Here is a 115,343-nt window from a genome sequence, read left to right on the forward strand (position 1 = left end):
GCCCTTACCATCAACGCAAATTATTGATATGCGTGATCAGCTCAAAGCCCACACGGAAAGTAACTTTTCCACGCAGATGTTAGCCGCATTGAAACAGCGGTTAGAGCGGGGGGAGCAGAGCGTCCTGATGTTAAATCGCCGCGGTTTTTCTTCCTTTGTCATGTGTCGTGACTGTGGTTTTGTGTTGAAGTGTCCAAACTGTGACATTTCGCTGGTCCTTCATATGGATACCCACACGATGAAATGTCACTATTGTGGCCACGAAGAAGCGATTCCACGGATTTGTCCAAACTGTCATAGTCACCGGATCAGCTACTACGGCTCCGGGACAGAAAAGGTGGCCGCAGAGCTAACCACGCTGTTGCCAGACGCCCGGATCATCCGGATGGATGTGGATACGACCCGCCGAAAGGGCATGCATGAAAAGCTGCTAACAGCGTTCGGCAACCATGAAGCGGATATTTTACTGGGCACGCAAATGATTGCCAAGGGTCTGGATTATCCTGATGTGACCCTGGTGGGCGTTCTAAATGCGGATACTGCATTAGGCCTCCCAGATTTTCGTGCGAGTGAACGCACCTTTCAATTGCTCACACAGGTTAGTGGTCGGGCCGGCCGGGCAGATAAACCAGGTGAGGTCTTGATTCAAACGTTTAATCCGGACCACTACGCCATTCAGTTGGCGAAGTCACAAGACTACGAACGGTTTTTCCGGGTTGAGATGGGAATTCGGCACATGGGCAATTACCCGCCGTATTTTTATACCGTGCTCATTACTGCCAGTGATCAGGATGAAAATGTTGCTGCCAAGAAGATGTTTGCGCTTCATGAACAGTTGGCCAAGCAGTTAGCGTCAGAGACAATTATCTTAGGCCCAACGCCCCGTTCCATTGCCCGGGTGAATAACCGGTATTACTATCAAATTGTGCTGAAGTATAAACGGGAACCAGGACTTCAACAGGTCCTGGCACAGATCCTGGATGACGCACAGCGTGAACAACGGCACGGGTTACAAATTACGATTGATATGGAACCCCAAAGTTTTATTTAAAGATGAGGAAAGTTAACGATGACAAAAATTGTTTTTATGGGAACCCCGGCGTTTTCAACGCCAATTTTAGAAGCACTCATTAAGGACTACGACGTGGTTGCGGTGATGACCCAGCCTGATCGACCAGTGGGGAGAAAGCACGTCCTGACGCCATCACCCGTTAAACAGGTGGCGTTAGCCCACAACATTGAAGTCCTTCAACCGGAACGGGTCAGCAAGTCACCAGAAATGCAGCGGGTGATCGATTTAGCACCAGACTTCATTGTCACGGCTGCCTTTGGCCAATTTTTGCCAACTAAGCTATTGAAGGCTGCACGGTTGGGCGCAGTCAATGTGCACGCATCGTTATTACCACTGTACCGTGGTGGTGCACCGGTTCATTATGCAATTATGAATGGTGATGCAGAAACCGGTGTGTCGATTATGTACATGATTCGGCAGATGGATGCTGGTAACGTCATCGCTCAAGAACGGGTGGCAATTGGTGACCATGATGACGTGGGGACGATGTTTGACAAACTAAGCCTCGTGGGGCGGGACCTCCTGCTGAAGACACTGCCTGACCTAATTGCGGGACCAGTTACGGGAACGGTTCAGGATGAGGCATATGTTAGCTTTTCACCAAACATTAGCCGGGCCCAGGAAGCGATTGATTTTCGACATACAGCCGCAGAAATCGATTGGCAAGTGCGGGGATTGCGGCCGTTTCCAACGGCGTACATGATTCTAAACGGCGTTCGGACGAAAATCTGGGACGTAACCGTTTTGACGGATCAGCAGACCAATCAAGCCCCCGGGACGGTTGTGAACCGGACCAAACGCGAGCTGGACTTAGCGGCCGGTGCCGGCACGGTGATCCGAATCAACCGACTTCAACCAGCAGGTCATTCCCAAATGGCCATTACTGACTTTTTAAACGGGGCGGCAGACCAACTGGCAGTTGGCAATGCGGTTGTCACATTACCTGATGGAGGATCAATGAATGCCTAGTAAAGAACAAGCGACGCCGGTGACGAACCCCCGGTTATTAGCCGTGGATGTGCTGACAAGCGTTGCCAACGGTGGTTACTCAAACTTGGCCCTGAATTCGGCAATCAATGATGCCAAACTAACGGACCGGGACGCTGGGTTAGCCACAACCATCGTGTACGGCGTTTTGCAACACCAATTGTTACTGGATTACTGGTTAAAACCGTTTTTGAAACGGGCCGACCGGGTGAAACCGTGGGTCTTGGTGTTGCTGCGGACTGCGTTATTTCAAATGCAGTATTTGGACAAGGTGCCAAAGCGGGCCATCTTTAACGAAACGATCAACATCGCAAAGCTCCGCGGTCACGAAGGCATTCGCCGGTTTGTGACGGGTGTTCTGCATGCGATTGCGCGTGATGGAATTGCCGATCCAGCCGCGATTAAGGATCCGTTGACACGGACCAGCATCACGTATAGTGTTCCAATGCCATGGGTGCAACGGTTACGGAAAGAACTTGGCGACGAAAAAGCGCACCAAATTTTAGCAAGTATTAACGAACCAGCTGTGCAATCAGTCCGGGTGAACGCGGCGTTTGGTCAGCGTGACGCCGTTCTTGAAGCGTTGACAACAGCAGGTTTGACCTATGTAGATAGTCCAGTCAGTGCGGCTGGACTGCGCATTACAGGTGGTCATCCGGCTTCATCGCAAGCATTTCGTGACGGGGCCATCACCATTCAGGATGAAAGTGCGATGCTCCCTGTGGAAGCGTTAGCCTTAATGCCAGACGATCAGGTATTAGACGCCTGTGCAGCACCTGGCGGAAAGACTACCCAAATTGCCGAAGCATTAACCGGTACGGGTCACGTGACGGCACTTGATCTTTACGCGCATAAGGTTGCGTTGATCAAAGCAAATGCGCGCCGGATGCACATCGGCGACCGGGTCAGTGCGGTTCAACTGGATGCCAACCAGGCGGGTGATCAGTTTGCACCAGAAACGTTTGATAAGATTCTGGTGGACGCCCCCTGTTCAGGGCTGGGGCTTCTTCGCCGGAAGCCAGAAATTCGTTACGCAAAAACGTTAACGGATAGTGCCGCACTTCAGAAAATTCAGCTGGGGATTCTTGATGCAGTTGCACCACTCGTAAAGAAAACCGGTATAATAGCTTACAGCACCTGCACAATTTTGAAGCAGGAAAATGATGATGTGGCAGCGGCGTTTATCGCAGCACATCCGGAATTTGAACCAGTAATGGTCCAAACCACCCGGAACTTAAAGGCCGATCGGACGACCCCGTGGTTGACGATCTATCCCGATGATTTTGGTTCGGACGGCTTTTTTGTGAGTGCGTTTAGACGGCGTGAGGCGCACAATTAGGGTGATTAAGATATGCAAGTAGCTTACTTAACGGATGTCGGTCGACGCCGTGATAACAACCAGGATTTTGTTGGGACGTTTAAAAACCTTGCGGGCCTTGATTTTGCAATGGTTGCAGACGGGATCGGTGGTCACCAGGGTGGGGACGTGGCCTCGTCAATGGCCGTTTCTCACATGGGGAGCCGGTTTGAAGAGACCCGTTTTACGGATCCAGGCACTGCGGCCAAGTGGCTGTCCAGTGAGGCACAACAGGAAAATGACACGATTGTTGCAAAAGCGCAGCAATACCGTGATTTGAACGGGATGGGGACCACCATTGTGGCCGCCATTATCTTTGATGAACAATTCTTGTTGGCAAACATTGGTGATTCCCGCGGATATTTGCTGCGAAATGGCAAGCTGGATCAGCTCACTGAGGATCATTCTTTGGTGAATGAGTTGGTTAAAATGGGGCAATTGAGCATTGAGGATGCACAACGGCATCCCGATAAAAATATCATTACAAGAACGTTGGGGATTAATGACGAAGCTGACATCGACATTAACTTGTATCATGCGTTACCTGGTGATCTTGTGATGTTGTGTTCTGATGGGTTGACCAACATGGTTCCCGATGACAAGATCCATGAAGTGTTGACAGCTACGACACCAACGTTACAAGAAAAGTGTCAAACATTGGTCAACCTGGCCAATGAAGCCGGTGGTCGGGATAATATCACCGTGCTGCTGATGGCAGCAGATCGTGAGGTGTCAACATCATGAGACCTAATTACACGGTTGCGGGTCGCTACCGAATCATCAAACCACTTGGTGAAGGTGGAATGGCAGATGTGTACCTCGCACACGACCTGATTTTGGATCGGGACGTGTCCGTGAAACTATTACGGTTAGACCTTCGCGATGATCCGGCAACGGTTCGGCGCTTCCAGCGTGAAGCGATGGCGGCCAGTGAACTTGTTTCGCCCCACATTGTGAGCGTGTACGACGTGGGTGAAGAAAATGGTATGCAATACCTTGTTATGGAATACGTGCCAGGAATGGATCTAAAGACTTACATTCGGGCCCACTTTCCCATTCCGTATCCCACGGTTGTTGATTTAATGGAACAAATTTTAGACGCGGTGGCCGTTGCACATAGTCACGACATTATTCATCGTGATCTGAAACCGCAAAACGTTTTGGTTAACGATCAGGGCCTTGTGAAAATCTCTGACTTTGGAATTGCGGTCATTAGTAATGAGTCATCCATGACCCAGACCAACACGGTACTGGGCTCTGTGCATTATCTGTCACCGGAACAAGCGCGTGGTGGCATGGCGACAAAGAAAAGTGACCTGTATGCGTTGGGAATCATCCTGTACGAGCTCTTGACGGGGAGTGTTCCGTTTGAGGGTGAAACGGCGGTGTCCGTTGCATTGAAACATTCTCAAAGCGAAATGCCGTCCGTTCGTGACTTTGATGACCGGATTCCCCAGGCGCTAGAAAACGTGGTGTTACAGGCGACAGCTAAGGATCCGGCAGCGCGGTATGCTTCCGTTGAAGCAATGGCGGCCGACCTTTCGACAGCACTATCACCTGAACGAAGTGGTGAACGGCGGTTTGAGCCAATCGTGACGGATGGGGCAACCAAGGTGATTCCCATTAAGGACATCAAGGCGGCCGCACAACAGATGGAACGAAGCACAACACAAGAAACCGGTCCTGTGCCAACGGTGACCGAAAAAGCACCAACCAAAAAGCGAAAGCGAATTGGTTGGTGGATCGCTGGCATTATCTGTGCGCTTCTTGTCATTCTCTTAGCCTGGTTGTGGTTCCAGCCTAACCAGGCAACGGTCCCAAACGTGGCCGGAATGTCGACTAGCCGCGCTGAAACAACGTTAAAAAATAGTAACCTCGCGATTGGTAAAACGACAAAGCAAACGAGTGACACCATGGCCAGCGGGAAGGTCATTAAGACCACACCGAAAATTGATCGCCAGGTGAAAGCCAATGCCAAGATTGATCTTGTGGTCAGTTCAGGCGTTAAAAAAGTGAGCGTGGATGATTACACCGGTGAGGATTACAGTACGGCCCGTCGTAAATTGATTAAGCAAGGACTAACCGTTAAGAAGGAAACGACGGCGTCATCGACAGTGGCAAAGGGCGTTGTGATGGAACAAGATGTCCTGCCAGGCAAAGCGGTTAAAAAGGATTCAACCATTACACTGACGGTGAGTTCTGGGGTGAAGCAGGTCACCGTGAAGACGGTTAAAATGCCAGACTTCGCTGGTAAATCAAAGAATGACGTGCAGGACTGGGCCGACGACCACGACCTCAGCGTTTCGTTTAGTACCCAAAATTCGGATAGCGTTGACGAAAACAAGGTCATCAGTCAGTCACCAATTAGCGGAACAAAGGTCCTTGCTGGGGCGGCGTTTGCCGTGGTTATCAGTAATGGACCAGCGTTGTCGACCACGCAAGCGACGATCACCATTCCGTATAAGGCACCTGATGCATCATCAAACTCAGATAGTGATAGCAGTTCCTCGAGCAGCAGTCCGGCCGAAAACGATGTTAAAATTTACATTGAAGATCACGACAAAAAGATCAGTGATGTTTATCAAGAATTACAGATTACAAAGGATACAACCGTGACGCTGCCATTTACATTGGCCCACGGCAAGAGCGGTCGTTACACGGTGGTTCGTGACGGGAAGACCATCATGACCAATAACAACGTATCCGGAAATTAGGAGGTGAGTTATGCACGGGCAAATACATCAATTACTAGCAGGCTTTTATGATGTTCAGACGGCAAATGGCGACCTCTACCGAACCAGAGCACGGGGAAACTTTCGGAAACGAAAGATCAGCCCGATGGTCGGCGACTTCGTTGAATTTAGTGTCGAGGGTGATCAAGACGGGTACATTTTGAGTATTGATGATCGTCGTAATGCGCTTGTTCGGCCACCGGTCAGTAACGTGGATCAGGGCGTTGTGGTTACGGCGGTAGTTGAACCAACGTTTTCCGCTAATTTACTAGATCGCCAGTTGGTTGCGCTAGAGAGCCAAAACATCAAACCGATCATTTATTTCACCAAAACGGATCTAGTGAGTGACGAGCAGTTTGCACATCTGGAAACAGTTGCGACTGGTTACCGGGCGGTGGGGTATGACGTCTTTTTGGTTAAGGATGCGTTTGAATCACAGGCGCTTGCTGATTTATTGGCGTTATTTAAGGATCAACTGACGGTGTTTATGGGTCAAACCGGGGCCGGGAAATCGACGCTTTTAAACCACTTGGCGCCGGAACTTAACTTAGCGACCGGAGAAATTTCGCAAGTCCTTAACCGTGGGAAGCATACGACCAGAAAGGTTGGGCTTCTTGCAGTTGGTGGTGGATTGGTGGCGGACACGCCTGGATTTTCTTCTTATGAAGACTTCGGGATGGACGCCCGTGATCTTGGCGCATACTTTCCAGAAATGGCGACCTTAGCGCCATCTTGCCGGTTCCGGGGATGCCAACACATCAATGAACCGGGGTGTGCGGTAAAGGACGCCGTGGCCGCAGGGACCATCATGGCGAGCCGTTACGACGATTATTTACAATTTCACCAGTTGATTGTGGATCAAAAACCGCGTTATGATAAAAACAAAAAATAAGCTCTTGTGGAGGAGAATTTTATGATTAAGGTAGCCCCATCAATTTTAAGTGCAGATTTTGTGAACTTTGAACGTGACATTAAGATGATTGAAAAGAGCGGTGCTGACTTGTTGCACGTGGACGTTATGGACGGAATGTTCGTTCCTAACATTTCGTTTGGATGGACAACGTTAGCAGCCATTCGGCCAATTACGAACCTCTTCTTGGATGTTCATTTGATGGTTGAAAAGCCTGAACGCTACATTGAACAATTTGCCAAGGCTGGTGCTGATTTGATCGGTGTTCATGTTGAAGCAACAGAACACATTCACCGGGCACTCCAAATGATTCGAAATGCCGGCGTTAAGGCAGAAGTTGTGATTAACCCAGGCACACCAGTAAGCCAAATTGAACCGCTATTACCATTTGTTGACCAAGTGTTGGTTATGACAGTTAACCCTGGTTTTGGGGGCCAAAAGTTCCTGCACGAAATGGTTGAAAAGATTCAATTACTGAATGACCTAAAGCAAGCCAAAGGGTATGACTTTGACATCGAAATTGATGGTGGGGTCAACGACAAGACCGTTGTTGATTGCTACAACGCCGGTGCAACGGTGGCCGTTGCTGGTTCCTTTGTTTACGGTGCTGACAACCCAGCTGATGCGATTGCTTCCATTCATAACGCCACGCGTTAAGCCACATGAAATCAATCACGGATGAGCGGTTGCGTGTGCCCCGGGTCAACATCCTGGTTGGTGGTCCAAAAAGCGACTGGCCGCAATCGTTGATGACCGGGCAGATTTCTGGGCCGTGGATCGGGGTTGACCGTGGGGCAGTTCGCTTACTTGACCTTGGCATTACGCCCGGGGTGGCTGTTGGTGATTTTGATTCTGCCACGCAAGCTGAATTTGAGCGGGTTCAATCCCAGGTTCCAGAATTAAAGCAGGTGAGTTCCGTTAAAGATGAAACGGACACCCAGCTGGGCGTGAAAACGGCAATGACCCGTTATGATGCGACAGAAATTGTCATTTACGGGGCAACCGGTGGGCGCCTTGATCATTTTCTTGCCAACCTTTTTTTACCCCTGGAGCCACAGTTTGCCGCATTAGCGGAACGGTTGGTCTTTGTGGATCGGCAGAATACGATTCGCTTTTACCATCCCGGTGAGCATCAGCTTGCTAAAGAGGCAGATAAACGCTACCTGGCGTTTGTCACGCTTGGGCCGGTCACTGGCTTAACGTTAGCTGACGAACGGTATCGGCTGGATCACGTTGACGTGGCACGGCCAGTTTCATACGCTAGCAATGAGTTTGTGGGCACGACGGCGCACTTTTCCTTTACGAGTGGGGTGGTGTGCGTGATTCAAAGCACAGACCAGCCAGATAATCGTGCTGAACGGTATGATTTAAATGCAGACCTGTGATCAACACGAGCAATAAACAAAAAAATCGTTGTAATTGACTAATGAATAGTCAGTTACAACGATTTTTTTGTGAATTAAGGGTAAGAAAAAACGTCACCCATAAATGGATGACGTCAGCCGGTTTAAAAAATTAAACCCGCGTAACTTTTCCTGATTTCAACGTCCGGGCTGAGACCCAAACACGCTTAGGCTTGCCATCAACTAAGATGCGAACCTTTTGCAGGTTAGCCTTCCAGCTACGACGGCTGCTGTTTAAGGCGTGGGAACGGTTGTTACCGAAATGCGTCCGTTTGCCAGTAATAAAATCTTTAGCCATTGTTCATCCCTCCTCTAAGCGGATTTCCAAAGGGAACCACTTTTTTCTCACCTGACTAATTTACCATAGCGACCAAATGAATGCAATATCTAAATGCCAAGGAAATTTACTTTACAGGCAAAAATGCTGATTTAATCGTGGTCGCGAGAAGTAATTAGTTAGATTTGCCTTTTTTCGTGAGTGGTTTTATGATAGCATGATTGAAGATTACATTGCGTAGTTTTACGTAAATTGACTGATAAAGTTGAGGAGGCCTTCTTCATGGCTGTGAAAATCAAAACGCAATATGGCACCATCGACATCAACAATGATGTCATCGCAACGGTCGTTGGTGGTGCTGCCACTGATAACTATGGTGTTGTTGGAATGGCGTCAAAGAACCAAATCCGTGATAACGTCAATGAAATTCTGCGACGCGATAATTATTCACGTGGCGTCGTTGTACGCCAAGAGGAAAACGGCGTGGCCATTGATGTTTACATCGTGGTGGTTTACGGCACGAAAATTTCTGAAGTTTCAAAAAACGTACAACAAAAGGTTCGTTACAACTTAGACAGCATGCTTGGCATTGCAGCCAACTCTGTTAACGTAACCGTCCAGGGCGTTCGGGTCCTGGCGGATTAGCTGATTGTAGCGAAGTGGGGGAATTTGAATTGGAAGCAACTTTAACAGCCATCACAAACCTTGAATTCGGCAAGATGGTTCAAGCCGCCTCAAAACGGTTAACGAACCAGGCAGAATTCATTAATTCACTGAATGTCTTTCCAGTGCCTGATGGTGATACAGGAACCAACATCTCACTTGCCTTTGCGAGTGGGGCAAAGTATGAACGTGACGTAACGTCAACTGCTGTTAGTGACCAAGCGGCTGCCTTAGCCAAAGGGTTGTTGATGGGGGCTCGTGGGAATTCTGGGGTCATTACATCCCAGATTTTCCGCGGCTTTTCAAAGAGCGTTGAAGGGAAGGCCACGTTAACGGCGCAGGACTTTGCTGAAGCATTGGCTGCGAGTGCCCAAACAGCCTATAAGGCAGTAATGAAGCCCACTGAAGGGACAATTTTAACGGTGATTCGTGAGGCTGCTAAGGCGGGTCGCGATGAAGCTGAAAAGACAGATAACGTGGTGCAGGTCATGGATGCAGTGTACGACGCTGCTAAAGTGGCATTGGCGTCAACGCCAGACTTACTGCCTGTTTTGAAGCAGGTTGGTGTTGTTGATTCTGGTGGCCAAGGGCTTGTGTTCATTTTTCAATCATTTGATGATGTGTTGAACGGGCGGACGAGTGAAGATGACATTGACACGCCGGATGATGCCCAGATGGATGAGATGATCAACGCTGAACACCACAGAAGTGTTCAGGGCGAACTTGACCCAAGTGACATTAAGTACGGTTACTGTACTGAAATCATGGTGCGCATCGGTGGTGGTCAACAAGTTGATCGGAAGTTTGATTACGATGAATTTTATGGTTACCTGGCAACGTTGGGTGATTCACTATTAGTCATCAACGATGATGAAATTGTGAAGGTTCATGTTCACACGGAACATCCTGGTGATGTGATGACATGGGGTCAACACTTTGGTGATTTAATCAAAGTTAAAGTGGACAACATGCGGCACCAACAGGAAGAAATCATGGAACAAGATGAAGATGAGTCAGCTGCCGTTTCTAAACCGGCGACGGCCTCTGTTGCAGCACCTGAGACAGCCGTTATTTCGATTTCTGCTGGTGATGGTGTCGCTGACCTCTTCAAGAGTCTTGGTGTCACAAACGTTATTAGTGGTGGTCAAACGATGAACCCAAGTACTGAGGACATCGCGAACGCCATTAAGAATAGCGGTGCCAAACGGGCCATCATTTTACCAAACAACGGTAACATTTTCATGGCTGCTGACCAAGCTGCTGAAGTGGCCGAAATTCCAACGGTCATTGTTCATAGTAAGACGATTTCACAGGGGATGACGGCGTTGCTTGCCTATAATCCTGATGTGGACCTGACGGAAAATCAACAAGCGATGGAAGAAAACCTGAGTACCGTGAAGAGCGGTCAGGTGACCCATGCCATTCGTGACACGACCCTGGATGGGATCACCATTAAAAATGGTGAGTTCATGGGGATCGTGGATGGCGACATTAAGGTGACGGACCCTGATTTATTGGGAGCAGCAACCAAGATGGTGCAGTCTATGCTGGATGAAGACAGTGAAATTGTCACGATTATCTTTGGTGCGGATGCGACTGAAGCAGACGCTTCGGCCTTAGAAAACGCGATTATGGAACTCGATGATGAACTTGAAGTTGAAATCCATGAGGGTGACCAACCCGTTTACCCATTCTTGATTTCGGTAGAATAACAATAACGCGTGATCACGGCGGGTAAACCCTGCTTCGGTGATGCAAGTCGGCGCCCATGGACAGTTTTTGTTCATGGGCGTCCTGCGTGCATTGGGTGAACGGGTGGTCACGCGGGTACATAGTTGTAAGAATTACGAAAATTGCACGTTCCTGTTGTTTTAACGTGCTTTTTGATACCATGGAGTGAGAACTTTGATGCTAAAAAAGGGGGTGATTGATCATGTCAGAACCATTAAAATCGTTGGAAGATCCGATAACGGTCCTAACGGGTGTGGGCCCGCAACGGGCCAGTGCCTTAAGAAGTTTAGGCCTTGTCACGGTTGGCGATTTGTTAGAAAACTACCCGTTTCGTTATGAGGATTTAGAGGCTCGGGATCTGGCGACCGTCACGGAGGGGGAAAAAATCACCCTAAAGGGCACGGTGGCCACGGAGCCAACAACAGTCCGGTTTGGACGGAAGAAAAGTCGGTTAAACTTTCGCTTATTAGTTGGTCATGACGTGGTCACTGTGACCTTTTTCAATCAACCCTGGCTTGCTAAACAACTAACGGTTGGCCAACAAACGGCGGTGTACGGTAAATGGGACGCTACCCGCAAGAGCTTGTCCGGAATGAAAGTGATTACCAGTGCCGGCGATGCGGCGTTTGGTGCGATATACACCACCAATAAAAGTGTGCGGCAGTCCACAATTGCCCAACTGGTCAAGCAGGCGTATGAAGGTTACCATGACGTGATTTATTCCATCCTGCCGGCGTCACTAATCACCAAGTACCGGTTACTGGACCGGCAAACAATGATTCATGACCTTCACTTTCCAAAAGATCCAGAAGCGGCTAAACTGGCGCGCCGAACGGCCGTCTTTGAAGAATTTTTCCTGTTTGAACTCCGGCTGCAAATGATGCGGGTCAAGGATCATCAGGAAGCAGGCATGAGCATTGAATACGATAATCACGCGCTCAAGACGTTTATTGAAACGTTACCATTTGAATTAACGGCCGCTCAAAAACGGGTCGTGAATGAAATCTGTGCTGACATGAAACGGCCCCTCCACATGAACCGGTTGCTACAAGGGGATGTTGGATCTGGGAAGACCATTGTGGCAGCGATCGTCATGTACGCTGCCATTACGGCAGGTCATCAGGCGGCCCTAATGGCACCCACCGAAATCTTAGCGGAGCAACACGCGAAGAACCTGGCCGAGGTATTTAAGGATGTCCCCGTAAACATTGTGCTCCTGACCGGGTCCACCAAGACAAAAGCACGCAAAGAGGCACTCAAACACTTAGAGAGTGGCGAGGTCAACCTGATCATTGGGACGCATGCACTGATCTCAGATGACGTGGTGTACCATAACTTGGGGTTGATCATCATCGACGAGCAGCACCGCTTTGGGGTTAATCAACGGCAAGCGCTCCGAAAGAAGGGTGCCCATCCAGATGTGTTGGCAATGACGGCCACCCCGATTCCGCGGACGTTACAAATCACGGCGTACGGGGAAATGGACGTTTCAATTATTGACGAACTGCCTGCTGGTCGGCAACCGATTACCACACGGTGGATTCGAAGTAACCAGGTCGAACCCGCCATGGACTTTATTCGGCAGCAGTTAAAACATGGTCAGCAAGCGTACGTCGTGACACCCCTGATCGAGGAATCAGAGGCCCTTGACGTTAAAAACGCTGAGGCCATTTACGAACATCTGAGCGAAAATTTTGCACCTGATTTTCGGGTGGGCTTACTCCACGGACGTTTGAAAAATGACGAAAAGGCCGCGGTGATGGCTGCGTTTAAGGCAGATGAATACGATGTTCTAGTGTCCACCACGGTTATTGAAGTTGGGGTGGATGTGCCGAATGCAACGGTCATGCTCATTTTTGATGCCGATCGGTTCGGTTTGGCACAGCTGCACCAACTGCGGGGCCGGGTTGGCCGGGGGAAAATTGCTTCCACGTGTATCCTGGTGGCCGATCCGAAGACGCAAGATGGGATTGCGCGGATGCAAGTCATGACGGAGACAACTGATGGTTTTCTTTTGGCGCAAAAAGATTTAGAATTACGAGGATCCGGTGATGTTTTAGGGATTAAACAATCGGGGGTACCTGTCTTTAAGGTCGGTGATCCCGTTGCCCAACTGAACATTCTCCAGATTGCCCAACAGGAAGCCCTGACGTTGGTCGAGACGCCTGATTGGCAGAGTCAACCGGAAAACCGGGAGTTGGCGGGGTATGAACAGCACCAACTCAAACGCCATTCAACCTTGGATTAATCATTTAAATTAATGACATGAACTTAGTTTAGGAAGAGAAGGTCAAACACTGTGAAAATTGCTGTAGACGCTATGGGTGGCGACAACGCCCCCGTTGAAATCGTTAAGGGTGTTGAACTTGCCCGCGATGCGTATCCTGACATGGAGTTTCAATTGTATGGGTTAGCAGATCAGGTCACCCCGCTGGTAACAAATAATGAGCGCATTACGGTTGTCCCCGCTGGCTCTGTGATTGCTATGGAAGATGAACCGGTTCGCGCGGTTCGGACGAAAAAGGATTCATCGATTGTGTTAGCGGCGACCGCCGTCAAGAATGGTGAAGCAGACGCCTTCTTTTCAGCCGGGAACACCGGTGCCGTTTTAGCTGCCGGGTTATTTGTTATTGGACGCATCAAGGGAATTGACCGGCCGGCGTTGACGACCACGCTGCCAGTTGTCACCGGCGATGCCACGGGTAGTTTTACCATGCTTGATGTGGGAGCTAACGCTGATTACAAGGTGACCAACCTTGAACAGTTTGCCGTGTTAGGAAACTTTTACGGGCAAACGGTCATGGGCTTAACTAAGCCACGGGTTGGGTTGCTGAACAACGGAACGGAAGCTGATAAGGGTGACAAGGTCCACCGGGAGGCTTACGAACGGTTGAGACAGATGCCAGGGATTAACTTCATCGGAAACGTGGAGTCACGTGAATTACTCAACGGAGCAGCTGACGTGGTTGTGACGGATGGTTTTACCGGGAATGCGACGTTGAAGGCCATTGAAGGAACTGCACTATCAATGTTGTCCTTGATCAAGGCAAAAATCATGGCCTCCACAGCAGCGAAAATGGGTTATGTATTGAGCCGCAACGCGTTTCATCAGGTTGGTCAAGTGATGGACTATTCCAAACATGGTGGTGCCGTCTTGTTGGGATTAAAGGGGGCCGTGGTCAAAACCCACGGATCATCCAAGGCCGAAACGGTGCGCAACACCATGGGCCAAATCCACCAAATTGTTGCGAGTGGTTTGATTGAACAAACGGTGACGTACTTTGAACAGGATGCCGCCAAGGCTACCACAACAGATGGCGATAAATAGCCCGTGCCCCCTAGACATTAGGGCGCGAAAACGATAAACTAAATGACTGTAAAACACTACTGAGAAACTAGGGAAATCATGACTAAACAAGAAATTTTTGATAAAATCGCTAGCATTATTGCAGACCGATTTGAAGTTGAAAAAGATAAGATTACAAACGAACTGAACCTTCGGAATGATTTGGATGCTGATTCAATCGATTTTGTTGAATTTATCATGGAATTGGAAGACACGTTTGGTGCCGAGATTTCTGATGATGATGCTGAAAAATTAAGTACGATTGGTCAAGTGGTGGATTACATTTATAACCATCAGGAAACCGCTGAGTAGGTCCAGAATGAAACCGCCTGTTGAAGGCGGTTTTTTTACTAATAACAATCACACGACAAGGAGTGACCATTTTGATCCCAGGATTACAAACAGAATTAGCGACACGGTTTAACATTCATTTTAAGAACCCAGCTTTACTGGATGAGGCGTTTACCCAGGCAAGCTATGTTAATGAGCACCCCAATCAGGGACTCAAGTTTTACGAACGCATTGAATTTTTGGGCGACGCCGTTTTACAACTGACGGTGTCCGAATACATTTATCGGCGGTATCCAGAAATGCCACAAGGTAAGTTGACCCGGTTACGCGCGGCCATGGTCCAGGAGGCCAGTTTTTCAAAGTTTGCCCTTGAATGTCATTTTGATCAGTACATTCGGTTAGGCAAGGGTGAAGAAAAAGAGGGTGCTCGCCAGCGTGCGTCATTACTTTGTGATATTTTTGAATCGTTTATTGGGGCACTGTACCTCGACCAGGGGAAGGACGCTGTGGTGGCCTTTATCAGTAAGGTCATTTTTCCAAAGCTTGACGCTGGGTGGTTCGATCATGCCATTGACTATAAAACGGCACTTCAAGAGTGGCTACAGCGCAATGGTGATGTGAAGATCGACTATGATTTAAAGGCAGAAGATGGTCCCGAAAACGACCGGGACTTCACCATGACCGTTGCCGCTGATGGGAAAATCATCGGTGAAGGGACAGGAAAATCAAAGAAAAATGCGGAACAAGCAGCGGCATTACGAGCGCTGACTGACCTTCGGGGCCAACAAGAGACACTGGTGACCCACGGGGACAACGCAACCGCTAAATAACGGATGGACGATCAATGAAACTAAAGACGTTAGAAATCAGTGGGTTCAAATCCTTCGCTGATAAAACGAAAATTGAATTTATGCCTGGAATGACCGGCATCGTTGGTCCGAACGGAAGTGGGAAGAGTAACATCATCGAAGCGATTCGTTGGGTCCTTGGGGAACAATCCGCTAGAGACCTGCGGGGCACCAAGATGACCGATGTTATTTTTTCAGGATCAGCCAATCGGAAAGCGTTAAATCGGGCAGAGGTCGCGATTACGTTTGACAACTCGGATCACTATTTGAAGAGTGATTTTACCGAAGTTCAGGTCATGCGCCGGCTGTTTCGTAATGGTGACTCACAGTACTTAATGAACGGCCAGGACTGTCGGTTACGCGATATTTTAGAACTGTTCATGGATACCGGATTGGGTCGTGAATCATTTTCGATTATCAGTCAGGGCCGTGTTGAAGAAATCTTCAACAGTAAACCAGAAGACCGCCGCAGTATCATTGAAGAAGTGGCGGGCGTTTATAAATACAAGCAAAACAAAGATAAGGCTGAGCGGGAATTAGGAACGACCCGCGATTATCTGAACCGGGTCAACGACATCATTGCGGAGCTGGAAGACCAGCTAGAACCATTGGCTAAACAAAGTTCACTGGCCAAGGATTATCTGGAGCAAAAGCGCCGGTTTGATGAGTTAGATCAGACCCGGTTGGTGATTGAGATTCGCGATCACCGTCTTGAAAAGCAAACGGTCGACCAGCGCGTTGAGCAGGTTCAGACAGCGGTGACTGACGCCGAAGCCCGGGTCAATGACCAGTCACAAACGGTTAGTGAGCGGAAGGCGCGTCGTGACGAATTGATGGCCGAAAAGGATAAGCTGCAAGCAACACTGCTGCGGTTGACCCAGGAAGTTGAGCAACTCTCTGGGTTGCAAGCGAACGCGGCGACCCGGACGGAGTTTCAGGCGCAACAGGTTGCTGAATTAACGGCTAGAATTGAGGCTGCTAAGGCGGCCCAAAAAACGGCGACCGCTGAACTGGCGACAGTAACAGCTGCGTTAACAGCGCAACAGGCTGAGGTGGCAGAAGTCAACCGGCTGGTGAAGACGCTCTCAGCTGATAAAGTTGAACAGCAAGAGGCCCGGTTACGTAAACGGCTCACAACGCTCCAGGATGATTACGTGGAGCAGATGCAGGCGTTAACAACGCTGCATAATGAACGCCACTTTTTGACCCAGAATCATGAGCGTGGGGGCCAACAAAGTGCACGGTTAGACGTTCAAACCGAAAAACTGCAGGCGGCAGTGACCGACCTTCTCACACAACAAGAACAGTTAGCCCAAACGCAAGCGGATGCAGAGCAAAAGCAGCAAGCACTGACAGAGCAAGTTCAGTCCGCAACAAATGAACATGCAAAGCTAGTTAGCGATGCAGAACAGGCGCAAAAGAACTGGTATAACGCATTAGGCGTGCAGCAGCGGGCCCAAGCACGTGCCGAAAGTTTGGCCGCCTTGAGCGACGATCACGCTGGGTTTTACCAGGGGGTCAAAGCCATCTTGAACCAACGAAGTCAGTTTGACGGGCTCATTGGACCAGTGGCCGACTTGATCACGGTTTCAAAGGACCTCACAAAGGCCGTTGAAACCGCGTTGGGAGCTCAGCTTCAACAGTTAGTGGTTCGTGACGAGCAGACGGCGCGGCAGGCGGTTGCTTATTTAACGAAGCAACGTGCGGGACGGGCCACCTTTTTGCCATTGACCACGATTCATGGACGCACACTTAGTCAAAGTCAACTTGATACTGTGGCAACCATGCCTGGTTATGTTGGGTTAGCGAGTCAATTGGTTCAGGCAGAGGCCCAAATCAGTCCCGTTGTGGATTACTTGCTGGGGACCACGGTTATTGCAACCGATTTACCAGCCGCAATTGAAATTGCTAAAGCTGGTGGTCACCGGTTCCGCATCGTCACGACGGATGGCCAGGTGATGAACGCGAGTGGTTCCATTACTGGTGGAGCGAACCGGAATCAGCAAGCGGGTCTTTTAAGTCAACGCACGGAAGCAACGGAGCTTGCCGCCGCCATTAAGAAGATGACGGCAGAATTGACGCAACAAGAACAGCACGTTGCGGCCCTTCAAAAGGCAGCGGTTGCTAAGGCAGATACGTTAAAGACACTGCGGCAACAACTCGCCACTGCGACGGCTGAGGCCCAGCAAGTTACCGGGCAAGGTCAGTTATTGACAGAACAAATTACCGTCGCAAAACGGCGGTTGGAAGCCAGTCAGTTTGAGCAACGGCAACAGAATGATCAAGCGGCTGACTATCAGACCCAACTTGCGGCCAATGAGAAAAAAACGGCGGCAGTAACGGCCGAACTGGACGCCCTCAAAGCAGAACAAGCGGCGCGACAGGTGGAACTTACAACGCTGACCGCGGATGTTAGTACAAAGGCCGCTCAGCTACAAGAAAAACAGCAGTGGTTAGCTGCCGCGACGGCGCAAGTAACCGCCCGGCAGGCCGATCAGCACCGGTTACAAGAAACGGTGACGGCCCAAACCGCTCAGTTAAACGCTGACCAACACCGATTGACCGTTGTGACGGATCAACAAATGGCCCAGGGGAAAGACAAACGGTCGACGGCTGAGCAGTTAGCGGACGCCCAAAAGAAGCAACAAACAACCAGTGATCGTTTGACCCAAACGGAAACCGAATTAACGGGCATCGTTGAGATGGTTGCAGCTACAGAGCAGGACTTAGAACGGGCCCAGGGGTTGCAGCAGTCTGCCCTTCGTGAAATGAATGATCTTCGGGCAACACAGTCACGGCTGGCAACCCTGTTAGATGGTGCGTTAACACGGCTTAGCGAGACCTACCATGTTAGTTTTGACGACGCCCAGGTTGATTTGAGTGATGCTGATCTTGATGACATCAAGAAGCAGTTGAAGTTACTCAAGTTGGGGCTCGACGAACTTGGTGACGTGAACATCGGCGCCATTGAAGAATATGAACGGGTCTCTGAGCGATACGACTTCTTGGATCGTCAGCGAAAGGATCTCTTGACCAGTCAACAGCAATTGGAAGAAACGATGGCTGAAATGGACGGTGAGGTTTCCGTTCGCTTCAAGCAGGCGTTTGACGAAGTTGCCGTGGCGTTCAGTGAGATTTTTGGTGAAATGTTTGGTGGTGGGAAGGCAGAGCTTGTCTTAACGGATCCCGCCAATATTTTGACCACAGGAATTGACATCATGGCCCAGCCACCTGGCAAAAAGTTCCAGCGGATGAGTTTGTTATCCGGTGGTGAACGGTCATTAACGGCCATCACGCTGTTATTTGCCATTTTGGCAGTGCGGCCCGTTCCGTTCGCAATTTTGGATGAAACAGAAGCTGCTCTTGATGAAGCCAATGTTGTTCGATTTGCACGCTACCTTAGAAACTTCGGCGGTGGCACCCAGTTTATTGTGATTACTCACCGAAAGGGAACGATGGTGAATGCAAACGTCCTCTATGGGGTGACGATGCAGGAATCTGGGGTGTCAAAGATGGTTTCCGTCTCGCTGGATGATGTCGAGAGCGTTTCATAACAAGAAAACAAAGTGGGTGAAGCATAATGGGATTATTTGATATTTTCCGGCGGCGTAACGCTGCGGAAAAAGCAGCAACGAGCGCGGCTGAATCCTCACAAGCTGCCAGTGAAGCAGAATCAGCGACAAGTGTGGTCAGTGAGTCAGCCGTTGCTAGCGAAGCAGAATCAGCAACAAGTACCGTCAGTGAGCCAGCCTCCGTTACCAGTAGCGTCAGTGAAGTCACTGAAGAACCGCACAGTGAAACCATAGCGCCGTCAGCGACGCCGGTTGTTGAACAATCAGCGGCTGACGAACTAGTGAGCGAACCGGCCTCGGCCGCAACGAGTGCGAGCGAAGGGGTCACGAAGAGCCAGGCGGCAATGGATGAGGTTGTCATGTCCGCGGGCGCAACGGAGGCAAGTCCATCGCAGGCAAGCCAGGCGGCCACGAGTAGTGCAACGTCCGTGGCACCAGCTTCTGACGCCGCGGTGAGTGCCGAACCAACGAGTGAAACAGCCCCAACGTCGACGGAAGTGGACAATGACGAAGCGGCAGACGAAACTGCCACGCCTGAACCGGCACAAAAGAGCGATAGTGAACTGTATGATAAGGGATTAGAAAAGTCACGCCAAACGTTTGGTGACCGGTTAAACGCCTTTTTAGCCAACTTCCGCCACGTGGATGAAGACTTCTTTGATGATTTAGAGGAAACGTTGATTGGCGCTGACGTTGGTTTTAATACGGCCGTCACGATCACGGATGAACTCCGCGACGAAGTTAAACTCCAACATGCGAAGAAACAGCAAGACGTTGAAAACGTCATCGTTGAAAAACTTGTTAACCTGTATGATCAAGAGGGTAACGGGGAAGATAATTCGATGCACATGGCAGCCAGTGGCCCGACGGTGATCTTCTTCGTTGGGGTCAACGGTGTGGGGAAGACCACGACCGTTGGTAAAATGGCCAACATGTATAAACAACAAGGTAAATCTGTTTTGCTTGCCGCGGCTGATACGTTTAGAGCTGGTGCCATTGAACAGCTCCAGGTGTGGGGCAAACGTGACGGGGTTCCAGTGGTGGCCCTGCCTGAAAAGAGTGATCCTGCTGCTGTCGTATATGACGCAGTGCAACGGGCCAAGGCAGAAAACGTCGACATCTTGATGGTTGATACCGCTGGGCGGCTTCAAAACAAGGTCAACTTAATGAACGAACTGGCAAAAATGAAACGGGTGTTGGCGCGTGAAATTCCAGACGCACCGCATGAAGTGTTGCTGGTTCTTGACGCCACAACGGGTCAAAATGCGCTCAATCAGGCAAAGACGTTTGGTGAAGCGACGGACGTAACTGGAATCGTGTTGACGAAGCTCGATGGAACCGCTAAGGGGGGCATCGTGCTTGCCATTCGTAACGAAATGCACCTTCCCGTGAAGTTTGTTGGGTTGGGTGAACAGGTTGCGGATCTACGACCGTTTGATCCAAATGAATTTGTTTACGGCTTATTTAAGGGCCTGATTAAGGAATAACGTAAAAATTTAGGCAAACAAAAATGACTGGCTTTCCATGATTGTGGGAAGCCAGTCATTTTTGTTTGGTGAGATAGGTTAAACAGTGGTGCTCAACTGGGGCCGTGTGACCAGTTGTTCATAAACATAACTGGTTTCGTTGACGCGATACACACCATGAATTTCACCGACTTTAGTGAAACCCATCTTACTTAATAAATGCTGCATCGGTTTATTATCCTGATGCGTATCGATCCGCAAGCTTTCGATGTGCGGATACTCTGCCTCAACGTGGGCAATCAGGCCTTCAAACATGGTGGATGCGTAGCCCTTGCCGGCGTGATCAGAATGAATGGCAACCCGGTGAATGGTCAGGTAGGCGGTGGTTTCTTTCAACCAGTCACCCTGCAGATTAGCGTATGAATCGTCGGGAGCTGGCATCACAGTGACGGTGCCGATGGTTTCTTCGTCGTCAGAGGATAAGAGGTAGGCATAGCCGTGGTCGATGTCTTGTCGGATGTGTTCAGGAGCCGGATATTCACCCTGCCATTGGTCAATTCCTGATTCAGCAAGCTGGTTACGGCCGTCACTTAAAATGGCCATAACGGTGTCAAATTCTTCAAGTGTTGCGCGATGAAATTTCATAAAGCAATCTCCTAATCCATGTAAGGTTACACACGATCAAAGCCGTGCTATTCAATAAAACGGTCGCCATCTTTTGGGGTATCATACCCATTCATGCCGATTTGAATGGCGATAATGAGTAATTGCATTGCTGGGCAAAAAATGAGGGCCAGGACCATGGCACCAATGACAATAAAAAATGTCTGCCACTTGGTTGCCCGGCGGTAGACGTTTGTCGCGCGAATGTCCGTCGCAGCTTTGTGGTAGCCGTATTTGTCATTTTCATTGACGATGGTGTGACTTAAAACAATGTACGAACTAAACCACAGGAGGTACACCAAACTGTAAAATAATTCTGGTCCGCGGGCGTTGATTCCTTCACCGACCCACGCCGTTGCAACGGGAATAAATGAGGTTGTAAAGAGCCAAAAGTTGTTTGACCAGTAGATCCGCTTGGTAATTCGCTTGGTTTTGCCAAACATATAATGATGGTTATACCAGGCGACCCCAATCATGAGGTAGCCGACCGCATAAGCAATTAGGTGCGGTAATTCGTGGTAGATGGCGCTAAATTTGAGCGACGATGGTGTTTTAAATTCTAGCAACATGATGGTTAGAATCACGGCAAGTACGGCGTCTGTAAATGCCTCGACACGACTTTTATTCATGTGGGTTAAGATAGCCTCCTCGAACAAGTTTTAAAAACTAGCAAGTACACAATATGATAGCTGAAAAAACGCAAAAAAGACAGTCCGGAAGTGATGAATTTATGGACGATGGATTGTTATTGAAACAGTCGGATAATCGAATTATTGCCAATTGGAAACATTTACATTATTGACGAAATTAGTTGCGGGTGAAATAATGGGAGACAACCTAGTTATGAAAGGATGATGACCTATGTGGCAAGCGTATAAGGAATTTTGGTCGCATTATGCGGATTTTGTTGGCGTTAGTAATCGACCCCAATATTGGTTTGTTTATTTAATTAATGCGGTGATGGAAGTGGTGTTGATGGGGACCGTGGTCTGGATGGCATTTTTATCAAACGATGGTCATTACTCAACGCCTGAATTAACGGTAACGGGGATTGCACTTGTCCTGTTATTTCTGTATAGCGCCGCAGCACTGGTGCCAGCACTCGCGTTGTCTGTTCGTCGCTTACGGGATGCGGGCTTTCACTGGGCACTGATTTTTATCATGTTGGTCCCATACATCGGGTGGATTCCGTTGGTGATTTTGCATTGCTTCCCAACGGGTGCCGGGGTGTACACGCCAGTAGAGACAACGAAACATTAGTCAACCGCTGTGAATTGTTAATGAGCCATTTAGTGGCATAATGTACTAACGTAAATTGGCAGTTAGTTGGTCCCTAATCGGGGGCATCAACTAACTGCCAATTTTTTATTGCTGGGTATGTGCATTGGATGAATCTAAGTCAAACAATTACTTACAGCTATTTCCGTAGAAATGCGACGGCTAATCCAAGGAGATTCAAGAAGATCGCACCGCAGCTAAGGGCAAAGAAAAGCGTTTGTGAACGGGGTGCGTGAGAAGAAATGGTAACCTGATTATTGCCTTTTTTAAGCGCCAGCTTCATATTGTGCGGCTCTTGGCTTCGTTGAGCGTGGCCGTTAACGGTAATGTCATACGGAACACCACGGTACTTTGCAATCATAAGGTTCGCGTTTTGAGACCGGTTAGAAGTGATTTGATAGGTAATCTGATTGAAGGAACTGTGGTAATGGCGAATGGTTACGCCCTTAGAACACTTCAATGCCGATTTTTTAGTACCATGATGAATGACTGCTGGTTTGTAGTCTGACGCATTTGCATTTTTATGGTTAATGATTTCTGAGTAGGCATTAACCGTAAAGGGTGTTTTACCCGCATCAAGGTTACTAGGATTTGAATAATCCCTTTCATATTGAAAAACTGAGACAACTGCGAGAATCATCAGAATAGAAGTAAAAATTAAAATGGGCTTAACGGGCGTTTTATTTTCAATCCAGTAGGTCAATAAGGCAACGGTCAATAAAAGTGCCGCTAAACCTAACGCCCGGCCCACAAATTGAAACTGAGCAAAGATGGTGTGACGAAGGAGAAACCACGGCCACCAACTGAACGTTAAAACAACAACACCCCCAGTCGCTAAACTCCATTTAGGCCACCGTAAGGAAGTGCCGGTTTTAGTTGTAAGGGCCCGATAGACTAACCAAATGAGGGCAATCGTGCAGATGAGGCCGAGACTCCACGCGTATGCGTTTTCGTATATTGAGTTATTAATAAGACTGTTAAAGACCGTTGTTGGAAGAGCGGCTACGGTGTAGCTAGAGGGCGGGAGGATCTTATTTTGAAGTGATAACGTAACGATGTTGGCTAAGGCAAGCGATGCACTTAGTCCTGATAGCACAGCAGCAAGACCGAACTGGCAAACTTCGGCCAGGTGAACTTGGCGGTGAAAAAGCCGCCAGATTTCTGCTAGTGCAACGAGTAAGACTGTGGCAAAAAGTGATAAGACGTGACTGTTAGCGATTGCACCCATGCCGAGCGCTAACCAAAGCCAGCCACGACGATTATGTTGCCAAATGGTCCAACAACCAAGGAGGACAATTGGGAAAAAAGCGTAAGCCAGCGCTTCACCTAAGGAGCTCCGGGCATAAAGGAGAATGAGATGATAGCCGTTAAAGAGGTAAACGCTCATCCCAGCCCAGCGATAAATCCGGTTGGTTGTCAGCGAACGGGCAAGGCAGTAAGCAGTGATCCCAGTTAAAAAATTAAGTAAGAAGAGCCCTGCAACCCATGCGTGAACGGGATTTGCGATAAAAAATCTTGGAACGGCAAATAAAAGGAGCGTTAGCCAGGGGTACATGCCAGAGACTGCGGTTAAGGCCTGATCAAGCCCAATGAAAGAAACAAGTGGCGGGAGCTGACCATGATGAAAGGCTTGGCTAATTGACTCGATTCGACTTAGGTGAATTGACCCATCCCACGAAAGCTTGAAGGGAACGTGTAGAAAAGCGGGAAGCGTTAAAATAATTGTGCTTAAGAAAATGAGGCCGGTGGTTAAAATAATGGAGCGCCACCGGGAGTGGTCCGTAGACGTCATTCGAAAATCTCCTTAAATTTAAAGCTAATCGCTTTTTTTGAAATATTTGGCTAAATGAGTTTTGCTTGTAAGTTAAATCCTCTGTGATTATAAAGTAATGTTGATGGTGGTTCAAGCAATCAATCTACCTGAGTGATTTTTTTAATTTTACCAAAATGCCTTTGCAACAAGGAAAAATGTTAATCCGATAAAATATAAACGATTTTATAATAATTTAATATTGATTCTTTGATAAAATAAATCTAAACAATAACAATGATCGATGGGCGGAAATGTTTACGATTCGTGATGTGATTATGTCTGCTGTTTTTAAGCTTGTGACGGTTTTAAGCGACAAAAAAGCCGCGAAAGCAATTTTTGCTTTCGCGGCAATTCCCGTGACTTCGTTATTGTTTAGGTTCATTTGGTTCAATCGTATGTTCACCACGTCCTTGAATTTGGGTAAACTTAGGGACTTCGTCATGGCGTAAATGGCGAACGTGCCAAGAACGGGTGACCTGACCCGTTTGCCGACGACTGTAAATAAATAGTGTTGCAGCGAGGACAATAAGAAAGAACCCACCCATCATGGCCGCGTACACTGGTTTGGTAATGGTTGTGCTACTAGTGGGCAGAAAAGTTGATCCAAAGACCAGTAGCGAACTGATCAATCCAAGGCTGCCAATAACAAGTTCGCTGCCAAAGCCACCGGGCACCTTAAACGTCGCCGTTGTAAACTGACGTTTTAACGAGAGCCGCAAAAAGGCTGTAAACATCAGAATGTACATCACTAAGTACAGCATAACCGTTAACGACATCGCCATTGAAAAGGCGGCGTTATTTCCGCCAAACCCAACGGTCAGGACGAGGCCGATGAGGGATACTAGAGCTCCCTGAAGGATGACAAGGCGAACGGGGACCTGATCTTTGTTGACGGTACTAAACCACGGCGAGAGGATGTTATCTTCCGCAGTGACAAGCAGTGATTTAACGGGGCCAACGATCCATGAGCTGATTTCACCCAGCATTCCGACGGCCATTAAGAGGCCGAGCCCCTTTACGACAAGGCTTAGTGGTTGGCTTGTAATAATGTTGATCATTTTGGCAATGGCCTGAATCACCCCCTGGTTCAAGGATAATTCGCGTGCAGGGACAACGGCGGCAACTGAAAGGCCACCAAATGAGTCAAGCACAATGGCAAACACGACCAACACAAGCATGATCAATGGATAGTTTCGGGCCGGTCGCTTGAGGTCCATGATGTAGGAAGCCGAGGCTTCAATGCCGGTAAAGGCAAGAATGTACGGTACAATGGTTGTTAATGAGACACTGTGGCTGAGCGTGGTGACGTTACTGCTGATACTAGTTGTAAATTGAAGTGGATGCCCTTGAAGGAGGTAGGCGATCCCAAGTCCTAACAAAATGAACGCCGGTAGCACGATTCCAAGCATAAACGTCCATTTGACGATGCGGTCCGTTCCGTTGATGCCCCGAAGCTGGCCCGCGGTCATGACCCAATAAATGAAGATAAATAATGCAAATTTAAGCCAAGGGTTTGTGTTTAAACTGGGGATCCCGACGGCATAGGCTAAAACCCCAATGACAAAATAAATCATCGTAATGAAATTTACGGTGATCTGAAGCCATTGAAAGAAGATGGCAATGAACCCAGCCCGCTGACCAAGCCCACCCTTGACCCAGGTATAGACACCACCATCGTGCCAACCGGGGACGGTGGCCATTTGAGCAGCAACCAGGGCAACAGGTAGGAACCAGAGAAGTCCAGCAGCCACCAGGAAAAAGGTTGCTAACAGGCCAGACTGTGCAAATGCGGGATACTCATCGGCTGACATGAGCATGGCAGCAGTGAGCGTAAAAAAGCCAAAGGCACTCAGCGTCGGTTGTGATTTCATGAGGCATACCTCGAATTTGTTTGATGTGTACTTCTAACGTATCACGATTGGTTAAAAAGGGCTACCTTATCCATTGCAATCGGTTTTTCTTAGTGTTCAAGCCGCAAGCAAAATGTTAAAATACCAAGGTATCGGTTATGATAAGGATGATTACATGGAAATTGCAAAGAACGATCGGATCAACTCACTCTTTGAGTTTTATGAACCGTTGTTAACAGATAAACAGAAATCATACATTGAACAATACTATGGTGATGACTATTCACTGGGCGAAATTGCAGAGAACTTTTCGGTGAGTCGCCAGGCCGTTTACGATAACATCAAACGGACTGAGAAGATATTGGAAGGCTATGAAACAAAGCTTCATCTGTATGCCGATTTTTTAAAACGAAATCAGGATGCTGATGCCATCGCCGTGTACGTTAGCACCCACTATCCGACAGATAAGCTGTTAGCACAATTAGTGGAGCACCTTGAATTAACGGACAGTGAAGCTGAATAAAAGCAATTAATAAGTTAGTTTATTGGAGGAATGACGCATGGCCTTTGAAGGGCTTACAGAACGATTACAAAATGCAATGAAACACCTGCGCGGTAAGGGAAAGGTGACAGACGCCGATCTCCGTGAAACGATGCGGGAAATCCGGTTAGCATTATTAGAAGCCGATGTTAACTTTGACGTGGTGAAAACGTTTGTTAAAACGGTGCGGGACCGGGCCACTGGTTCCGATGTGTTAGACGGGTTAAACCCGGCACAACAGATCGTTAAAATCGTTGATGAAGAACTGACCAAGACGATGGGGTCGGATGCGACGGCGTTAAACAAGTCGCCAAAAATTCCAACCATTATCATGATGGTCGGGCTTCAAGGGGCCGGGAAAACCACCACGGCCGGGAAGCTCGCGAACAAGCTGAAAACAGAACAAAATGCCCGGCCACTGTTCATTGCCGCCGACGTCTACCGGCCCGCAGCCATTGAGCAACTGCAACAAGTTGCCCATGACATTGACGTGCCGGTCTTCCAGTTGGGAACCGATGTTGATCCCGTGGAAATCGTTCGCCAAGGGTTAGCGCAAGCTGATGAGAACAAGAACGATTATGTCATCATCGATACCGCCGGACGGTTACAGATCGATGAACAGTTAATGGACGAACTGGCTAACATCAAGGCGTTAGCGAAGCCGGATGAAATTTTACTGGTTGTGGATGCCATGACCGGGCAAAATGCCGTGAACACAGCCACTGGGTTCAACGATAAGCTGGATGTTACCGGGGTTGTTTTGACAAAGCTCGATGGTGATACCCGTGGTGGGGCAGCCTTATCAATCCGGGCCGTGACCGGGAAACCAATCAAGTTTGTCGGTGAAGGGGAAAAGATGTCCGACTTGGACACATTCCACCCGGACCGGATGGCCTCACGGATTCTTGGAATGGGGGACATGCTGACCCTGATTGAAAAGGCTCAGCAAGTTTCTGATGAGAAAACGGCCGCGCAACTGGAAGAAAAGATGCGGGAGAACTCGTTTGATTTTAACGATTTCCTGGATCAGATGGACCAGATGAACAACATGGGTGGTATGGAAAGCATCATGAAGATGATTCCTGGCCTAGCCAACAATCCTGCCTTGGCCAACGCCCAGATTGATCCAAAGGACATGGCGCACATGCGGGCCACGATTTATTCGATGACGCCGCAGGAGCGTGAACATCCTGACGTGCTGACACCAAGTCGGCGGCGGCGGATTGCCGCAGGTTCCGGACGGCCAATTCAGGAAGTTAACCGGATGATCAAACAGTTTGATCAGATGAAAAAAATGATGAAGCAAATGTCCAATGGGAACATGGGGGCACTTGATCAGATGGTTCCGGGCGGTCTTGGGAACATGCTTGGTGGTGGTTCTGGTATGTCTGGCCGTCTTGGTAAGATGGCGATGAATCGAATGGTTCGTCAAACGAAGAAGAATAAGAAAAAACGGTTGAAGAAGAACAAACGGAGCCGTTAAACAAGTGCGTGGATCACAAGAACTCATTGTTAAGATGAGTTCTTTTTTTGTGCTCTGACAGACAATGGACGGAGCGTTAAAGATAAATAGGGTTAGTCATTGTTTCAAACTAATGAAAGCGCTATGCTTAAGCTGTGAAAACACTTTCAAATTGGAGGGATGTTACATGGCTATCGTAGTTTCAACGCTAAAAGAGACTGCTGACGAGCACCGGGTTGCGTTAACGCCGGGTGTCGTTAGTCGTTTGATTAAGGCGCACTATGAAGTATTAATTGAACAAGGGGCCGGTGTTCAGGCCTTTTACCCCGACAGCGCGTACACAGAGGCCGGGGCAAACATTGTCAGCCGCGAGCAGGCGCTCTCACAGGCCGATGTGATTGCAGTTGTCAATCAGCCAGATCAGGCCACCGTGGAGCAGTTGACCGCGGGCCAGACGTTGATTGGATTATTAGCACCATTGACGGACCCGGACGGCATTCAGTCGTTGGCAGACCGTGGTGTAACGGCATTAGCGTTTGAATTGTTACCACGGACCGTCTCACGGGCCCAAACAATGGATGTCTTGAGTTCCCAAGCCAGTGTCGCTGGTTATAAGGCTGCTTTGCTTGCAGCGGATCGGTTCTCGCGGTACTTTCCAATGATGATCACTGCCGCCGGAACGGCCAAGCCTGCCAAGGTCCTGGTATTAGGAACTGGGGTTGCTGGTCTTCAAGCAATTGGGACAGCGAAGCGGTTAGGGGCCGTGGTGTCTGGCTATGATGTTCGGCCAGCGTCTCGCGGTGAAGTGGAATCACTGGGGGCCACCTTTTTAACGACCTCTGTTTCGGGCGCTGGCGAGGGTGGTTACGCCCGGGAGCTGACGCCGGAAGAAACACAACAGCAACAGGATGAACTCGCCGGGTTTATTGCCGAAAACAATGTGGTCATAACAACGGCGCAGGTTCCTGGGCGTAAGCCGCCAGTTCTTGTCACTCAGAAGTCGGTTGACGCAGCAACACCCGGAACCATTTTTATTGACCTTGCGGCAAGCGACCTTGGTGGAAATGTTGCCGGTTCGAAGCCTGCAACGACAGTAACAACGCCTGCAGGAGCCCAGATCATCGGGGCCGGTGACATGGCGAGTCAACTACCGGCCGCTGCTTCTGATATGTTTTCTAAGAATGTTCAGGCTGTTGTGAGTTACATCACCGCAGACGACACGTTAACGTTTGACATTGATGATGACGTTTTGGGCGAACTGATTGCAACAAAAGACGGTGAAATTATCAGTCATCGCTTGCGGGCCGCCATGAAGATGCCTGACCGACAACCGAAAACACCAGCCGGTGAACCAACTAAGGACGGTGAGTGAAGATGAGTCAAGAATTATATTCGAATTTAGCCATTTTTGTTTTAAGCCTGCTTGTGGGCTTTGAAGTTATGAGCAAAATTCCGTCAACGTTACAAACACCAATGATGTCCGGTGCAAACGCGATTCACGGGGTTGTTGTGGTTGGTGCGTTTGTCATTGCTGCGGAAGCAAATAGCTGGGTCTTTTATGTTTTAGCCTTTCTCGGTGCCTTTTTCGCAGCCATCAATGTGGCCGGTGGTTACACCGTAACGGATCGGATGTTAGGGATGTTTAACCGACCAAAGAAGTCGAATTCAAAGGAGGATGATCAAAAATGAGTGGATTAATGACAGCCTCCTCGTTGGTCTATTTAGTCTCTGCTGTTTGTTATGTCATCGGGGTGCACATGATGCGGTCACCAAAGTCAGCTCGCCGTGGGAATGGCTTATCGGCGATTGGGATGTTTTTAGCGGTGATTATGGTCATTGTAAGCCTATTGGTTGATGGCAAAATTACTGGAATCGGCTGGCTTGTGCTGATCTTAGGCCTGGTTCTTGGTGTTTGGTATGGGGTCAGTCGGGCACGAAAGGTTCCAATGACGGATGTGCCACAGTTAGTTAGTTTGTTTAATGCCGTTGGTGGTGGTGCGGCGGCCGTTATCGGAATTTTTGATTACACCGTTAAAGCAAACGGGGCTCATCTGGCAGTAGCCTTTTCTATCCCAGTGTTACTCGATGTGATCATTGGTGGGATTACCTTCTCAGGGTCGCTGATTGCAACCGGGAAGTTATCCGGACATGTACCAGGAAAACCCATCACATTTCCAGGGGCCCGGATCGTTAATGCACTTGTTATTATCGCGATGTTAGTGGCCGCATGGTTAATGGTTGGCATGCCCACAAACGCGTGGTACGTTGTGTTAGGACTCGTTGCGAGTCTTATTTTTGGACTTTTGATGACCTTACCAATTGGTGGGGCCGATATGCCGGTTGTTGTATCCTTGTTAAACGCATTTACTGGGTTAGCCGTGGCCTTTGCCGGGTTTGTCATTGATAATCAGGTCTTGATTATCGCCGGTGCCTTAGTTGGGGCGGCAGGGACCATTTTGACGTTGCAAATGGCTGATGCCATGAACCGGTCTGTGGCTAACATTTTGGCCGGTGGTTTTGGGACTGGCGATAGCAATGGCAGTAGCGCCGCTGATGAAACACCCGTTAACGTTAAGGAAACGAGTGCTGATGATATCGGTTTGCAATTGGCTTACGCAAACAACGTGATGATCGTGCCAGGCTATGGGCTGGCTGCTGCGCAGGCACAACATGAAGTGGCTGAGTTGGCAAAGCTCTTGACGGATAACGGAATCAACGTGAACTACGCGATTCACCCAGTCGCTGGGCGGATGCCAGGGCATATGAACGTGTTGCTGGCAGATGTCAATGTTCCGTATGACCAGATGAAACAGCTTGAAGAAGCTAATTCAATGTTTGAAAATACGGATGTTTCCCTCGTGATCGGGGCTAATGATGTCACGAACCCACTGGCACGTGAAAAAGGAAACGCGATTTCCGGGATGCCAATTCTGGACGTTGATAAATCGAAGTCTGTTGTTGTCATTAAACGGTCGATGAGTACCGGTTATGCTGGGGTCCAGAACCCGTTATTTGCGTTAGATAATACGCAGATGTTCTTCTCAGATGCGAAGAAGGGGTTACAGGACATTGTCGCTTCAACCAAGGAGTACATCAACCAGTGATGTAACGAGGTTTATGGACAATTAATTTCCTTTGCGTGAATCCTTTTCGGAGAGCTCATCATCAGAATGGTTAACAGTTTGGTTAACAGTAGACACATTTGAATCGTGATTTTTGTTAAAGTCATCCATTTTTTGGATGGCTTTTTTGTCGTTGCTTAAATGGTTGATGGTAAATGAGCAGGTGAGTTTGCGAACGCTAAATAAAAAGGCCACACGAATGTGGCCAATATGAGCAGATTTATTTTGGTTTCCCAACGACTGAAAAGAATCGGAGGCAATAAATTGCGCTAATGCCAACAAGGATATAAATAATTCTGGAAAGAATGGCACCTTGCCCACCAAAAATTGTTGCGACTAAATCAAAACTGAACGCACCCACTAGTAACCAGTTTAGGCCACCGATGATCAGAAGAATTAATGCCGTAATATCTAAAGCTTTCATAAAAGCCTCCCTTATTGGTGAAAACTCGAGTTACAAAAATGCTTATGCATTTCATAAGGGAAATATATTATAACCGGGCGTAAAATTCAAAATAGGTGCTTTTGGAAAAAGGCATTGTTTAATTGGTTACTTATAAAAAGGCCCTATCAGCACCGCTTGGTTACTGATAAGGCCCTTGAAGGCTAACCTAGTGTTAAGATGATTGAACCAATCGCGGTAACAAGGCTTGCCACTAACAGACTAACTGCGATTAACTGCTGCCCCTTTAAAGCAACGCTAACACTAATTCCCATGAGTGTTATTGCAATTAAAATTAATAAAAGAAACATGGCAAGGGCTCCTTATCGCTAGATTGAACTAATAATTTACCCGTAGTCTAACATTGGCCATGAAGGAATTACATTATTCTTCCTCGAACATTATTAAGTAGAAAAAGTTTTTAAAAGAAAAAATAACCACCACCAGTTAATTGAATGAACTGGTGGTGGTTATTTTTTAGTGATTATTAATAACGACTAACGGGTCCGCCGAAGCCGGATAATTAGAAGGGCTCCTAACGCGAAACAACCGCCAACCATTAACGTAAGACCGATCTTTTCAGGCGTCGCTGTGTCTGGTAGCGCAGACTTTTTTTCTGATTGTTTTGGTTGGCTTGCAGAAGAAGTTGTGCTGCTTGTCGAAACGTTGGCTGAAGACTGATCTTGGTTCGTACCAGGAATTGTGATCCCTGGTTTGCTTTTGTCGGAACTTGAACCGACGTTTGAGCTTGACGATGAGTTAGAGCTTTTACTTGAACTCGAGGATGAGCTAGAATTACTGCTTGAGCTCGATGAACTCGAGGATGAGCTCGAACTACTGCTTGAACTCGAAGATGAGCTAGAACTGCTGCTTGAGCTTGAGGAACTCGAAGATGAGCTTGAGCTACTGTTACCACTGCCGCTTGCACTTCCGTTTGTTTGTGGAACGCTAGCGGTCGTTGATTCTGAGCCGGAACCGTTACCACTGGTTCCCCAAGCCATGGCAGCCTTATTTTTAAAGACTGTTTCGCCGTCAGAAGCGATGGCTGGATCAACAAACGAGGTGGTGTAGTCAATGACGTACATTTGTTCTTTGCCACCTGGAATGGTTAAGTCAAAACCATTGGCACTTGTACTATCTACATGGTAATCGGTGCCTTCTTTTAATTGGTTATCACGTTTATAAGTTGCCATGGTAACAGGATCAACCCAGTAGCCGGAGGAAACGGTAATACTATTCGGATTCAAAATTTGGTTTTCATCAACAAGCGTGTCCGTGACGTGAATGTTGGTGAGGGGGAGCTCATTACGATTTACAAGGATCGTCCACTTGATGATGGGGTCGCCGTTTTCATCCAGCGTTAAAGAGCCTTTTTTCGAGAGGTTTTTGCCAGAAACAGCCACGTTGATTGGACTTGTCTGTTGCCCTTCACTTGTTTCAAACGGAACCTTTGATTCGCCGGGATTAACGACGGCAGAATTTAACTTCGTGGTGAAGTTAATGGTTCCGTGAAGGTTGTCGAGGCTCGCTGCCGTTTCGTTAAAGGTCACTACTACTGAGCCATCAGCGTTAATGTTGACGGTTCCTAATTCGGTGCCGTCATCAGCGGTTAGCAGAATTTGGCTGGGTTTAGAAACAGAGAGTTCGTTAGGTAGCTGGATGACCATCTGATCACCAGCCTCGACCTTAGTCCCAGCAGGTGCTGCCCAGTCATACTGAACTTTGACACTACTTGCGTAACTAAAATCTGGACCGTTGGTGATTTGAGCGTTTGTTATGAATTCATTACCAAAAGTGGCAGCCTTTGTTTCGGCGACACTTAACGCGCCGGTGACAATAAAGGCAAACAAAGCAAGAAGCCACCAAGGAAAATGGTTTTTCTTCATGAATAAATTCCTCCAATCATAATTTAAATGATTACAAAATAATAACCGCCTCTAATATACAACACCCCAAAGGAAACGGAAACGATTTATTTAGAAATTATTTATAACTGCGAAATTTATAATGGTTCAAACAAAAATAGTCCATCACTAGGAGGACTGGTGATGGACTATTTCGATCATTTAACTCCGGCAGGCGGGCTCGAACCGTCGACAACCTGATTAACAGTCAGGTGCTCTACCAACTGAGCTATGCCGGAATAACAAGCCTTATTGTCGCGTATTCTTCGGGCGGTGTCAATTAAAATCATAAAACGAAGTAAAGGGGTTTTAGTAACGCATTTCCTAAAGGACTGATATGATGAAGTAATGAAGGGAAGCAAGATAAAATGACTGATGAAGAACCTACCAAAATGCAGTTTGCAATTGGCGATCGGGTGACGTGTCAACATTTCACAGGGTTGCCTGAAAACTTTTTGGGCACAATTTTGAAGGTGGACGAGCATGCGGTGCTCTTAACGTTACTGGCGACTGATTTTCCTAAAAGCGCCCAGCAAACGTTAATTGAGTTACACCATCGAATCGCGGTTGCGAAGCGATTGGTGGCGCCAATTAACCAGTGAATTTCAGTAAATCGTAATTGATGCTTGCTCTTGTCGGTAAATAGCGTTAAAGTATAGTCATTGTATTGATGGTTCGGTAGTAAGTGTACTAGTTCGTATGAATGACAACCTTTCTGGCCAGCTTTAGATGCAAAATTAATTTGCGCAATTGCGTATGGAGGTTTCATTCATATGGAACAAGGTACTGTTAAATGGTTTAACGCTGACAAGGGTTACGGTTTCGTAACTCGCGAAAATGGTGACGATGTATTCGTTCACTTCTCAGCTATCCAAGGTGACGGCTTCAAGACTTTGGACGAAGGCCAACACGTTACTTTTGATGTTGAAGACAGCGACCGTGGCCCACAAGCTACTAACGTTGTTAAGGACTAATTTATTAGCCTTTAAAGACCATTCGCTAATTGCGAATGGTCTTTTTTTATTCTAAAAATGAAATTCGCTAATGATTGGTCTAAGGTAACCGTTTGTTGGTATACTAGGTGAGTTAAACGATACTAGGGAGGTTTGTCATAACCATGAATGAACAGCGTCGGCAAACATGGGGCGTCACATTAGCAAGTTTAGGCGCATTACTATGGGGAATATCTGGACCCATTTCCCAAGACTTATTTCAGCACGCTGGCGTGTCGCCGGAGTGGTTGACCGGATTGAAAATGACGATTTCTGGAATTCTTATTTTGGCAATGGTCACGGCACGCCAGAGATCACGCGTTTTAAACGTTTGGCGGAAGCGCAGTGATGCACTCATGATGGTCGTCTTTTCATTAATTGGAATGGCGGCCGTTCAATACGTTTACTTCTTAACGGTGCGGGCCTCTAGTGCGCCAACGGCAACCATTATGCAAACGTTGGGGACCGTGATGATCGTACTATGGGGGATCTTTTATCATCACGATTATCCACGGCCAGCCGACATTTTAGCGGTAACACTTGCATTATTGGGAACCTGGTTGCTCGTGACGAAGGGCGATTTGTTTCATTTAGCAATTTCGCCAGTTGCGTTGATGTGGGGGCTGCTCCTTGGCTTGAGTGGTGCGCTGAACACGTTACTGCCAGCGAGTTTACTGCGGCGTTACGATACGTTAACGGTGGTTGGTTGGTCGATGCTTTTAGGTGGGCTGACGTTTACCGTCATTCACCCAGCATGGCGCGATGTGCCAACGTTAAGTTTTTGGAACTGGGCGGGCGTTGCCTTTATTGTTTTATTCGGGACGGCGCTGGCATATATTAGCTTTATTGGAAGTCTTAATTTGATTTCACCAACGGTGGCGGGGCTGTTAGACGCCTTTGAACCATTATCAGCAACCATCCTGGCCGTGTTATTTTTAAACGTCACGTTCAATGGTTGGGAATTGTTTGGTGGTGCGTTGATTTTAAGTACCGTCTTTATCCTGTCATGGGCAAAGCCGGCAGAAAATCGCCAGCAGCCGGAAGCTCATGCTGATGACATGGATGCCCAATAAAGGGGAGGTAAACCGATGCAACGAATGTCTAAACGGTGGTCGTTAGTTCTTTTGGTATTGATCGGGCTGGGATTAGGAATGGCCCCCAAAACGGTCCATGCTGATCAGATAACAACGTCTGAACAACGACAGATCAAGTCATTACGGCAACGTTACGGTCAGTTAAGCCATCAAGCGTACGACGAGAGTAATAGTTATCAACCCAAACCGCAGTTTAAAACAAAATTACAACCGGGGAAACTGACATCACGGTATCAAGACCAACTGTTGGCCTACCTAAACTTTTACCGTTCACTGGCGGCGTTGCCAGCGGTGCGTTACGGGTTAAACACAACCGCTCAGGCGCAAACCGCGGCGGCAGATATGGCAGCTGCAAACGGCTTTTCTCATGGCTTAAAGGGGTTAAAGCGGCCCGGCTACGTAACAAAGGCGCAATGGCAAACTGGTCAACAAGTTACCATGAACAGTAACATTGGCGAAATGAACGTCCCGGAACGGCTAGATGCAACAATGGGCAATTACGTCCGGGATAACTTTAATGTGGAAGGGAATAACACGGGGCACCGTGCCTGGCTGCTATCACCCATCATTCATACGGTGGGGATCGGGGTGGCCTATAAACCGCAGGCAACGTTTGCATACAGTGATATTTATTTTGCAGATCAAAGTGATGATCAACGGTCGATTGTGCCAAATCGCGCTCAGGTGATCAATTATCCGACGGCGGGTGTTTTCCCAAGTGAGCTATTAAAGACGAAGGTCACGTCCCGTCCCGTTTACTGGTCGAGTAATTTTACCGTTATTCAAAAGGCGACGGGAACGGTCAAAGTCACCGTGACGGATTTAACAACAAACAAGCGGATGACTGCTAAAAACGTTCACTTAGATCAGAATCAACACTTTGGTCATTTTGCTAGCATTCTAACGTACCGGCCTGCTGGACCTGTCACTGATGGACACCACTATCAGGTTAAGGTAACGGGCTTATCGCAATATCCAAAGGGCTATCAATACTCATTTTTAGCCTTTTCATTAGCAAATTAAACTAGCTAAATAAAGCGACCATTAATTGTTATAAATTTGTGGTCGCTTTATTATTTTTGTATGGCATTTTTACTTGTAGATTACAAATTACCGACAAATCCATCACATCCTGTTTTTCTAGCAATGGAATGCCCGTACTGGCAGGGGTTAAAGAAGCTGTATATAGCAAGACGGCTTTGATAACCCGCTTGCTGGAAAAAAAGGTTCATGGTAAAGTTTACGTAATGATTAAAGGATGATTTATTGAAAACGCAATATTTTTAAGGGGCATGCAAATGAGAATTAAGCTTTATAAAGCTGGTAAGTTCTGGGTCACCTCAGGAGTTGTTTTAACAACCCTAATCATTGGTGGGATGAAGGCGTCTGCTGATGCAACTGTCAGTCAGTCAGCTACAGCGACAGTACCAGTGGTTGCAAGTACTGTGATAACCGCTGACAAAGCAACGGTGAATTTGGATTCTAATGCTGATCAGCAAACAGAAACAGCACAGGCTGTGACTGCGGTTAGCGCAGGTTCAACGGCAGCTAGCAACCAAAGTAGTGCAGCTGTGAGTGCAACTAGTGCAGGTTCAACGGCAAGTAGCAATCAAAGCAGTGCGGCAACAAGCTCGACTAGTTCAAATTCAACTGCAAGTAGCAATCAGAATAGCTCAGCAACAAGCACTGTTGATAACAGTAGTGAAGCAAAACGTGTCTCTGATGAATCAAGTTCATCAACGTCTGCTAGTCCCGTGAGCTCGGCATCAACAACTGATTCAGAAGCTGCAACGAAAACCGCAGCTTCGGCTACACGCGTTGTAAGAATGATGAGTGTTAAAACGACCAGTGCTGCTGTTACGAATGGTTGGACAACGGTAAATGGGATTACTCAATATAATGTAAATGGAAAGCCTGCAACTGGTGAACAAAAAATTGATGGCATTTGGTATTTGTTTGATGCAAAGACGGGTGCATTACAGTACGGTTTTCAGAACTTGCAACCCTATAATGAAAACAAAACTGTTTATTATGACACTCACGGCAAAATGGTGTATGGCGAAGCAAAAATAAATAACAATTGGTATTTATTTGATTCTATTACGGGTGCCATGCAGTATAACTTTCAAAATTTAACTAATTACGGTCATAATAAAATTGTGTACTATAACGGCAACGGCCAAATGGCGTACGGTGAAGCCAAGATTAACAATAATTGGTATTTGTTTAGTCGAAATGATGGCGCTATGCAAACCGGGTTCCAAAATTTAGCCAGTTATGGACTCAACAAGATCGTGTACTATAACGGCAACGGCCAAATGGCGTACGGTGAAGCCAAGATTAACAATAATTGGTATTTGTTTAGTCGAAATGATGGCGCTATGCAAACCGGGTTCCAAAATTTAGCTAGTTATGGGCTCAATAAAACCGTGTACTATAATGCCAACGGTCAAATGGCGTACGGTGAAGCCAAGATTAACAACAATTGGTATTTGTTTAGCCGAAACGATGGTGCCATGCAAACTGGGTTCCAGAATTTAGCCAGTTATGGACATAATAAAACGGTATATTATAGTAACAATGGCCAAATGGTGTATGGCGAAGCAAAGATCAATAATAATTGGTATTTATTTAGCCGTGACGACGGATCAATGCAGTATGGTTTTCAAAACTTGACTAATTATGGTTATAACAAGGTCGTTTACTACAATGCGCAGGGCCAAATGGTGTATGGCTCGCAGGTTATTAATGGCCGGACGTATAACTTTGATCGAGTAACGGGGGCGTTAATCGCTGATTCAATGATGAATGGGATCGATATTTCCAGTTACCAACCAGGAATCAACCTGTCGGCAGTCCCTGGTGATTTCGTTGTGATTAAGGCAACTGAAGGGACTTCTTACGTTAATCCGTATGAAGTTTCTCAATACGCCAGTGCGCAGGCCGCTGGGAAACTGGTCGGGTTGTATCACTTTGCTGATCCTGGTACCAGTGCTGCTGTGCAAGCAACGTACTTTGTGAACAACGTTAGAAACCAATTAGTTGATGGTCATGCTTTACCAGTGCTTGATTTTGAAGGGGCCGCGGTTTCACTTGGACCAGCATGGGCTGAAACGTTCTTAGATACAGTTGCTAATTTAACGGGTGAAACGCCAATGATTTACATGAGTAAGTCGGTCACCCGGGAATACGACTGGAGTTCTGTAGCAGCGAAGTATCCGTTATGGGGTGCTCAGTATGCTTCAATGAACGCTCAGTACGGCTATGATACTGATCCATGGACGGATAGCGGTTCGTGGGGCGCTTGGGGTAACAAACCAAGTATTTATCAATATAGCTCAACGGGACGTCTCAGTGGTTGGGGCGATAACCTGGATTTAGATTTGTCATACGTTGGGGCATCAACATGGGCACAATGGACTAACGCCTAAGTAAATTAATTTAACCAATCAAAAAGCGCGCTTCCTGGATGAGATTTTCCAGGAGGTGCGCTTTTTAAATTAGCGTTTAGAACGAACTGACTAATGATTGGATCTTGCTAACAATCCCATTGACGTTGCTGCTTTTAAGGGTGCTGGTGGCATCGCTTGGGGTAGTGGCACTTGAAAGATCATCTAACGTGCTTGAAACCTTAGTCAACTGTGAACTCATAACACTTCGGGAAACGGCGTTCGCGTTGCTCTGCTTAACCTCAGTTTGAAGCGTGTTAACCTGTGACTGGAGGTCAGAAATACTGGCTTCATACTGGGTCCGATCATTACTACTTTTATAATCCGTTACCGTCTGTTGAAGGTTTTTAATTAAAGCTTGGGTCTCCTTAGATTGTTCCTTTAAACTAGTAATCTGGCCGCTTAATTTGCTGTTCTCGGACGTTAACGCTGCCTGTTTGGAAGAAGCTTCCGCAGATGATGCAGCCGCTTTTGAGGAAGCCTCTGCACTAGATGACGCAGCCGCTGAGGAACTTGCTGCCAAACTTGATGAGCTGGCTGCGGCCGCTTCATTTTGCGCATGTTGATGTGCTGAAACACCCCAAATCACAAGACACAACACGATTAGTCCAGCAATAACGCCATAGATGAGGCGGCGGTGTTGCTGCTTTCTAACTGGCTTTTGCTGAGGTGTACTACTATTAACAGCTGCCTGACTAGCGGCGGCTGATTGCGGCGCCGATTCAACAACAATCGGGGAGCGCCCGTCTAAATCTGCTTCAGTGTTAACGATAATCAGCGTAAAGTACGCCCGCGCCACGTTGCCGCGGTCGTCCATAACTGCAACGGGAACCTGATGACGGCCAGGAACCGAAAAATCAATATTTTCAAGGTTGGCGTTCAAATGCGGGGTGAGATCAACACCGCGCCCATCGACTGCGAGTGCACCGGCTGCTTGAAGTAGCCGGGCGTTTGTGGGACGGTTAAGGGCGTCTGATTTGACAATTCTTAACTCTGGATGATTAAAGGTGATGCGTGGGTTTGTGTTATTTTCCATTACAAGCTCCTTCACTTTAAAAATAAAGTGACGTTTTCGTCTGATATTTATTGTTAATGTATCATAAAATGACGCAGTGGATAATCATGTTTAAGAAATTTGGCGAGAGCTTAACCTTCTTAATGATATCTAATAAAATTCTGTGTTTCGTAGCAGGAAAAAACCGTTAGCAAGCTTTTTTGAAGTGTAAAGAAAAACCTCTTGACACCCTGTTGAGAGTTAGATAAACTAGACAACGTTAAGAAATTAGGGAGGAACTACAAATGTCAGTTAAAATTCGTTTAAAGCGCATGGGTTCTAAGAAGCGCCCATTCTACCGTGTTGTCGTTGCAGACTCACGTTCACCTCGTGATGGTCGGTTCATCGAACAAATCGGGACTTACAACACGTTGGTTAACCCAGCGGAAATCAAGCTTGATGAAGAATTAGCAATGAAGTGGTTGAACGATGGTGCCCAACCTTCAGATACTGTTAAGACAATCTTCTCACGCGAAGGTATCATGAAGAAGTACCACGAAGCTAAGTTTACGAAGTAGTCATTCGAGGTGCAATTTGCATGAACACTTATCAAAGTAATCAATTAACGCAGGATGAAGTGGCCGGCTTGCTGGTCACACTGGTTAAACCACTGGTTTCTCATCCAACGGCGGTTGCAGTGGCCATTCGGCCAAATGATCGGTTTACGGAGTACGCCTTAACGGTGGCACCGGATGATATTGGTGAGGTGATTGGCCGTCATGGTCAAGTTGCCCAGGCCATTCGAACGGTCCTTTATGGGGTTCGGACAACGGATCAAAAACGGAATCGCTTATTGATTGTTGATGAGAATAAGAAAGGGCCTGAGAGTTAATCTCAGACCCTTTCTTTGTAGACAAAAGGAGGGCATATGGCCTTTTACACGATTGGAAAAATTGTTAATACCCAAGGATTAAAGGGAGAAGTTCGGGTGATTTCATCAACCGACTTTCCGGCTGACCGATTTGCGAAGGGGAAGACGGTCTACGTAACGGCCAATGAACAGGGCGCACGGCAAGAAGCGTTAACAATTGCTTCTATGCGAACACATAAATCCTTTATTTTGCTGAGTTTTAAGGGCTTAGCTGACATCAACTTGGTGGAAAAATATAAAGGGGCAGACCTTTTTGTTGCTGGTGAAGACCAACAACCATTACCAGACGGACAGTATTACTATCATGAAATCATCGGCCTACACGTCATTGATGAGCAGCAGCAAGAAATCGGAACGATTTCTGAAATCATGGCCCCTGGCGCAAACGATGTCTGGGTCGTTAAACGACCCGGTAAGAGTGATCTATTATTACCCGTTATTGACCAGGTCGTTAAAACGGTTGATGTCGCTAACGGTGTCGTTCACGTTGAAATGATGGCGGGGTTAGACGATGAGGATTGATATTTTAAGTCTGTTTCCAGATATGTTTGGTCCAATGACGGAATCTATTGTCGGTAAGGCTGGTGAAAAAGGGATTCTGGACATTAAAGTGACAGATTTTCGTGACTTTACCAGTGATAAACACCATCATGTTGACGATACGCCTTATGGTGGCGGTGCTGGGATGTTGCTCATGCCACAACCCATTTTTGATGCAATGGATCATGTTGAAGCAGAAGCTGGTGACCGTGGCCGGGTGATTTTATTAGATCCTGCCGGCGTTCCCTTCACTGAGGCGGTAGCAGAAGACTTTGCGAAGGAAGACCACCTGACATTCATTTGTGGGCACTATGAGGGCTATGACGAACGGATTCGGTCACTTGTGACGGATGAAGTGTCACTTGGCGATTACGTCCTGACAGGCGGTGAATTAGGGGCCATGGTCATGATCGACGCCACGGTGCGCCTTATTCCCGATGTGTTAGGAAACACGGCCTCAGCGCCTGGCGATTCATTTAGTAATGGATTGTTAGAGTATCCCCAGTACACACGGCCAGCTGACTTTCGTGGCCAGACCGTTCCTGAGGTGTTAACAAACGGAAATCATCAGTTAATTGCTGAGTGGCGGGAAAAAGAATCACTGCGGCGGACATACCAACGGCGCCCAGACCTGTTAAAGACCGCTAACTTAACGGTGGCCCAACAACGGCTTTTAAACGATGTGATCGACGAGGAGACGCGGGGCTAACCTGGTGTAAGTACAATAATGTGTAAAGGAACGGCCCTTTACAGGTCATCGTCACTATGGTATTCTTGTTTATGGCAATTTTTGCCCATAATACCGATGTTCCGCTTGCAGGGAGCCTGCAATGAATGTTGAGTTGAAAGGAAGAGCTCAATATGAGACAGAACCAATTAATCGAAAAAATCACCGCTAGCCAACTTCGCGATGACATGCCTGATTTCCGTGCCGGAGACACGGTTCGTGTATACGCACGAATCGTTGAAGGAACCCGTGAACGGATCCAATTGTTTGAAGGGGTTGTTGTTAAGCGCCACGGCGCCGGCATCTCTGCTACGTACACTGTTCGTAAGATCAGTAACGGGATTGGTGTTGAACGGACTTTCCCTGTTAACTCACCACGTGTTGACCACGTGGAAGTTACTCGTCATGGTCGCGTTCGTCGGAGCAAGCTTTACTACTTACGTGCATTGCACGGTAAGGCTGCCCGGATCAAGGAAGCTCGTCGTTAGACGTGTGCCTAAAAAGCGTCGCTACAATTATGTAGTGACGCTTTTTGTTTGCCATTTAACCCTTAATAAAAAAGACCAGCGCTCTCTTTTACTTTAAGAGAGCGCTGGTCTTTTTTGAAACTCGTGGATTAAGCTTTAATGCTAGTCTTCGATGTTTTTATCACGGTTCGCGTAGAAGGCCCACGCGATACTCCCGAAGACAATTGGACCGGCAAGCGTTGCGATGGCCGTTACCCAATCCTTGACAATAAATGGTTGTAAAATGGTGAACCCGATTCCAATACTGAGCGTGATCATAACAACGGTCACAACGAAAATCATCCACCGGTGTGAGTGATAGGCGACAAATGGCCGTGGTAAGTCTTCACGTTTAAAGTATGGGAAGGCGCCGACTAAGAACAAGTATGGCAGGGTCGTTGAAACGTTACTCATGGACGTTAACACGCTGTAGAAGAACTTGGAGTCCTGGTGCGTTAAAACGGCAGCAGAGGAAATCCCAACGATGAAGACGATAACGGCGGTGGCTTGCATCCACATTGCAAATTCAGGCATGCCGTGACTGTTCAACTTCGTCATTTTCTTTGGCCACAGTTCTTTTGGTGACCCTAAGATGAAGGACTTCAATGGTGAGTAAATTAAAACGAAGAAGGAACCTAAGTAGGCTAAGAACATACTAATCCCAGCAAAGCGGGAGAAAATTTGCCCCATGATCCGGGCACCATGACTGGATAAACCCATAGCGTGGCCCAACGAGATCCCGAGGTTTTCTTCCAGAACATAGGTGATGTTCCCTAAGTTAACGTTTGTTTGGTCAATGACGGTGTGCCAGTTAGCGGAAACACCCCAGAGAAAGATGGTCAGTGAATAACCGATCCCAATCACTAAGGTCCCAATCAAAATCCCACGGGGGAACGTTTTTTCAGGTTTGTCTAGTGAGTCGGTAACCCCACCAAGGGACTCTAACCCACCGTAAGCAAAGATGGCATAGATAACGAAACTAATCATGGCAATTGGTGCTTGGAACTGTGCGTTTGGAGAAGTTGCAAAGTCGGAGAAGTGGTGAATTGGTTGTGCTAACGTGAAGTGGTTAGCGAATAAGATAATCAGGCTGGCAACGATCAAAATGACGTTTAACGCCATAACCGCAATCCCACCAACAGATGAAACACGGGCAATGAAGTTCATCCCCCGTGAAGCAGCCCAGGTGATGGAAATAATCCACAGGACGGCTAACAGCGCAATGGTCAGCGTTGAGTTTAACCCGAAAATGTGCCAGCTCGCAGTCGTATCATGGCCGCTAATGATCGTTGACAGGGTGATCCACACCTTTTGGGAGATCATAACCTGCCAGATGATCCAAGCAGATAACCAGATAAACGTGGCGATAAAGGACCACTGTTCACCAATTGAAGCATCTAACCAGGAATAAATCCCACCTTTTGATTCTTTTAATGATGAGCCGTATTCAGCAAACATCAAGCCACTGGGCAGGAAGAAAAGCAGAGCACCGAGAATGTACCAGAAGATGGCGCCGTAACCCATCTGTTGGAAGGCTGTTGGGGTGTTCCCAAAACCAAAGATGGTTGTAAAAATCATCAGGACTAACGCCCCAAGTGACAGGGTCTTTTTCTTTTCCATGTGTTCACAATCCTCATTTCACTATGATGACCATGGCTGATCACCACAGAAGTTATTCTTATAAGTTCTCGTCGGTTGAAAAATTAAGTGGTGAAAAATCGGTGCTGGCGGTGACTAGTGTACTGATCAAGTCACGGTAAGCTGATAGTGCGCGCTTAGCTGCTTGATCATTGGCCGCCGTTAGAAAATCCGTTAGTTCAGTGCCTGTAAGTGTCATGGCGGTAGCGTCACTGGCTGCCAGCTGTGAACCAAACGTCACCCGGAGATCTGTGCGCACCTGTTGATACTGTCGTTCAAAGTGTCGGTAATGTGCGTCCCACAAGGTGCTAGCTAACTTGAACGTCCAGTAAGCACTGGTGGGGGCATACCGTCCGGTTCCACGTTTGTACGCAGTGGGGGTGTCATTGATCGCCGTGTAAAACGGGACGTAGTTGCTTTGGGCAGCGACACCCATAGCGAGCCACTGGACCCCCTTCAGTTCGGTCGGCATGGTTGGCCGGAGTTGAAGAATGTGGGACTCTTGCGTCTTAGCGAGACTAATGGGACGAAAATCATGGGGATGGTGCGCACCACGGCCAACTGGGTCGTAGTCTGTACCCTCGTAATGATTACTCAAGAAATCCTGAACTTCATGAAGGGCAATTTTATGACTTGCCCGACGAATGAAAGGGAGTTCTTCATTAGTAGGTTCCTGATCAATTTCGGGGTTAAACATTCGTTGACCAATCCAAACCCGGGGCGTGTTGTACATTTCATCGCTGACACTATGGGTTCCGAAAATGTGTCGGAAGTTGAACCCTTCACGATCTGGATTCAGGTTGTGATCATTCACAAAGTCCTTAATTCCAGCTGCAAACATAAAGTTATCGGAGTCCGTAAAGTCAACGGTTTGAATGGCCAACTGGTTGGCAACAACGGCATAACCATCATCCGGAATCCGTTGGGCGACCCATTGATGGCCCGCAGCCGTTTCCATGTACCAAGCTTCGTGATCATCCGCAAATAAAATCCCGTTTGATTCCGTTGTTCCGTGCTGTTCGAGGAGGGCACCCAACCGGGCAACACCCTCACGTGCTGTGGTAATGTACGGTAACACGACGGTGACCATGGCCTCTTCCTGGATGCCATCTGCAACAAAGGGATCAGCGGCTAGGACCGTTTCGTTAGAGTAGGCACTTTCTGTCGCTGACATGGCGACGTTAGCACTGTTGATCCCGTCCTCTTCAAACAAACCGTACTTGTCCGTCCATTCAGGGGTTGCGGTGTAACGTAACGCTGTTAACGGTAGCGTCGTTGTAAACCCGTTATCCTTTGACTTATATATGGGCGCAACGGTCGTCGTTTGTTCTTCATGAACGACAAAGTGTTTCGGCCACGAAGCCTTACTGTCCTCGTTTCGGCCAATCATGATGGAGCCGTCGAGTGATGCCTGACGGCCGACCAAAATACTGGTGCATGCAGAGGGGCGCCGCTCGTCATCTGACGTCATGCGCAAAACCTCACTTTCGTTGAATATAATGTATAAATTTGCAAGAACACATTGAATTGATTGTAGCAGAAACCCCGTGAACTGTACATGACCCGACAGCATTTTGCCTGCTGAATGGTTCGCAATTTAATCGCGTGGTGAGCAGCAAATGATTTGGGGAGGCAAAATATTTCTCAAACACCGGTGAACCTAGTGGTCAAACGGTTGGTCCGTGTGGTTTAATTATGAGCGTTAACTAAATCAACTGAAACTAATTCAAGGAGGACACTAATATGGCACGGATTTTGAAACAAGATGGCCTAATCAAAATTGTGATTTTAATTTTTTCGTCCATTTGTTGTGCCGTCGCACTGAATGAATTTTTAGTGCCGAGTGACATCTTTTCAGGTGGATTAAACGGGATCGCCCAATTACTCCACTGGGGGTTAAACGTTGCCAATCTGCATGTCGCCACCGGGTGGTTTATCCTTGCCTTTAACATTCCGATCGGCATCGTGGGCTGGATCAAAATTGGCCCCCAATTTACCGCGTGGAGTTTTATGAACTCAATTTTAACTGCGTTGATCAGTTTAGTTTTGCCAACAGCCAGCGTGTCCCATAACCCACTATTAAACGCTCTGTTTGGGGGAATCTTAACGGGGATCGGAATTGGTTTTCCGTTTCGTTACGGTTTTTCAACGGGCGGGATGGATATCATTGCACTCATTCTTCAAAAGACGACTGGCGGGAGTATTGGCACATTGACCATGGCCCTAAACTCGGGAATTGTGGCTGTTGCCGGCTTCTTCATTGGCTGGGAGAATGCGCTATTTACCATTATCACGCTATATGCAACGTCACGAATGGTGGATACCATTTATACGCGTCATCAAAAATTGACGGCCATGATCGTGACGCAGCACCCGGATGAAGTGATTGCGGATTTACGGCGCCACCTATTTCGTGGAATCACCGTTATTCCGTCAAAGGGGGCATATACAGGCCAGGGGAACACAACGTTGATGGTCGTCATTACCCGTTACGAACTGTATGATCTGCGGACGTCCGTTTCCAACACAGATCCCGATAGTTTCATGAATTTAATGAACACGGTGGACGTTAGTGGTAACTTTTATGATGAGGCCTCACAAGAACGACTCCGCGAGATTGAGCGGAACCGGTAACAGGAGCACAAATTTTTGGTAAAATGGGGTTATTGCAAACAATTAAGTGGGCAACAGCCCTGAATGGAGTTGCGACATGAATGACGAACAATACATGATGGCGATCGATCAAGGAACGACAAGTAGTCGGGCAATGATTTTTGACCATAATGGCATGGTTGTTGGAAAAGCGCAGAAGGAATTTCCGCAGTATTTTCCGCAACCGGGGTGGGTCGAACATGATCCTGAAGAAATCTGGAGCAGTGTACAATCTGTTATGGCGGATGCACTGATCCAGTCAAATATTGCCCCATACAAAATTCGGGGGATTGGCATTACTAACCAACGGGAAACCACCATCATTTGGGATAAAAAGACGGGCCAGCCAATTTATCACGCGATTGTGTGGCAGTCAAAGCAGACCGCCAGCATTGCAAACGAATGGAAAGCGGCTGGGTTAACGGAAATGATCCGTCAAAAGACCGGGCTTGTGGTCGACTCGTACTTTTCTGCGTCAAAAATTAAGTGGTTGTTAGACCATGTGGACGGTGCTCGTGAGCGGGCAGAGCGCGGCGAGTTACTATTTGGAACCATTGATACGTGGTTATTGTGGAAGTTGACCGGTGGGAAGGTTCACGCCACCGACTATACCAATGCCAGTCGGACCATGTTGTACAACATTCATGACCTCTCGTGGGATGATGAGTTGCTTGCTGCGTTTGATGTCCCTAAAGCACTGTTACCGGATGTTCGCAGCTCCTCTGAAGTTTATGGTTACACAGCCAATTACACGATGTCAGGTGTTGCCGTCCCCATTTGTGGGATTGCGGGTGACCAACAGGCAGCGTTAGTGGGTCAGACCGCCTTTGACAAAGGAAACGTTAAAAATACGTATGGCACCGGGGCGTTCATCGTGATGAACATTGGTACCGAACCGACGTTGTCTAACCAGGGGCTATTGACGACCATTGCCTACGGGATTAATGGTGAAGTGACGTACGCGCTGGAAGGGTCCATTTTTGTTGCGGGGTCCGCGATTCAGTGGCTTCGTGATGGGATGAAACTGGTGGAAAATGCTGGTGATTCGCAAAAGATGGCGGAATCAGCACCAGAGGATGACCATGTTTATGTGGTTCCGGCGTTTACCGGCTTAGGGGCACCATACTGGGATCAAGACTTACGTGGAGCCGTGTTTGGTCTGACTCGGGGGACGACTAGGGAACAATTTGTTCGGGCAACCTTACAAGCGATTGCGTACCAAACCCGTGATGTTGTGGATACGATGGTGGCTGACACCGGGTTATCCATCAATACACTTCACGTTGATGGTGGCGCCGCACAAAATGATTACCTCATGCAATTTCAGGCTGATATTTTAAATACGACCATCAAACGAGCAAAGATCAATGAAACAACAGCGCTGGGTGCGGCATTTTTAGCTGGTTTAGCCGTCGGTTTCTGGGCCAATCAGGATGAACTGCGTGCCTTGTACGCGAGTGGTGAGCAATTCACCCCCCGAATGGCGCCAGCCCGGCGTGATCATTTGTATGCAGGGTGGCAAACGGCCATTAAGGCTGCTCAAGCATTTGAAACCACGGATTAAGTTAAGGGAAGATAAGGAATTAACATGAAGGAACAGAATTATTCAAAGGGGATTTTTTGGGCGGCCTTTGCCTCCACCATGTGGGGGATTTCAGGGACCATCTTGCAGTACATTTCGCAAACACAGAACATTCCGGCAACGTGGTTTTTATCCGTTCGGACATTGGGGGCGGGGCTTGTCCTACTTCTAATTGGCTTTTTTCAGGAAGGGCGCCATATTTTTGATATTTTCAAATCATGGCGCCAAATCGGTTGGTTGGTTGCGTACGCACTTTTCGGACTGATGGCGAACTTATTTACGTTTTACATGAGTATTAAGACGGGGAACGCGGCGGCTGCCACGATTTTGCAGTATTTAAGCCCGCTGTTCATTGTCTCAGGGGCCTTATTATTCAAACGGGAACGGCCGTTACGCTCAGACATGATCGCGTTTGCGATTGCGCTTGTCGGCGTGTTTTTAGCCATCACCCGTGGGAACATTCACACCTTGTCCGTCCCAGTTGCCTCACTATTGTGGGGGATTCTTGCCGGGGTCACGGCAGCGTGTTACGTGGTCTTGCCACGACAAATCGTTACCGTTCACTCGCCGATCGTTGTACTAGGTTGGGGCATGCTGATTAGCGGTGTTCTTTTTAACCTGTGGCGGCCAATCTGGGTTAATCCACCTAAGATCACCGTTGGCTTGATTCTTTCAATTAGTACTGTGATCTTAGTGGGAACCATCTTGGCATTCTCTACGCTCCTATACAGTTTGAACTTTGCACCATCAGCCGTTATTAGCATTGTGGATGCCGTTCAACCAGTGGTCACATTTATCTTAAGCATCATTTTCTTCCACTTACAGATCAGCACAATGGAAGTCTTGGGTTCTATCTTGGTGGTTGTTGCCGTGTACCTGCTCCAACGGTGGCGCGGCCAGGCGGAATCACAAATTGACCATAGCAATTAAATTAATTGGTATATACAAAATGTAAGCATCAAAAAAGCTGTGTTCATCTGAACACAGCTTTTTTGATGCTTACATTTTTTTGATGACCCGGTACTGTTTCTTTTTGTCTTCACCAGATCGATTACTCGTGGCGATTTGATCTTGATCAAAAAGAACGTAGGGGTGCCCATCTTGTTCTGAAACAATGACTAAGCTATGGGGATGCTTACTCTTGTAAATCTGGGCGCTTTGATACACTTCGTTATAATCATGTGCATTGGCGATGGCATCGCCGGGGTTAAACAGGACGCTTTCTTCTGTCATGGTAAAACCTCCTTTGTTCCATTCAGGCTCCCTTAAGCATGGTGGTTCGGCGGCAAAAATGCAATCATTCTGCCTTGGAAAGAGCGGCCGGCAGAGCCAAATAATCCTGTAAGTAATGGGCAACACCGTCATGATCGTTATCGACGGTGGTAACGTCTTGCGCGATGGCCTTGATATCGCTGATCCCATTGGCCATTGCGACACCCCAACCGGCGTAATCGATCATGGTCCGGTCGTTATTTTCATCACCAAAGGCAATGATGTCGTCACGGCTAATTTGGTAGGTCTTTGCCAAGAACGCTAACCCAGTGGCCTTTTCAATGCCTTTATGAGCAACTTCAAGGACGGGCCAACTGCCGCCCCAAACGTTGAGATCAATGTGGTCGCCATAGCGGCTGAGCAAGTCGTCAATTAAATTTTGGCGGTGGTGTTCATCAAAGTAAAGGGTCAAGGCAGTGGGATCAGTTGTTAGGTTGGCTTTATTTAAAACCTGTTCACTGGTCAGCCCCTGAGGGAAGAAGTCGATCGTGCCGTCACTAGCATGGTTAGCCCAAACGTGTTGTTTGTTTTCAGCGGCAATCGTTTCAATGCCTAAATCCTGCTGGTGAGCAAGTAGATCTAGGGCAATGTCACGATCAATGGTGTACTGGTATTCTTGCGCCCACGTTTGGTGGGGCCGGTGCCCCAGTGAACCATTGAAATTGATCATTGCGCTCGTGAGGCCGAGCTGATCGTAATATTGCTGTGAAATGCGGTAGGGGCGGCCCGTGACGATACTGACAATGTGGCCAGCAGAAACGGCCTGACGCAGTGTTTGAACGGTCAAGTCTGAAAGCTGTGATTGATTATTCAGCGTTGTCCCGTCAAGATCAAGGGCAATTAATTTTCGTGTCATTATGGGTAAACCTCCTGAGCGAATGCGTGTGGTTAAAACCACGCTAATGCCATCTAATGTACCGTATTTACCGTCCCCCTGCAACTAATGACGTGAAAACGTGACGATAGCAGGATTTCGGTGTAAGATGTGAGGAATACGGTTCGTGTGAGTCCTTAGATGACTCGGCGAACGATCACGATATTAAGGAGTTTGTTAGATGCAATTACCTACGGGATACGAAGAGAAGTACCGCCGTTTGATGGGGGACACCGAGGCAACGGCCTTTTTTCAAAGTTTTGACCAGCCGGTTCGCCACGGGTTTCGGATTAATCCACTGAAAGCCCAATCGAAACCAACTGAACTGTCGTTAGCCGAACCGACCGCCATTTTGAATGGCTTTATTGGCCGGGTCAACGGGCACACGCCAGACCATACAACCGGCGTCGTGTACAGTCAAGAACCCTCAGCCATGTATGTTGGTGCGGTGGTGGACGCGAAACCAAACGAGCGGATCCTTGATTTATGCGCCGCCCCTGGCGGTAAAACGACACAATTAGCAGCTGGCCTACAGCAGACGGGTCTTTTAGTGACCAATGAAATTTTTGCAAAGCGGGCGGCCATTTTGTCAGAAAATGTCGAGCGTTGTGGCATCATGAATGCAGTGGTGACAAATGAGACCCCCGCACGTTTAGCAAAACAACTACCAACGTTTTTTGATAAGGTCGTCGTGGATGCGCCCTGTTCAGGTGAAGGGATGTTTCGGAAGGACCCGGCAGCCATGGATTACTGGACGCCAGATTATCCAGCAACGTGTGCCACACGCCAACGAGAAATCTTAACGGAAGCCGTTAAGATGGTGCGTCCTGGTGGCACACTTGTGTATTCCACCTGTACGTTTGCGCCAGAAGAAGATGAACAGATGATGGCGTGGTTACTTGCAACGTACCCTGAATTTGAACTGGTTGACCTCCCGGCATTACCTGGGTTGGAGCCAGCACGGCCGAGTTGGGCCGATGACGATCCCCGGTTGGCACGCGCCGGCCGGTTATTCCCGCACCACGTTGCTGGTGAAGGGCACTTTGTGGCCAAACTGGTTCGCAAGGCGTCAGAAACCGATGGAGTCAAAAAGTTAAAGCCAGTGGCGTTACCGCGGCCTGATCGGGAAGCAATTGACTTGTGGCAGGCATTTGTGACAGCACATTTACCAGCTGATTGGCACGAACGGACGCTGACGGTGTTTGGTGAGCAACTCTATGCACTCCCAGCCGGGACACCAGATTTAGGCCGGTTACGAATTGTCCGACCTGGGTTGCACCTCGGGACGCTTAAAAAGCGGCGGTTTGAACCAGCGTTTGCCTTGGCTTTAGCCATTCACCCTGCTGATTATCAGCCACGAGTGGCGTTAACAACGGCGCAGTGGGCAACCTACGTGCATGGTGACGTGGTGAATTTAACGGATGCGGCCGGTACAACGGGCTGGGCGTTAGCCACAATAAATGGGAACGGCATTGGGTTTGGCAAGGTGGTAGGGAACACGTTAAAAAATGGTTACCCAAAGGGCCTTCGCTTCCAAGCATAATGGCGTTCAACAAATAAGCCTCAAAAAAACGACTGAAACCTCCAAAGCGGGAGGATTCAGTCGTTTTTTACTGTGGCTTTATCACACATTATAAATGGCGCTGTGCTTTGTAAGAAAGAAGCGTGGGGGAAAGAATGAACGGAACATCGCGGACGGCAGGTGTTGTTGCTGCGCCCGTTAGTGTGTACAACGTGCGTAAGGCCTGTTGCCAAGCAACGATGGTCTCCAGCAGGGCCTGCTGGCCGTCGTGCATAAGAACGTGAAGAAATTGACCGGCAACACCAACACAATCGGCACCGAGCATCAAGGCCTTTAACACATCAAGGGGTGTTTGAACGCCCCCGGATGCCGCGATGTGGAGATCGGTTTGGGCCACCTCAAGAAGTGACTCTGGTGTTGTTTGTCCCCAATCAGCCATGTACGTTAGTTCCTGGGCGTGGCGTCGTTCATTTTCGATGGTTGCAAAATTAGTCCCACCACGACCACTCACGTTGACATACTGAACACCAACGGCCTTGAGTTGTGCTGCCGTTTCGCGACTCATACCAAAGCCGACTTCCTTAACGATGACCGGAACGGGGAGGGCAGAAACAAGCGCTTCGATTCCGGCTAACCAGTGAAAGTCGGTGTCGCCCTCTGGCATCACAGCCTCCTGTGCCGTATTGATGTGTAATTCAAGGGCGTTTGCTTCAAGCATGTCCACCACGCGCTCTGCGTCAGCGATGGTGTGGCCAGCGCCAAGATTAGCAAATACGAGCCCGTTGGGGTTTGCCTGGCGAACAACGTTAAACGTGGCCACTTGCTGGGGTTCTGCGAGCGCAATGCTTTGCGAACCGACGGCCATTGCGAGCCCAGTGGCGTTGGCCACTTCAGCTAGCTGCTGGTTAATGCGCCCGGTTCGGGCTGAGCCGCCTGTCATGGCTTCAATGTAAAAGGGGGTCGCCATGGACAGACGGCCAAACATGGTGTGTAGATCAACATCAGCTTCTGCTAGCTCGGGTAAGCCCTGATGGATGACGCGAACGTCAGCAAAGGTCTCACTTGTGGTGTACTGGTGTGTCGCAATGGCGAGGTGCTCATCCTTCCGGTGTGCATGTTGTGATTCCGTGGTTTCTGCCATAACGGCCTCCTTTAGTGGATTATTCAATAGAAGGCTGGTGCAGTTGACTGCCCAGCCTTCGGATTGTTTGTTCGGTTAAACGAGGTCCATCACGTTATGGACACTCAGTGGTAGGGCCGTAATGTCTTCTGCTTCCCAGTCGTGAAGAAGGGTATCAACAGCTGCATGACGATCAATCAGGACAATGCCACAGTCACCACCACCGGCACCTGATGTCTTAGCGGCACCGCCATGGTCCTCAGCGATGGCGCACAGCGTGTTTAGTGCGACGGTTTCGATCGGCACGTGACTGAAAGAACTCAATTGTTGGAGTAACTGCCGGTTGACCCGTAATTCAGTTTGGATGACATCGATGTCACTATCGCGGAAGCCCTGGATCATGCGGTCTAGACAATCGTGGCTGGCGGTAAGAAACGCTTGATACTTTGCTTGGTCAACGTCACGCGCATCAGAGACTTTATCCACTAAGTGGGACGTTGACGCTGGTGAACCAGTCCATCCAATGAGTAATCGCAAGTCAGTCGGAGGGGTCAACAATTCAACGGCTAACCCGGGCCATTCAAGTGCCAACAGGTCAGTCAATGAAAATTGTTGCCGTTGTTTAGCTAACCACTGGTGGTCAAAGGAGTGGTACGCAATCCAGCCGCCATAAACGGACGCTGCAATGTCACCCAGTGAGCCATTCCCTTGAACGTCGAGGTGGGCGATGGCAGCGAGTTTAAACAAAATGTCCTTGGTCAACGGGAGTTCATAAAATTTGCACAGGGCTTTAACCGTTCCAACGGTCACCGCAGCCGATGATCCGAGGCCAAACTTCTTACCATCCTTACTGTCTAACTGTGAATTGACGGAAAGGTGATAGAACTTTAGTTCACGGCCACAGGCGCGGGCGTAATTTTCAGTCAGTTGAATGGCTGAAAGTAGGTAATGAAACGGGTTATCGCGGTTATCAAAGACCAGTTCGTCACCGGCGCGCCGCCAGTTGACAGAGGTCTCTTTATACTGTTCGGAATCAATGGTCCCAAAGTGCTGACTTTCTTCAATGGTGACCGTCACAAACTGATTTAAAGCAACGATAATGGCTGGAAAGCCAGCCTCAACCACGGCGTATTCTCCGGCAATATAAAGTTTGCCAGGCGCTTGCACGCTAATCAATTCATCATGTCCTTTCAAGACAAAAAATCGCTGTACCGGCAATGAATCCCGTACAAGCATTTTCTGTGGTATCAATTTAATTAAAGGTAGATGAGCCCTGGGCCGGGTTTAGCGACAACAAGTTGCTCATCACCAAATAGTGGGCGTAAGCGGGCCAAAATCGTTGGTACATCTGCCTGTTCACAGATGACCTTTACGTTTGGACCAGCGTCCATCGTATAATAGCAGTTTACCCCCTCTTGACGCAAGTCGGTAATTGCGGACATTGCGGTAAGGGTGTCCCCGTTGAAATACGTGAACGGTGGCGTTGCACTAAGCGTTGTTGCGTGCATACACATCGCGTTATGCTCGGCAATTTCGCCCACACGGTTTATGTCTTTTTTAAGTAGTGCCGCCGTCATGGGGGCGATATCCGCATTGGCTTGCTTAACCCAGTCAGCAAAGTAAGGCGAGGCTTGTGATTGTTTCATGCCATTTGTACTGCCCACTTTTTTGGCCGTCTTTGACACAACGATCGCAATCATCCGCAGCGGCCAGGTGACCGTTTCCTGAAGGGGTTCTGCAAACGAGGTCAGATCATCATGACCGGCATGCCACTGAACAAAGCCACCAAAAATTGAGCGTGACGCTGACCCTGAACCGCGCCGGGCAAGGCGTGAAAGGGTTTGGCCATCTGTGGGTAATCCCGCTGCTTTAGCGGCCGCGCCGGCTAGTGCAGCAAAGCCCGACGCCGATGACGCAAGCCCGGCTGTTGTGGGCACATGGTTGGCCGTTTCGATGTGAGCAAACGTGGTGATTCCCGCCGTTTGACGAATGAAATCCATGAAGTGCCGGATGCGCTGTTGGCCAGTAGCTGGTAACGTTAACCCATCTAAGGTGAGCTCATCAATGGTCAACGTTGGGTCAAAGTGAACGGTGGTCGTTGAATAAAAATGATCCAACGTCATGGAAATGGAGTCGTTTGTGGGGAGCATCAGCTGTTCATCAGCTTTCCCCCAGTATTTAACTAACGCAATGTTTGTGTGGGCCCGTGCGGTGACGGGGCGATCCAAAATGGTCATGAGTAAGTGTCCTTTGGTTAAATCAATGATGATGAAACGACGGGTTAGCGACTAAAGGGTTCGATCCACGTTGCTGACGCCCCTTGGTTTTGAAGCGCATCAACAACGGCCTGTGCTTCAGTGGCGGAACGGGTGAGGGCAATCATACAACCGCCAAGACCACCCCCAGTGAGCTTGGCGCCCAGTGCGCCCGCTTGGTTAGCGGCGTCAACAAGGCGCTGAAGCACGGGATGGTTTACCCCAAGTGCCGTTAGGTCTTGTTGAGCAGCGTTCATAATGGTGCCCAGTTCATGCGCACGATCATGTTGAAGACACACGGCCGCTTCACGCGTTAACGTGCCAAGGTGGTTAATGAGCTGTTGGCCCACACCGGGGCGTTCAGGATCGGTGAGCAATTCATTCACGGAATTGACTGCTAACCCTGTTTGCCCAGTTACTCCGGTGTCCCCAATCACAAGGTGAGCGTTTAAATGAATTGGAATGTGTGTTAGGGGTTGGTCTTTGATCAGCCACACTGGTTCTGTTGCGCTAACTGTGGCTGCGTCGATGCCTGAAGGCGAGCCATGGGTGATCATTTCTTCGATGTTCACGGTGGCTAGCAGGTCCTGCTGATCGAGCGGTGTTTCAAAGAAGTCGTAGACTGCCCGAACGATTGCTGTTGCGATGGCAGCGGATGAGCCCATCCCACGTTCTTCGGGAATTGTGCTCGTTAGCGTTAATGTAAACGATTGTGTCTCAGCGTGAAACCGTTGAAGTAAGCGGTCAATTAAGACACGAATGCCTTCAAACGCGCCTGGTAGTTCAGCTAACGCACCCGTAAAGTAATCGCTAACGAGTTGACGATCACTAACGGTTTCTTGGATGGTTGCTGTAACCGGTAAATGTTGAAGTGGAATGGCGATGGCAGGTTGATGGTGAACAACACTGTGTTCACCAAGCAAAATAATTTTGGCATGTGCATGGCCGGTGCCAACACGCATATCGATCACCTCGAAACGAAAATTTGGGGTCCCTAGGGCGAATTGACGTCCGATAACCCATTTAGCACCAATCATACCATAGTTTTTACAGGTTTTATGCGTGTGATCTGCTTTGCCTGATGGCAGAAACAGAGTAAACTAGACCTAGAGATTATTTCTTCGGTACGCAGTTGGTTGCCGAAGTGACGAAAGGCGTTTAAGAGACTAATAATGAATAATGACACAACGTATGCTGTCGTTGACATCGAGACGACCGGAACCAGTGTAAAGGATGGTGACCGGGTCATTCAGATCGGGTGCGCATTCATCCGCCACGGGAAGGTTATCGATCACTACAGCACAAAAGTTAATCCCGGAAAACCCATTCCGGGCAACATTACCCATTTAACAACAATTACAAATAAGGATGTTGCACAGGCGCCGTACTTTGATGATCTGGCGGGGTCTTTGTATGCAATGCTTCAGGGAACCGTGTTTGTAGCCCATAACGTAAACTTTGACTTTCCGTTTTTAAATGCTGAGTTTGCGCGCGTCGGGTATCCGAGTTTACAAATTCCCGCGTTAGACACCGTGACGTTGACCCAAATTTTATTCCCAACGTTAACCAGTTTTCGGCTCCGCGATTTGAGCGCCTACTTTGCAATTGAACATGACCATCCCCACACGGCCGATTCTGATGCGGATGCAACCGGCATTTTATTGATCCAGCTGTTCGAACGGTTGGCATCATTACCGGTTAACACGTTGCGGCAATTGGTGAATCTAAACTTAACGTTGCCAGCTGATACCGCCAGTGTCTTTAGTGATGCACTGGATTTTGCCCGCCAACACCCACGAAAATTACCGGCAGGACAGTATGTTCGGAATCGGTTAGTTCTTCATGAAGCGACTGCAATCAAGGCCGTTGACCTGGGGCAGCCACGAGCTTACCCCAAGTCAAAGCTAGCTAAGCAAAAGTTGTGGGGAACGGCCCTTGGTTGGCGTGACGCACAAGCAAAGATGATGAACCAAATTTTTAATAATTACAGTCATGAAGACACGAAGAACTTGATCATTGAAGCACCGACGGGGATTGGAAAATCCCTTGGCTACGCAGTTCCGTTCACATTCCTCTCCCAAACGGGGAAGGCCACGGTCATTTCCACGCAAACAACGGTGCTTCAGGAACAATTTATGACGAATACGGTGCCTAAGTTGCGAGCCATGCTTCCGTTTGATTTTAACGTTGTTGCGGTTAAGGGTAGCCACCATTACATTGATCTGAACCGCTTTGCGGCAAGTTTGACGATCCCTGAACACTCACAACAAAGTCAGTTTTTGAAGGCGCGAATTCTGGTTTGGTTATTGCAAACGGAAACAGGTGACCTGGATGAATTACACCTGAACTCGTACCGGGCGCAACTATTTGACGAAATTTGTCACCATGGGTTGGCGTCGATCAACGAAAAGGATCCATTTTATGAGGATGATTACCTTCGACGGCTGGACCAACGCATTCGCCAGGCGACCCTTGTTGTGGTTAACCACGCGTACCTAACAACACATGCACCACAACTCGATAACTTACTTAATAAGCCGTATTTATTGGTGGACGAAGCCCAACACTTGCCGGATGTGACAACCATCAATCAGCGCACAACGGTGAAGTTTCACGATGCAATGTCCTTGTTGCACCACGCCCAGGCCAACATTTTTAATCAGCATGACCATCATTTAACGGCACTGTTTAAGGATGATAGTCGGGCCACGACCGTCCTGAATAATTTGGCAGGGATTTTGTTAAAACTTGATGCAGATACTGACCAGTTTGCTCAGTCTCTGTACCGCCAATTTTTGCTAACCGCACAAGTTAGTGCACATGGTCAACGGTTGGTGGAACAATTGGTTGATAACGCGGCGTTAAAGACGCTAATGAATCAGACCGATGGGGTGTTTAGTGACCTCCTGAAGGGTGATCAGCAGATGATGACCGTGCTGGCATTGTTAACGAAACAATTTACGGCACAGAGTAAAAAGTGGCTGAATTCAGACGTTGCGTTGATGCACGAATTTAGTACCACTGTCGACCGGATCCATGAATTGCTAGATCAATTACGTGAGTTTTCCGAACAATTGGGAGATCCGGCCACGACAAACGTGTACTGGATTCGTCAAAGTCAGTACGGTGATTCTGCCAGTTTGGAATTAAGTGGTGGCTTGTTAATGGCAGGCGGCTGGCTGCGCGAACACATTTACAGTCATTTCCAGCGGCCAACGTTTACCGGCGCAACGCTGTTTACATCGTCACGAGCAAACTACTTGATGACCGCGCTCGACCTTGATAAGGACGAAACGGCGACAAAACGGTTGCCGGAACAATTTGATTATAAAAAGCAGGCCCGGTTGTTTGTGGCCACGGACGCACCGGCCATTGCCATCAACCACTCAGAGATTCAATCAACTTACTGGGCTGAAACAGTGGCCAAATTGGTGAAGGAAAGTGATCGGCAGACCCTCGTGTTGTTCAACTCACTAGCGGCCGTCAACGCTGTGTATGGCGCGCTGACCCACGGATTGCTTCCAGCAAAGCATGCGGTGTATGCCCAGGGCGTGACAGGGAGTCGTGAGAAGAACTTAAAACGGTTCGCAACGGAAGACCATGCTGTCTTGTTGGGTGCGGCCAGCTACTGGGAAGGAATCGATTTGCCGGAGCATGCGCTTGAACTATTGATCGTTACCCGGCTACCGTTTGACGCCCCAACGGACCTCTTAGTTGCTGCAACTAATGCCCGGTTAGAGGCGACTGGTCACAATCCGTTTTATGCTGCCGCGCTCCCAAAAGCGACGCTACGCTTGCGTCAAGGGATTGGTCGTTTAATTCGAACAGAGACGGACCGCGGGGTGATCGTTGTGCTTGATCCGCGGTTAATGACCAAACGCTACGGGACAACGATGCAAAAAGCGTTACCAACGGGGTTAACGGCCATTCCGCAACGAACGAGTGAAATCATCAAACAAACACAAAATTTCTTTAGATGAAGTTAAGGTCGTTGTCTCGGTGATTAAATTTGCTATAATGAACAAAGCAATTATCGAAAAGTGAGATGGGAGTCAACCATGCGGCGTCAGCAACATCAACGAAGAAACTGGTCACAAATTACATTATGGGTTCTGTTAGCCCTGATCTTGGTGTTAGGGAGCACGTTCATTGTCTTTCATGAAGCGCTGCGACCGGGAAAGACCGCGGCCAGCCAAACGATTCAAATTGCCCAAAAAGCGGGTGTCACGGGCGGCACAGATTTCTTAACGTATAATCGCCAACAAACTTACTATTCAGTTAGCGGAAAGAACCGTAAGCAACAAGCGGTTTATGCCATTGTTGCTAAGAAATCTGGTCATGTAACGACCGTCAAGCAGTCTCAAGGCAAGACAAAAACGGCCATTTTACGCCAGGCCTGGCAGAAAGTTAAACCACAAAAAGTGTTAAACATCGGCCTTGGCCTAAAGGCTAACCAACCCGTGTGGGAAGTTACGTACCTCAACGCAAAGGGCGATTTATGTTATAACTTGTATGACTACCATAACGGGAATACCGTTCAATCGATTCAGAACTTGTAGGGCATGCAACTAATTATTAAAGGGCGGGGCGTAGTGGCCCCGTCCTTTTTTGAATTTAAAAAGTGAGTGAACTTTAGAAAGGTGTTAAACGATGGATGAGTTTTCAAAAGCGTTACTCCAAGCCGGCACAACGATGGTTAACAACCTTGTTTTAACGCGGTACCGTGACCTTGGCATGAGTAATGAAGAACTGATTGTTTTTTTGCAGTATAAACGATCATTAGATCGCGGAATCGATTTCCCGGATGCGCAAGCAGTTGCGGATGTGATGGGAACGACAACGGCCGCTGTTTACATGCACTTGGACAGTTTACTGAAAAAGAAACTTCTGTTGATTGAATCCACAACGGATTCATCCGGGAAGCTGCGTGATCGGTACGACTTTACGCCGCTGTATGACCATCTAGCAGGCCTTACTCAACATCTGAGCGGTGCCGCGGCTACCAGTGCGGCAGTGGCGGCGCCGAAGTCAACATCCGCGCGGGAAGGCGTCTTTAATCGAATTGAAGTCGAGTTTGGCCGCCCACTAAGTCCCACGGAACTGCAAACCATCGCCCGTTGGTTTGATGAGGATCATTTTAAACCAGAGTTGATTTTATTGGCACTCCGGGAAGCTGTTTTAAACCAGGCGTACAGTCTGCGGTACATTGACCGGATCTTGTTAAACTGGCGGCAGAAAAACATCACCTCGGCCGGCCAGGTCGAACGTGATTTGGCAGAACGACGGCAACAGCGAAGCACGCCAGCAAAGGCGAAGCCGACCACTAGCGGTCCAACCATTCCGTTATTTAAGGTGTCGGAACCGGCGCCGGACTCTCAACAAAAGTAGTTGAGAACCGTGGTGACATTAGAAAACGACAAAAAAACTGATTTCCCAAACGGGAAATCAGTTTTTTACTTTATAACTCAGCGACTTATTACGCGTGAGATTGTGATGAGGCAGCTGGCGTACTTGTGCTCGATGAAGTACTCGATGAAACGCTACTTGATTCACTGTTGCCATTATTACCTGATCCTTGAGAGGACTGTGTTTCAGAACTCCGACCATCAGATTCATTAGTTGATGACGTTGAGCTGGAGGACCCATTAAAGGATGAGAAGGAGACAGCGGATGATGATGAACCAGTCGCGCTACTTTGATCCTTGCTATTACCGTTTAAATATTGCCGCCAGTTTGAACCAGCCACAACCAGTTCGTTAACGCCATTATGCTTAACAACGTCCACAGAACTTGGACGGGTCCAGTCGTCATTCTCCTGGGTTTGCGCCATGTAAAGCTGCAAGTTCTTGTAAACGGACTCGGCAATGGCGAGCTGCGCGGTGGTCATGTAATGGCCCGGCTCGTTTGGTTGATCATACCCAGTCCAAACGGAAATTGTGCTGTGTTTAGTGTACCCAGTGTACCAAGCGTCTTCAACGGCGTTTGAAGGAACGGTCGTCACACTGCTTGAGTAACCAGACTGTCCGGTCTTACCAGCTTGGTGAAGCCCGGAAATTTGGGCATTCGGTGCCCAGTCGCCGGTTGGCACGCCCTTTAACATGTCCGTTAACATGTAAGCGGTGGCTTCACTCATTGAGCGGTGTGATTTAACTGAGAACTTATGGGTCGCACCATCTTGCGTGACAACCTTATTGACTAAGTGAGGGGCGTAGTAGGTCCCGCCGTTTGAAAGTGCGGAGAATGCGGCTGCTTCTTGTTCACTAGAAACGTAAACCCCGATCCCGTTAGAGTAAACCAGTGGGTCCTTGAAGGACATCCCGTTAGCAGCCATGAACTTCGTGGCATTATCCAGGCCAACGGCTTCTAATGTGCGGATGGCTGGGATGTTCCGGGACTCAACCAGTGCTTTTCTCATGGTGAGGGCACCCTGATATTGTTGGTCCCAGTCGTTTAATGCCGTGTTGGTTCCTGGATAGTTGTACTTAGTATCTTGAACCGTTTTAAACGTTGGCCACTTATTGTACTCAATGGCCGGGCCGTAATCCATGAACGGCTTAATGGTCGATCCGGATGACCGATCTGTTTGGGTCGCCCGGTTTAACCCGAACGCGACGTTTTGCTTCCGACCACCGATCATGGCCGTTACTGCACCCGTTTCGGGGTCTGTCATGGTAACACCAACCTGCAGTAATTCGCTGGGGAAGTCCATGTACTTATCGGTGTTGACGATGTCGTACAAGCGTTGTTGAGCACCCATGTTCAGGTTTGTGTAAACCTTCAACCCATCTTTATAAGGGTTGTAGCCCTTGTTATCTAATTCCTTGATGACTTGTTGCAGGTAAGCGTCGATGACCTTGTCATCAGAATCAGTGTCATTAATGGAGTGGTTGACGGAGATCCCTGACGAAATGGCTGTGTTAATCCCGGTGTTCATCTGGGCTTTTGAAATGACCTTATTTTCATACATCGCCTTTAAAACGGTGTCCCGACGTGCTTTTGCAAGGTCAGGGTGGGCGACTGGATCATAGTTTGTCGGTGATTGGGGCATCCCGGCAAGCGTGGCTAACTGAATGTAATCAAGATCGCTAAGTGACTTATTATAGTAGTACTTAGCAGCGGTCCCCATGCCGTAGATCCCGTTCCCCATGTAAACTTTGTTAATGTAGAATTCGAGAATTTGATCCTTTGAGTAGTGCTTTTCAACGTAGTAGGCAAGGGCGGCTTCTTGAGCCTTCCGTTTCAATGTTCGGTCGGATGCGGCCGTTGAGAAGACGGACAGCTTAACTAACTGTTGGGTCAGTGTGGAACCACCTTGCATACCAAGCGAACTACCACGGGCGTTGGACAATGCCGCACTGATAATCCGAGTTGGATCGATCCCAAAGTGATGCTTGTAGAACCGTTTGTCTTCAATGGAAACAACGGACTGTTTCAGTTCCTTAGGAATTTGATCAGAGTGAACGTAGGTCCGGTTTTGCGACCCCAAGTTAGAAACGACCTTGCCGTCGCTATCCAAAATTTCTGTGGAATTTTGGCTGGTCAGTTGGGCCGTGGTAATCTTTGGCGCCCCCGCTGCGTAAACAGCGAATAGTCCCACACCGGCGAGAATTCCGGCAAAGATGATGCCAAGGGCCCAGTAAAGAATGGTCCGCCATAATGGTCGGGGACGTTTGGGACGGGGCGCTTTAGTACCGTTATCATTACCGTGGTAACGACCAGTACGGGTATTATTGTCAGACATGTTACATTGCTCTCCTTAAATACAATTACTTCAATTGTTGGATCAGTTGATCGACAGCTGTCAGGTACGGAATGAGCGGATTCAATTGGTAGGGAATGGCAATGCCTACCTCATCAAACACACTCCGGGGGATCGATTTTCGACCACCAGTTTCCTGGGCATCCCAGTAACTGATGAGGGCCGATGCTGGTAGTAAGAACGTGACGTTTTCCGTTGTAAATCGGATGATGGCAAAACCGATGCCACCTGCTTTAAGACAAGCACGAAGGTGAGTGACCTGGTGCTTGTGGAAATTTTTAAGCGGAAAGGCAGTTTGGCTCTTAGTCTCCTTAGCATCAAAATCAATGTAGTGCCCGCGATAAACACCATTGTAGTCTGTTGTTGACGGTTGGCCGAAGTAGGCTTCCTTAATGGTTGCCGCCGCCCGTCGTGGATAATCAACTTTAACAATTTGAACTGGTGTCGGCTTTTTATGGACAACAGCAATGCCGTGCGCCAAATAATATTGGTTGCTTTCATTCAATTCTGCTTCTAGTGACATTCCACGCTCACCGTAGTTGGTTGTGGCGGGAATACGCTGGGCAGCTGAATGCTGACTAGGTCCATGATAGGTTGACCCGTTTGGATAACGGATGTTCAAAAAGACCACACTCCTTTACAATGCACTTATTATATCAGATTTGATGACGTGGCCGTCATTTGGATTAGATGGTAACGTAGTCGTAACATTTAGTCCACATCCTTATCATTAAATGTTGTAAACTATTATTGAAGGGGTGATCAAATGAGCCGATTATGGGTAAGTGGCTACCGAAGCTATGAACTAGGCGTTTTTGGGACAAAGGATCCTAAATTAGCGGTGATTCAGTTTGCCCTAAAGCAAGCGTTGATCAATCAAATTGAAAATGGTGTGGATTGGATTATTACTGGTGGGCAGCTTGGGGTTGAACAGTGGGTTGTGACGGTTGCAAATGAGTTGAAAACAGACTACCCACAACTAAAGGTGGCCGTGATGTTGCCGTTTGCCGAATTTGGTGGCAACTGGAACGAAGCCAATCAAGCCCAGTTGTCAGCACTACTTGAAACGGCTGATTTTACGGCGAGTGTGTCCGATCAGCCCTATCAATCGCCCCAACAATTAAAAAATTATCAAGCCTTCATGCTTTCACACACAGACGCTGCCCTTTTAGTATATGATGAAGAACATGAAGGGAAGCCAAGCTATGATTACCTTGCCATCAAGGCATTTAGCGAGGACCATCCCTACACAGTAACGTTAATTGATTTTGATTGGTTGCAAGAAAGTGCCAATGAATATCAAGAAAATCAGCAACAATCGTTTTAATTTCGATTGAAGTGCGCTACAATAATTCAAGTCGTGTTTCGACAGACAGATGATGAGGTGTAACATTCATGCAAGAAATCAACTTTAGCACGCAGGACATTCTGCAAAAAGAATTTAAGGAAAAACGAATGGGATCGGCTTACGACCCAACGGACGTTGATAGTTTCCTTGATTTAGTGATTAAGGATTATGAGACCTTTAATCGTGAAGTTTCACAACTTCGTGCGGAAAACGAACAGCTATCAGGCAAGGTTGACGATTTAACGCGCCAAGTGAGTGCTGCTCGTCAGTCAACGCCAAGTGCACCGGAAACGGTGAGTCAGGCTAACAACAGTGTCACTAATATGGATATTTTGAAGCGACTGTCCAATTTGGAACGTCACGTTTTCGGATCCCAGTTAGACAACGGCACAAATTCAGCTTCTCAGCAGACGGGGTTTGACACACCGTCACAGTCTGGTTGGAGCAACTAATTTAATGTGATCGATTTGCAAATTTCGGGTAATTGGGCGTAACTTATGTTGCGTCAGGAAAGTCCATGCTCGCACAGGCTGTGATGCCTGTAGTGTTCGTGCTCAGTGAAAAAATAAGCTGGGGTACCTTCTTTGAAGGTAACGGCGGGAAAAAACGGCTAAGGCTTCGGCTATGCTTGAGTATCCCTGAAAAGTGCCACAGTGACGATACCAGTGCGGAAACGTGCTGGGTGGAACGCGGTAAACCCCTCGAGCGGGAAACCCAAACTACGGTAGGGGAGCTTCACATAGGTAACTGAACTGATTGTGGGGGAGGATCTTTGATCCTGAGATAGATGATTACCACGGAGTAGACTGCGCCTGAGGTCTACAAAGTACAAAACATGGCTTACAGAAATTTGCAACAGGCAGCGGCTTCCCATGTGTGGGAAGCCGTTTTTTTAGGCAAAGTTATGGTAAGATGAAGCAACCATCATTACCGTTTTTACGATGAAGTAACGACGCTAAACGACACAATTTTAAGGAGCAAACATGCAAACGTTTGAGTTAATTGCCACTTGTGCGGCTGGAATCGAAGCCCTGGTCGGCCGCGAACTACGCGATTTAGGGTACGACGTGCAGGTCGAAAACGGTCGGGTACGGTTCCGCGGGACGATTAAAGATATTTTGACGGCCAACCTTTGGCTACGGACCGCCGACCGCATCAAAATCGTGGTCAAAGAATTTTCCGCAGTGACCTTTACGGAATTATTTGATAACACGCGGGCCATTCAATGGGATGAATTACTCCCAATGGATGCGCATTTTCCTGTTGAAGGGCGGTCACATAATTCGCAACTGCACAGTGTACCGGATGCACAGGCCATTGTGAAGAAGGCCATCGTTGACCAATTGAGTGATATTTATCACCGGCGGTCACGGTTGCCTGAAACGGGCGCAACGTTCCCCCTGGAAGTGGTCATTAACAAGGATGAGGTCATGCTGACCCTGGACACCACTGGTGACTCACTGTTTAAACGGGGTTACCGGGTTGGAAAAGGGAATGCGCCATTAAAGGAAAACATGGCGGCAGCATTGATCTTATTGACCCACTGGAATCCAAGTGACATGCCATTTGTTGACCCCGTCTGTGGGTCAGGAACGCTAGCCATTGAAGCAGCATTGATTGCACGAAATATCGCCCCTGGTTTTAACCGGCGCTTTGTGTGTGAAGACTGGCCGTGGGTTCCAACCACGGTGGCTGACGAAGTTCGTGATGCTGCCGACGATCGTGCCGATTATGACAGTGAATTTGACATTTCCGGGAGTGACATTGATCCAGAAATGGTGGCCATTGCTAAAAAGAACGCGCAGGCGGCGGGCTTGAGTCAAGACGTAACGTTTACGGTTGCGGATGTAACGACGTTTGAAACGGATAAACTAAACGGGGTTATTGTGGCAAACCCACCATACGGGGAACGATTGAGTGACGAGGCCAGTGTGCGGGAATTATACCGTGGCATGGGCCGGGCCTTTAAGCGGTTACCGACATGGAGCAAGTACATTTTGACAAGTGACCTTGATTTTGAAACGTCTTACGGCCAACGGGCAACCAAAAAGCGCAAGCTGTATAACGGGGCCCTCCGGACGGATCTATATCAGTACTGGGGAAAGCCCATCTGGCAACATGATGAACCAGCCGCTAAGTAGTGGGCTGCGCTAATGAGTTAATGAGCTAAAAAACGTCATTCAGAGATTATTTCTCTGGATGACGTTTTTACTTGGCGTAAATTAAGGGACATTAAATGTGTTTCTGTTAAAGATTCAGGAAAGCACGTGGGGTCTTTGGGAGAGGTATGCTAAGCTTGATGTAATTGGGAAGGACGACGAAGACATGACAAATAAAATTGCGATTATTGGTGGCGGGATCGTGGGAAGCACCGCTGCATTTTATCTCCACCAGGCCGGTGCACAAGTGACCCTCTTTGATGAAGGGACGGGGCAGGCAACCAAGGCAGCCGCAGGAATTATCTCCCCCTGGCTTTCAAAACGCCGGAATCAGCAGTGGTACCGGTTGGCCACGGCGGGGGCAGCCCTTTTTAATGAACTGGTGATGGATGCCCATTTGACCCATGATGTGTATGCAAAGACGGGGACCATTTTGACCCGGGCTAATCTGGATGATTTAGATGCGCTGGAAGCCTTAGCTTACGAACGCCGTGAAAACGCACCGGATCTGGGTGAAATATACCGTTTAAATGAAGGCTCCATCCGGGCAATGTTGCCGTTTGTTCAGCACACCGCTCCAGGGATTTTGATTACTGGTGGGGCTCGCATTGATGGTGAGCAGTTCTGTTTGGCACTTCAACGGGCGGCTGCTGTAACCGCTCGTCATGAACGGGTGGCACTAACACCTAATGGGGCAGTCCAAACGGCCACGCAGATTGAGTCATTCGACGCAGTGATCGTGGCTGCTGGAGCGTGGCTACCCGAGCTATTAGCGCCGCTGGGATTAGCGGTTGCGGTCCGGCCACAGAAGGGCCAGTTGATTGAACTCGCCCTGCCGAAACGACCGCAAGATGATCAGCAACCGGTGTTAATGCCTGAGGGTGAACGGGACTTTATTCCCACTGGCCAGGGACGGTTGATCGTTGGGGCAACGCATGAAAATGACCAAGGATTTGACCGGACTGAATCTGATGAAATAAAAACGGATTTACTTGCCTCTGCCCAGCGCGTTATTCCTGACGTGCAGGCGGCTAACATTACCCGTGTTCGTGTCGGTACCCGTGCGTACACCGCGGACTTTGCACCATTCTTTGGTGCAGTTCCCGGTCACCCAACCCTGTTTTCTGCGAGCGGTTTAGGGTCATCTGGGTTAACGACCGGGCCCATTATTGGTCAGCAGTTGGCGGCGATGGCGTTGGGCCAACAAGTCAACGTAGCGGATTACACCAAACCGTTAACAAACTACATGCACGTTATTTAGTGGCGTCATGGAGGGCTTGAAGGGCCAGTTGATGGGCACCACGATTTTCCCGTTCCGGGAGCCACTGTGTAATGACCAGTTGAAACTGATCTTGCAGTGCGAGTAGTTGCGCGGTTAATTCCGGGTAATGTTTGGTGACACCCTTACCAACGGCGTCAGCGACAAGCCGGCTATCAGTAAAAAACATCACGGTATCTGTTGTCTTCGCCACGGTCGCTGCGGCTTTAAACCCGGCTAGAGCGGCCTGAAATTCCGCCGTGTGATTATCCGCGGCACTGACTGTCTGCTTGAGCTGCTCTTGGTGGCCATTCGTAATGAGTAAAATCCCGGCACCACTTGGTTGGTCGGGATGGGGATGTTGTGCGATACTAGCAGCATCGGTGTAAAGTTTAATAATCATCTTTGTCCTCAAAAAATTTGGTAAAATAAAGGTTATAACAGAGAAAGAGGTAAGTGCCATAATGGCAAAACAACGGTTTTATTATCGCCCCAGTGGCTTAACAGCTGTGACCATTTGGTCATGGGTCACGATCTTCTTTTGTGCAGGGGTAACGTTCCAGTACGAAATGGCTAAGTTTAACTGGCCAGCAATTGGTATTGCCGTGTTGTTTGCTGGGCTTCTCGCATGGCAACTGCTCGGCAGGCAAATTGTGCTCGACGGGCAAAATTTACGGGTGCGGCGGTTACTTGCACCACGGGCGTTAGTGATCAATGTCCACCAATTAACGCACCTGACCTTTAACGGGCGGACAATGAGTTTTAGTGTCGCAGGGAAGCCTTACGCAATGCGCATGACTAAACGGGCACTTGCTCAATTGCAAGAACAGTTACCAACAGCCTAAAGCCATAGTAGCACATTGCTAATAATGACAGCCGACAATGTGAAGATTAGAAAGGATGACGTCCATGACACAACCAAAAGACATTGAAATTGCACAAAGTACGCCGCTTAAAAAAATTGCGACGATTGCAGAAACGGCGGGATTAACACCAGATGAAATCGAACCGTACGGTCATTATAAGGCAAAGATTGATCTGCCCTTAGCCTCAAAACGACCAAATGGAAAATTGATTTTAGTGACGTCCATTAATCCCACACCAGCTGGTGAAGGGAAAACGACCGTCACCATCGGTCTTGGGGATGGGCTACGGAAAATTGGTAAGAAGGCCGTCTTGGCCTTACGGGAACCCTCACTTGGTCCCGTGATGGGAATGAAAGGTGGCGCGACCGGCGGGGGGTACGCACAAGTTGCGCCCATGGCTGACATCAATCTCCATTTTAACGGTGATTTTCACGCGTTGACCACCGCTAATAATACATTAGCTGCCCTCATTGATAACCACATTCAGCAGGGAAACGCCCTTCACATTGATCCACGCCGGATCAGTTTTCACCGTGTGTTAGATATCAATGACCGTGCGCTACGAAACGTAGTCATCGGAATGGGTGGGCCCACATCAGGAATGCCGCGGGAAGACCACTTTGACATCACGGTTGCTAGTGAACTCATGGCAATCTTGTGTTTAGCCAGTGACCTTCATGATCTTAAAGTACGGATCAACCGGATGGTGGTGGCCGAAACCATGGATCGTGAACCGATTACGGTTGCGGACTTACAGGTCGGTGAAGCCATCGCCTTGTTACTAAAGGAAGCCATTAAGCCAAACCTGGTTCAGACGTTAGAAGGCACACCGGCCATCATTCACGGCGGTCCGTTTGCAAACATTGCCCACGGCTGTAACAGTGTCTTAGCCACCCGGACAGCGCTCCAATTAGGTGACTATGCCGTCACGGAGGCCGGTTTTGGTGCCGACCTTGGCGGCGAAAAGTTTTTGGACATCAAGGTCCCTGTCTTGGGACAAGCACCAGACGCCATTGTTTTAGTGGCAACCGTGCGGGCGTTAAAACTCCACGGTGGGGCAGCCCTTGCCGACTTAACAACCCCGGATCTAGCCGCGTTGAAAGCGGGCTTGGCTAACCTGGGGCAACACCTGCGCAGCATGCAACGGTACCAAGTGCCGGTGGTGGTCGCCATCAACGCGTTTGCCACAGACACACCAGAAGAGCTTGCCATGATTCAAGACTACTGTGCTCAGTTTGACGTTTTAGCCGTTGAGGCGGACGAATGGGCACACGGTGGGGAGGGAACAACTGCATTAGCACAAGCCGTCGTAACGGCAGCTGACCAGCCAGCTCACTTTACACCATTGTACCAGGACGATGATGATGTCGTTACCAAGGCAGAAACCATTGTTAAAACGATCTATGGTGGGCAAAACGTTATTTTAGAACCACACGCGAAGGCACAATTACGGCGATTCGCGAAGTACGGTTGGGATAAGCTGCCAGTTTGCATGGCCAAAACACAATATTCATTGACGGACCAGCCCAAACGACTGGGGGCACCGACTGACTTTGACATCCACATCCGTGAATTTCAGCCACGGTTAGGGGCCGGGTTCATGGTGGCGTTAACGGGGTCGATCCTAACGATGCCGGGACTACCAAAACACCCAGCAGCCTTAGACATGGGCATCACAGACGACGGGGTTATCTCGGGGATTTTCTAAGCCATTTTGGTGATCAAAGAAAGGGAGTCGTGGCACTTGCCACGCACACATATGCTATATTACTGGTTATTAATCATTGCGTTGGTCGGAGCCGATCAGGGCATTAAATATTACATTACGACACAGGTCTCCTTAGGGAGTACCCACACGTTTATTCCAGGGGTTCTATCACTCACGAATTTACGTAATGATGGCGCTGCATGGTCATTACTTGAAGGCCGCTTAGATGTTTTTGTTATCATCACCATTGTGGCGATTGCCGTACTCTTGTACGCCATGGTGCGGTTACGTCACCAGCGGCTTTACATGATGGGCATTACGATCATGATGGCCGGAACGTTAGGCAATTTCCTTGACCGGATCCGGTTACACTATGTTGTTGACATGTTCCAATTTGATTTCTTAAAGAGTTTTCCAATTAGCAACTTTGCGGACTGGTGCTTGACGGTGGGCGTGGTGCTTCTCATCATCGCCGTTTTAACAGACCATGATGGGGACGCAGAACCAAAGCATGAAAGTCATCCACGGCACGCAAAGTAACAAAATGATCATCTAGGAGTTTTATGAACGAGAAAGTAGAGAACACGATGGCAGAGATGGACGATTTAAACGGTGAGCCAACGTTACAACCTGAGGCACTGACCCAGACCTTTAGCGTAACGGCGAATGAAGCAGGGCGGATCGACAAGGTGTTAAGTCAGTTAGCAGGAATCACCCGCTCACAGGCGCAAGTCGCCATTAAAGACGGCCGGGCACAAGTAAACGGTGCGGTGGTCAAAAATCGGCAGGTGGTTGCTGAAGGTGACCAAGTGACGTTTACGGCAAAGGCAGCAGTGCCCATTAGTACAGCACCAGAAAACATCCCACTGGACATTGTTTATGAAGATGACGATGTCTTGGTGGTCAATAAACCACAGGGGATGGTCGTTCATCCTGCACCGGGCCATCCTGACCACACGTTGGTTAACGCGCTCCTGTATCACAGTCCGCTATCGACCATCAACGGTAGTTTACGGCCAGGAATTGTTCATCGAATTGATAAGGATACGTCAGGTCTGCTCATGGTGGCTAAAAACGACATGGCACACCAGAGCTTGACGGCCCAGTTAAAGGCGAAAACAAATGAACGGCAATACGTTGCGTTAGTCCACGGGGTGATTCACGAAGAGGACGGGACCATCGACGCTCCGATTGCACGATCACCAAAGGATCGAAAGAAAATGGCCATTGTTCGTGATGGTCGACACGCGGTCACCCATTTTCACGTGTTAAAACGGTACCGCCAGTACACATTGGTCAGTTGTCGATTAGAAACCGGGCGAACCCACCAGATTCGGGTCCACATGGCCTACATTGGTCATCCATTGGCGGGTGACCCACTGTACGGACCAAAGAAGACGTTACCAGGGGCTGGTCAGTATCTAACCGCGCAGACACTTGGCTTTTCACATCCACGAACCGGCGAAGCTATGCGCTTTGAAATAAAACTACCGGTGTGGTTTACCAACATGCTAGATCAATTAGATGCTCAGGAACAATCAACGAAGGGGTAAGGATAGATGGCAAAAGAAGTTGTGGACGCAATGGCAATGCAACGTGCACTGACACGAATCACCTACGAGATCATTGAACGAAATCGGGGGATCGGAAACTTAGTGCTGATCGGGGTTAAAACACGGGGCGTTTTTTTAGCAAACAGAATTGCCGCACGGTTACAACAACTGGAAGATACGGTGGTTCCCGTGGGCGAACTAGACGTTAGCGGATACCGCGACGATGTGAACGGCACACAACCGGATGGAAAAACAGCGATTACGAAACTCAACACGAGCATTGCCGATAAGAAGGTTGTGTTAGTTGATGATGTTTTGTACACCGGCCGTACCATTCGGGCCGCACTAGACGCCATCATGGACCTTGGGCGACCAAACAGTATTAATCTAGCTGTCCTGGTTGATCGTGGGCACCGTGAATTACCCATTCGGGCAGACTTCGTTGGGAAAAACATTCCGACGGCGCAAAACGAACACATTCGCGTTGCAGTGGAAGAAATTGACGGTCACGACGGGGTCGAAATTATGACCGGAACGGACGCTGACTAAGTTCACAACGTGGAGAAAGGATCGTGCAGATGACAGAACGCTATTTAATTCTCTCGGATGGCACAGCCTATAAGGGTGAAGCTTTTGGGTCACCCGCGACGACTAGTGGCAACATTGTGTTTAATACGAGTGTGACTGGTTATCAAGAAATTATTACGGACCCCATCTACCATAATCAAATCATTGTCTTCACAACGCCAACCATTGGGGCTGTTGGTGTGAATCATGAAAGCTATGAATCCGTTTTACCAACAGCCAAGGGCGTTGTTGTCCGTGAAGTGGCAGAAGTGTCGACTAATCGCCAACGATCACTCAGTTTAGATCAATTTTTACGGGTCAATAATATTCCCGGCATTGCCGGAATCGACACGCGTCAGCTGGTCAAAAAGCTTCGGACACATAGCGGACTAAACGCCAGTATTGTGGATGTGGCGGATGAACATGCATTTGATCAGTTAAACGCCACGGTGTTGACGAATCAGCAGGTGGCCCAGGTGGCCACACCGCGCCCGTATGCTAATCCTGGGATGGGCCACAACATTGTGGTGATTGACTTTGGGTTAAAAAGCGGGATTCTTCGCGAGCTTGCTGTCCGTGGCGCAAATGTGACGGTGGTTCCGTACACAACCAGTGCGGATGAGGTGCTTAACCTTGATCCTGATGGGGTCGTTTTATCAAGCGGCCCCGGTGATCCACGGGATTTATCTGCGGATGTGCTGACGATGATTCAAACACTTGAAACGCGGGTGCCATTACTCGGTATTGGCCTGGGTCATGAATTATTCGCGCTTGCCAACGGTGCTGACATTGAACGGCTACCAGTTGCGCACCAGGGGATGAACCATCCAATTCGAGAAATTATCACGAACCAAATTATGTACGCTGCCCAGGCGGAAGAATACGGTGTCAACCGTGACACGATTGACCGCGATCAGCTATTAATCACTCACATTGACCTAGTTGACCGCTCCGTTCAGGGATTGCGGCACCGGGATTATCCAGCCTTTTCTGTCCAGTTTTTCCCGGACGCTGCGCCAGGACCATGGGAAGCGACCCAAGTCTTTGATGACTTCATGGAATTAACAGGGATTCGAGGTGAGCAACGGTAATGGCAGACGAAAAAATGCAAATTACGCAAACAACCGAACAGGTCGCAGCGTTTAATGCTGCTGAACGGTCCGCAGAACAGTCCACGGCCCCGTATCAGCGTCTTCTGGTGCTCGGTGATGGCCCAAATGACTTTGGCCATGAAACGGAGCTGGATGCCGCTGCGTACCAAACGTTGTCGGTCTTAAAACGGCGGAACCTAGACGCGGTGTACTTAAATAACAACCCGTATTCGTTTACAATGGATAACCCTTGTGGCGCAACCGTCATCATGGGGGACCCAACGGATCCGGCAACAGTTCGCCAGGTTATTGAGAGTGAAAACATTACCACCCTGGTTCCGACAGTCGGTGGAAGCCTTGCGATGCGTGTTGTTGAAGAATTGATCGCCCATGATTACCTGGATGAAAAACACATTAATGTGCTCGGGATGCCGTTAACGACGGTTCGCCTGATCAACAATCCGGCATTAATGAACCAGGCACTAAAAGAACTGGGCCAACCGGTGATTGCATCGCAAGTTGCAAGTACGGTAACGGAAGCGTTCGACATTGCTCGACAAATTGGCTTTCCCGTCATCGTTAAGTCTGTTGCACCGCGTGGCGAGGGTGATCGGGCCCTAGCGGAAAATGCGGATCAATTAGACGCTGCACTGGACGCGGCCTTTGAACGTTCACGGACCCGACAGGTGATTGTGGACCAAAGTATCGTGGGGCTAAAGGAAGTTTCCTTTGAAGTTCTTCGGGATGTTCGGGGCACTGAACTCTTACTTGGCGCCATGGAAGACATGGACCCCGTGGGCATCCACGCAGCAGATTCCATCGAAATCGCCCCAATTCAAACGTTAACTGATCGTGAATACCAGAAGCTACGACAGGCGGCGTTTCGTGTTGCCCGGCGGCTACATGTCGTTGGGGTCACTCACGTTCAGTTTGCCCTTGATCCAGTTCATGACAACTACTTCATTATGAAGGTTAATCCGTATTATGACCGTGTGTCTGCAATTTTATCCCGAGCCAGTGGGTATCCCATTGCCTTGGTTGCTGCCAACGTTATGACCGGAGTTGCGTTGTCCGAGGTTAAGTTACCGAGTGGATTTGCAAAGCGAACGGCGTTAATTGAACCTGTTTTGGATCATGTGGTGGTTCGGTTCCCAGTCTTTTCATTTGATGAAGCCAACCGCCGTGGCATTCAAGTTGACCGGCACTTAACCACCATTCAAAAATCGGTGGGGGCAACGTTAGGCATCGGGCGGTCATTAGAAGAGGCCACGATTAAGGCCATGCGGGCTGCCCACTACCATAACCGTGACTTTGCCTTTGATACGCTATCACAAATGGCGGATAATGATCTGATTCAGCAATTGATCCACCCGCAGGATAACCGGGTTATGCTGTTACTTGAAGCCATCCGCCGCGGGTATCAGTCGGATGAATTAGCGGAGTTAACGAAAATTGATGAATTCTATTTTCAAAAATTCCGCAAACTGTACGATCTTGAAATGACGGTCGCAGCCCATCCAGGGGAAGTCGCCTACCTTCAGCGGGCGAAGTACTATGGGTTCAGTAACGGATTGATTGCGCAACTATGGAATTCAACGACAGACGCCGTGATGAACCAGGCCCATAATGCCGGCATTGTGCCCACGTACAAAACGGTTGAGCCAACGGCCGGCGAATTCTCTGAGGTGGTGCCGACCTTTTATTCGACGTATGAACTTGAGAATGAAAGCACGCAACTTGCGGACGAATCCGCACTTGTGGTCACCACGGGCTCCTTTCGGTTAGGTGACGGGGCCGCCGGGGACTATGTCATGAGCACGGTTGTCAGTGAGTTACACCAGCAGGGCATTAAAACGGTGGTGGTGAACAATAATCCAGACGCAATCAGTTTGATTCCACAGTTAGCGGATAAGCAATACTTAGAGCCGCAGGAACTGGCTGATATTTTGGCAATCATTGATCTGGAACACCCGAAATGGATCTTTGTGCCGGGAAACCGGTTAAAACTGATCGGGGCGTTAAAGTTACGACACGAAAATGTGATCGTTATTAATAAGGATAAGGCGTACAAACCAGCTCAGGATGGGAAGCAATTTTTAACGCGGATCGTGTTCCACACCAACCAGATTGGTGTGGCGGATCCTCAAGAAATTGGACAAACGGCGTATTCTGAGCCAGTCTACACGTTGAAAGCTGATCCGCAAGGAGTGCCTGGCATTCAGGCAGAACCGGGATCAATGCGGCAGACCGGGTATTACAGTACACTTTTTTCCGCATTAAGTGGTCATGCACGCATGGTTACAACAGCCTTGCCATTCCCACAATTAGCGTTTCTAAATAAGGGAACCGGGGTCAACTGGGTTCGCTTGCTTGTTCGCTTTTTACTGGATAAAACGACGGCGGCAGACCGGCAGCATCTGAGCCAAGGGGCGTTTCACACGGTGTCCACGGCTGACGTTCAAATGAAAGATGAGCCAGTTGACTTAACGGTTCGTTGGCACCCAAGCTTGCCGTTGGTGGGGCCGCAATTTCGGCTCGGTGCACGGCTCATTGTGCCGTTTCCAAGTCACTTTAATATGCAAAATTAGGGTCCATCAAAAAAAGCGTTCGTTCACCAGCCACCTTAGTAAGAGGCTAGTGAACGAACGCTTTTTAACTGACGAATGTTTAACAACGCTTACCCGCGAAGCTGCTCAACCAGTGCAGCGTCTGGGGTAACGTAAGCTGTGTGTTGTTCTTCATAGATCACAAAGCCTGGTTTAGCACCATTAGGCTTGTGAACACGTTTTACCGCAACGTAATCAACGGGGACGCTTGCAGAGTCTCTGGCCTTAGAGAAGTAAGCGGCGAGCTCAGCAGCCTCCGTGATGGTTTCAGCGGAAGGGTCAGTTGCGTGAATAATAACGTGGGACCCCGGAATGTTTTTAACGTGAAGCCAGGTGTCCGTCTTCTTCGCAGTATGCAAAGTCAGCTTATCGTTTTGGAGGTTGTTTTTACCGACGGAGATAAGCGTTCCATCGGTTGCATGAAACTGTTCGGGTTGGCTAACCTGGAGCCGTGGCTTTTTGCTCCCACGTTTCCGATGAACACGAATGTAGCCTTGTTGTTGTAACTCTAGCCGAATTTCATTAATATCCTTTGGGCTTGCTAATTCAATCTGCGCCTGAATGTTACTTAAATAATCGATTTCAGTTTGAGTCAAGGCAATTTGCTCCGTCACGTAGGCAACGGCATTCTTTAACTTTTGGTACCGGTTAAAGTACTTTTGAGCATTTTGTGACGGCCCAATTTGATTCGATAACGCAATTTCTAGCGGCTTGTTCTCATCATAAAAGTTGGGCAGGGTGATCGTCGACATGCCCCGTTCAACCTGGTGCAAGTAGGTGGTCAATAGCTCACCCTTGATTCGAAAGTCGTCAGCGTGGTTTGTTTCAGCCATTGTTTGTTCAAGCTTCTTTAGCTTTGAACGATTTTTCTTCAATTCGTTTCGAACAATGCGAATCAGGTTTCCCGCTTGCTCGTTGACCCGTTCCCGTTCCGCCCGGTCTTGATAGAAGAAATCAAGTAAGTCGCTCAGCGAAGCAAATGTTTGGGTGCTGGTGACCTGCTCATCATGGGTGGGAAAGGCACTGAAACTGGTCTTATTGTTAGCAAGGTGATTCAGCGTTGGCGTTGGGTGGTCAAATTGAGCAAAGAATTGGCTAAACAGCGTTGCTGGCTCACCCGGTTCATGTAAGGCATGTGCCAGCGCGAGTGCAGTATCATGCGCCAGCCCTTGAAAAGTTTGTTGAAGTTGGCCGGCCAAGACATCTGCGTTCGGGTAATCGCGAACTAGATCCGCGACCGTTGCCGTCGTTGAAAACGGGTCAACGTCGTCTTGCTTCGGGGGTGCAATGTAGGTCGCACCAGGGAGTAAAGACCGAACCCGGTTTTGGTCAGGACTAACGTGTTTGATCAGATCCAAAATCCGGTTATCGCCGAGGTCAATCAAAAATACGTTACTATGACGGCCCATCATTTCAATGACTAGGGCGATGCTTTCGCGATCACCCAGTTCGTTGCGGGTCGAAAAGGTTAACCGAACAATCCGGTCGTTTTCAATTTGTTCAAGGTTCGTTAAAATCGCACCATCCAGGTACTTTCGGAGCATCATGGTGAAGTTACTTGGTGTAGCTGGATTAGCGTACGGGATGTGGGTGATCTGAACCCGGGCGTACGTTGGGTGTGCGGATAATAGTAAGGGGTGATTCGTGCTGTTACTGCGAACGGTCAGCACCACTTCGTTTGGATACGGTTGTGAAATTTTGGCCACGCGACCGCCGGCTAACGTTTGGTTTAGCTCGGCAACCATGGTATGGGTAAAGGCGCCATCAAAAGACATAAGCGACCTCCTTTATGATTAATCAAAATGTTTAAAACAGTCTTTATCATTATAGGCGTCTCCAAATGACAAGGCAAAGCAAAGCGTCGAGAACGATTGCTTGTTGAGCGCAATTTTGATATTGTATAATGCAAAATGAAAGTAAAATCAAAATTTGGGTGGTTAATTTATGAAATCAAGTTTGACCGCATTACGTGACAGTGAAAAAATTCACCGGGCACAGCTGCTTGCTGTAACAAAACGGGATCAGTTAACAATTGCAGAGTGGCAATTACTGGAACAGTTAGCTGCTGGGTACACAACGCAAGAACAGTTATCAGGGGTGACGGAACTCGATACATCGACACTGAGTCGCCAGTTGAAAAGTCTTGGCAATAAACAGATGATCGAAAAAGAGGCAACCGGCCGCGATCACCGGCAGTTGATCTATTCTGTAACGGAGACTGGTCATAGCGCGCTAACCAACATTGAAACAGCAAATCGGCAGTTAACGGATCAGGTGTTTGATAAATGGACCGATGAAGAGAAGAATTTGTTACAGATTTTGCTTAACCGGTTAGAAACTAGCTTATCACGGACAACAAAAAACGATTAATCGCGCAATCATTGATTGATAAAATCACCACGTGTAATGGTAGTCGCTTCTTTTGTTCTATGGTAGAATTGACAAATACTTTTGTGAAAGAAAAGAAGGGCGACGAAAATCATGAAGATTGCTGTGGTCACAGACAGTACGAGTTACTTGTCGCAAGCCGAAATTGACGATAACGACATTCATATTGTTCCCATCCCATTTGTGGTCGACGGAAAGACCTTTGATGAGGGTGTCGACATTACCACTGAAGGCTTCTACGAGTTGCTGCGGGAATCAAAATCATTTCCAAGCACTTCCCAACCACCGTTGGGCGCAATGCTGGAGCTTTATAACCACTTGGCTGATGAAGGGTATGACACGGTAATCAGCATTCACCTGGCCTCCACGATTTCTGGCTTTGTTAACTCATTGCAAGGGGTTGCAGCAGAGGTTTCCGACCGAATTCGGGTGATTCCGTATGATTCACAAATTACCGTTCGGTTAATGGGTTATTTGGTCTTAGAAGCGGCGAAGATGGTAAAGACTGGTCATGACGCTGATGAAATCATTGCGCGGCTAGATGCAATGCGGGCAACAATGGGTGAATACTTCATCGTTGATGATCTGCAGAATTTAGTGCGTGGCGGCCGGCTTTCAAACGCTTCTGCCTTCATTGGTTCTGTTTTGAAGATCAAACCATTACTAACGTTTGATGACGATAGCCATGAGATTGTGGCTTTTGAAAAGGTTCGTTCGACAAAGAAGGCCCTTGCACGGGTTGAAACGTTATTTACGGAAGCTCAACAACAGGTAGACTATCCCTTACGTGGGTTAGTTATTCATGGCAATGATCCGGTTGCCGGACAAACGTGGCGTGATCAGTTAGCAAAGGAATTTCCTGAAATGCCGTTTGAACTGAGCTACTTTGGTCCCGTAATTGGTGCCCATTTGGGTGAAAAGGCCTTGGCCTTAGCGTGGATCATTGATTATGAGCAAGCTTATCAAGACTAAAGAGCAATTAACGTCGTGGCAATCTGCTGCGACTTTTTTGTTGTTACGGTAAATTGGGGTTTATGGAAGGATTGCAATGACAAAATCAAGTGGTGTTAAGGAATACGATCAAAATTTTGGCCATGAAACACACGATGATCAAAAGATGTTTGAACTGTTAACCGTTGGTGTTTTCCAGGTTGGCTTGAGCTGGCAAGCGGCAGCCAGTAAGTTACCTGTCTACCGCCGGGTCTTTCATCAAATGGATATTCCGCAGGTGGCAGCCATGGATTTAGAAGTACTTGACAGTGTCATGGCAGATCCAGACATGATCCATAACCCGCGAAAGATTCGTGCCGTGATTAAAAATGCCCGGGCGATTATGGCCATTCAACGGACGGGTGGTAGTTTTTCAGACTACATGTGGGCTTTTGTCGACGATGTCCCACACATTGCAAACTATGAAACAACAGATCAGGTGGAAACGAGCACACCGTTTGCTGGTGCAGTCGCTCGCGACATGAAAAAGCATGGTTTTACGTTTGTTGGGCCCACGGTTACCTACATGTTTATGAAAGCATGTGGCATGATTCAGGATCGCGTTTGGACGAAATAAGGGTGCTTGCTAAATAGGCAGTTAATTCGCCTACCAATAATTATTTATGTATGATTGTGATAACAAAAATCACACATAATCAGGAGGCGATTACTCATGACCTTTACACCAAAAAAGATCTTGGTCCCGTTGGACGGGTCTAAAAATAGTGAACGGGCTTTGGCAACGGCTGTTGATATTGCAAAAGCATCTGGGGGAACACTCGACATTGTTCGCGTAGTTGATCCGAATATTTACGCTGCGTATGGCGGCACATCGCTCAATGTTACGCAGTTCGACGAAGAGCTGGCGGCATCCAGTCGTGACTATCTAAAGGGAATTGGTGAACAGTTAACTGCAAGTGGCTTTACGTCGTTTGAGACACATGCATTGCGCGGTAACGTTAAATCTGTCCTAGCGCGTGACTACCCAACGGAAAATCATCATGATTTAATTGTTGTGGGTGCAACCGGAATGAACGCTGTGGGCCAGGTATTAGTCGGTTCGGTAACGGCATTTATTGTTCGTCATGCTGGGATTAACGTGCTGGTGGTAAAGGAATGACCTTTTAGGAATTGAACGATAATAATTTAATTAATGGTTAAAAGCTAATAGGCATCACGCCTATTAGTTTTTTTGTCATTATAAATAGTTTAAGTGATGGATACGAAAGATAAGAAATGATTAACCTTCGTCAACGCGGTGATTTCGATGGGCGATTATTGATAATATTTACTTGTTAACGTTTATTAATATTTTTTGGGGTGAGATAACTTATGGGGATTAAATTTAAAACAAGTAAAGTTTGGCTTGCTGCGGGTGCAACACTTTTGGGCTTATTAGCGACAAACGGGCGGGTGCACGCGGACACGCTGGCTTCAATAAGCACTGATGAGACGCCATCTGTTGAAACGGCTGCACCAAAACAGGCAACTGACGTGAGTCAAAAGGAAGTTAGCCTGACGCCAGCCGCTGCAACAACGGATTCGACGCTAAAAGCACCAGTTACAACGGGGAGTGCAGCGTCGCAGGCTTCAATGACTGCTAGTAACCAGGAGGCCTCGCACGCGGCTCAGTCATCTGCTGCCTTGTCACAAGTGACGTCAGCTGATGCACCAACGGCGTCGCAAAGTGTTTCAACGGCGTCATCACAGGCTGCTTCAGCAAGCAGTTCGACGGCCTCACAGGTGACGTCACAGGCTTCCTCAGCAACTAATTCTGCGGCAACATCACAAGCAATGGGGGCCACAGACTCTCCGATTACGCAGCCTTCAGTTGTTAACGGTTGGCAGATCACTAAGGATAATACGTACTATTTGGTTAACGGGAAAGAGACCGTTGGTGAACTAAAAGTTGATGGCTATTGGTACTTATTTGATAAGACCACTGGGATCATGCAACGCGGCTTTCAAAGTATGGTTCCATATAACGGGACTAAGACCGTTTATTATGATAATCAGGGTAGAATGATCTACGGTGAAGCAAAAATAAACGAAAATTGGTACTTGTTTGATTCCGTAACGGGTGCCATGCAACACGATTTTCAGAATTTAACGAACTATGGCCACAACAAAACCGTCTACTATAATGCCAATGGCCAAATGGTCTACGACGAAGCAAAAATCAATAATAATTGGTACCTGTTTAGTCGTGATGATGGTGCCATGCAGCGTGATTTCCAAAACTTAGCAAACTATGGTCACAACAAAACCGCTTACTATAATGCCAATGGGCAAATGGTCTACGGTGAAGCAAAAATCAATAATAACTGGTACTTGTTTAGTCGCGATGACGGTGCCATGCAGCGTGATTTCCAAAACTTAGCAAACTATGGTCACAACAAAACCGTCTACTATAATGCTAATGGGCAAATGGTCTACGGTGAAGCAAAAATCAATAATAATTGGTACCTATTTAGCCGTGATGATGGTGCCATGCAATACGGTTTCCAAAACATGACGCCTTATAATAATAACAAGACTGTTTATTATGATGGTCAAGGGCACATGCTTTACGGCGAACAACGTATTCACGGCGATTTATTCCGCTTTGATAACACGACTGGTGCACTATATTTTGTTCCATTCTACTATGCGCAAAATGATCCTCGATGGGGGTACTACGCATTTGGCGGCCACACCGTTGCACAAACCGCGTGTGTATTAACGAGTATTGCAATGGTTGTTAGTGGGTACGGTTATGATGTTGAACCATTACAGGTTGCACAGTATGGTTATGCAAACACCCGTTATAACCACGGAATTGTCGGAACGGATCAAGCCGGGCTTATTCAAACTGCACATAACTATGGTTTAAACGTTGATCCATTGTATTCTGCTGCTAGCATTAAAGATGCAATTGAGCACGGTCACGCTGTTATAATGGCAGTTCGTGCACCGTTCATTCCAGCAAGCTGGGGCAGTGGTACGACACACGAAGTTGTTCTATCCCAGTACTCTAATGGCAATGTTTATGTTCAGGACCCACTGCACGTTACAACTGGATGGCATTCACTGGATTACATCTGGAACTGCCGTTCAAATGATGCAGACGATATCAACGCAACAGGGACACCTGCCGAAGCCTTACACAAGGACTAATCGGGTCATAAATGCTGACAAATAAAAATACCGCTGCCCAAAATCAACTGGGCAGCGGTATTTTTATCGTTCTAAGGATTTATAATCACCATGATGACGAACTGATAATTAATCAACGGTAATAAGTGTCTTAATAGCTTCACGGTTTGTCATTGCTTGATAGGCGGCGTTAATATCATCTAATTTAAACGTTTCGGTGAACACCTTACCAGGATGAATGTCGCCATCCAAAACGGCCTTCAGCAAGACCTGCTTGTCATAGGTCGTTATGGAAGCAGGACCACCGGCGATGATCGTGTTGTTGTAGAATGATGCGGTCATGTCCATTTGGGGTTCGTGAGGGAGACCAACCCGACCAACGATGGCACCGGGACGAGCAATGTTCATAGCAGTTTCGTTGGATAGTTCCGTCCCAACACATTCCAAAACAGCATCGGCGCCAGCACCGTTCGTTAATTCGCGAACTTGGGCTTCGGCTTCAGCACCACGCGTGGCAATGATATCGGTTGCCCCAAATTCAGTCGCTAGGCGTTGGCGATCTTCGTGCCGACTCATGATAATGATTCGCTTTGCACCGCGCATTTTTGCGGCAATGACACCACAAAGGCCAACGGCACCATCACCAACAACCACAACGGTATCACCAGTCGTGACATTGGCCACACGAGCCGCATGGTAACCTGTTGCCATAACGTCGGCTAAACTTAACAGTGACTTCAGCATCTCTTCACTGTAATCGCTTGGCTGGCCAGGCACCTTAACGAGGGCCCATTCACCATGTTGGAACCGAATGTATTGTGCCTGAACACCGGCACTAAAGTTGTTTTGGTGTTCTTGACAGTCCCCATCAAAACCGGCGAGACATGCAGCACAATGGCCGCAACCGTGGGTGAATGGTGCAATAACAAAGTCACCAGGAACCACAGTGGTGATGTCAGAACCAACTTCTTCCACAATTCCGATGGCTTCATGGCCGCTGTTTTGTGAATGTTCGGCCTTATCTTCTAAACCACGGTAGGCCCAGAGGTCGGAACCACAGACACACGTCCGAACAACCTTAATGATCACATCGTCGGCAGCTTCGATTGTTGGTTTAGCAATGTCTTCAACGGCGACTACGTTTGGTTTGATAAAAACTGTGCTTTTCATAAATGAACTTCCTTTGTTTGTAGTGGGTTATGTGATTGCAGTTAGCAATAAACATCGTTGCAAACCTTGTGCTAATTGTATCAAAAAAATTAATGAACGTTAATCAATGTGTCATGCGTATTTTAAGCACACGACAATCATTGGGACAGGGGTCCTACATTTTTTCTAAGCCCTCACGTTGCTCTTCATCAATGATGTGTGTGTAAAGACCGGTGGCACTTGTTGAGTTTTGCCCCAACTGGGTCGCCACAAGTTGTTCATTTTTAGTCGCTAGATAAAGCTTAGATGCTAGCGTATGCCGTAACTTGTGCGGGGTAATGCGGACTTTAAACGCACTAGAGTATTTAGCCACCATTTTTTCCACGGAACTTGCTTGAAGCCGAGATGCATGGCCACGGTACCGACTTAAAAAGAGGGCGTGATCGGTGGGGGTTGCCTGGTAGGTGGCAGTGCGAATGTCAACATAGGCTTGAATATACGGTAATGTCCATGGTGCAATGGGGACGGTATCGCGTTGACCACCCTTGCGAACGACGCCAATGGTTCCGGTCTTGAGGTTAAGGTGGCGTAAGTCCGCGTTAGCAGCTTCTGAAACGCGTAAGCCGCTGCCAAGCAAAAGCGCATTAACGGCAAGATCCCGTTGCTTGTCCCGTTGAAAGTAACGATTTTGGGTTGGTGTTAACTGCTTTTCATACTTGTCATTAATAAAATCAAGGTAGTCATGATCTGTGTGACCTAGCATGAGCTTTGTCTTCAGGTTTGCCGCCCGGGTGGCATACGTTTCGTTTGTTCGAACTAACGCGATTTTGTGCATCACGTTGCGATTAAAGTACGCTTCACCGTGTTCATCCTCGGTGTCTTCGGTTAAGTATTTAAAAAGCGACGCGAGGGCGTTTAGCGAGCGATTAATGGTCGGGTGGGCGCGGTTGCCAGTGACACCGGTTAGTTTTGCCTGATTGAGTAGCGCTGATTTATATAAATCAACAGTTTCTTTCTTGAGTGACGCAAGAACCTGAATGTCAATGGTTGCCGGTGTTTTAGCAGGCGTTAAACCTTCACTGATCAACCAGTTGAAGAAGCGCCGAAACTCTGTCAAATATTGATATAACGTTGCCGGCGATAGTGGAATCGTCGATTTTGCCTGGTAATATTCTTGGACAAACCAGGGGGCAGTTGACAGTTCATCATCAATTAAATTTAAGTAGTGTTGTCTCTCCATAATCAGCCTCCAAACAAACGTTCTCTTACTGTTAAACCTAGTTTACTGGTCATCCTTGCCATTGGCAAGAAGGATGTGGTCGCGGCCTCATAACGATTTAATGAAGCAATAATGTCGTTAACAAAAATTGCTCGATAATTGATTTTTTTGATTTTAATGCTTGCCTTAAAGTTACTAGAAGGGTTTACACTAACGTTTATAAACGAATGATGGAGGCGCTCATAATGACAAAAATCTTAATTATTGGGGCAACAGGAACGGTGGGAAGCACGACGCGGCGGTATTTTTTGGAACATACTGACGATCAGTTAACGTTAATGGTACGAAACCCACGTGGCTTAGGCCACCTTGACGAAACACGTGAACGTGCCATTGCCGGGAGCGTGTTGGATGAGACCGCACTCCAACGCGCATTAGCGGGGCAGGACGTTGTTTTTGCGGCGCTTAGTGGCAATCTGAAAGAAATGGCAACGGCCTTAGTCGCTGGAATGGACCGCGCTGGCGTAAACCGACTACTGTTCATCACGTCAATGGGAATTTATAATGAAATCCCGGCCTCAGTGGGTGTCGGTGGGAATCTTGAAAGTAATCCTGTGTTGCAGCCATATCGTGACGCCGCTGATGTCATCTCCGCTTCTGACCTGAACTACACAACAATTCGCCCCGGGTGGTTTGAACATTCTAATGATGTGAACTATCAGGTGACGCATAAAGGGGAACCGTTCGGGGACCATGATGTTTCAGTTGCCAGCATTGCCGACCTTGTTGTTAAATTGGCGCATGACGATCAATACGGTGCTCGGGACAGTTTAGGCATTAACCAAAAGTAGGTTATAAACAACAAAATAATTAATGAAGCATCGAGTTGGTAACTAAACTTAGTTTTGAAATAGTGGTGGTCATTATGGAAAAACGTCGTGCAATTGATGCATACCGTCAGTTTAATGTGGCGATGAGCTACTGCGATACGAATGCATTAAGAAAAATATTGGCACCAACATTTACGTTGACACATATGACTGGACTGGTTCAATCGGGTAATCAATGGTTAGCCCAAATTGCGGACGGGCAGATGCACTATTATTCTTCACAAGAGGAATGCGTTAGCGCAGTTTCAGTGGCTGATGGGTGGCAAATTAACGGAGATAACATTGTTAATGCACAAATCGGCGGTGGGTCCCGTCAAGATTGGCGATTGCACACGGTGATGCAAGTGGCTGAAAAAGCGGGCCAGTGTCAAATAATGAGCGCAGTTGTCACGCCATATTGAGTTAAAAACGAATAACCACCAAGTATTAGTACTTGGTGGTTATTATTTGTTGTCGTTTCACCAGCATGAAAGTTTTATAATCATAGATGATAAAAATACCGATAGACAGTGAGATGGTTAAATTGAAATCGAAGTTTGGATTATTAAGTGTTATTTTATTGGGAATTAATTCAATTATTGGATCCGGGATTTTTCTCCTTCCGGGTCAAGCAGAAGCGATGCTCGGACCTGCCAGCATTTTAGTGTTTGTTTTTGACATGTTGCTTATCGTGTCAATTGCCCTTTGTTACGCTGAAGATGCGACATATTTCGATGAAAATGGTGGTCCGTATCTTTACGCTAAGGCCGCGTTTGGCGATTTTGTTGGGTATGAAGTTGGTTTCAGTGTCTGGGCCATTAGCATTATTGCATGGGCGACCATGTCAACCGCGTTTACAACGGCGTTAGGCGCTATCTTCCCGGTTCTACAACAGCCCCTTTGGAAAGACGTGACGATCTTTGTTCTGTTAGGAACGTTGACGTTGATCAACATTTCTGGCGTAACGCTAACCAAGATGGTCAATGACATTGTGACCGTCGCAAAGCTGATTCCACTCATTTTATTCGTTGTTGTCGGGGTGTTCTTTATTAACGGCGCACACTTTACGCCGTTTGTCGTCACAACGACGAATTTCAACAACGCGTTTGGCTCGGCAGCAATTCTAATTTTCTATGCGTTTACTGGATTTGAGGCGATTGCGATTGCCGCACAAGAATTTCGAAATCCGCAACGAACAATCCCGGTTGCCATCATGGTTGTTCTGGGAGTTGTCGCCTTACTGTACATTGCGATTCAGGTCGTTTCAATCGGTGTGCTAGGCGGTCATCTTGCTGGTAACACGGCGCCAATTCAAACCGGGCTCGCTAAGATGTTGGGACCGGTGGGCACGACGATTGTTGCCGTTGGAACCATCGTCTCAATTTTGGGAATTGCCACGGCTCAATCGTTTTACTTGCCCCGAATCGGTGCCTCAATGGCCGATAATGGTGTCATGCCTAAAATTGTTGGTCGGCGTAACCGGCAGGGCGTGCCCGCTGTTGCAATGATCATTTCCTTCCTAATTGCTTTTCCGTTAGCAATTTCTGGGACGTTCCAAACGTTGGCGGCCATTTCAGTTGTCTCACGGTTTGCTCAATACATTCCGACCATTTTGGCTGTGCTTGTGTTCCGTCACCGTAAGCTCCATGCAAACGAAACGGCTTTCCGATTACCGTTCGGGCCAATTTTGCCCGTCACGGCCGTGCTTGTGAGTTTGTGGTTGTTATCAAAGGCAAGTGACTTCCAGTTAATGATGGGTCTTGGATGCCTTGTGATTGCCGTTCCGTTTTACTTTTTGAACCGTTACCTGAATCAGCGCGATTAAATAAAATTATTGATAAAGAGAGGGTGAATCGACGTGAATATCAAAGAGGCAAGTGAACAAACAGGTGTACCGGCAACGGCCATTCGTTATTATGAAAGCGAGTCACTCATTCCACCGATTGATCGGACACCAGCCGGGAATCGTGATATTGATGAGCGTATTTTACGGCGCATTAAGTTTGTCACGCAGATGCGGGCAGCAGGGATGACGATTGAAAACCTGCGGAAATATATTAATCTGTTTGATTCAGCTGCGGAGACCTCTGAGGAAGAGCGGGCATTGCTAACGGCGCAACTAGTTGAGATGGAACAAAAACGTGACGATCTGCAAACGGCGATCGATCACCTGCATGATAAGCTTGACCATTTTGATGAACACATGCAGGAAACACGGTTGGAACTGCACGCTATGGATCGTGAGCATAAAATGAAGCAGTAACGTGAATTTCTAATAAGCGTATGGTGTTTTTTAAACCGACTAAAAAGCGCTTTCAAAATTGTTGACTTTTGGCTAAATAGTTCTATTCTAAAGGTAGAGGTTATGAGTAGAGAAAAAGCTTTAATGTAAGTCATAGAGACCCAACGGCGGTGAAAGTTGGCATTTAAGGTGAATCACATCTACGAACCAAATTTGTGAAGACAATTAATTATTCGAGTAACAAATTTCGCGTGATTGCGTTAATAATCCTGAATCCTGGCGCTCGCGAACCAGGACTCACTGAGGTAACAGTTGTGAGGCTGTTATAAATTTGAGGTGGAACAGCGTTTTGGCGCCCTCCAAACTACTAATGTAGTTTGGAGGGCGCTTTTTTGTCACTTAGAAAAGGAGCTGTGGATAATGACTGAAGTAAGTTATCAAAGACCAAAAGGAACTACTGATATTTTGCCCGGAGAAATTGAAACGTGGGAGAAGTTGGAGGGCGTTGTTAGAACACTTTTCTCTAAGTATGGTTACCGCGGGATTCGGACGCCGATGTTTGAAGACTACAATGTTTTTGCAAGAAACGTTGGCGATACGTCAGACATTGTTGAAAAGCAAATGTATGATTTTGAAGATAAAGGGGGACGCAAAATTGCCCTTCGCCCAGAAGGGACTGCCGGAACCGTCCGGACATATGTTCAAAATAAGTTATTCGGCCCGGAATATCCGAAGCCATATAAGGTTTACTACATGGGCCCCATGTTCCGATATGAACGGCCTCAATCAGGGCGGCAGCGCCAATTTAATCAAATTGGCTGTGAAGCACTAAACAGTGAATCACCCCAAATTTATGTGGAAGTAATCGCAATGGCCTTGCAGTTTTTCAAAGAACTTGGGGTTAAGAATTTAAAACTGGTTATTAACTCCCTTGGAGATCAAGAGACACGAGAAAATTACCAAGCAGCTTTAATTGGGTATTTGGAACCGCACTATGACGAATTGAGTGATGATTCCAAGACACGGCTGTATAAGAATCCGTTGCGCGTCCTCGACAGTAAAGATGCAACTGACAAAAAGATTGTCGAAAATGCACCGTCAATTTTAGATTCACTAAGCGACTATTCAAAAGACTACTTTGAACAGGTTAAACGGTTGTTGGACGAATTAAACATTGAGTACGAAATCGATGCCGACATGGTTCGGGGGTTAGATTATTATACGCAAACGATTTTTGAAATCATGTCAGATGCAAGTTGCTTTGGTGGCGATTTTGTTACAGTTTGTGGCGGCGGGCGTTACGACGGGTTAATTTCACAGCTTGGCGGTCCAAACGAAGGTGGCATTGGCTTTGGTATGGGGGTAGAACGACTATTACTTCTCTTAAAGGAAGAAAATCCGGATTTTGCACCGAAAGCAACATTAGACGTTTTCTTTGCTTCAGCAGATGACGAGGGCGATAACCTCGCTTTCACCCTATTAAACAACGTTCGGTCTAAAGGAATTGCAGCGGATAAAGACTATCAGGGGATTAAAGTGGCCTCACAAATTAAGAGCGCGATTCGCCGCAACGCACGTTATTACGTTGTTTTGGGAACACGTGAAGCTGAGAGCGGCCAATTGGAATTGGTGCGTGCTGGTGTCAACAAGAAGAAAACGATTCAAGTAACAGATTTTCTGGCTGATCCAGGTCGCTATTTGAAGGAAGACTGAGTCGGTTAAATAATACGAAACAAGATCACATGAAAAAGAGGCGCCCATTTTTGGGCACCTCTTTTTGTAGATTAAGCGTTAGTGTCGTTTGGTTCGTAAACATAACCGTAGGCAACTTCCTGGCCGTTTTCTTCCTTATAATACATTCCTTGGACCTCTGTGCTAAAGCCTGGGAACTTGTTGGTCGATTCTTCCAAAACCTTAAAGTAATTTAGAATGGTTTGCGTCCAGCGTTCGCCTGGTGCGATGGCAAAAATTCCGGGTGGGTAAGGAATAATCCCTTCCACAGCGATTTTTCCTAAAATATCATCAAGGCGGACGAGCTTAACGTTATTCCGCCGGTATGCGGTGTCAGCTTCCTCTAGTGTCATCGCACGTTCTGGCAGATGTTCCTTGGTGAAAATGTCCTTTTGATATTTCTTGGCGTTATGCGTCTTGTAGAAGTCGTGGATTTCTTGGCAAAGCTGACGAATGGTGTAATTCCGGTAGCGGTCTTCGTGTTCTTTGTAAAGGTGAGGGAGGACTTCCTTTAGTGGGGCATCTGCTTTGATGTACTTTTCGAGTTTAAGAATTTGATCAACAAGGTTGTTCATCTTTGCGTCATCTTCAGCTGGCGTAATTAAGAAGAGAACGGAGTTTAAATCGTTCTTTTCGTTAATAATGCCGTGTTCATGCAGGAAGTGCGTCACGATTGAGCCAGGGATTCCAAAGTCTTCATAAGTGTCATTTGGAATGTCTAAGCCGGCTGTAACGAGCATGAGTTTATTGGGATCAATGAAATATTGCCCCTTACTGTAGCCGTCAAAACCATGCCAATTTTCATCAGGATCAAAGGCCCAGTATGCCTTGTCATCAACGATTTCTTGGTCGGCAGCGTCCTCCCATGGTTTTCCATGAACCATTGGTGGCACGAACGGGCGGATCATTGTCGCCTCACGAAGGAGCCGTTTACGGGCCCGAACGACCGTTAACATTGTATCATTCCACATTTTTTTACCGGTTGCGCCTTCCTGCATTTTTGCAGAGACATCAATTGAGGCAAAAATCCCGTAAAATGGTGAAGTCGAAGAATACTTCATAAAGGCATTGTTAAACTGTTTATGATTAATGTAGCGATGTTGACCCTTAAGGTGATGATCCTTTTTGAGGATTTGTGATGCTTGAGAAATCCCGGCTTGCTGTTTATGAATTGATTGGACGACCAATAAACCAGGATCTTCTGGTCCAAGATTAACCAGTAGTGGCGAGGTCTCTTTCATCATCGGGATAAATTGTTCGTAGCCTGCCCAAGCAGAATCAAAGAGAATGTAATCACATAAATGACCAATTTTATCAACGATTTGTTGGGCATTGGCCATCGTCCCGTCGTAAGTATCATGTTCAATGATGGCTAACCGGAAGGGACGTTTTTGATCCGCCTTTTCGGGGGCAACCTTCCGGATTTCTTCGCGAAGGGCTTGCTCGTTGTAACCAGCGTCTTTGATGCCACCAATGAGCCCGTAAGAATTATGGCTTGTCTCTAGATATACAGGGATCCCACCGTTCATGACGAGGGCATTGTTATAGGCTGATTTATGATTGTTTCGGTCGAAAAGAACCAGGTCGCCCTTGGTAACTGCCGCCGTGATGGCAATGTTATTGGACGTTGTTGATCCGTTTAGGACGAAATATGCTTTGTCAGCATTAAAGACTTTAGCAGCGTGCTTTTCTGCTTTTAGTGCGGCACCATCGTGAGTTAAAACATCTCCCAGACCATCTTCAGAGATTGAGACATCGGCGCGGAAGAAGCGTTCGCCATAAAAATCATAAAATTTTCGACCAACGGGTGACTTTAGATAAAACGCACCGCCTTGGTGGCCCGCACATTCAAATTGCCACGACCCTCGATTGACGACGGTGTTGAGCTCGTTAAAGAAGGGTGGCATTAAATTATCTTCGTATTCCTTAGCAGCGTGTTCAACTTCTCGAGTATAAATTTGTTTATTAAACGCGTTGTTTAAATCAATCAAATGATCTACAGAATCAAGATGTTGATTATTATCAAGACGATTTGTATCATGTGTCGCCAAGAAGACAGGAATCCCGAACGTTGTTTCTTTAACAACGTCTGCAATTTCCAATTCATTGTCTGTTAGAACAACCGCACCGATGTTGGTCCAGTCGTTAACAGATGTTACATCGACGACTTCCCGATCTGTTTGAACATAGTCTTTGATTTCAGGAGCCATAGCGATGATTAGTTTTGACATTGTTCTTGCTTCCTTTCAAATTGTTGCTGTATTAGAGGCATGAGGATCTTTTTAAATCTGTCGTTTAACATGTTGTGAAGCTACTGCACAGACGGTTTTGCTAGGTAGTTAGCTCTTTGGCGATAAATATCGACTAATTTCCAATAAATGGGTTCAATTTCTTCCTCGCGTGGAAGAACGGAGACGTACATGACCGGAATTTTGTGACCCACAATTGCCGTTGCTGAAACAACCATGTCGAAAGCGTTTAAGTTTATCTTTGATAATTCACTGGGAGAAATGAGAACCAGCTCGTTATTTTCTGGAAGGTTGTTTTTAAGGGCTAATAAAACGTATTGCGAAATTTCAGCCCCGGCGTGACAAACGACCAAAAGATGATTTTGCTTACGATGACGTTCCACGGCAACCAGGAAGTGAAGCGCTAATAACGAAACCTCATCATCGGAAAGTGTCACACGATAATGATTTTCTAAGGGGCTAGCAGCCATCTTAACCGTTTGGGCAATTAGTTGGTGATGATTAAAAATTTCAGATTTTAGCGGATCAGAAATGTGGAGACCTAAACTAAGTCGCGAAACCATTGGAATTAAGTGATAAATTGTAATCCTTAATAATTCGTTGTCGTCCCGAAAATTGACGCCAAGTGTTGTTTCAACCTGTTTGATTAATGAGTGTGCGGCCACCGTAAAATCATCTGTTGACGAAAGGGGATTAGACCGATCACTGATGCCAATACCGTGACCAAGCAACAGAAGCTGTAGAAACTTTAAATTTTCATCGGTAATCACAATGCCGGCATGGAGACGGCATGATTCAGTTAGGTTGCCGATGATCTTAGAGAGTTCAGCATCTGTTTGAAAATTAAAAACAGGGACTTGTCTTTGAGGCAGGGTGAGGTGCACCCCGTGCTTAACACGGTTCAGGAAAATCAATAACAATTCTCGTAACGATTTAGGTAAGTATTCATCCTGAACGTGTGCATCCTGAGCTGAACGATCATCGACAAAGTTAGATGTGATCTCAAAGATGGCGGTGCCAAAGAGTTCAAATAGTTGTGATTGCTCTAAACTAGAATGGGAAAGATAGGTGTCTAAGTATTCTTTGAAAGCCTGCTCAATTTTAATTTCATCCTCAAATGAACAAACTTGGCTAATCCGATCTGTTAAAGTAATCTTTCGTTGCTGTAAAAATGCGTTAATTGCATCAAAATCTTTTTTAATGGATTGCACTGAAACAAAGAAGGCTTCCGCATAGACCCGGTAACTTTTACGCTCGGAAAAAAGTAATTTCGTAAAAAGATAGAGGCGGCGATATTGAGGCGTGAATTTGGTGTCGTGATGACTGATGACGGTATTGTTTAAGTGCAACCGTAAATGCTGCTTTCTTTCGCTCGAACCAGTAATTAAAAAACCCTTACGAGGAATCTTTTCAAGCAGTAATCCGTAATCAGTTAAATAACGCTCAATGTCTTTGCTATGGTTATAAATTGTTTTTTTTTGAAACCCCAAGCGCATTGGCATAGAAGTCTGCGGATTGGTAGTTCGTTTCGGCAAGCATTAGGTTTAACAGATCTTTATCGTAATTAGTCATATTGTTCACTTACTCCACAGTTTATAGTTGGCTAGTTTGCCATTAAGTCGTCAGGCGGCGCGGTTGCATGTCTGAACTAATAGAACTGTTGAAGGACGCTTTTAAAGATAGATAAGTGACATACCACCGACAAAATTGATTAACCGAACTTGCTTAGCAACATGCAAAACGGGTTTGAGAAAACGCTTTAATGCTGCTCACGTGATTAATGTATCATGGTAAAATACACGTTTTTTTACCTTTACTTTCCGCATTTATTTCTACGTAAGTGTAAAGTTCTTGATTATTGATCAGGGCGAAAAGTCGTCAACAGGGCGGTTACTAAGGCTTTATAAACGATGGATTATCGTTTGAGCGAATTGAATTTAGTACAGTTAGCATTATTTTTAGGACTAGTACTGTACGCAAATTGTTAAGTGATTAAAATGTATATGTCATTGCTATTATGCTAAAAAAATATGACCGTGATCGAATAGATGAGCGGCCATTTAAATAAAATTTTTAATGATTTGAGAGAAGCACTTATTGCAGTGACAGAAGCAAAGCTACGCGTTAACTCACTGTGTGAAAACCGTCACGTTTTTCTTGCGACTTATTGACATTTAAAAATGGGCATGTTAGGTTTCCAAGCGAGAAAACGTTTTTAATTGCTGTCCACAATCTGATTTTTTTACTTAACTGGCCAATTTGGCTTTAAGGAGAATTTAGACTATGGACGAAAGCAATAAAAAAGCCCAAGCGGGTAAAATGGGCTTTGTCGGTTTAGTTGCGCTAACCGTTAGTGCAATGGTCGGTTCTGGGGTTTTTGATTTACCCAAAAATATGTCACAAGTTGCTGGGGTCAACGGGCAATTATTGGCATGGATCACAACCGGAATTGGGATTTGGTTTATCGCTGAGACCTTCGTTATTTTGAGTGATGTCAAACCAGATTTAACGGCTGGTCTTTATAAGTATGGTGAACAGGGATTCGGTGCGTTCACTGGTTTCTTCACCGCATGGGGTTACTTTGTCTGTGAATGTGCTGCCAACGCAGCCTATGCAGTCTTGACGATGAGTACCCTAGATTATTTCTTCCCAGGTCTCTTTACAGGTGGAAATAACTGGCCTTCAGTAATCGGAGCAACCATTCTAACGTGGTCCTTGACGGCCTTAGTTTTACGTGGTGTCGAGGTTTCTAGTACGGTTCAAAAGTACGCGACGGCGATTATGTTAGCCGTTGTGGTGGTTTTTGTTGTCACCGTTGCTGCCCATTTCAACCTGCATACGTTCACAACCAACGCGAATGCAACGCAGACCATTGCGGCCCGTGGTGATAAGCCAATGGGGAGTATCTGGCATCAATTGATGGCGACCATGATGGTTACGCTGTGGCTCTTTGGTGGTGTTGAAGGTGCTGTCGTAATGTCTGGGAAAGCCCGTGATCCAAAGCAAGTTCCTAAGGCAACAATCACCGGTTTTGTTATGTGTATGATTATGTATACGTTAGTCGGCATGCTGTCACTTGGTGTTTACTCATACGGTCAGCTGGCTAAATTAACGTCACCATCAACGGCGTACATCTTGACTAACTTGTGGCACAGTACCATCGGTCGTGACGTGATTACCGTTGCACTGCTGTTTGCCGTCTTTGCAAGCTGGATCTCATGGATTCAAATGTTAGCAGAGTTACCACAACACGCAGCTGCTGAAGATGGGTCATTCCCACGGGCGTTTGCGAAAGTTTCAAAAAATAATGTGCCAAGTTTTTCTGTTATTGTTGCGACGTGCGTGATTCAAGTTATCATCATCATTGCGCATTTCGACTTGAATGCTTATCAAATGCTATTAACGGTGGTTGGAACAATGACCGTGCCGCCGTACCTAATCTCTGAAATGTACTTGATCAAAATTAGTCGGAAAAAGGGTGAATTTGCAGAAGGCTCAAAACACAGTCAGTGGAAAGCATTGATCATCGCCTTATTGGCCTTTGCCTATACGTTGATCATGGCGGCTGCTGCTGGCCCACGATACATTGCAATTGCATTTATTGTCTATGCGTTAGGGATTCCAATCTACATGATTGCCAGAAAGCAGCATAATAAAGTGACCTTTACAAAACGTGAACTGATTTTTGCCGTTATTATTGTTCTTGTTGCGGTGTATGGGGTTTACGCTTTAATTGCAGGTTAATCATAACGACACTTGTACAATGAATTAATAACGTTTGCATATGTAAAATGACTGCTAATACAACAAATTAGAAATAATAAGGCCTTCAGAATCGTTGCTGATTTTGAAGGCCTTATTATACTTGAATGGCCTTAACTCGGGAGGGCAAAAGATGAATTTATTAATGATACGGCAGCAACTTGAACGGACATTGAGTGACTATTTCGAAACGGTCCAATTACCAGAGGGCAGTATTTTTGTTCTTGGTTGCAGTACGAGCGAAATTTGTGGTCGGTGGAAAGGGACAGAATCAAGCTTGGTGGTTGGGGAAACCGTCATTAAAACGCTACAGCCGTTTTTAAACAAGCGCCACATTAACTTAGCAGTTCAGGGGTGTGAACACATTAATCGAGCATTATTAGTTGAGCAAACGGTTGCGAAACAAAATGGCCTTGAGATTGTGTCTGTAAAACCGGCAATGTACGCGGGTGGAGGGGCACAAGTGGCAGCGTATCGCCACTTTAAAAACCCGGTTGAAGTGGAACATGTTGTTGCAGCAGGGGGACTTGATCTTGGCGGTACAGAGATTGGCATGCACGTTAAGTTTGTTCAAATTCCGGTTCGTTTAGCGCATCGTGAGGTGGGTGAGGCCCGAGCAGTTGGACTCTCATCACGACCAAAATTAATCGGTGGTGAACGGGCACAGTATTCATTTACGACGACAAACTTAGTGGAGTAGTCACGAAAACGTACAAATAATAACGATAAATCGGCAAGGTGGCTTCTGGACGGTCTTGCCGATTTTTGTTGATTATAGTGTTTCATTAAAATATTTGTTTTAATGAAAGTAGTCGACGATAATCTTCAGTAAACCGTTAATCTAAGCGGATTTTAGCAAATTAATGGTCCATTGACTTTGATTGAGATCGTTACTATTAGTGATATTTCCAAGGCTAAAGTTACTTGCGTTATAGTTTAAACACAGTAGCTGCTTAGATGTAAACAACGCATTTATTATAGTCATAGCAGCACTAAGATCATTTCAGCAGTTACATTACAGGATTACTTGACTGACTTAGATGAGTTGAGCGATCTAACGAGGTCGCATTAACGTTTGCTAGCACGTTGTGTGTCATTCGTGGCAATTATTGCTGATTTACTGTGTGGACTGTCATTGACTAGCTGATTAAACCAGTAACCGTTATCGGTGGCTACTTTGATCAGCTGAACTTGTTTGTAGCAATCGTTTGTAAACCAAGTAATCAGTGATTTGCTGCTGATTCAACCGCAGCGTTCATAAAGTGTATGGTTGATCAGTAATTTGGTTGATAGTAACTACAATGGCTAGCAGTTATTTAGCACTGATCTGGACTCATAAAATAGCCGCTAAAGCATATCTGGGTGCAGTAGCAAGCGAACGGAACAAATAACTGTTGGTCTGTTCTAAGCTCAGTGTCGTAGAAAGCGTCATGTGTTGTTGTTCAGCGTACACTGTTGTGCGTAAAGAATCACGTTGAACATGAGTAATGAACTAACATAAATAACCGTGTTAGGGGGTCGCTAGCTGCCGGGCTTGAACTTTATTCGTGTTCTAGTTTACATAATATATATTATCGAAAGTTATATTTTGAGACTTCTATTCTAGTAATCGTCCATGCTTCATAAAAAAAGCACAGACAAATTACTGTCTGTGCTTTGCTAAGGCATTACTCAGCTTAACGTTTTAACCAAGTTATACCAGTGTTCACCAGCATGATCAGATTCAGAGCGACCTTCGTTAACAAAGCCATGTGCTTCATAAAACGGAACCAAGCGTTCTAAACACGTTAATGTAACGGCCTTGCGCTTTGCTTTAGCCGCCAATGCAGTGAATTGTGTGAGCAGCTCACCAGCAATGCCATGACCCTGATAGTCAGGATGAACGGCGAGACTAAGAACTGTTTGATAATCATCAGTTTCTTGATTTGGCTGTGCTTGCTCGTAAAGTTCGTCAGTCAGGTACCGTTTTGTAAATGTCGGACCGACAATAAAGCCAACGACCTGTTGTTGATCGTCAGCCGCACGAGCCACTAAAAACGTATCATTTAACGTTATTAGCCGATCCTGCATGCTTGATTCAGTTGCTGCTTCTTCTTGGCTGAATCCCAAACGTTCAATGGTCATAATGGTCTGTAAATCAGTAGTTGTTGGATGGTTGTAGATAAATTCCAATGTAAACGCCCCTTTAATTAATACTACAATTGCGATTATAGCAGGTTATTGTTGCTTACAACCATTTGTTTTGTTCAGCGATTGTTAGTGCTTCCAAACGATTGTGGACACCAAGTTTGCTGAAGATAGCCGATAAATAATTGCGAACCGTTCCCTTTGATAAAAACACGGTTTCAGCGATGGCCGCCGTTGATTGACCAGTCCGCGCGGCCTTTAAAACAGCAAGTTCTTGTTCCGTTAATGGATTCTGCTCAGCTGCATACATGCCCCGCACTAATTCTGGATCATAGACCGTTTGACCGTCCATGATGTCATGAATGGCACCAACGAGGCGCTCACTTGGGCTGTCCTTTAGAAGGTACCCCATGACCTGTGCGGCCACAGCACGTTGAAAATAGGACGGCTGCGCAAAGGTCGTTAAAATTAAGACGCGGGTCGCCCGTTGGTTCACTGTTTGAAGCTGCTCTGCTACGTCTAATCCAGTTAACCCCGGCATTTCAATGTCTAAAATGGCGATGTCTGGTTGCAACTGGTTGATTTCTGCAAGTGCGGTTTTTCCATCTTCCGCGCTCCCAATCACATCTAAATCTGTTTCTAAGTTTAAAATCGTGGTTAACGCTGAATTCAACATTGCTTGATCTTCAGCGAGATAAAGGTTGATCATTACACGGCGCCTTCTTCCTGGTTGCGGTTAAACGTCACGGTTAGCGTTGTCCCTTGTGGTGATGTTTCGATGGTTAACTGACCACCTGGCAATTGCGCAATTCGTTGTTTCATTCCACTGATTCCTGAGCTGTTTTCTCGGCGATCCTTGAAGCCATTACCATTATCACGAATGAGAACTTGAGTAGTTGTGTCTGTTTCTGAAAAGATCAACCAGCAATGGTTTGCATGGGCATGACGAATCATGTTCGTGATTGCTTCTTGAATGATGGCACCAACAACTAGCTGGGCCGGACGTGACCATTGCTGACTGAGACGTTCATTTTTAGTCAACAACGTAATGCCAGCTGTCGCCAAATTATCAGATTGTTGCAATAGGGTCTCAGCAATCGTTGGCTGACGCAAGTTGTTGACGATATCACGAACCAGTTGCAGGTTATTTCTGGAGGCCCGCTCAACATCTGCAAGTTGCGCGTCGACCTGGTCTGGGGCGACCGTTAATAACTTGCGTGCCAGATCAGTTTTTACTGTAATCATTGAAAACGACTGTCCTAGAGTATCATGGAGATCCTGCGCAATTCGTTTCCGTTCGTGCTGCTGGATCACCGTGATCAACCGGTCATTTGTCTGCTGCAACTGATGTGAATGATCCAGTGAGTGTGAGACAGATAGTGCGGCTAATGGTGGTCCCAGAATAAAGGCCATTAAGATCACCGTTGTCATTCCGGTTCCTAACCCCAGGTGATCGGTATTTTCTTTCCACCAAATCGGTTCAATGAGAATGGTTGCAATTGCCAAAAAGGTCGCACCATAGTACGCGGTGAAGTACCGCCAACGACTTGTTTTCGCTAATGGGACCGTGCCAACCAAGGCTGCCGTATAGACGAAAATCGGTAAGTAGTGCTCAACAGCCGCAAAGTAATAGCAAATGAGTAATTGTCCGCCAATCGCCCACGGCAACCAATGTGAGGGTTCAAAACTGTGCCGATAGAACAAAATAAAGGCCAGTAACAGGAGCGGTGTGACCAGTTGGTGCCACCCACCCGCTTTCAGAACGATGGCCAGTGGGTAGCCCAAAAAGAGGAGTGCAAAGTAAGGGTAAACCCCGTAGCGTCGGGGAAATAAAATGTTATCCGTTAAAAATTTCATGCTTGAAAACGCTCATCGCGACGAAGATGACCAAGGCCCCATAAAATAATGCCAGAAATAGCGACCCAGAATAAGAGAATCAAAAGCCACGAGCCCTTTACGGTTGTTGAATTAATTGCTGACTGCAATAAGCGATTGACCGCGTAAGTTGGCATGAGTTTACCAATGTGTTGCATCCAGTCTGGTAAGATGCTAAGCGGCCACCATAGGCCACTTGTGATGGCCATTGGAAAGACGATGAAGTTGCATAATGCATTCACGGTACTGGACCGCCCCGCACGGGAAACAACCCCACCAAGCAGCATCAAGGGAATTGCACCCAGTAACGCCCAGCATAAAACTAATTCGGAAGCTTTCCAGGATAATGAGGCGTGATTAACTGTAACCGCAAGGCATTCAATGACCACAACAGACAGCACGTTCATTAATGTCATGGCCACAATTAAGCCACCGTAATAGGCGGACTTTTTTGCTGGTGTAATGGCTAACAGTGTTGGCACATTTTCAGACTGATCCTCAACAAGCACGTTTGCAAAGCTAAAAATCATGCTAATGAGCACACTGTAAACGATCATGCTCGTCATGTACTGTAAGGCCATTTGTTTTGCAACCGTCCCTGACCCCTGAATGAAGATCTTCGTGAATAACAGGTAGAAGCCAGCGGGCATCGCCAATGAAAAGAACAAGAAGCCCAGATTTCGGAAAAGTTCGCGCCGGATCGATAATCGTGTTTGGATCAAGAATTGAGTCATGCTGGTTCACCTGCTTCAACAATTGTTTTAAAAATGGTTTCTAGTGACATTGGGGTGATTGTTAAATGTTGCATGTCAGCCAACAGTTTTTGGTGATCAATCAGCCACTGGTCACCATTTGTTACCTGCAAATGAACGGTGGTCCCCGCTTTTTGACTGGCGGTGACTAAATCTGACTGGGTGAATTTTTCGAGTGGTAACGGTGTCGTAAACGTAATTTCAACCCCACGATACCGCGTTTTAAGGTCGATCATTGTCCCATCGTAAATAAAGGCACCGTGCGCCATGATGATGACACGATCTGCAACGGCTTCGATTTCTTCTAAATAATGACTCGTCATAAAAATTGTTTTACCCTGTTGTTGAAGGTGCTTGATTTGGTCCCAGAACGCATTCCGAGCCAAAACGTCCATGCCAACCGTGGGTTCATCTAAGAAAATAACGTCAGGATTTCCGGCAATGGCCATCCCAAAAGCCAATCGCCGACGTTGACCGCCAGATAATGCGCCCATGCGATGATGGGCCACTTCGGTCAAATTCGTTGTCGTTAACAACTCAGACACCGTCACTGGATTTGGGTAAAAACTGGTCACCAGTTGTAAGGCTTCATCAACATTGCTGTTTTTCATGGTTACATTTTCTTGCAACATGGCACCGATGCGCAACCGCCCTTCGGCACTGCCGGGGGCTTGGTTAAATACGGTTAACGTCCCGGTAGTGGGGTGTTGCAACCCTAAAATCATGTTAATTAAGGTCGTCTTCCCGGCCCCATTCTCCCCGACAAGCCCAATCAGCTCCCCTTCGTTGACCGTGAGTGAAACATCATTGACCGCGGTCGTCTTGCCATAACGTTTTGCAACATGCTGTGTTTCAATTATCATGTTGAACGCTCCTTTTTCAAATTAACCCTAGTTTATTCTGTCATGAGTTGAATTACCATCATTTCAGCTAACTTAGTGACAACTGTCAGGCCGCAAAAAAAGGCCTCCGTTAGCACGGAACCCCTTTTGCTGGTTCATTAATTGTTAACGGCCTGACTGGAACAACCGGCGCCACCAAGAAACATGGGCTTGTGCCTTCGCCGCATTATTAGCAACGCGGGAACTCGAATGCCGCATGCTGTGTCGGGCACCACGTTTGGCCTCAGCCATTTGTCGTGTCGCGATACTAATTGCCCGCAGGTCTTCCCTACGAACCGGAATCGTCATATCCGTCGCGCCGCTTTGCGGACGCACCACCTCAGGGAAAACCTGTAACGTTGGGTGCAGGGTGGCTGTTGAGCCATTGACCTCGAAGCTAAGCGTGACGTTATAGGTTCCTGGGATGTTGTGATCAGCCGTTGAATCATTATAGTGCATCTCGGTCCATCGTGTTCGATCCCGACCGTACTGGTCTTGCGCTACCGCAACGTACCGGTTGGGAATTGGATCACCATCACCGACAATGGTCATTTGGTTGTGGGCGGTAAACTTAAAGATGTTTTGATACGCGGTCAGATTGATTCGTTTGCCGTGATCGGTATACCGAATTTGAACCGGGTAACGACCAGCCTGTGTCCAATCCACCGCTGACATATCAATGATTGCCTTGGCACTGTCGATTTGTTCACCATTGGCATTGACCAGTGTCTTAATGAACCGCGCTGGGTTAGTCCGGGGACCGTTAACGTACGTTGTCTGGTTGGCGGTCTCAACCGTCACAAAGTTATCAATGATACGTAACACCTGGTGTGCGCCCGCCGTGACGCCATTTACTGTATACGTCACCATTGCACCATAGGTACTGTTTACAAGCAACGTCTTTGGCGTTTCGTCAAACGTAACGCCCAGTTCGCCGTGTTGCCCTGGATCCGTCAATTCACGAACAAATGACCGGTCTAACGGCAAATCTTCACCAGCATGAATAACGACATCTTGGCCGTTAAACGAAAAAATGTGAAGGTGTGCGGTTGCTGTCACCGTTCGTCCTGGGTTCGTATACCGTAAATTAACGCGGTAGTCATCCGGTTTTGTCCAGTCAACGTTTTTAAGGTCCACCTCGACCAGGCGTGGATCAACTGGGCGGCCAGTTGCGTCATACACCGCCTTGACAAAGCTCGTTTTCTGTAACCGTGGTCCACCAACGTACGTGGTCCGATCTTGAGCAATGACCGTTGCCCGGTTCGTAATTACCCGTAACTGGTTATTTTGTTTTTCTTCTGCTTGACCCTTACGATTACGATGCGGATTGATCATCTGCTCACCTCCTTAGTGATTTTCACAGCACGTTGGCATGCGACTCTAACAAAATATTAATTTTTCTTAAATCCATTGTACCTAAATTGAATCCTGTTGAACAGATTTAAACATTGCGAAAACGACTAACTGATGGGCCTGCTTAGCTCCGTGCTTCCCATTCTGATTCCAGCATGGAATAGGTGGCGAGACTCTGGAACGTGTCGTTGATCAGAACGTGATCCCGAAGTGTCCCGTCAAAATGCATGTTTAACCGTTCAGCAACGGCTTGACTAGCTTTGTTATTGACATCGGCGTTTAAGATGATCTTGTGTAGATTCAATTCATCAAATCCAATCGTAAGTAACCGATCAACGGCCCGTGTCATTAGTCCCTGGCCCTGGTAGCGTGAACTGAGCCAGTAGCCAATCTCAGCATGCGCATTGTTTGAATCAATGTTATGTAGATCAATACTACCAACCGCGTGACCATCGATCACCAGCGTCAACGGCAGCATCTTGCCATCTGCAAACTGATGACGCGCATGGTTAATAAAGCCAGTTTCGTCATCAACGGACTGCATGTCGTTTGCCCATGCCAGCCACTTACTAAATTCGGCACGGTCTTCGTCGATCCATGTATATAATTTATCCGCGTCCTCTTCACTGATCAATTTTAAAGCTAGGTGTTCGTCCAATTGATGTGTAAACATAGCGTCCATCCTTTATTTTCGTTTCGTCACTCTTTAATAATTTACCATAAGTTGCGCCAAAAAACGGAATCTTTTCGACAGGTTTTATAAAATAATTGGTTGACAGATGAATTATGAGTGGCGTATCTTAATTGGCAATGAATAAAAGACAGTTTAAACGAAAGGAATTCATCAACATGCAATTTTCTAACGTTCAGTTGAATACTTGGCAAAGCTGGTAATCAGGTTGCGTAACCGCCGTTAGAAACGGATGCAATCTGAGTGTGATACTCGATTGTATCCGTGCCGGCGTCTTTTGATGAGTTTTTTTGATCATCAAGTCTGCATGGGTCATAAACCCGCGGACTTGGTGATTTTTTTATTGCCAAAGACAGTCCTCGGGGGCTGTCTTTTTTTCAGGCATTGAAAATTTTGATTCTAAACGAGGTTGACTTATGTCACGAATGAAACGCTCTGCCATCACTGTGGGTTTACTGCTCACCTTAACGTTGACCCTGGCCGCTTGTGGCCAGCATCGAACCGCAGATCAACACACACTAAACGTTACTGAACAGACTGAAATGCTCTCCCTTGATCCGTCCAAGGCAACGGATAACACGTCACTGACAGCGCTAGCAAACTCCGATGAAGGGCTCTACCGAATCGGTAAAAACAATACACCACAACCAGCGCTGGCCGCTAAAACAACAGTTTCAAAAGATGGTTTGAACTGGACCATCACACTTCGTAAAAACACAAAATGGTCCAATGGTGATCCCGTCACCGCAGCCGACTTTGTGTACGCATGGCAGCGAACCAACGACCCGAAAACGGCCGGTCAATACGCTTACTTATTCAGCGGTGTGAAAAACGCTGATGAAATCCAGGCCGGCAAAGCCCCCGTTTCGAGTCTTGGGATTCAGGCCGTTGGTTCCGATAAGCTGAAAATCACCCTCACAAAGCCAATTCCCTACTTTAAGCTACTTCTCGGGTTCCCCGTTTTCTTCCCGCAAAATGAGCGGGTCGTTAACGCACAGGGAAAGCACTACGGCCTTTCAGCAAATGCTCAAGTTTACAACGGGCCGTTCACCATTAAGGGCTGGACCGGGACGAACCCAAAGTGGACACTGGCACGTAATAGCCAGTACTGGGATCGACGGCACGTCAAGCTACAAAACATTCATTTTGCAGTTGTAAAGGATGCAAGTACTAGTTTGAACCTCTACAACTCCGGGGCAACGGACCTGACAACGTTGAGCAGCAGCCAGGTCGCAAATGAAAAAAGCAATCCCGCTTATCACTACCGGGCTGGTTCCGCCTCTGCGTTCATTGGATTAAATCAAACGACCAAATCCCCACTTCAGCAGCTGGCCGTGCGGCAGGCGTTATCGCTAGCCATTAATCGAAAGCAACTCACAAACGACACCCTTCAGGATGGCTCCACGCCAGCAACCGGGTTAACACCAGCAAAACTGATGCAAAATCCCCAAACGGGAGCCGATTTTGCCAAGGAAACCAGTGTTAAAGCCGTCACCACAGCCGACATGGCGAAAGCAACGCGCCTTGCCCGGGCCGGGCTAAAAGCGAGCGGTCAGTCCGCGTTGACCATTAACTTGCTAGCAAACGATACCGGCAATAGTAAACAGGTTGCTGAGTACCTTCAGTCACAATGGAATAAACTTCCGGGCATTACCGTGCACATTCAGACGGTGCCCTTAAAGGCGCAGTTAAGTGCCATTACGACCGGCAAGTATCAAGCTGCTGTTCTAAGCTGGAGCGGTGATTACAATGATCCGGAAACGTTCTTATCACTCTTCCAAAGCACAAACCATCAAATTGCGGCTAAATGGACAGATAAGACGTTTGATCAAGCAATGGATCAAGCGGCTGGAAGTGACGCTAACAACGCTCAAAAACGCTATCAGGACCTCAAAACGGCACAAACAACGTTGACGCGTGATTTAGGCGTGATCCCACTTTACTGGGGATCCAGTGTGGGCGGTACCTTACAACGAAGCAATCTCCATGGGCTGGTCTATAATACCGCCGGCGTTAACTACAATTTCAAAAATGTAACCTTGAGTAAATAAGACCACAAGTTAGTTAACGGCGACTGACCAATCAAAAAGGACTGTATTCCCAGAAATTCAGGAATGCAGTCCTTTTTGATTGGTCTATTAATGACTCGCTGATTCAGCGTTATCAGCGGCCGCCCGGGCCTTTGTCTGTTTTTGGATGCTTACCCTGCGGTAGCAAACTAAAAAGATGATGTCCGTCAAAATCATGGCAAGAATCCCCCAAATGAACGAACCGTTAAATTGGAATGGTAAGAGGACCCCTACTAAAAGTCCGATGATGATCCCGGTCACTGCCATCACCCACGCGATGTTGGTTGGCATGGCCGGATTGATTGGTTTTGGTCGTTTCTGCATGATGTTCTCCCCAGTAAACTAATTAATTGCTATTAGTGTAGGCCTCGGCGTGAGAAAAATGCAATCTTTTCCCGTTGGTTTAGCGAGAGTTTAATGTTTTTCGCCGCTTAGCTAAATGTTTCCAGCAGGTCGTGGGCTGCCGCAGTGATGTTGGGCGCCTGGGTGAGTAAACTGATAACAGCGGCGCCGGCGACACCTGTCCTGGCCACTGCTTGGTAATTAGCTTGCGTAAGGCCACCAATCGCAACAATGGGGCGGCGACTTGCCTGAACTAAGGCCGTTAACCCGGTTAATCCAATGGCTGGATCCGCATCTGCTTTTGATTGCGTTGGAAAAATGGGCCCACTACCAATGTAGTCAACTGCCGCCAACGTGTTTGCGGTGCGAACTTGAGCCAATGTATGGCACGAATAGCCGATGATCATGTCGGGAACGGCGGCAATGACCGCCTCGATGCGTTGATCCGTTTGACCGACGTGGATCCCGTCCGCATGGAGCGTTTGGGCTAAGTCAACGTCATCATCAACAAAAAACGGAATGCTGGCCGTTTGGCATTGTGCCCGGAGCTGTTCCCCCAACGTTAATCGGGCTGTTCCTGTTAGTGCACCAGGTCCCTTTTCACGGTACTGAAAAGCAGTGATTCCCCCGTCGATTGCCGCTGCCAACTGATCTGGCAAGGTTTGACCAGCTGGGACATCTTGTGATCCAGCCACAAAGTACGCCGTTAATTGCTTTGCGTTAAAGTTCATTGTGCCCCTCCTGCTCATCAATGGTGGCCCAATGATTCAATGGTCCGTGACCATGACCCACCGTAATCCCGTCTGTTATGGTCGCCGTGACGAATTGCTTCCCGGTGCGAATGGCAGTTTCAATGCTGGCCCCCTTCGCAAGTTCAGCGGTGATGCAGGCTGAGAGTGTGTCGCCAGTCCCGTGTGTCCTGATCGTCTCGATGCGCGGCGCGCTAAGCCAAAAAGACCGGCCGTTTTCTAACAGCACAAAATCGCGAACCTGATCACTATTTGCTTCGTGACCCCCTTTAATAATAACGTTGGCGGTCCCACGCGTTTGTAACTGCTCAGCGGCTCGTTGCATGTCCTGATCAGTCGTTATCGTCATGTTGGTTAAGGCCATTGCTTCAGGAAGATTTGGTGTGACGATGGTCGCAAGTGGCAGTAGCTCATCACGAACCACAGCAATTGCATCGTCACTAAGCAACGGTGCGCCCCCTTTAGCAATCATTACGGGGTCCACGGTTAACGGGCCAAAGTCGTAGCGCTTCAGGTTCGTCACCACCGTTTTAACCCGCGTAACGTCAGCGAGCATACCCGTTTTACAGGCTTTAATGGCGAGATCCGCTGCTAAACTAGCAAATTGCGCATCAATAATTTTTGGTGGCAGAGAAAACGCATCCTGCACCCCGAGCGTATTTTGAGCAGTAATGGCAACAAGAACAGTCGTTGCGAAGGTTTTTCGCGCCTGCATGGTCTTTAGATCTGCCTGCATCCCAGCGCCGCCGCCAGAATCAGAGCCAGCAATGGACAGTGCTTGTGGGTATTGGTCATCGTGATCAAATGCGTTCATAACGTGTTAGTCCTCCCCTAATTGAATAAATGGCGCAAGGTCGTTAGCGGTCACGCCACAGAGCGCATCTAATAGTCGAATCCCAAACGTTCCCGGTTGTCGCTCAGTTAATTGATGGTGCGTCACCGTCCAGGCGCCAATGGCCCCAAATAACGCGGTCCCTGTGGCAATTGCGGTCAACGGTTGGTCACTAACCGCAAGGAATGCACCGAGCGCACTGCTGAGCAGGTCGCCAGAACCAACGTGGGTCGCAAACAATGGCGTTCCGGCCCGGTTGATCACGACATGGTCGCCGTCCGTAATGATATCAATTGGTCCAGTCGCAACCACACAGCAGTGGTACTGTGCTGCAACCGCTTTGGCCGTTTCAATGGTGGTTGACAGGCCATTTTGGTTGGCTGCGTCAATTCCCCGCGTTACCGCCGTCAAGCCAGCAAGACTCGCAATTTCACCGGTGTTCCCACGAATGACGGTCGGTTGAACCATCGCCATTAAGTGATCAAACACCTGCCGTCGTTTTGGAAGATCAACGGCAACCGGATCAACAATCACCGGAACGTGGGCCGTGTTAGCGGCTTGGCCAAGGGCCTCCATGTGCGTGACTTGGGCTGGTGTCCATGTGCCAAGGTTTAGAACAACTGCATCGGCAATGGTCAGGAGATCCGCTGTTTCTTCAGGTGCACATGACATAATGGGCGACGCGCCGATCGCGCTTAGCGCATTGGCGACCTCGTTGACTGTGACAATGTTGCTAAGGTTTAAAACCACCGGCTGGTGCGCCCTAATGGTCATTAATAAGGCCGGGTCAACGGCTGTGAACTTGTTTGTCATTGTGACAACTCCTTTTAATTACACAAAAAGGGCGCTGAACCAGGATTAATGGTCCAGCGCCCCGCTCAATCGTACCTTAAAAACCCGGGTTGCTGACCACTTTCCTACGCAAGTGTAAACTTACAGGTTCAAAGGGTCCGGCAAGTTGCCATCTCAGTTCATCAATGATGAACCCCCCTAGTGGTGTTCGCTTATTCATTATTAGCATACAGATTAATTCTTGTGCCGTCAATTCAAGCCGTTACCGATCTTGCCACTGTCGCTTGATGAACGCACTTCGCCCACCCGCTTCTTCCATTTCAAAGCGGAGCGGATTCTTTTTGTAGAAATCCTGATGATAGTCCTCAGCTGGGTAAAATGGCTTGGCATCTTCGATCTGGGTCACAATCGGTTGATCAAACCGGCCAGACGCGGCAAGTGCTGCCTTAGACGCTTCTGCCACTGATCGCTGTTCGGAACCATTCACATAAATTACCGGACGATAACTGTCACCACGGTCTTGGAATTGACCCATGGCGTCAGTTGGATCCGTTTGTTGCCAGTAAATATCAACCAGTTGTTCATATGACATAACGGTTGGGTCAAACGTGATTTTGACGGCTTCCGTATGCCCAGTTGTGTGACTGGCGACTTGCTCATACGTTGGGTTGGCCACGTGGCCGCCAGTGTAGCCGGCGACAACACTGTGGATGCCCGGAACCGTGTCAAAGGGTTTAACCATGCACCAAAAACACCCGCCTGCAAAAATTGCTGTTTCTTCTGCCATCGTTAATCCTCCTGTTGGTGTGCTTGTTGGGAAACGTTAGGAAATTGACTGATGTAGTCAGTGTACCCCTGGGCCTCTAACTGATCTGCCGGGACAAAACGGAGGGCCGCAGAATTGATGCAGTACCGTAACCCACCGGCTGCGATCGGACCATCAGTAAAAACATGGCCAAGGTGTGAGTTAGCGTCGCGGCTCCGTACTTCAGTTCGTTCCATTCCAAATGATTGATCACGGTGTTCCTGAACGTTTTGTGGTGCGATTGGCTTTGTAAATGAGGGCCACCCACAACCAGCGTCATATTTATCCAGCGACGAAAACATGGGTTCACCACTCACAATGTCAACGTAAATTCCTGGTTTATCAAACGCGTCATACTGCCCAGAAAACGGGCGTTCCGTCGCACCCTCTTGAGTGACCGCGTATGCTTCCTTACTCAACCGTGCGAGTGCGTCTTTTTTATCTTGCATTTGCAATCCCTCCACCATAATTTAAATTAACCAACTGAAGTAATAAAACACTTACTTCTCGTAAGTCTATTTTCCACTTTTTGTGCAGTGGCGCAAGTAATTTGCTCAACGGAATCGTTAACTAACAAAAAACGGCACAAAACAGATCATTACTGATCCACTTTGTGCCGTTTAAACATGATTTGTGATTTAGAACGCTGCTTGCAATGGTGGGACAACTTGTTTCTTACGTGAAACAACACCAGGTAAACTAGCAGTGTGGTTGGTTAAGGTCGTGTTAAAGGCCTTTTCAACGATATCAGCTGGTTCACCCCAAACAAGCAACCGTGAGTCGCTGTCTAAGATGTTTGTCACTAACACTAAGAATAAGTCGTAGCCATTTTCTTTGGCATCAGCAGCCATGGCAGCTTCTAACTTATCTTGGCGGGCAAACACTTCGTCAAGGTCAACGGTATTGATTTGGTCGATCCGAACAGTCTTGCCACCCATGTCAAATGACTTGGCATCTTGTTCAACCAATTGCGCTTCTGACTTTGAAGCCAAGTTTGTGCCGGCCTTTAATTCTTCCAAACCGTATGTTTGGTAATCAATGTCAGCAATTTCAGCCAGGGCAATAACGGCGGCCCGGTCATCAGCAGTTGTTGTTGGTGACTTCAACAGTAATGTGTCAGAGATAATGGCCGACAACATCAAACCAGCCAATTGAGCCGGAATTTCAACCTTGGCTTCGTCAAACATTTTAACCAAGATCGTGCTGGTACAACCAACGGGTTCTGCGCGGTATGAAACCGGCTGTGCCGTTTGGAAGTTGGCGATCCGGTGGTGATCAACCACGTGGGTAACCGTTACGTCAGCTAAGTCAGCAACGCTTTGTTGCGCTTCATTGTGGTCGACCAGCATAACACTGTCAACTTCATTCGCAACGCTTGTCACGATCCGTGGTGTTGGTTCGTCAAAGTAGTTCAAGACAAACTGAGTTTCTTCGTTTGGTGTCCCTAAAGCAACTGCTTCTGTATCGAAGCCAAGGTGGTTTTGCAGGTATGAATAAGCCTTCGCTGCAACGATGGCGTCTGTATCAGGACTTTGGTGCCCGAAAATTAACTGTTTGCTCATTAGTTCTCTGCTCCTTCAGTGTGTTCACCGTATTTTCTATTGTGAATCTGCGTTAAGCGAGAAATGTAGTCTTGTTCATTCAAATAGGTTTCGAATGTATCAAGTAATTTCCCGACACGCGGAATCTCATCTTTATCTTTACGGAAAACGAACGCTAAGTCAAATTTAATTCCAGGTTCAAACTGAGCAGCGTACATGTCTGATTCTAATCCCTTAGCCAAGATGTAGCTGTTTGGTAAGGCAGTGTAGGCCCCTGTTTCAGCACTGAATTGGTAAATTTGGTCAGGCGTTGTGAAGCGCGCCACAGCATTTGGCAAGTCAACCATGGCATTCTTGTAGTTTTCACGCAATACTTGGTCTAAGTAGTACTCGCGTGGGTACGTTACCCAGACGTTGTTTAACGTGTCCTTTAACCGAATCTTTTTCCGTTCAGCCAGTTTTTGTTCGTGGTGAATGAATAAAAGATCTTCCGTGATGATCTTCTTTGACCGGTATGGCTTCCAGTTTTTGATGCTGTCATCTGGAAGGTACATGATTGCCAAATCGATCCGGTTATTTTCCAAACGGTCCCAGATTTCTTTTCTGGTCAACATATGGAAGTTGATCGTGATGTCTGGGTTGGCTTCGTAGTATTGAATGGCAAAGTCTTCAAAGACTGAGTATTCAATGGAAGCTAACAGACCGATGTTGATTTCACCAGAGTCAGCAGAGGTTGTTTGCTGAATTTCATCGGTTGCACGGTTCAACACGTCATAAATTTCATGAGTGGCGCCGAGCATGGTGTTCCCAGCTTCGGATAGCCGGAGCTTTTTCCCAACGGAGTAAAATAATGGTGCACCAACTGTCCGTTCCAGTTTTTTAATTTGTTGTGTTAAAGCCGGCTGTGTGATCCCAAGGATTTGGGCAGCTTGCGTATAGTTCATCGTTTCGGCTAATTGTAAAAAGTAGGTTAGCGTCTTTGATGAAAAAATCGTTTCTTGCTTATTTTTCATTGTGAAACCACCTTTCAAAGGATTTATTAATTGTTTTATTGGCCAAAACAAGTATAAAGTAAAACTTTTCGATACGATAATTGTACGCAAAAGTGGTCTACTCGTGCAAGTATTAGCTCCCGATCGCAATTATTTTTTAATAACTAGCCCCTAATTTTCCAAATGTGAAACTTTATGGCCCTTAACACACGGATGACCAAGGGTTTTTAATTAAAAAAAGTGTGCTCACAGTAATGTTAATACTGTAGCACACTTGGTTTTGAAGCGCTTTAAATCGTCCTGCTCAATTTATCTGCCTAATGGTTTACCCAAGCAAAACATTAATTCAAGACTAATTCTGCTTCACGACGCCGAATGGAGAGTGGTAACCCTTCCGTATCCACATCGATCACAAACGATCCATTTGAGTAACGTGCGTTCCGCTCGTGCTCAGCCGGTAAAACATCGTGGCGAACGCCGCGAGCCGTCACGATTTCGACGGGTGAAAGGGTTCGTTTTGCCAACGCAATGAAATCAATAATTTCATGCGGTGCTGTCTTCAACTCACGAAGGCACATCACCCCACGACGGGCCCGGCTGGTAACGGTCACTTCACTAACGGCCATTTTCTTTAGGGCACCGCGTTGGGTCACAATCATAACATCATCAGTTTCACTCACCAATTGACAGTTGACGACCTGATCACCGTCACGTAAGTCCATGGATTTAGCCCCGCTTGTCCGGGCACCTGTAGTCGGCACCTCAGCTAGATCAAAGCGCAAACCGTAGCCGTGTTGAGACATTAACATAACGGTCAGTGGGTCATCGCCGTCAACGTAAGCCACGTTAACGACCTGATCATCCGCCTGCTTCAGCTTTTCAAACATGCTGGCCCGTTTTTTATACGTCCGGCCTGGTAACAGGTCCATAAAGGCCGTTTGTTTGATCAAGCCGTGCCGCGTTGCGATAACAAACCGCCCGCTTTCCTTTAGGCTCTTAAACGTAAAGGCGGCCATTAGCTCTTCGTCATCCGCTAAGCCAATGGATTGCGAAATGTGTTCCCCAGTATCCTTCCACCGGGCATCCGCGACTTCGTGAACGGGGCGGTAGATTAAGTTCCCCTTGTTCGTAAAGATGAACAAGTGGTCCAACGTGGATACCTTTTCAAGCAAGATTGGGTAATCCTCGTCCTTTAGCCCATTATCATCCGTAACGGATGCTTGGTATGACCGTGGTGAACTACGTTTGATGTACCCATCGTGAGAGACCATCAAAACGACGTCTTCGTCAGCCACGGTGACCGTCCGGGCAACCTTTAATTCCTCAATCTGTGCCTCAATCTGCGTAAGCCGATCAGAACCAAAGGTCTTTTTAACGTCCTGCATCTGAAATCGCATGACTTTCCGCAAGGTTGCATCGTTGTCCAAAATGTCGGTCAACCGCGCAATTTCTTCCGTCAGATGATCATGCTCTTGTTGCAGTTCGGTCACATCGGTGTTCGTCAACCGGTATAACTGTAACGTAACAATGGCTTCAGCTTGAGGATCGGTGAAGGCATACTGGTCGATCAGGTTTTGTTTTGCGTCCTTCCGGTTTTTACTCCCCCGAATGGTCGCAATGACTTGATCCAGAATGGATAATGCTTTGATCAACCCTTCAACGATGTGTTGCCGCTTTTGGGCACGTTCAAGGTCAAAGTGCGTCCGTTTTGTAATGATTTCACGTTGGAAATCAATGTACGCCTGGAGGGCGGTCTTTAGCCCGATCCGTTCCGGCCGCATGTTGTGAATGGCCACCATGTTGAAATTGTAGGTGATTTGAAGATCCGTGTTTTTTAACAGGTAGTTTAAGATCCCCTGCGCATCCGCCCCAGACTTTAGTTCAACCGCAATGGTTAAGCCGTTCCGGTCGGATTCATCGCGAACTTCGACGATTCCCTCGACCTTTTTCATGATCCGAATTTCGTCCATCTTCTTGACCAACAGGGCCTTGTTGACTTCATACGGAATCTCGGTGATTTCAATTTCTTGTTTACCACCCTTAAGGGCCTTAATGGCAGTCTTAGAGCGGAGAACAATCTTACCAGCGCCGGTTTCGTACGCCTTTTTGATGCCGGCGACCCCCTGAATGATCCCCCCAGTTGGGAAATCAGGGCCCTTAACAAAGCCCATTAGATCATCAGTCGTTGCTTTAGGATGAGCCAGCAAGTAAATCAGGGCATCAATGACTTCCGTTAAATTGTGCGGGGGAATTTCGGTTGCATACCCTGCTGAAATCCCGCTCGCCCCGTTAACCAATAAGTTAGGGAACCGGGCTGGTAGAACAGTGGGTTCATTTTCTGTGTCATCAAAGTTCGGAACAAAATCAACCGTTTCTTTGTCGATGTCTTGCAACATCGTTCCAGAAATTTTACTCAACCGGGCTTCCGTATACCGCATGGCAGCCGGCGGATCGGCGTCGATCGACCCGTTATTCCCGTGCATCTCAATGAGGGGTGCACGGAGTTTCCAGTCTTGACTCATCCGCACCATGGCTTCATAAATTGATGAATCACCATGGGGGTGATAGTTACCCATAACATTTCCGACAGACTTTGCTGACTTCCGGAATGCCTTATCATACGTGTTGCCATCCTTGTTCATTGCATACAAGATCCGGCGTTGAACGGGTTTTAGCCCATCCCGAATATCAGGAAGTGCCCGATCTTGAATGATGGATTTCGAGTAACGCCCAAAGCGTTCACCCATCACATCTTCCAAGGTCAGTTCCTGAATGTGTTGTTCATTTTCAGCCACAAACGCGACTCCTCTCTCGCTAAGATTAACTCTGATTGCGTCCTACTGACACTTTTGGACTAGTCGGTCGGTTGGTCCCAAACGGTGATCGTTGGACCAGTGCTGGTTGAATCGGTTGATTCAGCGGTCAATGACACACTGTCAGTCGCTTCGGTATCTTCATCCACATTATGGGCGGAATTAACAGCCGCATTGTCTAAGATCGAACCGTCCTCTTCTA

105 protein-coding genes, 1 tRNA gene, 1 other RNA gene and 1 riboswitch (2 of these 108 only partly in view) are annotated in these 115,343 nt (G+C 47.6%); of the genes, 64 read left to right on the top strand and 43 right to left on the bottom strand.

The window, feature by feature from the left end; genetic code table 11:
* The 8 genes in view from priA to ACRYI5_RS02050 are tightly spaced (at most 21 nt apart) and all read left to right on the top strand, a layout consistent with a single transcriptional unit that may run on beyond the window.
* Positions 1-1,051, top strand: partial view of a primosomal protein N' gene (gene priA / locus ACRYI5_RS02015; protein ID WP_448224094.1) — the 3' portion only. Its footprint begins 1,376 nt before the window's first position; the window shows 1,051 of its 2,427 coding nt (coding positions 1,377-2,427); the start codon falls outside the window, past its left edge; it ends in the stop codon at positions 1,049-1,051.
* 18 nt (positions 1,052-1,069) lie between these two features.
* Positions 1,070-2,041, top strand: coding sequence for a methionyl-tRNA formyltransferase (gene fmt, locus ACRYI5_RS02020; protein WP_448224095.1), 972 nt, complete (start codon positions 1,070-1,072; stop codon positions 2,039-2,041).
* Complete coding sequence (rsmB, locus tag ACRYI5_RS02025; RefSeq protein ID WP_448224096.1) at positions 2,034-3,398, top strand: 16S rRNA (cytosine(967)-C(5))-methyltransferase RsmB; 1,365 nt, start codon at positions 2,034-2,036, stop codon at positions 3,396-3,398. The genes fmt and rsmB overlap by 8 nt, the downstream gene beginning before the upstream one ends.
* 12 nt (positions 3,399-3,410) lie before the next feature.
* Positions 3,411-4,160 carry a Stp1/IreP family PP2C-type Ser/Thr phosphatase gene (locus tag ACRYI5_RS02030; RefSeq protein ID WP_407878343.1) on the top strand — a complete coding sequence of 250 codons (750 nt, stop codon included), beginning with the start codon at positions 3,411-3,413 and terminating at the stop codon, positions 4,158-4,160.
* On the top strand, positions 4,157-6,130 hold the full coding sequence (pknB, locus tag ACRYI5_RS02035) for a Stk1 family PASTA domain-containing Ser/Thr kinase (protein ID WP_448224097.1): 1,974 nt from the start codon (positions 4,157-4,159) through the stop codon (positions 6,128-6,130). The genes ACRYI5_RS02030 and pknB overlap by 4 nt, the downstream gene beginning before the upstream one ends.
* A 10-nt stretch (positions 6,131-6,140) precedes the next feature.
* A complete protein-coding gene (gene rsgA, locus ACRYI5_RS02040; protein WP_448224098.1) occupies positions 6,141-7,040 on the top strand; it encodes a ribosome small subunit-dependent GTPase A in 900 nt (299 codons plus the stop codon).
* 21 nt (positions 7,041-7,061) lie between these two features.
* Positions 7,062-7,715 (top strand): ribulose-phosphate 3-epimerase, encoded by a 654-nt coding sequence (gene rpe, locus ACRYI5_RS02045; RefSeq protein WP_407878349.1) that lies wholly within the window; start codon positions 7,062-7,064, stop codon positions 7,713-7,715.
* Between the two features lie 5 nt (positions 7,716-7,720).
* Complete coding sequence (locus tag ACRYI5_RS02050; protein WP_448224099.1) at positions 7,721-8,443, top strand: thiamine diphosphokinase; 723 nt, start codon at positions 7,721-7,723, stop codon at positions 8,441-8,443.
* Positions 8,444-8,573: 130 nt separating this feature from the next.
* Here ACRYI5_RS02050 and rpmB read toward each other — a convergent pair whose 3' ends face one another.
* On the bottom strand, positions 8,574-8,759 hold the full coding sequence (rpmB, locus tag ACRYI5_RS02055) for a 50S ribosomal protein L28 (RefSeq protein WP_017261785.1): 186 nt from the start codon (positions 8,757-8,759) through the stop codon (positions 8,574-8,576).
* Between the two features lie 261 nt (positions 8,760-9,020).
* Between rpmB and ACRYI5_RS02060 the strand changes: the two genes are divergently transcribed.
* The 8 genes from ACRYI5_RS02060 (at position 9,021) to ftsY (ending at position 20,676) form a co-directional block, all read left to right on the top strand.
* On the top strand, positions 9,021-9,383 hold the full coding sequence (locus tag ACRYI5_RS02060; protein ID WP_407878352.1) for an Asp23/Gls24 family envelope stress response protein: 363 nt from the start codon (positions 9,021-9,023) through the stop codon (positions 9,381-9,383).
* Between the two features lie 74 nt (positions 9,384-9,457).
* Positions 9,458-11,113, top strand: a complete 1,656-nt coding sequence (locus ACRYI5_RS02065; RefSeq protein WP_448224298.1) for a DAK2 domain-containing protein — start codon at positions 9,458-9,460, stop codon at positions 11,111-11,113.
* 221 nt (positions 11,114-11,334) lie between these two features.
* Complete coding sequence (gene recG, locus ACRYI5_RS02070) at positions 11,335-13,380, top strand: ATP-dependent DNA helicase RecG (RefSeq protein WP_448224100.1); 2,046 nt, start codon at positions 11,335-11,337, stop codon at positions 13,378-13,380.
* 51 nt (positions 13,381-13,431) lie between these two features.
* The gene (gene plsX, locus ACRYI5_RS02075; protein ID WP_448224101.1) at positions 13,432-14,460 is read left to right on the top strand and encodes a phosphate acyltransferase PlsX; all 1,029 of its coding nucleotides are present in this window, start codon (positions 13,432-13,434) and stop codon (positions 14,458-14,460) included.
* 78 nt (positions 14,461-14,538) lie between these two features.
* A complete protein-coding gene (acpP, locus tag ACRYI5_RS02080; protein ID WP_407878356.1) occupies positions 14,539-14,790 on the top strand; it encodes an acyl carrier protein in 252 nt (83 codons plus the stop codon).
* A gap of 71 nt (positions 14,791-14,861) precedes the next feature.
* A complete protein-coding gene (gene rnc / locus ACRYI5_RS02085; protein ID WP_407878357.1) occupies positions 14,862-15,599 on the top strand; it encodes a ribonuclease III in 738 nt (245 codons plus the stop codon).
* Between the two features lie 14 nt (positions 15,600-15,613).
* Entirely contained in the window at positions 15,614-19,171 is a 3,558-nt protein-coding gene (gene smc, locus ACRYI5_RS02090; protein ID WP_448224102.1) for a chromosome segregation protein SMC, read from the top strand.
* A 26-nt stretch (positions 19,172-19,197) separates the two neighbouring features.
* Complete coding sequence (gene ftsY, locus ACRYI5_RS02095) at positions 19,198-20,676, top strand: signal recognition particle-docking protein FtsY (protein ID WP_448224103.1); 1,479 nt, start codon at positions 19,198-19,200, stop codon at positions 20,674-20,676.
* 78 nt (positions 20,677-20,754) lie between these two features.
* On the opposite strand, the gene ACRYI5_RS02100 is transcribed toward ftsY, so the two are convergent.
* Positions 20,755-21,300, bottom strand: coding sequence for an N-acetyltransferase family protein (locus ACRYI5_RS02100; RefSeq protein ID WP_448224104.1), 546 nt, complete (start codon positions 21,298-21,300; stop codon positions 20,755-20,757).
* A 47-nt stretch (positions 21,301-21,347) separates the two neighbouring features.
* The gene (locus ACRYI5_RS02105; RefSeq protein ID WP_448224105.1) at positions 21,348-21,947 is read right to left on the bottom strand and encodes a TMEM175 family protein; all 600 of its coding nucleotides are present in this window, start codon (positions 21,945-21,947) and stop codon (positions 21,348-21,350) included.
* A 232-nt stretch (positions 21,948-22,179) separates the two neighbouring features.
* Here ACRYI5_RS02105 and ACRYI5_RS02110 point away from each other — a divergent pair, with 232 nt between their 5' ends.
* Positions 22,180-22,578, top strand: coding sequence for a DUF805 domain-containing protein (locus ACRYI5_RS02110; RefSeq protein ID WP_448224106.1), 399 nt, complete (start codon positions 22,180-22,182; stop codon positions 22,576-22,578).
* Positions 22,579-22,735: 157 nt separating this feature from the next.
* Here ACRYI5_RS02110 and ACRYI5_RS02115 read toward each other — a convergent pair whose 3' ends face one another.
* A complete protein-coding gene (locus tag ACRYI5_RS02115) occupies positions 22,736-24,388 on the bottom strand; it encodes a hypothetical protein (protein WP_448224107.1) in 1,653 nt (550 codons plus the stop codon).
* A gap of 386 nt (positions 24,389-24,774) precedes the next feature.
* Positions 24,775-26,280, bottom strand: coding sequence for an amino acid permease (locus tag ACRYI5_RS02120; RefSeq protein ID WP_448224108.1), 1,506 nt, complete (start codon positions 26,278-26,280; stop codon positions 24,775-24,777).
* A 154-nt stretch (positions 26,281-26,434) separates the two neighbouring features.
* Here ACRYI5_RS02120 and ACRYI5_RS02125 point away from each other — a divergent pair, with 154 nt between their 5' ends.
* The 5 genes from ACRYI5_RS02125 (at position 26,435) to ACRYI5_RS02145 (ending at position 31,366) form a co-directional block, all read left to right on the top strand.
* Positions 26,435-26,782: a putative DNA-binding protein gene (locus ACRYI5_RS02125; RefSeq protein WP_407878370.1), complete on the top strand. Its 348-nt coding sequence runs from the start codon at positions 26,435-26,437 to the stop codon at positions 26,780-26,782.
* 37 nt (positions 26,783-26,819) lie between these two features.
* Positions 26,820-28,283, top strand: a complete 1,464-nt coding sequence (gene ffh, locus ACRYI5_RS02130; RefSeq protein ID WP_407878372.1) for a signal recognition particle protein — start codon at positions 26,820-26,822, stop codon at positions 28,281-28,283.
* A gap of 166 nt (positions 28,284-28,449) precedes the next feature.
* Positions 28,450-29,634, top strand: coding sequence for an NAD(P) transhydrogenase subunit alpha (locus ACRYI5_RS02135; protein ID WP_448224109.1), 1,185 nt, complete (start codon positions 28,450-28,452; stop codon positions 29,632-29,634).
* A 2-nt stretch (positions 29,635-29,636) separates the two neighbouring features.
* On the top strand, positions 29,637-29,951 hold the full coding sequence (locus tag ACRYI5_RS02140) for an NAD(P) transhydrogenase subunit alpha (RefSeq protein ID WP_407878375.1): 315 nt from the start codon (positions 29,637-29,639) through the stop codon (positions 29,949-29,951).
* On the top strand, positions 29,948-31,366 hold the full coding sequence (locus tag ACRYI5_RS02145) for an NAD(P)(+) transhydrogenase (Re/Si-specific) subunit beta (RefSeq protein ID WP_448224110.1): 1,419 nt from the start codon (positions 29,948-29,950) through the stop codon (positions 31,364-31,366). Before ACRYI5_RS02140 ends, ACRYI5_RS02145 begins: the two co-directional genes overlap by 4 nt.
* 238 nt (positions 31,367-31,604) lie before the next feature.
* Here ACRYI5_RS02145 and ACRYI5_RS02150 read toward each other — a convergent pair whose 3' ends face one another.
* The 4 genes from ACRYI5_RS02150 to ACRYI5_RS02165 all read right to left on the bottom strand — a co-directional run bounded on the left by ACRYI5_RS02150 (position 31,605) and on the right by ACRYI5_RS02165 (position 33,969).
* Positions 31,605-31,808: a DUF378 domain-containing protein gene (locus tag ACRYI5_RS02150; protein ID WP_407878379.1), complete on the bottom strand. Its 204-nt coding sequence runs from the start codon at positions 31,806-31,808 to the stop codon at positions 31,605-31,607.
* A gap of 182 nt (positions 31,809-31,990) precedes the next feature.
* Positions 31,991-32,137, bottom strand: a complete 147-nt coding sequence (locus tag ACRYI5_RS02155) for a hypothetical protein (RefSeq protein WP_407878381.1) — start codon at positions 32,135-32,137, stop codon at positions 31,991-31,993.
* 186 nt (positions 32,138-32,323) lie between these two features.
* Complete coding sequence (locus ACRYI5_RS02160) at positions 32,324-33,712, bottom strand: Ig-like domain-containing protein (protein ID WP_448224111.1); 1,389 nt, start codon at positions 33,710-33,712, stop codon at positions 32,324-32,326.
* A 184-nt stretch (positions 33,713-33,896) separates the two neighbouring features.
* Positions 33,897-33,969: transfer RNA gene (locus ACRYI5_RS02165), tRNA-Asn, on the bottom strand.
* 129 nt (positions 33,970-34,098) lie between these two features.
* Between ACRYI5_RS02165 and ACRYI5_RS02170 the strand changes: the two genes are divergently transcribed.
* From ACRYI5_RS02170 to ACRYI5_RS02190, 5 genes are all read left to right on the top strand, one after another.
* Complete coding sequence (locus tag ACRYI5_RS02170) at positions 34,099-34,332, top strand: DUF2187 domain-containing protein (protein WP_407878385.1); 234 nt, start codon at positions 34,099-34,101, stop codon at positions 34,330-34,332.
* Between the two features lie 171 nt (positions 34,333-34,503).
* The gene (locus tag ACRYI5_RS02175) at positions 34,504-34,704 is read left to right on the top strand and encodes a cold-shock protein (RefSeq protein WP_407878387.1); all 201 of its coding nucleotides are present in this window, start codon (positions 34,504-34,506) and stop codon (positions 34,702-34,704) included.
* A gap of 143 nt (positions 34,705-34,847) precedes the next feature.
* Positions 34,848-35,795: a DMT family transporter gene (locus tag ACRYI5_RS02180; protein ID WP_448224112.1), complete on the top strand. Its 948-nt coding sequence runs from the start codon at positions 34,848-34,850 to the stop codon at positions 35,793-35,795.
* A gap of 15 nt (positions 35,796-35,810) precedes the next feature.
* Positions 35,811-36,839, top strand: coding sequence for a CAP domain-containing protein (locus ACRYI5_RS02185; protein ID WP_448224113.1), 1,029 nt, complete (start codon positions 35,811-35,813; stop codon positions 36,837-36,839).
* A gap of 275 nt (positions 36,840-37,114) precedes the next feature.
* Complete coding sequence (locus ACRYI5_RS02190; RefSeq protein WP_448224114.1) at positions 37,115-39,247, top strand: GH25 family lysozyme; 2,133 nt, start codon at positions 37,115-37,117, stop codon at positions 39,245-39,247.
* Between the two features lie 76 nt (positions 39,248-39,323).
* Here ACRYI5_RS02190 and ACRYI5_RS02195 read toward each other — a convergent pair whose 3' ends face one another.
* Entirely contained in the window at positions 39,324-40,301 is a 978-nt protein-coding gene (locus ACRYI5_RS02195; protein WP_448224115.1) for a hypothetical protein, read from the bottom strand.
* A gap of 263 nt (positions 40,302-40,564) precedes the next feature.
* On the opposite strand from ACRYI5_RS02195, the gene rpsP reads away from it, so the two are divergent.
* From rpsP to rplS, 5 genes are all read left to right on the top strand, one after another.
* A complete protein-coding gene (gene rpsP, locus ACRYI5_RS02200) occupies positions 40,565-40,837 on the top strand; it encodes a 30S ribosomal protein S16 (RefSeq protein ID WP_407878396.1) in 273 nt (90 codons plus the stop codon).
* A gap of 20 nt (positions 40,838-40,857) precedes the next feature.
* Entirely contained in the window at positions 40,858-41,151 is a 294-nt protein-coding gene (locus ACRYI5_RS02205; RefSeq protein ID WP_407878398.1) for a KH domain-containing protein, read from the top strand.
* Between the two features lie 36 nt (positions 41,152-41,187).
* Positions 41,188-41,712, top strand: a complete 525-nt coding sequence (rimM, locus tag ACRYI5_RS02210; protein ID WP_448224116.1) for a ribosome maturation factor RimM — start codon at positions 41,188-41,190, stop codon at positions 41,710-41,712.
* Positions 41,702-42,439 (top strand): tRNA (guanosine(37)-N1)-methyltransferase TrmD, encoded by a 738-nt coding sequence (trmD, locus tag ACRYI5_RS02215; protein WP_448224117.1) that lies wholly within the window; start codon positions 41,702-41,704, stop codon positions 42,437-42,439. The genes rimM and trmD overlap by 11 nt, the downstream gene beginning before the upstream one ends.
* A gap of 152 nt (positions 42,440-42,591) precedes the next feature.
* Positions 42,592-42,945, top strand: coding sequence for a 50S ribosomal protein L19 (gene rplS / locus ACRYI5_RS02220; protein ID WP_407878403.1), 354 nt, complete (start codon positions 42,592-42,594; stop codon positions 42,943-42,945).
* Positions 42,946-43,086: 141 nt separating this feature from the next.
* Here the strand turns inward: rplS and yjeM are convergent, their stop codons facing one another.
* Complete coding sequence (gene yjeM / locus ACRYI5_RS02225) at positions 43,087-44,583, bottom strand: glutamate/gamma-aminobutyrate family transporter YjeM (protein WP_448224118.1); 1,497 nt, start codon at positions 44,581-44,583, stop codon at positions 43,087-43,089.
* Positions 44,584-44,641: 58 nt separating this feature from the next.
* A complete protein-coding gene (locus ACRYI5_RS02230) occupies positions 44,642-46,072 on the bottom strand; it encodes a C69 family dipeptidase (protein WP_448224119.1) in 1,431 nt (476 codons plus the stop codon).
* Positions 46,073-46,344: 272 nt separating this feature from the next.
* On the opposite strand from ACRYI5_RS02230, the gene ACRYI5_RS02235 reads away from it, so the two are divergent.
* From ACRYI5_RS02235 to ACRYI5_RS02245, 3 genes are all read left to right on the top strand, one after another.
* Positions 46,345-47,235 (top strand): YitT family protein, encoded by an 891-nt coding sequence (locus ACRYI5_RS02235; protein ID WP_448224120.1) that lies wholly within the window; start codon positions 46,345-46,347, stop codon positions 47,233-47,235.
* Positions 47,236-47,311: 76 nt separating this feature from the next.
* Entirely contained in the window at positions 47,312-48,817 is a 1,506-nt protein-coding gene (gene glpK / locus ACRYI5_RS02240; RefSeq protein ID WP_448224121.1) for a glycerol kinase GlpK, read from the top strand.
* Between the two features lie 24 nt (positions 48,818-48,841).
* Positions 48,842-49,765 (top strand): DMT family transporter, encoded by a 924-nt coding sequence (locus tag ACRYI5_RS02245; protein ID WP_448224122.1) that lies wholly within the window; start codon positions 48,842-48,844, stop codon positions 49,763-49,765.
* Positions 49,766-49,834: 69 nt separating this feature from the next.
* Here the strand turns inward: ACRYI5_RS02245 and ACRYI5_RS02250 are convergent, their stop codons facing one another.
* Together ACRYI5_RS02250 and ACRYI5_RS02255 are read right to left on the bottom strand one after the other, a co-directional pair.
* Positions 49,835-50,068, bottom strand: a complete 234-nt coding sequence (locus ACRYI5_RS02250) for a hypothetical protein (protein ID WP_448224123.1) — start codon at positions 50,066-50,068, stop codon at positions 49,835-49,837.
* A 64-nt stretch (positions 50,069-50,132) separates the two neighbouring features.
* Positions 50,133-50,963: a Cof-type HAD-IIB family hydrolase gene (locus tag ACRYI5_RS02255; RefSeq protein ID WP_448224124.1), complete on the bottom strand. Its 831-nt coding sequence runs from the start codon at positions 50,961-50,963 to the stop codon at positions 50,133-50,135.
* A 199-nt stretch (positions 50,964-51,162) separates the two neighbouring features.
* On the opposite strand from ACRYI5_RS02255, the gene ACRYI5_RS02260 reads away from it, so the two are divergent.
* Positions 51,163-52,524 carry an RsmF rRNA methyltransferase first C-terminal domain-containing protein gene (locus ACRYI5_RS02260; protein WP_448224125.1) on the top strand — a complete coding sequence of 454 codons (1,362 nt, stop codon included), beginning with the start codon at positions 51,163-51,165 and terminating at the stop codon, positions 52,522-52,524.
* Positions 52,525-52,612: 88 nt separating this feature from the next.
* On the opposite strand, the gene fni is transcribed toward ACRYI5_RS02260, so the two are convergent.
* The 4 genes from fni to mvk form a co-directional block, all read right to left on the bottom strand.
* Positions 52,613-53,644: a type 2 isopentenyl-diphosphate Delta-isomerase gene (fni, locus tag ACRYI5_RS02265; RefSeq protein ID WP_448224126.1), complete on the bottom strand. Its 1,032-nt coding sequence runs from the start codon at positions 53,642-53,644 to the stop codon at positions 52,613-52,615.
* 75 nt (positions 53,645-53,719) lie between these two features.
* Positions 53,720-54,799 carry a phosphomevalonate kinase gene (locus ACRYI5_RS02270; protein ID WP_448224299.1) on the bottom strand — a complete coding sequence of 360 codons (1,080 nt, stop codon included), beginning with the start codon at positions 54,797-54,799 and terminating at the stop codon, positions 53,720-53,722.
* Positions 54,800-54,879: 80 nt separating this feature from the next.
* Entirely contained in the window at positions 54,880-55,860 is a 981-nt protein-coding gene (mvaD, locus tag ACRYI5_RS02275; protein ID WP_448224127.1) for a diphosphomevalonate decarboxylase, read from the bottom strand.
* 44 nt (positions 55,861-55,904) lie between these two features.
* Positions 55,905-56,840, bottom strand: a complete 936-nt coding sequence (mvk, locus tag ACRYI5_RS02280) for a mevalonate kinase (protein ID WP_448224128.1) — start codon at positions 56,838-56,840, stop codon at positions 55,905-55,907.
* Positions 56,841-57,050: 210 nt separating this feature from the next.
* On the opposite strand from mvk, the gene ACRYI5_RS02285 reads away from it, so the two are divergent.
* The 3 genes from ACRYI5_RS02285 to ACRYI5_RS02295 all read left to right on the top strand — a co-directional run bounded on the left by ACRYI5_RS02285 (position 57,051) and on the right by ACRYI5_RS02295 (position 61,266).
* A complete protein-coding gene (locus ACRYI5_RS02285; RefSeq protein ID WP_448224129.1) occupies positions 57,051-59,858 on the top strand; it encodes a helicase C-terminal domain-containing protein in 2,808 nt (935 codons plus the stop codon).
* Between the two features lie 78 nt (positions 59,859-59,936).
* On the top strand, positions 59,937-60,437 hold the full coding sequence (locus ACRYI5_RS02290) for a cell wall elongation regulator TseB-like domain-containing protein (RefSeq protein WP_448224130.1): 501 nt from the start codon (positions 59,937-59,939) through the stop codon (positions 60,435-60,437).
* A 91-nt stretch (positions 60,438-60,528) separates the two neighbouring features.
* On the top strand, positions 60,529-61,266 hold the full coding sequence (locus tag ACRYI5_RS02295) for a DnaD domain-containing protein (protein WP_448224131.1): 738 nt from the start codon (positions 60,529-60,531) through the stop codon (positions 61,264-61,266).
* A gap of 88 nt (positions 61,267-61,354) precedes the next feature.
* Here ACRYI5_RS02295 and ACRYI5_RS02300 read toward each other — a convergent pair whose 3' ends face one another.
* Both ACRYI5_RS02300 and recU read right to left on the bottom strand, forming a co-directional pair.
* A complete protein-coding gene (locus ACRYI5_RS02300) occupies positions 61,355-63,619 on the bottom strand; it encodes a transglycosylase domain-containing protein (protein WP_448224132.1) in 2,265 nt (754 codons plus the stop codon).
* A 25-nt stretch (positions 63,620-63,644) separates the two neighbouring features.
* On the bottom strand, positions 63,645-64,259 hold the full coding sequence (gene recU, locus ACRYI5_RS02305) for a Holliday junction resolvase RecU (RefSeq protein WP_448224133.1): 615 nt from the start codon (positions 64,257-64,259) through the stop codon (positions 63,645-63,647).
* A gap of 144 nt (positions 64,260-64,403) precedes the next feature.
* On the opposite strand from recU, the gene ACRYI5_RS02310 reads away from it, so the two are divergent.
* The 5 genes from ACRYI5_RS02310 (at position 64,404) to ACRYI5_RS02330 (ending at position 68,405) form a co-directional block, all read left to right on the top strand.
* Positions 64,404-64,964, top strand: coding sequence for a DUF1273 domain-containing protein (locus ACRYI5_RS02310; protein ID WP_407878436.1), 561 nt, complete (start codon positions 64,404-64,406; stop codon positions 64,962-64,964).
* A gap of 68 nt (positions 64,965-65,032) precedes the next feature.
* Positions 65,033-65,437 carry a cell division regulator GpsB gene (gpsB, locus tag ACRYI5_RS02315; RefSeq protein WP_448224134.1) on the top strand — a complete coding sequence of 135 codons (405 nt, stop codon included), beginning with the start codon at positions 65,033-65,035 and terminating at the stop codon, positions 65,435-65,437.
* A 20-nt stretch (positions 65,438-65,457) separates the two neighbouring features.
* Positions 65,458-65,833: RNase P RNA component class B (rnpB, locus tag ACRYI5_RS02320), an RNA gene on the top strand.
* Between the two features lie 135 nt (positions 65,834-65,968).
* Entirely contained in the window at positions 65,969-67,126 is a 1,158-nt protein-coding gene (locus ACRYI5_RS02325) for a THUMP domain-containing class I SAM-dependent RNA methyltransferase (protein WP_448224135.1), read from the top strand.
* A 184-nt stretch (positions 67,127-67,310) separates the two neighbouring features.
* Positions 67,311-68,405: an NAD(P)/FAD-dependent oxidoreductase gene (locus ACRYI5_RS02330; RefSeq protein WP_448224136.1), complete on the top strand. Its 1,095-nt coding sequence runs from the start codon at positions 67,311-67,313 to the stop codon at positions 68,403-68,405.
* Here the strand turns inward: ACRYI5_RS02330 and ACRYI5_RS02335 are convergent.
* The gene (locus tag ACRYI5_RS02335) at positions 68,398-68,805 is read right to left on the bottom strand and encodes an RNase H family protein (RefSeq protein WP_407878443.1); all 408 of its coding nucleotides are present in this window, start codon (positions 68,803-68,805) and stop codon (positions 68,398-68,400) included. The genes ACRYI5_RS02330 and ACRYI5_RS02335 overlap by 8 nt on opposite strands.
* A gap of 61 nt (positions 68,806-68,866) precedes the next feature.
* Here ACRYI5_RS02335 and ACRYI5_RS02340 point away from each other — a divergent pair, with 61 nt between their 5' ends.
* The 7 genes from ACRYI5_RS02340 (at position 68,867) to ACRYI5_RS02370 (ending at position 76,775) form a co-directional block, all read left to right on the top strand.
* Positions 68,867-69,247 carry an EbsA family protein gene (locus ACRYI5_RS02340; protein ID WP_407878445.1) on the top strand — a complete coding sequence of 127 codons (381 nt, stop codon included), beginning with the start codon at positions 68,867-68,869 and terminating at the stop codon, positions 69,245-69,247.
* Positions 69,248-69,311: 64 nt separating this feature from the next.
* Positions 69,312-70,976, top strand: a complete 1,665-nt coding sequence (locus tag ACRYI5_RS02345) for a formate--tetrahydrofolate ligase (RefSeq protein WP_448224137.1) — start codon at positions 69,312-69,314, stop codon at positions 70,974-70,976.
* A 51-nt stretch (positions 70,977-71,027) separates the two neighbouring features.
* A complete protein-coding gene (lspA, locus tag ACRYI5_RS02350) occupies positions 71,028-71,516 on the top strand; it encodes a signal peptidase II (RefSeq protein WP_448224300.1) in 489 nt (162 codons plus the stop codon).
* Between the two features lie 56 nt (positions 71,517-71,572).
* Positions 71,573-72,529, top strand: coding sequence for an RluA family pseudouridine synthase (locus tag ACRYI5_RS02355; RefSeq protein ID WP_448224301.1), 957 nt, complete (start codon positions 71,573-71,575; stop codon positions 72,527-72,529).
* Between the two features lie 6 nt (positions 72,530-72,535).
* Entirely contained in the window at positions 72,536-73,078 is a 543-nt protein-coding gene (gene pyrR, locus ACRYI5_RS02360) for a bifunctional pyr operon transcriptional regulator/uracil phosphoribosyltransferase PyrR (RefSeq protein WP_448224138.1), read from the top strand.
* Between the two features lie 29 nt (positions 73,079-73,107).
* The gene (locus ACRYI5_RS02365; RefSeq protein WP_407878489.1) at positions 73,108-74,187 is read left to right on the top strand and encodes a carbamoyl phosphate synthase small subunit; all 1,080 of its coding nucleotides are present in this window, start codon (positions 73,108-73,110) and stop codon (positions 74,185-74,187) included.
* The gene (locus ACRYI5_RS02370) at positions 74,187-76,775 is read left to right on the top strand and encodes an ATP-binding protein (RefSeq protein WP_448224139.1); all 2,589 of its coding nucleotides are present in this window, start codon (positions 74,187-74,189) and stop codon (positions 76,773-76,775) included. Before ACRYI5_RS02365 ends, ACRYI5_RS02370 begins: the two co-directional genes overlap by 1 nt.
* Before the next feature lie 89 nt (positions 76,776-76,864).
* Here the strand turns inward: ACRYI5_RS02370 and ACRYI5_RS02375 are convergent, their stop codons facing one another.
* On the bottom strand, positions 76,865-78,568 hold the full coding sequence (locus tag ACRYI5_RS02375) for an NFACT RNA binding domain-containing protein (protein WP_448224140.1): 1,704 nt from the start codon (positions 78,566-78,568) through the stop codon (positions 76,865-76,867).
* 169 nt (positions 78,569-78,737) lie between these two features.
* On the opposite strand from ACRYI5_RS02375, the gene ACRYI5_RS02380 reads away from it, so the two are divergent.
* From ACRYI5_RS02380 to ACRYI5_RS02400, 5 genes are all read left to right on the top strand, one after another.
* A complete protein-coding gene (locus ACRYI5_RS02380) occupies positions 78,738-79,163 on the top strand; it encodes a MarR family winged helix-turn-helix transcriptional regulator (protein ID WP_407878455.1) in 426 nt (141 codons plus the stop codon).
* A gap of 111 nt (positions 79,164-79,274) precedes the next feature.
* Positions 79,275-80,153 carry a DegV family protein gene (locus ACRYI5_RS02385; RefSeq protein ID WP_407878457.1) on the top strand — a complete coding sequence of 293 codons (879 nt, stop codon included), beginning with the start codon at positions 79,275-79,277 and terminating at the stop codon, positions 80,151-80,153.
* Positions 80,154-80,229: 76 nt separating this feature from the next.
* Entirely contained in the window at positions 80,230-80,748 is a 519-nt protein-coding gene (locus ACRYI5_RS02390; RefSeq protein WP_448224141.1) for a DNA-3-methyladenine glycosylase I, read from the top strand.
* Positions 80,749-80,844: 96 nt separating this feature from the next.
* The gene (locus tag ACRYI5_RS02395; RefSeq protein WP_448224142.1) at positions 80,845-81,291 is read left to right on the top strand and encodes a universal stress protein; all 447 of its coding nucleotides are present in this window, start codon (positions 80,845-80,847) and stop codon (positions 81,289-81,291) included.
* Between the two features lie 212 nt (positions 81,292-81,503).
* Positions 81,504-83,327: a C39 family peptidase gene (locus ACRYI5_RS02400; protein WP_448224143.1), complete on the top strand. Its 1,824-nt coding sequence runs from the start codon at positions 81,504-81,506 to the stop codon at positions 83,325-83,327.
* A 108-nt stretch (positions 83,328-83,435) separates the two neighbouring features.
* Here the strand turns inward: ACRYI5_RS02400 and ACRYI5_RS02405 are convergent, their stop codons facing one another.
* Positions 83,436-84,476 (bottom strand): zinc-binding dehydrogenase, encoded by a 1,041-nt coding sequence (locus tag ACRYI5_RS02405; RefSeq protein WP_448224144.1) that lies wholly within the window; start codon positions 84,474-84,476, stop codon positions 83,436-83,438.
* Between the two features lie 154 nt (positions 84,477-84,630).
* Complete coding sequence (gene xerS, locus ACRYI5_RS02410; protein WP_448224145.1) at positions 84,631-85,695, bottom strand: tyrosine recombinase XerS; 1,065 nt, start codon at positions 85,693-85,695, stop codon at positions 84,631-84,633.
* Positions 85,696-85,919: 224 nt separating this feature from the next.
* On the opposite strand from xerS, the gene ACRYI5_RS02415 reads away from it, so the two are divergent.
* The 5 genes from ACRYI5_RS02415 (at position 85,920) to hisS (ending at position 90,498) form a co-directional block, all read left to right on the top strand.
* Positions 85,920-86,525, top strand: a complete 606-nt coding sequence (locus tag ACRYI5_RS02415) for an NAD(P)H-binding protein (protein WP_448224146.1) — start codon at positions 85,920-85,922, stop codon at positions 86,523-86,525.
* 74 nt (positions 86,526-86,599) lie between these two features.
* Positions 86,600-86,965 carry a nuclear transport factor 2 family protein gene (locus ACRYI5_RS02420; RefSeq protein ID WP_448224147.1) on the top strand — a complete coding sequence of 122 codons (366 nt, stop codon included), beginning with the start codon at positions 86,600-86,602 and terminating at the stop codon, positions 86,963-86,965.
* A 113-nt stretch (positions 86,966-87,078) separates the two neighbouring features.
* Positions 87,079-88,368: an APC family permease gene (locus ACRYI5_RS02425; protein ID WP_448224148.1), complete on the top strand. Its 1,290-nt coding sequence runs from the start codon at positions 87,079-87,081 to the stop codon at positions 88,366-88,368.
* A 33-nt stretch (positions 88,369-88,401) separates the two neighbouring features.
* On the top strand, positions 88,402-88,806 hold the full coding sequence (locus ACRYI5_RS02430) for a MerR family transcriptional regulator (protein ID WP_448224149.1): 405 nt from the start codon (positions 88,402-88,404) through the stop codon (positions 88,804-88,806).
* Positions 88,807-89,205: 399 nt separating this feature from the next.
* Positions 89,206-90,498 carry a histidine--tRNA ligase gene (hisS, locus tag ACRYI5_RS02435; protein WP_448224150.1) on the top strand — a complete coding sequence of 431 codons (1,293 nt, stop codon included), beginning with the start codon at positions 89,206-89,208 and terminating at the stop codon, positions 90,496-90,498.
* A 71-nt stretch (positions 90,499-90,569) separates the two neighbouring features.
* On the opposite strand, the gene speC is transcribed toward hisS, so the two are convergent.
* The gene (gene speC, locus ACRYI5_RS02440) at positions 90,570-92,747 is read right to left on the bottom strand and encodes an ornithine decarboxylase (protein WP_448224151.1); all 2,178 of its coding nucleotides are present in this window, start codon (positions 92,745-92,747) and stop codon (positions 90,570-90,572) included.
* 80 nt (positions 92,748-92,827) lie between these two features.
* Positions 92,828-93,976: a BglG family transcription antiterminator gene (locus ACRYI5_RS02445; protein WP_448224152.1), complete on the bottom strand. Its 1,149-nt coding sequence runs from the start codon at positions 93,974-93,976 to the stop codon at positions 92,828-92,830.
* A gap of 1,072 nt (positions 93,977-95,048) precedes the next feature.
* Here ACRYI5_RS02445 and hdcC point away from each other — a divergent pair.
* Together hdcC and ACRYI5_RS02455 are read left to right on the top strand one after the other, a co-directional pair.
* Positions 95,049-96,509: a histidine-histamine antiporter gene (gene hdcC, locus ACRYI5_RS02450; protein WP_448224153.1), complete on the top strand. Its 1,461-nt coding sequence runs from the start codon at positions 95,049-95,051 to the stop codon at positions 96,507-96,509.
* 151 nt (positions 96,510-96,660) lie between these two features.
* Entirely contained in the window at positions 96,661-97,227 is a 567-nt protein-coding gene (locus ACRYI5_RS02455) for a TIGR01440 family protein (protein WP_448224154.1), read from the top strand.
* Between the two features lie 971 nt (positions 97,228-98,198).
* Here ACRYI5_RS02455 and ACRYI5_RS02460 read toward each other — a convergent pair.
* From ACRYI5_RS02460 to ACRYI5_RS02490, 7 genes are all read right to left on the bottom strand, one after another.
* A complete protein-coding gene (locus ACRYI5_RS02460) occupies positions 98,199-98,651 on the bottom strand; it encodes a GNAT family N-acetyltransferase (RefSeq protein WP_448224302.1) in 453 nt (150 codons plus the stop codon).
* 103 nt (positions 98,652-98,754) lie between these two features.
* Positions 98,755-99,363 carry a response regulator transcription factor gene (locus tag ACRYI5_RS02465; protein WP_448224155.1) on the bottom strand — a complete coding sequence of 203 codons (609 nt, stop codon included), beginning with the start codon at positions 99,361-99,363 and terminating at the stop codon, positions 98,755-98,757.
* Positions 99,363-100,511 (bottom strand): sensor histidine kinase, encoded by a 1,149-nt coding sequence (locus tag ACRYI5_RS02470; RefSeq protein ID WP_448224156.1) that lies wholly within the window; start codon positions 100,509-100,511, stop codon positions 99,363-99,365. Before ACRYI5_RS02470 ends, ACRYI5_RS02465 begins: the two co-directional genes overlap by 1 nt.
* Positions 100,508-101,263: an ABC transporter permease gene (locus ACRYI5_RS02475; RefSeq protein WP_448224157.1), complete on the bottom strand. Its 756-nt coding sequence runs from the start codon at positions 101,261-101,263 to the stop codon at positions 100,508-100,510. Before ACRYI5_RS02475 ends, ACRYI5_RS02470 begins: the two co-directional genes overlap by 4 nt.
* Positions 101,260-102,144: an ABC transporter ATP-binding protein gene (locus ACRYI5_RS02480; protein WP_448224158.1), complete on the bottom strand. Its 885-nt coding sequence runs from the start codon at positions 102,142-102,144 to the stop codon at positions 101,260-101,262. The genes ACRYI5_RS02475 and ACRYI5_RS02480 overlap by 4 nt, the downstream gene beginning before the upstream one ends.
* A 144-nt stretch (positions 102,145-102,288) precedes the next feature.
* Positions 102,289-103,497, bottom strand: a complete 1,209-nt coding sequence (locus ACRYI5_RS02485) for a hypothetical protein (RefSeq protein ID WP_407881523.1) — start codon at positions 103,495-103,497, stop codon at positions 102,289-102,291.
* A gap of 142 nt (positions 103,498-103,639) precedes the next feature.
* Positions 103,640-104,188 (bottom strand): GNAT family N-acetyltransferase, encoded by a 549-nt coding sequence (locus ACRYI5_RS02490; RefSeq protein WP_407881522.1) that lies wholly within the window; start codon positions 104,186-104,188, stop codon positions 103,640-103,642.
* 434 nt (positions 104,189-104,622) lie between these two features.
* On the opposite strand from ACRYI5_RS02490, the gene ACRYI5_RS02495 reads away from it, so the two are divergent.
* Positions 104,623-106,257, top strand: a complete 1,635-nt coding sequence (locus tag ACRYI5_RS02495; protein ID WP_448224159.1) for a peptide ABC transporter substrate-binding protein — start codon at positions 104,623-104,625, stop codon at positions 106,255-106,257.
* Between the two features lie 87 nt (positions 106,258-106,344).
* Here the strand turns inward: ACRYI5_RS02495 and ACRYI5_RS02500 are convergent, their stop codons facing one another.
* The 10 genes from ACRYI5_RS02500 to parE form a co-directional block, all read right to left on the bottom strand.
* Positions 106,345-106,599 (bottom strand): hypothetical protein, encoded by a 255-nt coding sequence (locus ACRYI5_RS02500; RefSeq protein WP_448224160.1) that lies wholly within the window; start codon positions 106,597-106,599, stop codon positions 106,345-106,347.
* Between the two features lie 107 nt (positions 106,600-106,706).
* Positions 106,707-107,348, bottom strand: a complete 642-nt coding sequence (thiE, locus tag ACRYI5_RS02505) for a thiamine phosphate synthase (RefSeq protein WP_407880458.1) — start codon at positions 107,346-107,348, stop codon at positions 106,707-106,709.
* Positions 107,338-108,180, bottom strand: coding sequence for a bifunctional hydroxymethylpyrimidine kinase/phosphomethylpyrimidine kinase (gene thiD / locus ACRYI5_RS02510; protein ID WP_448224161.1), 843 nt, complete (start codon positions 108,178-108,180; stop codon positions 107,338-107,340). Before thiD ends, thiE begins: the two co-directional genes overlap by 11 nt.
* Before the next feature lie 6 nt (positions 108,181-108,186).
* A complete protein-coding gene (gene thiM, locus ACRYI5_RS02515; protein WP_448224162.1) occupies positions 108,187-109,011 on the bottom strand; it encodes a hydroxyethylthiazole kinase in 825 nt (274 codons plus the stop codon).
* Between the two features lie 84 nt (positions 109,012-109,095).
* Positions 109,096-109,200: riboswitch (TPP riboswitch) on the bottom strand.
* Between the two features lie 52 nt (positions 109,201-109,252).
* On the bottom strand, positions 109,253-109,777 hold the full coding sequence (msrA, locus tag ACRYI5_RS02520) for a peptide-methionine (S)-S-oxide reductase MsrA (protein WP_407880454.1): 525 nt from the start codon (positions 109,775-109,777) through the stop codon (positions 109,253-109,255).
* Between the two features lie 2 nt (positions 109,778-109,779).
* A complete protein-coding gene (msrB, locus tag ACRYI5_RS02525) occupies positions 109,780-110,262 on the bottom strand; it encodes a peptide-methionine (R)-S-oxide reductase MsrB (protein ID WP_407880453.1) in 483 nt (160 codons plus the stop codon).
* 171 nt (positions 110,263-110,433) lie between these two features.
* Positions 110,434-111,357, bottom strand: a complete 924-nt coding sequence (locus ACRYI5_RS02530) for a manganese-dependent inorganic pyrophosphatase (protein ID WP_448224163.1) — start codon at positions 111,355-111,357, stop codon at positions 110,434-110,436.
* Entirely contained in the window at positions 111,357-112,349 is a 993-nt protein-coding gene (locus ACRYI5_RS02535; RefSeq protein ID WP_448224164.1) for a LysR family transcriptional regulator, read from the bottom strand. Before ACRYI5_RS02535 ends, ACRYI5_RS02530 begins: the two co-directional genes overlap by 1 nt.
* A gap of 320 nt (positions 112,350-112,669) precedes the next feature.
* Positions 112,670-115,123 carry a DNA topoisomerase IV subunit A gene (gene parC, locus ACRYI5_RS02540; RefSeq protein ID WP_407880450.1) on the bottom strand — a complete coding sequence of 818 codons (2,454 nt, stop codon included), beginning with the start codon at positions 115,121-115,123 and terminating at the stop codon, positions 112,670-112,672.
* A 59-nt stretch (positions 115,124-115,182) separates the two neighbouring features.
* Positions 115,183-115,343, bottom strand: partial view of a DNA topoisomerase IV subunit B gene (gene parE / locus ACRYI5_RS02545; RefSeq protein WP_448224165.1) — the 3' portion only. It continues 1,915 nt past the right edge of the window; 161 of the gene's 2,076 nt are visible here — the last part of the coding sequence; the start codon falls outside the window, past its right edge; the stop codon is at positions 115,183-115,185.

The sequence above is a fragment of the Furfurilactobacillus sp. WILCCON 0119 genome, assembly GCF_053471565.1.

Excerpts from the sequence above, each read along its gene's own strand:
- fmt (WP_448224095.1), top strand. The coding sequence starts at position 1,070 with ATGACAAAAATTGTTTTTATGGGAACCCCGGCGTTTTCAACGCCAATT.
- rsmB (WP_448224096.1), top strand. The coding sequence starts at position 2,034 with ATGCCTAGTAAAGAACAAGCGACGCCGGTGACGAACCCCCGGTTATTA.
- ACRYI5_RS02030 (WP_407878343.1), top strand. The coding sequence starts at position 3,411 with ATGCAAGTAGCTTACTTAACGGATGTCGGTCGACGCCGTGATAACAAC.
- pknB (WP_448224097.1), top strand. The coding sequence starts at position 4,157 with ATGAGACCTAATTACACGGTTGCGGGTCGCTACCGAATCATCAAACCA.
- rsgA (WP_448224098.1), top strand. The coding sequence starts at position 6,141 with ATGCACGGGCAAATACATCAATTACTAGCAGGCTTTTATGATGTTCAG.
- rpe (WP_407878349.1), top strand. The coding sequence starts at position 7,062 with ATGATTAAGGTAGCCCCATCAATTTTAAGTGCAGATTTTGTGAACTTT.
- ACRYI5_RS02050 (WP_448224099.1), top strand. The coding sequence starts at position 7,721 with ATGAAATCAATCACGGATGAGCGGTTGCGTGTGCCCCGGGTCAACATC.
- rpmB (WP_017261785.1), bottom strand. The coding sequence starts at position 8,759 with ATGGCTAAAGATTTTATTACTGGCAAACGGACGCATTTCGGTAACAAC.
- ACRYI5_RS02060 (WP_407878352.1), top strand. The coding sequence starts at position 9,021 with ATGGCTGTGAAAATCAAAACGCAATATGGCACCATCGACATCAACAAT.
- ACRYI5_RS02065 (WP_448224298.1), top strand. The coding sequence starts at position 9,458 with ATGGTTCAAGCCGCCTCAAAACGGTTAACGAACCAGGCAGAATTCATT.
- recG (WP_448224100.1), top strand. The coding sequence starts at position 11,335 with ATGTCAGAACCATTAAAATCGTTGGAAGATCCGATAACGGTCCTAACG.
- acpP (WP_407878356.1), top strand. The coding sequence starts at position 14,539 with ATGACTAAACAAGAAATTTTTGATAAAATCGCTAGCATTATTGCAGAC.
- smc (WP_448224102.1), top strand. The coding sequence starts at position 15,614 with ATGAAACTAAAGACGTTAGAAATCAGTGGGTTCAAATCCTTCGCTGAT.
- ftsY (WP_448224103.1), top strand. The coding sequence starts at position 19,198 with ATGGGATTATTTGATATTTTCCGGCGGCGTAACGCTGCGGAAAAAGCA.
- ACRYI5_RS02100 (WP_448224104.1), bottom strand. The coding sequence starts at position 21,300 with ATGAAATTTCATCGCGCAACACTTGAAGAATTTGACACCGTTATGGCC.
- ACRYI5_RS02105 (WP_448224105.1), bottom strand. The coding sequence starts at position 21,947 with ATGAATAAAAGTCGTGTCGAGGCATTTACAGACGCCGTACTTGCCGTG.
- ACRYI5_RS02110 (WP_448224106.1), top strand. The coding sequence starts at position 22,180 with ATGTGGCAAGCGTATAAGGAATTTTGGTCGCATTATGCGGATTTTGTT.
- ACRYI5_RS02115 (WP_448224107.1), bottom strand. The coding sequence starts at position 24,388 with ATGACGTCTACGGACCACTCCCGGTGGCGCTCCATTATTTTAACCACC.
- ACRYI5_RS02120 (WP_448224108.1), bottom strand. The coding sequence starts at position 26,280 with ATGAAATCACAACCGACGCTGAGTGCCTTTGGCTTTTTTACGCTCACT.
- ACRYI5_RS02125 (WP_407878370.1), top strand. The coding sequence starts at position 26,435 with ATGGAAATTGCAAAGAACGATCGGATCAACTCACTCTTTGAGTTTTAT.
- ffh (WP_407878372.1), top strand. The coding sequence starts at position 26,820 with ATGGCCTTTGAAGGGCTTACAGAACGATTACAAAATGCAATGAAACAC.
- ACRYI5_RS02135 (WP_448224109.1), top strand. The coding sequence starts at position 28,450 with ATGGCTATCGTAGTTTCAACGCTAAAAGAGACTGCTGACGAGCACCGG.
- ACRYI5_RS02140 (WP_407878375.1), top strand. The coding sequence starts at position 29,637 with ATGAGTCAAGAATTATATTCGAATTTAGCCATTTTTGTTTTAAGCCTG.
- ACRYI5_RS02145 (WP_448224110.1), top strand. The coding sequence starts at position 29,948 with ATGAGTGGATTAATGACAGCCTCCTCGTTGGTCTATTTAGTCTCTGCT.
- ACRYI5_RS02150 (WP_407878379.1), bottom strand. The coding sequence starts at position 31,808 with ATGAAAGCTTTAGATATTACGGCATTAATTCTTCTGATCATCGGTGGC.
- ACRYI5_RS02155 (WP_407878381.1), bottom strand. The coding sequence starts at position 32,137 with ATGTTTCTTTTATTAATTTTAATTGCAATAACACTCATGGGAATTAGT.
- ACRYI5_RS02160 (WP_448224111.1), bottom strand. The coding sequence starts at position 33,712 with ATGAAGAAAAACCATTTTCCTTGGTGGCTTCTTGCTTTGTTTGCCTTT.
- ACRYI5_RS02170 (WP_407878385.1), top strand. The coding sequence starts at position 34,099 with ATGACTGATGAAGAACCTACCAAAATGCAGTTTGCAATTGGCGATCGG.
- ACRYI5_RS02175 (WP_407878387.1), top strand. The coding sequence starts at position 34,504 with ATGGAACAAGGTACTGTTAAATGGTTTAACGCTGACAAGGGTTACGGT.
- ACRYI5_RS02180 (WP_448224112.1), top strand. The coding sequence starts at position 34,848 with ATGAATGAACAGCGTCGGCAAACATGGGGCGTCACATTAGCAAGTTTA.
- ACRYI5_RS02185 (WP_448224113.1), top strand. The coding sequence starts at position 35,811 with ATGCAACGAATGTCTAAACGGTGGTCGTTAGTTCTTTTGGTATTGATC.
- ACRYI5_RS02190 (WP_448224114.1), top strand. The coding sequence starts at position 37,115 with ATGAGAATTAAGCTTTATAAAGCTGGTAAGTTCTGGGTCACCTCAGGA.
- ACRYI5_RS02195 (WP_448224115.1), bottom strand. The coding sequence starts at position 40,301 with ATGGAAAATAACACAAACCCACGCATCACCTTTAATCATCCAGAGTTA.
- rpsP (WP_407878396.1), top strand. The coding sequence starts at position 40,565 with ATGTCAGTTAAAATTCGTTTAAAGCGCATGGGTTCTAAGAAGCGCCCA.
- ACRYI5_RS02205 (WP_407878398.1), top strand. The coding sequence starts at position 40,858 with ATGAACACTTATCAAAGTAATCAATTAACGCAGGATGAAGTGGCCGGC.
- rimM (WP_448224116.1), top strand. The coding sequence starts at position 41,188 with ATGGCCTTTTACACGATTGGAAAAATTGTTAATACCCAAGGATTAAAG.
- trmD (WP_448224117.1), top strand. The coding sequence starts at position 41,702 with ATGAGGATTGATATTTTAAGTCTGTTTCCAGATATGTTTGGTCCAATG.
- rplS (WP_407878403.1), top strand. The coding sequence starts at position 42,592 with ATGAGACAGAACCAATTAATCGAAAAAATCACCGCTAGCCAACTTCGC.
- yjeM (WP_448224118.1), bottom strand. The coding sequence starts at position 44,583 with ATGGAAAAGAAAAAGACCCTGTCACTTGGGGCGTTAGTCCTGATGATT.
- ACRYI5_RS02230 (WP_448224119.1), bottom strand. The coding sequence starts at position 46,072 with ATGACGTCAGATGACGAGCGGCGCCCCTCTGCATGCACCAGTATTTTG.
- ACRYI5_RS02235 (WP_448224120.1), top strand. The coding sequence starts at position 46,345 with ATGGCACGGATTTTGAAACAAGATGGCCTAATCAAAATTGTGATTTTA.
- glpK (WP_448224121.1), top strand. The coding sequence starts at position 47,312 with ATGAATGACGAACAATACATGATGGCGATCGATCAAGGAACGACAAGT.
- ACRYI5_RS02245 (WP_448224122.1), top strand. The coding sequence starts at position 48,842 with ATGAAGGAACAGAATTATTCAAAGGGGATTTTTTGGGCGGCCTTTGCC.
- ACRYI5_RS02250 (WP_448224123.1), bottom strand. The coding sequence starts at position 50,068 with ATGACAGAAGAAAGCGTCCTGTTTAACCCCGGCGATGCCATCGCCAAT.
- ACRYI5_RS02255 (WP_448224124.1), bottom strand. The coding sequence starts at position 50,963 with ATGACACGAAAATTAATTGCCCTTGATCTTGACGGGACAACGCTGAAT.
- ACRYI5_RS02260 (WP_448224125.1), top strand. The coding sequence starts at position 51,163 with ATGCAATTACCTACGGGATACGAAGAGAAGTACCGCCGTTTGATGGGG.
- fni (WP_448224126.1), bottom strand. The coding sequence starts at position 53,644 with ATGGCAGAAACCACGGAATCACAACATGCACACCGGAAGGATGAGCAC.
- mvaD (WP_448224127.1), bottom strand. The coding sequence starts at position 55,860 with ATGACCATTTTGGATCGCCCCGTCACCGCACGGGCCCACACAAACATT.
- mvk (WP_448224128.1), bottom strand. The coding sequence starts at position 56,840 with ATGCGTGTTGGCACCGGCCATGCACATGCCAAAATTATTTTGCTTGGT.
- ACRYI5_RS02285 (WP_448224129.1), top strand. The coding sequence starts at position 57,051 with ATGAATAATGACACAACGTATGCTGTCGTTGACATCGAGACGACCGGA.
- ACRYI5_RS02290 (WP_448224130.1), top strand. The coding sequence starts at position 59,937 with ATGCGGCGTCAGCAACATCAACGAAGAAACTGGTCACAAATTACATTA.
- ACRYI5_RS02295 (WP_448224131.1), top strand. The coding sequence starts at position 60,529 with ATGGATGAGTTTTCAAAAGCGTTACTCCAAGCCGGCACAACGATGGTT.
- ACRYI5_RS02300 (WP_448224132.1), bottom strand. The coding sequence starts at position 63,619 with ATGTCTGACAATAATACCCGTACTGGTCGTTACCACGGTAATGATAAC.
- ACRYI5_RS02310 (WP_407878436.1), top strand. The coding sequence starts at position 64,404 with ATGAGCCGATTATGGGTAAGTGGCTACCGAAGCTATGAACTAGGCGTT.
- gpsB (WP_448224134.1), top strand. The coding sequence starts at position 65,033 with ATGCAAGAAATCAACTTTAGCACGCAGGACATTCTGCAAAAAGAATTT.
- ACRYI5_RS02325 (WP_448224135.1), top strand. The coding sequence starts at position 65,969 with ATGCAAACGTTTGAGTTAATTGCCACTTGTGCGGCTGGAATCGAAGCC.
- ACRYI5_RS02330 (WP_448224136.1), top strand. The coding sequence starts at position 67,311 with ATGACAAATAAAATTGCGATTATTGGTGGCGGGATCGTGGGAAGCACC.
- ACRYI5_RS02335 (WP_407878443.1), bottom strand. The coding sequence starts at position 68,805 with ATGATTATTAAACTTTACACCGATGCTGCTAGTATCGCACAACATCCC.
- ACRYI5_RS02340 (WP_407878445.1), top strand. The coding sequence starts at position 68,867 with ATGGCAAAACAACGGTTTTATTATCGCCCCAGTGGCTTAACAGCTGTG.
- ACRYI5_RS02345 (WP_448224137.1), top strand. The coding sequence starts at position 69,312 with ATGACACAACCAAAAGACATTGAAATTGCACAAAGTACGCCGCTTAAA.
- lspA (WP_448224300.1), top strand. The coding sequence starts at position 71,028 with ATGCTATATTACTGGTTATTAATCATTGCGTTGGTCGGAGCCGATCAG.
- ACRYI5_RS02355 (WP_448224301.1), top strand. The coding sequence starts at position 71,573 with ATGGACGATTTAAACGGTGAGCCAACGTTACAACCTGAGGCACTGACC.
- pyrR (WP_448224138.1), top strand. The coding sequence starts at position 72,536 with ATGGCAAAAGAAGTTGTGGACGCAATGGCAATGCAACGTGCACTGACA.
- ACRYI5_RS02365 (WP_407878489.1), top strand. The coding sequence starts at position 73,108 with ATGACAGAACGCTATTTAATTCTCTCGGATGGCACAGCCTATAAGGGT.
- ACRYI5_RS02370 (WP_448224139.1), top strand. The coding sequence starts at position 74,187 with ATGGCAGACGAAAAAATGCAAATTACGCAAACAACCGAACAGGTCGCA.
- ACRYI5_RS02375 (WP_448224140.1), bottom strand. The coding sequence starts at position 78,568 with ATGTCTTTTGATGGCGCCTTTACCCATACCATGGTTGCCGAGCTAAAC.
- ACRYI5_RS02380 (WP_407878455.1), top strand. The coding sequence starts at position 78,738 with ATGAAATCAAGTTTGACCGCATTACGTGACAGTGAAAAAATTCACCGG.
- ACRYI5_RS02385 (WP_407878457.1), top strand. The coding sequence starts at position 79,275 with ATGAAGATTGCTGTGGTCACAGACAGTACGAGTTACTTGTCGCAAGCC.
- ACRYI5_RS02390 (WP_448224141.1), top strand. The coding sequence starts at position 80,230 with ATGACAAAATCAAGTGGTGTTAAGGAATACGATCAAAATTTTGGCCAT.
- ACRYI5_RS02395 (WP_448224142.1), top strand. The coding sequence starts at position 80,845 with ATGACCTTTACACCAAAAAAGATCTTGGTCCCGTTGGACGGGTCTAAA.
- ACRYI5_RS02400 (WP_448224143.1), top strand. The coding sequence starts at position 81,504 with ATGGGGATTAAATTTAAAACAAGTAAAGTTTGGCTTGCTGCGGGTGCA.
- ACRYI5_RS02405 (WP_448224144.1), bottom strand. The coding sequence starts at position 84,476 with ATGAAAAGCACAGTTTTTATCAAACCAAACGTAGTCGCCGTTGAAGAC.
- xerS (WP_448224145.1), bottom strand. The coding sequence starts at position 85,695 with ATGGAGAGACAACACTACTTAAATTTAATTGATGATGAACTGTCAACT.
- ACRYI5_RS02415 (WP_448224146.1), top strand. The coding sequence starts at position 85,920 with ATGACAAAAATCTTAATTATTGGGGCAACAGGAACGGTGGGAAGCACG.
- ACRYI5_RS02420 (WP_448224147.1), top strand. The coding sequence starts at position 86,600 with ATGGAAAAACGTCGTGCAATTGATGCATACCGTCAGTTTAATGTGGCG.
- ACRYI5_RS02425 (WP_448224148.1), top strand. The coding sequence starts at position 87,079 with ATGGTTAAATTGAAATCGAAGTTTGGATTATTAAGTGTTATTTTATTG.
- hisS (WP_448224150.1), top strand. The coding sequence starts at position 89,206 with ATGACTGAAGTAAGTTATCAAAGACCAAAAGGAACTACTGATATTTTG.
- speC (WP_448224151.1), bottom strand. The coding sequence starts at position 92,747 with ATGTCAAAACTAATCATCGCTATGGCTCCTGAAATCAAAGACTATGTT.
- hdcC (WP_448224153.1), top strand. The coding sequence starts at position 95,049 with ATGGACGAAAGCAATAAAAAAGCCCAAGCGGGTAAAATGGGCTTTGTC.
- ACRYI5_RS02455 (WP_448224154.1), top strand. The coding sequence starts at position 96,661 with ATGAATTTATTAATGATACGGCAGCAACTTGAACGGACATTGAGTGAC.
- ACRYI5_RS02460 (WP_448224302.1), bottom strand. The coding sequence starts at position 98,651 with ATGACCATTGAACGTTTGGGATTCAGCCAAGAAGAAGCAGCAACTGAA.
- ACRYI5_RS02465 (WP_448224155.1), bottom strand. The coding sequence starts at position 99,363 with ATGATCAACCTTTATCTCGCTGAAGATCAAGCAATGTTGAATTCAGCG.
- ACRYI5_RS02470 (WP_448224156.1), bottom strand. The coding sequence starts at position 100,511 with ATGAAATTTTTAACGGATAACATTTTATTTCCCCGACGCTACGGGGTT.
- ACRYI5_RS02475 (WP_448224157.1), bottom strand. The coding sequence starts at position 101,263 with ATGACTCAATTCTTGATCCAAACACGATTATCGATCCGGCGCGAACTT.
- ACRYI5_RS02480 (WP_448224158.1), bottom strand. The coding sequence starts at position 102,144 with ATGATAATTGAAACACAGCATGTTGCAAAACGTTATGGCAAGACGACC.
- ACRYI5_RS02485 (WP_407881523.1), bottom strand. The coding sequence starts at position 103,497 with ATGATCAATCCGCATCGTAATCGTAAGGGTCAAGCAGAAGAAAAACAA.
- ACRYI5_RS02490 (WP_407881522.1), bottom strand. The coding sequence starts at position 104,188 with ATGTTTACACATCAATTGGACGAACACCTAGCTTTAAAATTGATCAGT.
- ACRYI5_RS02495 (WP_448224159.1), top strand. The coding sequence starts at position 104,623 with ATGTCACGAATGAAACGCTCTGCCATCACTGTGGGTTTACTGCTCACC.
- ACRYI5_RS02500 (WP_448224160.1), bottom strand. The coding sequence starts at position 106,599 with ATGCAGAAACGACCAAAACCAATCAATCCGGCCATGCCAACCAACATC.
- thiE (WP_407880458.1), bottom strand. The coding sequence starts at position 107,348 with ATGAACTTTAACGCAAAGCAATTAACGGCGTACTTTGTGGCTGGATCA.
- thiD (WP_448224161.1), bottom strand. The coding sequence starts at position 108,180 with ATGAACGCATTTGATCACGATGACCAATACCCACAAGCACTGTCCATT.
- thiM (WP_448224162.1), bottom strand. The coding sequence starts at position 109,011 with ATGACAAACAAGTTCACAGCCGTTGACCCGGCCTTATTAATGACCATT.
- msrA (WP_407880454.1), bottom strand. The coding sequence starts at position 109,777 with ATGGCAGAAGAAACAGCAATTTTTGCAGGCGGGTGTTTTTGGTGCATG.
- msrB (WP_407880453.1), bottom strand. The coding sequence starts at position 110,262 with ATGGTGGAGGGATTGCAAATGCAAGATAAAAAAGACGCACTCGCACGG.
- ACRYI5_RS02530 (WP_448224163.1), bottom strand. The coding sequence starts at position 111,357 with ATGAGCAAACAGTTAATTTTCGGGCACCAAAGTCCTGATACAGACGCC.
- ACRYI5_RS02535 (WP_448224164.1), bottom strand. The coding sequence starts at position 112,349 with ATGAAAAATAAGCAAGAAACGATTTTTTCATCAAAGACGCTAACCTAC.